Below are 113613 nucleotides of genomic sequence, written 5' to 3' on the forward strand. Positions count from 1 at the left end.
GTACGAACCCGCGCTTGCCGGAATAGCACAGGATATTGAAAATACTCACAATGTGAAGAATACGCCTTTATTGAAAAGTATTATTGAAGAGCAGAAAGAGAGTGTTCTCAGGCAATCTGTCAATTCAAATGGTATTAATAAGAAAACGATAAAGCACGTATATCATGGTGAAGTTAATAGGAAAAATAAAGCTGTAGGTTATCATCATGAGAGTATGATGGGTGGCAATATAATACCTGGAACAGAAGAAGTGCCTGATATAAATGGGGTATATAGAGCTAAAGTAGAAGTAAAAGGAATAAAAAAAGTAGCAAGGTCAACTTTCTTTCCAAAAGAATGGGATAGAATAAAAGTTTACAATACAATTTCCGAAGCTTACAAAAACAAAAAACAAGTACGAGATAATAAGTATATCGGCAAAACATCATCAGGGATTGATGTAGAAATGTATATTAATAAAGATGGCTCAATAGCTACTGCATATCCTTTATATAAAAAACCAAGGGAATGATTGAATTTATTATGGAATATTCATTTGAATGTAAAAGAGACCATTTAGGATACTTACGAGTAGTTCTCCCCGCAGGGTTAGAATACTTTTCTGACTTCATTGAAGACATTGTTTCGGTAGATGAAGCTGATGAATACTTGAAAATGATTCAAGACGTATTGGATGGTTCTTCTGAAGAATATGAGATTCAACTAAATACAACCATTGCATATATAAAAGAAGATCAAACAGTCATAGAACACCTTTATACAGAAAATGAAAACGATAGAAGCTCCATGGAGACAGAAAAATTCAAAAAACTTATACTCGACTGGAGAGACAAGATCCCCCAAAGGTATAAGAGTGATGATTAAAACTTTAGGTCCCTTGAAATTCAAGGGACCTTTTTATTACCTTAATACCGCTTCAAGTTTCACTTTGTTTTCGATCCGCAGTTACTATCTGGAGAACTCATAAGGAACGGTCTGACGAATTTTTGGTTTTCAGTGCATAATAGCTATCAATGCCATTTCCTTGCCCTTCTTACTGGAATAATGTAAGCCTCTAGAGCCGTTTCAATAAAAAGTAAAAAACCCTTGCTACGCAAGGGTTTCGGCTATGATTCCGACTGGGCTCGAACCAGCGACCTCTACCCTGTCAAGGTAGCGCTCTCCCAGCTGAGCTACGGAATCATGATATGTATGTGTTGCTGGGTATGTTGTTGTCTCTCTGACATTTATAATTATATATCCTGCTTAGCCGTTCGTCAACACTTTTTTATCAAAAATAAAAAAAGGGGCGGCGCTCAATTGGCGCCGCCCTTTTCATTTATAATCTGACTTTGGCGGGAGTTATTTTTTTCAATGCCTGTTCGAAGTCGCGTTCTAAATCTTCGGCGTTTTCGACTCCGACGCTCAGGCGCAGAAGGCCGTCTGTGATGCCGCGTTTTTCCCTCTCCGCTTTCGGCATGGCGGCATGCGACATAGTTGCAGGGTATGAGAGAATGGATTCAACGGCGCCGAGGCTGACCGCAAATACCGGAAGAGATACATTTTCGACCAGCTTTTTGACGGCTTCTTTGCTTTCCAGTTCAAAGGACAGGACGGCGCCCGCTCCGCTTGCTTGCCGTTTATGGGTATCGGCTCCCGGGTGTCCGACAAGGCCGGGATAATAAACGTTTTTGACGGCGGGGTGCCCGTCAAAAAAGGCAGCCAGCCGTTCAGCCGTCCGGCTCGCTTTTTCCAGTCTGACCTGCAACGTTTTTAAGCCTCTCAATACGAGCCAGCAGTCCTGTACGCCGAGCACCGCTCCAAATGAGTTTTGCAGCTTATACAGCTGATTGCCGAGCTCTTCATCCTTGACGGCGGCAAGGCCTGACAGCACATCGCTGTGGCCGCTTAAAAATTTCGTCGCGCTGTGAAGCACGATATCTACGCCGAGATCAAGCGGCCGCTGCAGTGCAGGCGTCATGAAAGTGTTGTCAAGGTATGTCAGACAGCCGTGTTCTTTTGCCAGCTCGACGACGGCTTTAATGTCCGTGATGCCGAGCGTCGGGTTTGACGGTGTTTCCATATAGATGGCTTTCGTATTCGGCCGGATGGCGCGGGCAACCGCTTCTGTGTCCGTCATATCGACAAAAGTGTGTTCGATTCCGAAACGGGACAGCACTTCTGTCACCATGCGGAATGTTCCGCCGTACACATCCTCCGTGACAAGAACATGGTCGCCTTGGGATAAGAGCAGAAACGCCGTCGAAATCGCCGCCATTCCGGAGCTGAAAGCAAAACCTCTCGTTCCGCCTTCAAGACCTGCGATCGTTTCTTCAAGCGCTGTTCTTGTCGGTGTGCCTGAGCGGCTGTAGTCATATGTCCCGAATTCTTCAAAGGAAGACTGATGAAATGTGGAAGCATGCTGAATCGGCACGCTGACGGCTCCTGTAGCTCCGTCAGTTTTAAATGGATTGTGCACGAGCTGGGTTTCCAGCGTCCAATTTTGATTACTCATATGACACGGCCCCCTCTTTTACTTGCTGTAACGCCTGCTTTACATCCCGCTTCAAATCTTCTGCATGTTCAATTCCCACTGAAAATCTCAGCAGGCGGTTGCAGACGCCGTTTGCGATACGGATATCTTCCGGAATGTCCATGTGCGTCTGTGTCGCGGGGTATGTAATAAAGCTTTCCACCCCGCCGAGACTTTCTGCAAAACAGATCGTTTTCAGCGCCTTTAAAAATGGATTGACCCATTCCTCTTTTTGCAGCCGGAAAGAAAGCATTCCGCCTCTTCCGGGATATAACACGTCGGCGATTTCTTCTTCCTGTTCTAAAAATTCTGCAAGTTCACGGGCGTTTTCTTCATGACGCCGCATTCTGAGCCCGAGTGTTTTCATCCCTCTCATTAAAAGCCACGAATCAAACGGCGGGAGAACGGCTCCGATCGCATTTTGGTGATTAAACATGATGTCGCCGAGCTCTTCATCCTTTACGACAGCAAGACCGGCAAGGAGATCATTGTGCCCGCCTAAATATTTTGTGGCGCTGTGAATGACGATATCGGCTCCCAGTTCAAGCGGGCGCTGGATGACCGGGGTATAAAACGTATTATCGACAATCAAGAGCAGGCCGGCTTCTTTCGTAATCCGGGCGATTTTTTCAATGTCCGCCTCCTGCATTAACGGGTTTGTAGGCGTTTCAACAAATACCGCTTTCGTGTTTTCCGTTAATTTGGAGCGTAAACAGTCTTCATCGCTGAAATCATCGTAAATAAAGCTTAAGCCGTATTTTCTCCATTCATTTTCAAACAAACGGTATGTGCCTCCGTATAAATCGGAGGATACAATCAATTCATCCCCGCTTTTAAATAAAGCCATAATCGTTTGAATGGCTGCCATTCCCGAGCTGAAAGCAAAGCCTCTCGCACCGTTTTCCAACACGGCGATAGCGTCTTCAACGAGCTGGCGTGTCGGGTTTTTCGTGCGCACGTAATCAAAACCTGTAGATTCTCCTATTCCTCTATGTCGGTAAGCGGTGGACAGATAAATCGGCGGACTGACCGTTCCTGTTGCTTCTTCGCTTCTATTTCCAATTTGGGCTAATTTTGTTTCAACATGCTGCGTCATCAGTAAGCACCATCCTTTTCAAAAATAAAAAAGCTCCCTCTTCATAAGAAGAAGGAGCTTTTCTCTTCCTCTTATCTTCCAAGCATGTGAATCGCTTGCTGGATTTAGCACCTTGGCACTTTGCCTTCCCGCGGCAAAGCAAACCGGTTGCTGAGGTTTCAAAGGGCCAGTCCCTCCACCTCTCGTGATAAGAATATTGTTTTGTATTTTCTGATTGTTCTATATTAACGCACTATAAAATGGATTTCAACAACTTTTTAATTTTCTGAACTCTCGCAAGAAGTGCATCTGAAGAAAGAAATTTCTAATAATTCATGGTACAATAGGGAAAAACCATCAAGACAAGAAGCGGCCTGGAGGAATGCGAAGTGGCACCGAAAACCGGAATCATTCATGAGAAAAAACTTTTCTCTCATGAGCTTGAAGAAGAAATGACCGTTTTGGTCTACCTGCCCAACACTTACTCCCCTCTGTATAAATATCATACGGTCATCGCCCAGGACGGCCATGATTATTTCAGATTAGGGAGGATCGGGCGGCAGGCGGAAGAGCTCATGTCAAAAGGGGAAATTGACCGCTGCATCATTATCGGCGTCCCATATAAAAATGTGCGGGAGCGAAGAAACACATACCATCCCGAAGGCTCTAAGTTCGCCTCATATAAACGGTTTATCGCAAATGAGCTCGTTCCTTTTATCGACAAAGAATATCCGACTTATCAAGTCGGATACGGCCGCACCATGATCGGGGATTCCCTCGGCGGAACCGTCTCGCTCATGACGGCGATTGACTATCCGAACATGTTTGGAAACGTCATCATGCAGTCTCCGTATGTTGACGGGCACGTGCTGGATGCCGTCCGGCAGTCGGAGGATCTCAAACAGATTTCCGTTTATCATCAAATCGGAGAAAAAGAAACCGATGTCCACACGACGGACGGCCAGGTGCTTGATTTCACCGCGCCGAACGAAGAGCTCAAACAGCTGCTGGAAAGCAAACAGTCTGAATACACGTATGAAACCTTTGACGGGGATCATAAATGGACATACTGGCAGCCGCTCATCACGCCGGCGCTGAAAAAAATGCTGTAACCATTCATTAAGGAGGGAACTTTCATGAAATACGGTATTGTTTTATTTCCATCAAAAAAATTACAGGATCTCGCAAATTCGTACCGGAAACGCTACGACCCGAGCTACGCGCTCATACCGCCGCATCTGACGGTAAGAGATCCGTTTGAAGCGACAGAACAGGAAATCGAGCAGATCGTATCACAGCTGAGACAGACGGCGAAAGAGTCGCATCCGCTCGTTCTGAAGATCACAAAATACAGCTCGTTTTCTCCTGTGAATAATGTGATATATATGAAAGCGGAGCCGACGGAGGAATTAAAAACTCTGAGTGAGAAATGCTATTCAGGAGCATTGTCCGGTAAGCCGGAATACAGCTTCGTTCCGCATGTCACGGTCGGCCAGAAGCTGTCGTCAGATGAACATTCCGACGTACTCGGACAGCTGAAAATGCAGGACATTTCCCACGAAGAAGTCATCGACCGTTTTCACCTGCTGTATCAGCTGGATAACGGCTCATGGACTGTGTACGAAACATTTTTATTAGGCGGAGGAGAATAACTGTTTGGAAGCCATCGTTGCAAAAACTGAAAAACATCTGAACGACGCTTTTTTCGTCAGAAAAGAGGTCTTTGTTAAAGAGCAGCACGTTCCGGAAGAAGAGGAAATTGATCAATTCGAAGACGCGTCAGAGCATATTGTCATTTATGACGGCGGTCAGCCGGTCGGAGCCGGCAGATGGCGCTTGAAAGACGGGCGCGGAAAATTAGAGCGTATCTGCGTGATGAAAAGCCACCGCTCTCTCGGTGTCGGAGCCATCATGATGCAGGCGCTTGAAAAAGCGGCGGCCGCCCAGGGCGCCGGCAGCTTTATCTTACATGCGCAGACGCAGGCGGTTCCGTTTTATGAAAAACAAGGGTACCGCGTCACATCCGGCGAAGAATTTCTCGATGCCGGCATCCCCCACCTGGAAATGATAAAGGAACACAAACGATAAAATCAAAAGCACTCCTGCTGATATGGCAGGAGTGCTTTTTTTATGAAAATATTACTTTTTCATGAATTTTATTGAATTTTATGGAAGGTTGATGTATGTTTAGTATACGAAGTATTACAATTCATACAAAAAATACAATTCACACAACGGAGGGATACACATGACAGCACCTAAAGGAAAGCATATATTCGGGACCGTTAAAGTTGGCACAAAAGGCCAGATTGTCATTCCTAAAGAAGCAAGAGATGTTTTTGATATAAATCCCGGGGACTCACTGCTTATGCTCGGGGATGACCAGCAGGGTATCGCACTTGTTAAACAAGAACTCTTTTTCGAATTTGCAAAAGATATTTTAAACGCAAAGCAAATTGACGCAGATGGCGAGGATGAGTAAATGCACGCGATTGAGCTGAAGCAATTAACGAAACATTATAAAGAAACCGCCGCCGTTGACCGTCTTGATTTTTCAGTTGAAAAAGGAGAATTTTTCGCTTTACTCGGTGAGAACGGAGCTGGAAAAACGACATTAATCAGCATGCTTTGCGGCCTCCTTTCTCCGGATGAAGGTGATGCATCAGTGCTCGGCTTCAGCATTTTGACTGATTTGGATAAAATTAAACCGAAAATGAATATATCTCCGCAGGAAACAGCCATTGCCCCTCATTTAACAGTACGGGAAAACTTAGAGTTTATAGCCGGAGTCTACGGAATTCCAAAAAAAGAAGGAAAAAAAAGAACGGATGAGATGCTTGAATTGTTTCAATTAAAAGAGAAAGAAAGAGCAAAAACAAAAACATTATCAGGCGGAATGCAGCGCCGGCTCAGCATCGCCATGGGTATGATTACAAAGCCGGATATTTATTTCTTAGATGAGCCGACATTAGGGCTGGACGTCCGTTCACGCCGCGAGTTGTGGAAAAATCTTGAGGCATTAAAGGGAGACATGACGATTATTTTAACGACACACTATTTAGAAGAGGCCGAAGCCCTGGCAGACCGTATTTGCATTTTAGAAAATGGGACATTAAAAGCACTGGGTACGGCAGAGGCTCTGAAAAAGCAAACTCATTCAGCCACATTTGAAGATGCCTTTTTAGCGATTTGTGACGGGGAGGCGGGTCTTTATGCTTGATTTCGCCATACGCAACCGCAAAGAGATTTTTCGTGATCCCCTATCTATCATCCTTGGAATCGCACTGCCTGTTATTCTATTGTTTCTGTTTACGGCGATTGAGAAAAATGCGCCGCTTGACACCTTTAAAGTCCAGCATTTAGCACCCGGACTCATTGTTTTCGGCTTTGCTTTCCTTACGATGTTCTCTGCATTGCTGATCGCAAAAGACAAACAGACCGCTCTTCTGACCCGTTTGTTTGCTTCCCCTTTAAAAACAGCCGATTATGTTATCGGTTATGCACTGCCGATGCTGCCGCTGGCCGTTTTACAAATTGTCATTTGTTTTACCGCAGCAGCGGCTGCCGGTTTGTCAGCCGAATGGATCAATCTTCTCGCCGGTATCGCTGTACTGCTGCCGATTGCGATGATGTCCGTTTTCTTCGGTTTATGTTTAGGGGCTGTGTTTACGGACAAACAAATTTCGGGTATCGGAACGATTTATATAACACTCGTGCAATTTCTGGGCGGAGCTTGGATGGATGTTAATCTGCTCGGTGAGACGTTCAGACATATTGCTTATGCCTTGCCGTTTATCCACTCGATCGAGCTGGCCCAGGAAGTCATATCCGGAGATTATTCTTCATTTCATCAGCATGTTTGGCCGATAGCGGGATATACCGTTTTGGCGCTTGCACTTGCTTTCCTCAGTTTTATAAAAATTAGGAAGAGATAAAAAAAGCCGGCACTCCGTAATGGGAGCGCCGGTCTTCTTTTTTACGTTTCTTTCAGAAGGCTTATCGTATGCGGCAGCAGACGATCATCCCCCGGGCTGCCGTGGCCCGGAACGACAATACTGATATCTTGATATCTTTTCATCACTTTGCGGACGGCTCGCGGCCAGTGGTCCGGGTAAAACCCAGGAGTAGGCACGATTTCCTTTGTTTCTAATGACTTGATTAAGCATCCGCCGAATAAGAGCTTATCCTCAGGCAGCCAGACAGTCATATTGTCTTCCGTGTGCCCTTTACCCGGATAAAACGTTTCAATTTTCATATCGCCAAACTGCAGCTTGGTCACGTTTTTCAAATCTCCGAGCGGCCGGTCATATCCCTGCTGCCGGGCGAAGTCGGCGGTCAGCTTCGTGCTGTGGACCTTTACGCCGTATGTATACAGGGTGTTCAGCCCGCCGATGCGATCGTCATGGGCGTGTGTCACAATGGCATCGGTCATCTTTTTACCGGGAAACTGCTGTTTTATTTTTGTCATTAATTGCTCTGTGAGACTGTCATTCCATGGCGTATCAATCAGTACGATTCCTTTGGACGTCTCAAGGAGCAATCCGTTCGCAGGGACGGGACTTCCGTCTGCCATGCCGGTGCTTGTATGCATCCAAACATGCGGCGCCAGCTGTGTGAGAGTGACATCTTTTGCTGCGGAGCCCGCCGATGCGTGCGCCGGTTTCATTCCGGCAATAAAGAGGCCGAATAAAAACAACCCCGCGATGAATAATGTATACCTTCTCAAAAAAAAATCATCTCCTTCTTCACCTTTTATATATACGACTCAAAAAAACCCGGATATTTTCCGGGTTTTTCACACGTATTGATTAATCAATCGGCCTTTTCCCATAATTTGCGGCAGACGGGAAAGAGAGCGCTTACGTTTTTCCTCATGTACGTTCTTTTCTGCGGCTGCGGTGTTTTCCTGGCGGCGCTCCACCTCTCTGTACATCCTGTCATTGGCGAGGGCGGCCGCTTTCGTAATGCCGGCGTAATCAGGCCTATAACCCGCTGTCCGGTTTGCGTATTGAGTATACTGCTGGTTTTGAATCCGTCCTGCATAAATCATATGTACCCCTCCCCTTCAGCTTTTCATTTCCCTTAATCTTACTTTTTGAAACGCGGTTCTTTTGTTATGATATTCTTTGTCTATCAAATGGATGAACACCTTTTAATGGGAGGACCCCTTTTTGAAATGCGCCCGACTGAATAACCGAACGATACATTTACATACATATTCTAGAGAACATTACCAATTCCTTTTTGAAGAAGCTCAGAAAGGAAATATTTTTTGCGCACATTGTGACCAGCCCGTCTTCATGCGGCTTTCGATTTTAGAGCAGCCGGCATTTTATCACCGGCAAAAGGGAGACTTTACCGCCTGTGAAAAAGCATGCGCGGCCAAGGAGCCAAAAGCGGAGAAGGAAAAGGAAGAGTATAAGGAAGCCGGCATGTTCCGCCTGCCGAAAGGAAAAGCGATTTCAGAGAATCCGAAACCGATCGTCTCAGAATGGAAAAGCCCGAAAAAGGTGCCTGCAGCCGAGCCGTTTTCACCAATATCTGAAGCAGCTGATACATCTTTGTTTCCCGGTATCGGACTGAACCGTGAACAGATGCGGGCAGTCACAGAAACCGACGGGCCCCTGCTGGTGCTCGCCGGAGCGGGAAGCGGAAAAACGAGGGTGCTGACAGCCCGCGCCGCCCATATGATTGAACATCTCGGCATTTCACCTGAGAACATGCTGCTTGTGACCTTTACGACAAAAGCCGTCGCCGAAATGAAAGAGCGGATGGCGACTGAGTACGGGCTGGCAGCCGGCAAAGTCTCCCGTCTCGTGACGGGAACATTCCACAGCTTTTTCTATAAAATACTCTATCATTTTGATTCTTCAAAATGGAACGGCAGCCAGCTTCTAAAAATGGAATGGCAGAGAGAGCAATATGTAAAAAAGGCGCTCTATGAAGAACATTTGGATGAAAAAGAGTTTCCCGTCGACCAGGCGCTTCAGCTTATCGGCTGCTGGAAAAACACGTACCTCCCCCATGAGACAATTCCGCTTGCGGATGACTGGGAGAAAAAAGTATACAGGCTCTATGAACATTATGAACGGCAAAAGCGGGAAAATCGCCAGTTTGATTTTGATGACATGGCCCAAGGCTGTTATGAGCTGTTAAAAAGCCGGCCTGATATTCTCGCACAGTATCAAAACAGATTTTCTCATATTTTGATTGATGAGTTTCAAGATATTAATCCTGTACAGTATAAAATTATGCAGCTGATCGCAAGCCCAGAGAATAACCTGTGCTGCGTGGGGGATGACGACCAATCCATTTATGCGTTCCGCGGAAGCAGCCCGTCTTTCATCCTTGATTTTCAGAAAGACTATCCGGCAGCAACAACCATTTACTTAACGGCAAATTACCGCTCGCCGCATCCGATCGTCTCAAGTGCTCATACCGTCGTAAAGAAAAATAAAAAACGGTATGAAAAAACACTTTCTGCCATCAAAGACGGCGCTCACGATCCCGTGATGTTTTATCCTTACGATGAGGAAGAAGAAGCAACCATGATCGTTTCGGATATAAAAGAGAAAATTCAAAACGGAGCGAGCCCCGGCGATTTTGCCGTGCTTTACCGGACAAACAGCGCCGGGCGGGCCATTTATGAAAGACTGCATCAATCATCAATCCCTTACCATGCCGACAGGGGCGTACAGACGTTTTACAGCCGCAGAATCGTCCGGCAGATCCTCGCCTACTTATACGCGAGCCAGAACGAGGATGATACGGATGCAGTGAAAGATCTGCTTTCGGCCTTATTTTTAAAGCAATCCGCCCTGCAAACGCTAAAGGCGCTGTCAATCACAGAAGATTGCACGATGATTAAGGCGCTGACGAAACTTCCTGACCTGAAGCCGTTTCAAATAGGGAAAATCAAGCAGATCGTTCCGTTTTTCGCCAGCATCCGGACAATGAAGCCCGTTGAAGCCATCACCTTCGCCGAAAGCAAAATGGGCTTTTCCGAGTATTTAAAAAAACGGGGCAATGAAGGAAACAAGCTGGAAAAAGGCTCTGATGATCTCCGGGATGTCAAAGTGGCCGCCAAAAAATTTAAAACCATTCCGGATTTTCTGGCGCATGTCGATCATATGCGCGCCGCCGAGAATCTGAAAACCGATGAAAACGGCGTCGAACTGATGACCATTCACCGCTCAAAAGGTCTTGAATTCAATACGGTCTATATTTTAGGCGCGGCTGACGGCTCGATCCCCCATGACTTCGCGCTTGAGACGGCGAGACAGGGCGATCCCGCTCCGCTCGAAGAAGAAAGACGGCTTCTGTACGTCGCAATGACAAGGGCCATGCAGCATTTATATGTATCATGTCCCGCGAACAGACGGGGGAAAACAGCGCGCAGTTCAAGATTTCTCGAGCCTCTTCTTCGGACGGACAGACGGAGTGCACTCAGAATATAAAGAACCCGGCAGATCACTGCCGGGTTCTTCTCACATAAAAAGGCCTTCAATAAGGCCGGCTGACGCCTATTTTTTGTCCATCATTTTAGAAATGGTGCCAAAATCAAGTTTCTCTTTACCGCTTGTAATTGATTGAACGATTTTGTCTTCCAATTCTTTCGGTACACGTTTGTTAGCCAGCTGGGATACCTTCTGAATGACACCTCTCACCGTGTTTTCATCTTTGAAATTTGCATTTTGCAATGATCCCGCGAGGTTCATGACATCCTTCATGCTGACGCCTGTTTTCTTCTCAATATTTTTAAAAAATTGATTATCCATGTTGTGCCTCCTTTTTGTGGAGTAATACGATATTGTATGAACAAAGGGCGGAACATGTGCCCGTAAGACAACGGGAAATTCCGCATACCCCGTTTTCATACATCAGGCAAGCACGGGAACGATCCCGCGCTTATCCTGGGTCTAGCTAAGGTTTAGCCGAAAAAGGATGCACCGACAATGATCAAGAGGATGAACAATACGACAACAAGAACAAATGTTGAGCCGTAACCGCCTCCGACATAGCCGCCACCGTATCCGCCGCAGCCGTAGCCGCCTCCGAATCCGCCATATCCGAATCCCATACTTAAGCACCTCCTTTACTCTCTATACTCTATGTGATGAGACTTGTTTGGCTTGGATAAATGCATAGGGCCGGTGCGGATTTCATTTCATTTTATTGAGAATGCTCATTTTTCTTCAGTTTGGCTTCGGTTTCAGCGGCAAACACATCTATCCATTCCTCGAAGCGCAAACCGGCTTCATCAAACTCTGACAGCTGCTTTTCAATAGATAAGATATGTTTGTTATACTCCCGCTGATTTTGATTGTGTCTGCGGTATTTTCCATTGATCAATGCTTCAAATATATTCATAACATCCCCTCCTCCTATGATCTATGCGGAACAGGGACCGGTGTTCGGCAAAAAACAAAAAAACCGGAATCCCCGGTTTTTTTAGAAAACGGCTATCTCGGTTTTTTCTTTTGGCCGCAGCCGCAGCCTTTCTTTTTAATTTTTTTTTCGTAAGGCTGGTACTCAGTGGATTTGTATGGAGTTTTTTGGGAAGGTTTGCTTGATTGATTCATGTTGATCCTTCCTTTCCTTATGTCATATATACCATTTTATGCAGAAAATAATGGTAAGTTGCTGATGGAACCGCCTTATTCCTGGAGAAGACGCGAAACCGCAGCTTCAATGATCCCCGCTGCCCCGGCTATGGCTAAAAGTAAAATCAGCCATTGCGCAGCCTCGGGAATCACAATCTGCGCCGCAATTAAAAAGGCGGCGCACCATACGCCCGTACACCAGTAACAGCTGAGCAGTTCACCGATAAAAGCCCTGATGCCTTTGCCTTTTATGACAATATAGGTTTCTGTCGTGCCGTCTGGTGCGGTTTCTGTTTTTTCCTCGTGAAAAAGGCTCCGGAGCGGCGCCATTATGGTGTCAAATACGAAAAGCCTGGCCAGCCGAAAAACGGCAAACGATAACAGAATAAATGAAAGCCAATTGATAACCACCTGTTCACTCCTTTTTAAAACTTGACCTCATAATATATATGCGAAAACCCTGTTCTTCATGAATCGCACCTTGTCCGGGAAAAAAATAGGTGCGGTTTAGTTGTTTTTCTTATTCCGCTCGGCGTTTCATTTGCATTATATAAAGTATGAATGAGAAAGGAGTGAAGGTTATGTCGTTTGAAGAAAATGTTGAAACACTGCAACCACAAATATTCGAACAATTATCCAACGAATTCGAGCAGAAGATCGAAGTGATTGATTGCGAAAATGTCACAGTAGATACAACACATATAACGGCCGCTCTTTCTATACAAGCCTCAGTTACTGCGGCGATTATCCTCGCGACACAGCTCGTAATCGCAGATGAAGACACAGCCGACCAAATGGTAACCGAACTGCTGATCCTGGATGATTGCCAAATAAAAAAGAGGACCGTCATTCAAGTTCTGAACAGCCGCAATGTCAAAATCACACTGACAGCAGACGATATCATGGCCTTTGTACAAATTTTGTTTCAATTATTAAATGTACTTTTTGCTGAACTAGACATCCTTTAACTCTTTCTATTCAAATTTTTTAAAATAGAGGTGAGAACAAATGGCAGACAACGAAAAAATCAAAAAAGAACTCGAAAATCTACCAGAAGTGGACCCGCTTTTAAAAGTGCTTGTCAGCAATGTCTTCAAAAAACACGGCGTGACAAAAGATAAATTACGGGAAATACCTGATGAAGAAAAAGAAATGCTGATCGCTTTAGTCAAAGACATGCAGGCGAAATCAGAAGCTTTTCTTGAAAGCCAGAAACAGAAAAAAGAGCAGGAAAAAGCACAAGAGCAGCAGAAAACTCCGCAAACCCGCAGAGAACAATTAATCGAACAGCTCCGGCAAAGACGCCAAAATCCCGGTCAATAACTAAAAAATAGTGATTTTTATCAGGATATATGCCTGAGTCAAAGTAAGGGGCCGGCTCATTTAATAATAGTAAAAGAAAAGGAGGAATAGATATGGAAAGCAGACCATACTCTTGGGTTGCACTTGATCCTGAATGCGAACATCCGCGAGAAGAAAAAGAAGAAAAAGAAGGCAGAAGATGCAGTGTTTGCTGTAACGGAAACGGATTCGGCGAAGATAACGCCTTCCTTGACCAAGACCTGGCCCAAGCGAACATCAACAAACAAGTTTCTGAAGAAGCGATTATTATCAGAGATTCTTGCGATATTAACGTGACATCGACAGACGTTCAGGCAGTCACTTCCGTTGTAACAGCGCTTAATGCAGCAGTCGTAACGGCTACTCTCACTTCAATCGCTGACGGAGTCATCGCTGAATTGGTCGCACAAGACTTACTGCAGCTGACAGCCAACAAACAAATCAACCGCCAAAAATTACTCATCGAAAACTCCCGCGGCGTAAACGTGACAACAGTAGATGCCGATATCGCAACGCTGATCTCAACAGCGACAAATACACTGGTTGCCATCTTAGTCATCACTCTCGTCCTCTAAAAAGAAAAGCAGAGCTAAAAAACGCTCTGCTTTTTCTTATTTTCTCCGCATATGATGAATATATAGACGTTCACCCACACCAAGTGAGGCTCGCGTACATATGTTGTTAAAGACAAAAGTCAAATACCCTAAAAGAAGGAGCTGAAATCCATGAGCTGCGGAAAACACCATGGCCGAGATGAAAATTGTGTATGCGATGCAGTCGAGAAGATTTTAGCAGAACAAGAGGCTGTTGAAGAACAATGCCCGACTGGATGCTATACCAATCTGTTAAGCCCGACGGTTACCGGTAAAGATACCATCCCGTTTCTCTTGTTTGATAAAAAAGGCGGTTTGTTCTCCACATTCGGGAACGTCGGAGGATTTGCGGATGACAGCCAGTGTTTCGAGTCTATTTTCTTCCGGGCAGAAAGAGTTTGCGATTGCTGCGCGACGCTTTCAATACTGCGCCCCGTAGATGTGCACGGCGACACCCTCAGCGTCTGCCATCCTTGTGATCCGGATTTCTTCGGTTTAGAAAAAACAGATTTTTGCATTGAAGTTGATCTGAGCTGCTTCAGCGCCATTCAATGCCTTTCACCCGAACTTGTCGACCGGCCTGAGCCGCACAAAGAGAAAAAGCATCACGGATAGTCATTGATTCGCATCTTTTCTAAAGAGGAATCCCCTTCCAACTTTCTATTACAGATGCAATCATCAGCCCGCCCGGACGCCCGGGCGGCTGACTCTCCGATATCGTTTAATCCGGTGCCATTTAAAACGTGAAGTCAGGAGGGAAATTATGAGCAAGAATACAACATACTGTGTGCGTGAAGCGGTGGAAAATATTGAGGACCTGCAAAATGCGGTTGAGGAAGATTGCCCGGCCGGATGCTATTCCAACCTTTTATCGCCGGGTTTTTCATTAGGCGATACAGTGCCGTTTGTGCTTTTCACTTCTAAATCATCGCCGTTTATCGCTTTCGGAAATGTCGGCGAGCTGGATAACGGTCCGTGCTTTAATACTCTTTTTTTCAGAGTTGAAAGAGTCTGTGACGGCTGTGCCACATTAAGCCTGCTTATTGCTTTTGACGAACATAAGCACATCCTTGATTTTACAGATAAAGATTCTGTCTGTGATGTATTCCGTTTAGAAAAAACAAACTATTGCGTTGAAGTCGATCTTCACAGCTTCTGCGCCATCAATTGCCTTAGCCCGAGATTGCTGAACCGCACACATTCTTAACCGAAAAGCATAAAAATAAGCTGCCGGAGTAAAGAATTCAGGCAGCTTTTTGTATGGTTAAAAACCGAGCGGATGCAGCGAGGTGATATCGCTGATGGCAAGCTCAGCAGGCGCACCGTTGCTCGTCGTCCTCAAATAGATGGCATCATTTTTTCTGCCGACGATTACGCCTCTGTAAGTTTTCCCGTTGGCTTCTATCAAACAAAGCGCCCGGGGCATATTATGCGGCAGTTTCGTTAAGAAATCAATTTTTTCAAGAATGGACATTCTGCTCATCGGCTTTTTCACGCGCTTTGGCGGAACCCTCTCCTCCAAGGCGTCATTGTGAACCGCTTCAGGCTCTTTTTCTGCGGTGTCGGGCTCAGCAGCATCCTGCACTTGCGCCGGAATTTCTTGTGCGGCTTCCTCTGTGCGGCTGTGCTGTTCAGGTGTCTGCTTTGCTGGTTCGGCAGGCGCTGCTTCGACAGGCTGAGTCTTACTTTTTTCCTCCTGCTTTCCGTGCGCGGGCTCTTCTATAGGCGGCTGAGGTGTTTTCCTTTTGATTAATATATCCTGCATTGATGATTGCGTGTCTGAATAATCCGGCTGCACAATATACATGAGCGGTTTTTTGTCCGCGTTTCTGTTTTGTTTTGACATCTTCATCCCTCCGATTCTGTCATGTTTTATCTATATGACGGAATGATTAAAATCAGAAGAAAGAAAAAGCAATCCCTAAAAAGGGACTGCTTGTCAATTAACGTGCGGTAATATGGAAACCGGAATCAACGTGAAGATTTTCGCCCGTGATGCCTCTTGACAGATCACTGAACAAGAATGCGGCCGTGTCACCCACTTCTTCAGGTGTTGTCGTGCGGCGCAGCGGCGCGCGCTCTTCGATTTCCTTCAGGATAGAATTGAAATCACTGATTCCTTTTGCAGAAAGCGTGCGGATCGGTCCTGCTGAAATGCTGTTGACGCGGATGTTTTCTTTTCCTAAGTCAGCCGCTAAATATCTGACACTTGCATCAAGAGACGCTTTTGCAACACCCATTACGTTATAGTTTGAAACGACGCGCTCGCCGCCGAGGTAAGTGAGTGTGACGATGCTGCCGCCTTCAGTCATGATCGGACGAGCCGCTTTTGCGACCGCTGTCAGAGAGTAAGAACTGATGTTATGTGCAAGCAGGAATCCCTCACGGTTCGTATTTAAATATTCACCGACAAGCTCCTCTTTGTTTGCAAATGCGATGCAGTGCGCAATGCCGTGAATCACGCCGACCTGCTCTTTAATGCTCGCAAAGCAAGTTTCGATCTCAGCGTCATTTGTCACATCACACGGAAGGATGAGAGAATCATTTCTTTCTAATGTAGCCGCAAGGTCATGAACTGATTTTTCCAATCGCTCCCCTGCGTAAGTGAAAATGAGGCGCGCTCCGGCTTCATGAAGCGAGCGGGCGATTCCCCAGGCGATACTGCGTTTATTGGCAACGCCCATCACAACGATGTTGCGGCCTTCTAGTGAGAAATTCATATGTATAAAGCCTCCTGTAATCGTCTTAAAGACATAATTTAGTACCTGATCTTAATTTTTATCATATCATAACCTTGTCCAGATTGAAAGCATGGGAAAAAGACCGCGGAGTGTTGAAGCGGTCTCTTTTTATCTCGTCTGCAGGCTGTTTCTTTTATAGGCAAAATGATTTGTCGGCCCGTGTCCAGCTCCGATGCCGAGCGTATGTTCCACGGCTTCACGCACAAAGTTGGCGGCTGTCTCAAACGCGGCTTGAATATGTTTTCCTTTTGCGGTCTCCGCCGTCAGCGCAGCCGCAAATGTACAGCCCGTTCCGTGGGTGTGTTTCGTGTCAATATAGGCGTGACTGATTCCGGTAAAAGATGAACCGTCAAATAATAAATCAACGATTTTTCCCTTTTCCGGCTGGTGTCCGCCTTTTATGATGACGTTCTTTGCCCCAAGATGGCAAAGGCGTTCCGCCGCTTTTTTCCGGTCTTCAAACGTACGGATTTCCATTCCGGTCAATGCCTCAGCTTCCGGAACATTCGGCGTAATCGCATAACTGCGCGGAATTAACAGCTCTTTTAACGCGGCCTGTGCTTCCTCACGCAGCAGGGATGCGCCTCCTTTGGCAATCATGACGGGATCAGTGATGAGATGCTCCAGTCTGTACTGATCCATTTTTTCCGCAATTTCCGCAATCATCTCCGCGCTCCACAGCATTCCCGTTTTTATCGCGTCAGGCCGCAGATCTTCCGCCACCGCGTCGATCTGGCTGCCGAGCGCTTCCCGGGTGAGCGGGTAGATGCCGTGAACCCCCAATGTATTCTGGGCGGTTACCGCTGTAATGGCTGACATCCCGAAGACGCCGAGCTCCTGAAAAGTTTTCAGGTCCGCCTGTATACCGGCCCCTCCTCCTGAATCTGACCCGGCAATCGTCAATGCTTTGCAAATGCTCATGCTGTTTTTCTCTCCTTTCGCATTATCCGATCCATTTATGATAAAAGGATTTCGCTCTGCTGATGTCGCTTGTACCGTGAATTAATGCTCTGCCGTCACGAAACAGAACCATCTTGAAACTGTCTGTCGTGAAAGAAATTAAATACGGATTGGCCGAAACGTCAAGCCCGGCCCGTCTGAGCTGTCCCGAAAGCCTTTGCAGATCAAACGGCTCTGAGATTCCTGTTCTGATCTGTACCGTGTTTCTCCCGCACAGAACAGCCGCTTTTGACTGATTCTTGTAAGATAAAAACGGAAAATCGTTCGTGCCGCAGCTTGGGCAATCAGCTTTCTTGAGACGGGCAGCATTTATTTCGGACCGTTCATTTTTCCACAAATCAAACGAGCGGAGAACATGCTCAACAGGTCCGCCTGTTAACAGCTTCAGCGCGTCTGCAGTCTGAAAAACAGCCGTCTGTAATACAGCCGGACTGATAATTCCCGCCGTATCACATGTCATACCGCCTAAAGGCAATGTCTCAAGCAGACAGTGAAGGCACGGCGTGACACCGGGAATGACGGTAAAGGAGAGTCCATAGCTGCCGACACAGGCGCCGTACAGAAAGGGAATTCCTTTCTGTACAGCCGCATCGTTCACAATCAGCCTCGTTTCAAAGTTGTCAGTCGCGTCAATGATAAGAGATGCGTCACAAATCAGTCCGGGTGCGTTTTCCGCAGTGACATCCATGACAAATCCTTTCACATCTACATCGCTGTTGATGGATTTAAGCCGTTTTTCAGCTGCTGCGGCTTTCGGCATTTCCTGTCTGACATCATCTTCGGTATAAAGCTGCTGGCGCTGGAGATTACTCCACTCCACATAATCTCTGTCAGCGATCGTTACCTTCCCGACCCCTGCTCTGACAAGCATCTCCGCATTTGCCGCACCAAGCGCACCCGCGCCGATAATCACGGCATGAGACGACCGGAGCTTCTCCTGTCCGGAGGGACCGATCGGCTGATACAGCTCCTGTCTGGAATATCTGTCCGTCATACCGGAAGACCGTCCCGCGGACTGCTTGCAGTTCCGTAATCTTTCACCGGAATCCGCCCGGCTTCATAAGAAAGGCGGCCCGCTTCTACGGCAAGCTTCATCGCCCGGGCCATTTTGACCGGATCATCAGCGCCTGACACAGCGGTATTTAATAACACACCGTCAGCTCCGAGCTCCATCGCGCAGGCAGCGTCTTTTGAAGAACCAATGCCGGCATCGACAATGACCGGAACTTTCGCCTGTTCAATGATGAAGGACAGATTCAGCGGATTTAAAATTCCCTGGCCTGAACCGATCGGTGAAGCGCCCGGCATAATAGCATGGACTCCGAGCTCCTCAAGACGCCTTGCGAGCACGACATCATCTGACGTATACGGAAGAACGATAAATCCCTCTTCAAGCAGCTGCTCTGATGCTTTCAGCGTTTCAACCGGATCAGGCAAAAGTGACCGGCTGCAACCGATGACTTCCACTTTTATCATGTCACAAAGTCCCGAAGCTTTAGCAAGCCTTGCGATTCTGACCGCCTCTTCAGCCGTTGCGGCGCCGGCTGTATTCGGGAGAAGCGTGTACTTAGACAAATCAAGCTGTTCGAGAAAGTTTGGCTGAGACTGTTCAAAGATGTTCATCCGCCGCACCGCAAAGGTTAAAATATCTGATTCCGAGACGGCCACCGCCTCTTTCTGAATCTCAAAACTCGGATATTTTCCCGTTCCTAACAGCAATCTTGACTGAAACTGTTTCCCGCCTATTGTTAACATCCTCATCCGCCTCCTACAAAATGGACAATTTCTATGACGTCGCGATCACATAAACTTGTGTTTTCATAATTCTTTTTTTCGATGATTTCTTTATTTCTTTCTACAACTACGATTCTTTGATCAAGCTGATACGATTCAAGCAAATCCTGAACCGTCCCCTCTTTTCGATTCCAATCAATTTGTTTTCCGTTCAGCTGAAGGATCATATTTGAACAGCCTCCTTGCGATCAATTCGAAACGCTTCTTCCCATTCATGTTTAACCTGTCTTCCCAGGATCATATCCCGCACCATTTCAGCCGTTGCCGGAGCTAGCAGGATGCCGTTTCGAAAATGGCCGGCGGCGAATATGATGCCGCTGTTATCAGGATGCCGCCCGATAAACGGCTTTCCGTCTTTTGTCCCCGGCCTGAGCCCCGCCCAAAACCGGTCTATTTTCATATGTTCGATGGCGGGAAGCATGGTTTTCGCTTTCGCAATGACAGCCTCAATCCCGCCGATGTCAGGCGTGTCGCTCCAGTCGCCCCGTTTCATCGTGGCGCCGATGACAAGCCGCCCGCTTTTTCTCGGAACGACATAACAATGATCATGGTAAAGGGTTTTGGTCAGCGGGATTTCGTCATTCCACACAGAGAGGCATTCTCCTTTCACAGGGAAAAAAGGCTGTCCCAAGCCGAGCTGGCTGAAAAACCGGCCGCTCCATACACCGCTGGCAACTGCGACTTTGTCAGCATAAACATCCCCGCCGGACGTTGTGATGCAGTATTCCCCGTTCACCCGTTTTACGGAAGTGACTTGTGTATGCTCACATATGTCAGCGCCATAACGCCGCGCCCCTTTTGCATATGCTTTGCAAACATAGTAAGGTTCTACATGGACATCGTCTTTTATAAAATATGCGCCGAGAATGTCCTTTGAAGTGTAAGGTTCTTTTTCAAGAACCTCCTCCGCTGAGAGCCAAGTGACGGAAGGCAAATCATCCATTTTCCGTAAACGGATCATGTCTTCTTCTGTATACGCCAGTTTAAGCATTCCGCCGTTATGGCGCCTGATATTAATGCCGCTGGCTTCCTCAAGCTCTTGCCCCGCCGCTTCATACAGTCTTTGGCTGTGCATAGCAAAATCAAAAAACGCATCCCGGTTTTCACATTCCGCGTGAGCGCCAAGCATTCCCGCCGCAGCGCTTGTCGTTTTTCGGCCGATTGCTCCGTCTTCAAACAAGACAACGTTCTGCTGCGTCTTCGCCAGCTCATAAGAAATGGCGCATCCGATAATTCCGCCCCCGATAACCGCCGTATCATAGTGCTTCTTCATAATCAGCCTCCCTCACCGCGCGTGCACACCGTTTTGCCGCCTCCTCAGGATTTTCAGCTGAGAAAATGCCTGACATGACAGCAATTCCGTCCGGTTTCGCCTGCTTTGTGAGCCGGATCGTCTGCAGTGTCATTCCGCCGATTGCAATGACAGGGATGGAAAGCGTGCGTTTGATCTCTGAAAGCAGGCTGATGCCTCTTGCTTCAAGTCCTTGTTTACATTCGGTTTCAAACACATGGCCGAACACCACATAATCCGCATCTTCCTTTTCAGCTTGGATGGCTTCTTCCAGCGAATGAACCGAACGTCCGATATGAAGATGGGGAAATCTGCTTCGCACCTGCTTTACGGAAAAGCTGCGGGATGGAAGCTGAACACGGTGTATGTTGGCAAAAAGCGCGATATCCGCTCTGTCATTGATGATCAATTTGTCCTTATCCGCACCTCCCTTTTTCAAAAGGGACAAAAGCTGCATGATCTCTCCCGCTGTTTTGTCCCGCTCCCTGATATGGATAAAGCTTACTTCGCGCTGAATCGATAGAATATCCTCGGCCAGCTCGGCAACGGGTTTGCGATTATCAGTTACGGCGTGCAGCTCCAAAGGATTCCACCTCTTTTCCGCCCTTCTCGGACCAGCCTTCTTTTTGATAAGCCATTCCCCAAAATTGATATTCATAATAGCTTGAAATCACAAAATTCTCTTTCATTTTCGCGCGGATTTCCTCTGTGCTGTTTTCAGCAATCTCGTCAAAACGGCTGATCTGTTCTTCGACCTGCTGTCTGAACCAGTCTCCGCCGTATGTACCGATCCATTTTTCGTAAATCGGATGTTCCGGTTTGCATTCCTTTAAGCGTTCGCCGACTTCATAATAAAGCCAATAGCAGGGCAGAAGCGCGGCTAAAATTTCTCCAAAATTCCCGCTCATCACCGATCTGTACATATGAGACGTATAAGAATAGGCTGTCGGCGCCGGCTTAAATGCCGCGCGCTCTTCTTCTGTAATCCCTAAAAGCTCCGTAAATTCGCGGTGCAGCGCCATTTCCGCTTCATATGTGCCCTGAGCGTGGCCCGCCATCCTTCCCGTCGTAAACAAGTCTTCGGCATATGCGGCTGCAAACGCCTGAACTTTTGCAAAATGCGTCAAGTAGTAGGAATCTTGCAGCACGTAATAACTGAAACGGTCTAACGGCAGGCTTCCGTCACCGATCCCTGTTACAAACGGATGAACAAAGCTTCCGTCCCACCATTCGGCTGCCGCCAGTCTGCATTCTTCAGAAAATGTCATAAAGTTTTCCCCCCTGATAAAATAAAAAAACCACTTTCCCGCATCGGAAAAGTGGTTTGGAATTTATCTGGATAAAAGGAACCCAAAAAATACCGCTCCACTTCCCTACGCAGGTCTGAACCTGTTCAAGTTATGAGGGTCTAAAAGTCTCACTTTTATCTCAGCCCTTATGAAGGACACCCCTAGTGGTCATACGATTGATCATTTACTTGTTATGCCTTCTATCTTATCACGAAATGCAATTTGGTCAAGCTTCAAGGATTTTTCTCAGCTCCGACACGTAGTTGCGTGAGCCCGTAACGATGAGACGGTCTCCTGTTTTCAGCCTCGTGTCCCCGTGCGGAACGATGCTGTCCACACCTCTGAAAATCCGGACGAAAATCACATCGCCCATCAGCGGAAATTCGCGCAGAATAATGCCGTTATACGCCGTATTTTCCAGATTGATCTGATAAAGCGAAGACTCTTCATTCGTCAGAAGGTTCATCACGCCCGGCGCCTCAATTAATGCGCGCAAGAGCGTCTTTGTAGACAGAAGGATAGAAAAAATACTGATGCCCTCTTCCTTCAGTTTTGTTTCATGTTCAACCGAGCCGACGCTTGCGATGATGCGCTCAGTCCCTTTCTCTTTCGCCATTAAGGCGATTTCAGCGTTCACATCTTCATTTCCCGTCGCCACGACAAGAATATCCGTTTTAAAAATACCGTGCGACTCAAGCGTGCCGGGCTCGTAATCAGAAATCGTTTCAACAGAAAAAACAGATTCCGCAAGCTTTTCCCCGGCATTTTCCTGATACACATGGACGACCCGCACATCATATTCCTCATCAGGCAGCTCCAGCGTCACCGGAAGCGTCATTTGGTTGGCGCCGATAAATGTAATGCGCTTCTTTTCCTGCGGCGCACTTTGCCGCTTGAATAATTTTTTAAAGCCGACCGGTGTGATGATGCTGGCGATAACCGCAACCAAAGTCAGCGCGCCGGACATATTGGCGCTGATAATGTGTAGCCTTTCTCCGATCGTAGCCGCCGCGATAACAAGCGACAGCGTAGAAGTCAGCAAAAACCCCGAAGCAAACACGGTTCTTTTGTCATACCATTTCTTTAAATAAAACACCGGGAATATTTTGCTGATAAACAGCGCAAGCAGAAGCAGCGGAATCATCGTCAAAGTTTTTGGATCTTGGAAGAGCGTCCATATGTCCAGCTTCACCCCGACCATGACGAAAAAGATCGGAATTAAAAACCCGTAGCCGAATGAATCCAGCTGCTCCACCATTTCTTTATTCGGCGACAGAAGCGATACCAAAACGCCTGCTAAAAATGCACCGAGAATATTTTCCGCCCCGAGAGATTCCGATAAAGCGACAAGCACGATAATCAGTGTAAAGATGGCTCGCGTGCCGATCTGGACAGTGCCTTTAGACATCGACTGCACAAATGAGCGGTGTTTAAAGATCCTGCCGAAGAAATACAGCACCACCCCCGCGGCAAAGAGAATCAAAAGAAGCCACATATTTCCGCTGTCTTCCCCGTAAAGAGAAGAGAAGAAAGCGAGCAGAATCATCGTAGCCAAGTCCGCAATAACGGCGACAAGCAGAATGATCTGGCCGATATTGGAATTCATGATCCGTTCTTCCTTTAAAGTCGGAACGACCACACCGAGTGATATTGTCGAAATAATAAGCGTCATTAAAAACGCGTTTTGAATAAAACCGGCTAATACAAAGGCATAGGACAGCAGCAATGATAAAATAAAGATGCCGAAAAATATGATCAGTGCGGCAGAAAACGTATTGGGTGCTTCCTTGCCGTTCGGAAGGAATTGTTTTTTCTTCCCTTTCTCAAATGACGAAAAGTCAATTTCCAATCCGCTTAAAAACATTAAAAAGATAAAGCCGAGAACAGACAGCGTCTCCAGCCACGTGTCTCCCTGAACGACGAGATTCAGGCCGCTTTTTCCGATAATAAGCCCCATGATGATTTCCGCGACAACGACCGGAATGCTGAGCTTAAACCGATGTAAAAGGAGCGGTGTCAAAAAAGCGACGATCAGAACGACGACTAAAGAAGCGACTGATGTGTGTTCCATTTGTAAATACCTCCTTAAAACAAGGGTTATAAAAGCCCGCTTAAAGCGGGCAATACCTTACTTTTTTTAAAAACATAACGCATATTCTAACAAGGCTGGCGGCGAAAAAAAAGTGATAAGGCATTATTTCTTCAAATTCTTTTTTAATTTGTACCAAAACAGCGTAATTAGGTAAAGGAATTAGTCCCATAATAAATAAAAAACCGGAAAAGGGAGGCTGACAGAATGGCTTATGACATCATCAGCGATATACACGGATGTTATGACGAAATGATCGCGTTAATGCAAAAGCTCGGATATGAAGTGAAAGACGGAATGCCCGTCCATTCTGAAGACAGAACGCTAGTCTTTGCGGGAGATTTAACAGACAGAGGCCCCAAATCCGTAGATGTGATGCGTTTCGTGGCAAAAGCATATGAAAAAGGCATCGTCCGTTATGTCCCGGGAAATCATTGCAACAAACTGTATCGTTACTTAAAAGGAAACCCCGTAAAAGTGATGCACGGACTGGAAACGACGGCAGCCGAACTGAAAGAGCTGTCTCCCGCCGACAGAACGGAAGTCTCCAGACAATTTATCCGATTATATGAGTCAGCGCCGCTTTATGACATTTTACATAATGGCGATCTCGTTGTCGCCCACGCCGGCATAAAAGCTGACGATATCGGTAAATACTCGCGTAAGGTAAAAGAATTTGTGTTGTACGGCGATATCACGGGTGAAACGCATCCCGACGGCAGACCCGTCAGGAGAGACTGGGCCGCCGCCTATGAAGGGAAGGCATGGATTGTTTACGGCCATACCCCGGTAAAACGCCCCCGGATCGTCAACCGTACAATCAACATTGATACAGGATGCGTCTTCGGGAATCAGCTGACAGGCTTTCGCTTTCCGGAGCATGAAACCGTCTCTGTTGAAAGCTCAATGCTCTATGATGCTTCACGCTTTCGCGAAGATCAAGGCAGTCAGACATGAAAAAAAGCCCGAAACCGGTAAACGGTTCGGGCTTTACATATGTTCAATCAATGTTTTCATATCGTCAGGAACGGGGGCATGAAAAACGAGCGTTTCTCCTGTTATGGGGTGTACGAATGAAAGCCGCTCACTGTGAAGCGCCTGCCGTGCAATTCCCTCGTTTTTCCCGCCGTACAGCGTATCACCGACTAACGGATGGCCGAGGTAACTCATGTGCACCCGGATTTGATGCGTCCGCCCCGTCTCAAGCCGCAACTGCGCAAGCGTAAACACACGTCCGGTTTTTTCCGTTTGAAAATGCGTTACCGCTTCTTGTCCCTCCGGCGTTACCATCCGCTCAATAATGCTGCCGGGTTTTCTGCCGATTGGCGCGTCCACTGTTCCTTTTTTCTGCTGCATGACGCCGTGTACGACAGCGAGATACCGCCTGCTGACAAGCCCCTTCTTCTGCGCTGCCGACAAAAGAGAATGAGCAAGCCGATGCTTGGCGATCAGCATCGCTCCCGACGTATCCCTGTCAAGACGGGTGACGAGATGAACCGTGGACTGTACGCCGCTTTTTAAGTAATGGCTGATCACTCCGTTAGCGATGCTTTCCGACGGGTGTTCCCGTGATGGAATTGAGGAAACATACGGCTGTTTATTGACCACCAGCACATGGTCATCTTCATAAAGAATGTCAAGCGGAACCGGCTCAGGCAAAAGCGTTTCACTCACATGCTCCTTTGGGAATTCAATCTTAAGCACATCCCCTGCCGCTAATACGGCGCGGACGGTTACATGCTCTCCATTGACAAGAAGATCTCCCCCGCCGAATTTAATGTCAGCGAGAAGCCGTTTCGAAATGCCGAGCTGTGCCGTATATTCTTTTACCGTCATGCCGGCTTCCCAGGCTGAAATATTCTTTTGGATAAAAAAGTTGTTCAATCCGTTTCCTCTTTCTATTCGCCTTTTCCGATAAAGGAATCCTGCACTCTTTTCCAAAACGGAAAAGGGCGGAATCTTGCAAATCTGACTTTTTCATTTGCCACCCGGCATAGAATAGATTTGACATCCTTATGCAGCAAGGTCAAATGATCAATCGTGACTTGGAAGTCGACGTCGTTTCTCGGTTTGATGACACAGTTATGATGATCGGGAAGCAAAAGCGGCGAACCGACAGTCCTGAACACTCTGTTGTTGATGGATGCCATTTCCGCAAGCTGAATCGCTCTGATGGAAGGATGGATGATCGCGCCGCCTAACGCTTTATTATAAGCCGTGCTTCCGGAAGGCGTTGACAGACATAAACCGTCTCCCCTGAACGTTTCAAACAGCTGGCCTTTAATTTCAACGTCAGCGACGAGACTGCCTTCAATGCTTTTGATCGTACATTCATTCAAAGCCAGATACCGTTCCTCACGCTCTTCATCATGATAAGTGACAACCACTTCAAGAAGGGGATATTCCACGGTATGATACGGCGTTTTGGCGATGGCAAGAACAAGCTTTTCTATCTCCTGCGGAACCCAATCGGCATAAAAACCCAAATGCCCCGTGTGAACCCCGACAAAAGCCGTTTTATCCAGACGGTCGCTGTATCTGTGGAATGCGTAGAGAAGCGTTCCGTCACCGCCGACGGAAATAACGATTTCCGGCTCTTTTTCATCCAAGGTCATATCAAAATCAAGTAAATACGTCTGTATTTTGCTTTTCAGTGTATCTGAAACTTCGTCTCCTTTTGAAGAAACGGCAAATTTCATGCCATTCCCCTCCTTTCTACTGGTGGCCTCCCGCTTTTTTCTTTCGTGAAAACGCGGCTTGGGCTTCCTGAATCTCTCCGCGGATTTCAGACATTTCTTCATCGAGCCGGGATGCGGCTTCCGAGGCCCGCTGCAGCCTCAGCTTTACTTTTTCGGGAATGTTCCCGCTGTATTTGTAATTCAGTGAATGCTCAATGGTGGCCCAAAAGTTCATGGCAAGCGTCCGAATCTGTATCTCCACAAGAACATGCTTTTCTCCGGACGCAGTTTGTAAAGGATATAAAACGACAAGGTGGTAAGACCGGTATCCGCTCTCTTTATGCTCTGCTATGTAATCCCGCTTGTCGACAACGGTAAAATCTTTTCTGGCAAACAGCATATTTTTGACGATCTGGATATCATCGACAAATTGGCACATAATACGCAGTCCTGCGATATCCTGCATCGTTTCAATCTGATGAAGCGGTATGCTTTTCCGTCTCGCTTTTTCAAGTATGCTTACCACCGGCTTCACGCGGCCTGTCACAAACTCAATCGGTGAGTGGTCATCTTCATACTCATAAAGGGTTCTGACGCCTTTCAGCTTCACCTTTAATTCCTCAACAGCCTGGCGGTATGGCGCTAGAAATTGCTCCCATTGTTTGTCATCCATCGTACATCCCCCAATTCCGAACCTGTTCTAAAGAAATACGCTTTTCACTTTTTCTTCCATATCTCCGTAGTTTGCATTATCTTTAATATTTTCAATAAGATAATCGAGTTCTTCATGCAGCCCTGAAAGTTCTACCGTTTTGCCGCCGGCCTCCAGCACCGCCGGTTTTCTTTTGTCAAAGGCCTCTTTCAGATCCGGCCATACATGTTCTTTTATAATGACATATTCAAAAGAGTCAGCTGTTTCAAGTATGTATACAAAAGCAAAGTGATCGGAATCAACAAGCATTTGACCTGAGGCTTTGCGTTCCGCTCCGCTTAAGTCCTCTCCGCACTTCAGGCGGAGCACGTCTTCTGTTAATGATGCATTTTGAATTTCAATTCTCTTTTGCATAATGTTCTCCTTTTTTAACAAAGTACAGCATTTATTTTATCATATCAAGGTCGATATTGATAAACGTAACCTCTAAAGAGATAATGGGAATTATACAATTTTTCGTCCTGAAAGGAAGACTGTCATGACCCAAGAAATAGAAATTGAATTCAAAAATCTGCTGACAAAATCAGAATTTCAGAAGCTGAGTGAAGCACTCGGCATGAAAAAACATGATTTTAAGCAGCAAATCAATCATTACTTCGATACAAAAGATTTTTCTCTGAAACAAAAAAAATCAGCCCTCCGCATCCGTGAAAAAAACGGCGCGTTCATCCTGACTTTAAAAGAGCCTGCCGCGGTCGGTCTGCTGGAAACGCACCAAGAGCTTGCAAAACAGCCTGACCTTGACAGCTTCAAGATCCCCGAAGGCCCTGTAAAACGGCAGCTGGACGGTCTCGGCATCCATTCAGAAGCCATTTGTTACTTCGGAACGCTGTCGACTGAACGCGCGGAAAAAGAATCAGAAAAAGGCTTAATCATTTTAGATCACAGCCGATATTTAGAGAAAGAAGACTTTGAATTGGAATTCGAGGCTGCTGACTGGGACGAAGGAAAACGGGCGTTTGAACAATTGCTCAAGCAATTCGGCATCCCTCAGCGGGTCACTAAAAATAAAATCCAGCGTTTTTATGAACAGAAACAAAAAAAGGTGGAATGACACAGTGAATATAACGAATTGGGCGGCCCTTCTCCAGCTTCAATCAATGGCGCTGCAATCAATGTCTAATACAAGCACCGCTTCAAGCGGACAATCTGCAGAAAGCCCGCTTGCAAATTTCAGCGCGCTGCTCAGCCAATATACGGGCACAGCCGTCCGGCAGCAACCGGAAGCGGGAATTTTAAACGGGGTACGGACCGATCATACTTCATATTCACCGAGAATTCCGGTTTCAGTCAGTCCCGCGGCCGCTTCACAGACCGCTTCTTCCGTCATAAAACCTGCGCATACAGCTTCTGACATCAGCACCGGAAACTTTTCAATAGACAGTGCCATTCAAAAAGCTGCCGAAAAATACGGAGTCGACGAAAAGCTGATCCGTGCGGTTATTAAACAGGAATCAGGCTTTAATCCGAAAGCGGTCAGCGGTGCGGGGGCGATGGGACTGATGCAGCTCATGCCTTCCACGGCTGAATCACTCGGGGTGTCAAACCCGCTTGATCCCGTCCAGAACGCTGACGGCGGGACGAAATACTTAAAGCAGATGCTCACAAAATACGACGGAAATGTGTCTCTGGCGTTAGCCGCCTACAACGCAGGCCCCGGCAACGTAGATCAGTACGGAGGCATTCCGCCGTTTAAAGAAACACAGCAATATGTCAAAAACATCACCCAGCAGTATTACGCGTAAACCAGAGAGGCTTCCTTCTCTGGTTTTTTTGCGGAGTAAATCTTACACATGAATGAAGTCGATGTGATATGATATGAAATACAAGCGCCTGACAGAAAGGCACTTTGTTTGTAGAAATAAAATGTTATTGCTAAAATATACAGTAACTGAAGATAGTAAAACTGAAAGATAATTTCGCAATAGGAATTATGATTCCTATTAGCCATATAAAAGGAGTAGTCAACATGGGACAATCGTTTAACGCACCATATGAAGCGATTGGAGAGGAACTTCTATCGCAACTTGTTGATACTTTTTATGAGCGTGTCTCGTCTCATCCCTTGCTGAAGCCGATATTCCCAAGTGATTTGACTGAAACGGCCAGAAAACAAAAGCAATTTTTAACCCAGTATTTAGGCGGGCCTCCCCTCTATACTGAAGAACATGGCCATCCCATGCTCAGAGCAAGGCATCTTCCCTTTCCGATTACGGCAGAAAGGGCTGATGCGTGGCTGAGCTGTATGAGCAGAGCGATGGATCATGTCGGGCTAGAGGGCGATATTCGTGAATTTCTGTACGGGCGTCTGGAATTAACGGCCAGACATATGGTAAACCAGTCGGAAGCGGAGGATCGATCATATTGACGAATTATCAGCATGAGCAATACTTCGCCCATTGCCACGGACATCCAAAAAAACCGCTGGAAATTTACATGTTTGTCGACCCTTTATGTCCTGAATGCTGGTCGCTGGAGCCCGCCATAAAAAAATTAAAAATCCGATACGGACGTTTTTTTACGCTGCGGATCATTGTTTCCGCGAGCATCACATCACTGAATAAGCAAAAGCGTAAAAAACACCTTCTTGCCGAAGCTTGGGAAAAAATCGCGAACCGTTCCGGGATGCCGTGTGACGGAAGCCTTTGGCTTGAGCAGGATCAGCCCCTTTCATCACCTTATCTGGCGGCACTCGCTTTAAAAGCGGCCGAACTGCAGGGAAGAAAGGCCGGCATCCTGTTTCTCCGCAACATGCAGGAAAGCCTGTTTGTCTCAAAGCAGAATATTACAGATGAAGACGTTCTTTTAGAGATTGCCAAAAAGACGAAATTGGATGTCGAAGAATTTAAACGCGATCTCCATTCACAAAGCGCGGTAAAAGCGCTGCAGTGCGATATGAAAATCGCCGCGGAAATGGACGTCACCGTTAATCCGACATTGACGTTCTTTAACAGCCTGCATGATGACGAAGGGCTGAAAGTGCCCGGCAACTATTCTTATGAAGTATACGAAGACATCTTATTCGAAATGCTCGGCGATGAACCGAAGCCTTCTGAAACGCCGCCTTTGGAATGTTTCATTGAATATTTCCGATTTGTCGCATCGAAAGAAATTGCACTTGTTTATGATTTAAGCCTTGAGGAAGTTGAAAAAGAAATGAAAAAACTGGCGTTCGCCAAAAAGGTCGCCAGAGTGGATGCAAAGCACGGTCTGTTTTGGAAATCCTTAACCGGAACCAAAGAGGATGTTACCTGCTGCGATCATTAAAAAAAGCTGATTCCTTACGGAGCCGGCTTTTTTTGTGCAAATAAAGAAACCGCGCCGGGATAAGCGCGGTTTCATATGTCTTAACGACAACAAAGGGGATGGGAGAAATTTTTCACGGTCAAACAAAGGGGTAATGTTTGTTTGTGATCAATTTCACATCCTTATCATATCAAATCTTGTCGAGTTTTGACAACCCATAAGCTTAATGTTCATATTTTTGTCACAAAACATAACTGACTGCTTGTTTTCATAGAATATATCAATGTAAACAAGGAGGGACATACATGCTTCGGACCGTATTGACCATCGGAATGATTGTGTTTTTCTTCTTTTTAAATCTGCTGGCCATGATGCACATGCTGCCGATTTACATCACATCTCCCCTGCTGTTTCTGTCGATATTGTTTGCCCTGTACCGGCTGAATCACCGAAAAACGTTTAAAGGATTTTAAAAAGCCTGCGCATCTTCTGCACAGGCTTTTTCTATTATGAAGGGTTCACTTTCGAAAGGAGCTCTTCCATTTCATTCAGTTTCTCTTCAAACATTTTGCAGGCCGCCTCGATCGGTTCAGGCGATGTCATATCGACTCCCGCTTTTTTCAGTATGTCGATCGGGTATTCTGAGCTTCCCGCTTTTAAGAATTCGGTATAACGCTCAACCGCAGGCTTTCCTTCTTTTAAGATCTGGCTGCTCAGCGCTTGGGCCGCACTGTAGCCTGTCGCATATTGATACACATAATAATTGTAATAGAAATGCGGAATTCTTGACCATTCCAGGCTGATTTCTTTATCAATCACCATGTTGTCTCCGAAATACTTTTTATTGAGATCATAATAAAGCTTGCTCAGCAGTTCAGGCGTCAGTGGCTCGCCTTCTTGCGCTTTCGTATGAATCAGATGCTCAAATTCAGCGAACATCGTCTGTCTGAAGACTGTGCCTCTGAAACCTTCAAGCATGTGATTGAGCAGGTACAGACGCTGTTTTTCATCTTTTAAGCTGTTCAGCATGTATTCACCAAGCAGCGCTTCATTGGTCGTAGAGGCGACTTCAGCGACAAAAATGCTGTAGTTTCCGTACGGATACGGCTGATATTTTCTCGTATAGTAGCTGTGCACGGAATGGCCGAACTCGTGAACGAGCGTAAACAGATTGTTGACATTGTCATGCCAGTTCATCAAGATGTACGGATTCGTGCCGTATGTACCGGAAGAATAAGCACCGCTGCGTTTTCCTTTGTTTTCGTATACATCGACCCAGCGGTTTTCAAGTCCTTCTTTTAAAATAGACGCGTATTCCTCGCCTAACGGAGCAAGCCCTTTGAGCATATAATCTTTTGCTTCCTCATATGTGACCTTCATTCCCGAATCTTTTACAAGCGGTGTGTACAGGTCATAAATATGGACTTCATCAAGGCCGAGCACCTTTTTCCGCAAATCAATGTAACGGTGTAATAACGGAAGGTGTTTATTGATCGTTTTGATCAGGTTATCATAAACTTCTTCAGGGATGCTGTTATTGGATAAAGCCGCTTCCCGTGCTGATTTGTATTTTTTCACGCGGGCGTAGAAATTGTCTTTTTTCACAGTGCCGCTGAGTGTAGTCGCCATCGTGTTTTTATACTGTCCGTATGTTTTATATACGGCTTTAAAGGCGTTTTTACGGACTTCCCGGTCGCTGCTTTCCAGAAAATTAATAAAGTTGCCGTGTGTGATTTGAGTTTCCTTGCCGTCTTCATCTTTAATTGACGGAAACGTAATATCGGCGTTATTTAACACACTGAATGTGTTGGAAGGCGAAGACAGCGCTTCTGACGCTTCCGCAAGCAGGGCCTCTTCTCTTTCACTCAGCACGTGCGGACGCTGTTTTGTAATTTCTTCAATTGCATGGGAGTAAAGCTTCAGCTCTTCTTTTTCCAGAATAAATTGATGCAGCTTGTCCTCCTGAATCGCCAGAATTTCCGGTTCAATATAAGCAGTCGCACTGGCAGCCTGAGAATACAGACTTGCGGCTTTGTCGTTCAGCCCTTGGTAGAAAGAATTTCCCGTATCCTGGTCTGAACGCATATGCGCGTATGCATAAAGTTTCCCCAAACGGCTCGTCACTTCATCCTGTGCGGTAAGCGCCGCGTATAAATTATCGGCTGAATGAGCAAGCGTGCCTTTAAAGGAAGATAAATTCGGAATTAATTCTTTAACCGCTTGAAATTCTTTATTCCAGGCCTCATCACTAGGAAAAATATCCTCTAGTCTCCATGTATGCTCTGCCTTTACTTCACTTCTGTCAGGCAGCTGTGCTGCTTTATTTTCCTCAGTCATGGTGATCCCCCTCGTTTTCTTTACTTCAAGCCAATTGAAAAAACGATTGTTTCTCCAAAAACTTGTGTTGTGATTATCTTCCGGCTTTTCACTGCCTTTTGTCAAATCATATGCGGCATATAAGACCAAGCATACCAATAATCCAGTGAAAAAACGAAAACAAAATGCCCGTACGCCCTTCACATTCAGCCACCACCTTGACGTTAGGGTGAACGAAATCAAGCATTCTCATTCTCCAAAAAAGAGCTGATCCCGCTGACGCAGCTCTTCAGCCGTTTGAGGGCGCTTCTGTTGAGATGAGGGCATATATACTTCATTCTCAGTTTCCCTTAAAAAATCCTGCAAGCATAAGAAATCCGCATATTGTTTTACCGCCATTCCGATGAGATGTTCGTGAGAATCGTACCGCATCCGGATTTCCTGACGGCGGATGTTATGCCGTACATCTTGAATCATGCCGGATAACCGGATCGGTGCTCCTTTTTCAAAAAGCTCCGCAAGCCGCAAGTATAAATGGCCCTGCCACACGAAAACGGGACTTGCAAACACAAATCCCGCTGAAACGGGAATAAACACTTCAGAAGGCAGAAAAGGAAATGCAACCTGGTGTCTCTCGTAAAAAAGCCGCCGGATGAGACCGGCATCCTCAGATAAAAACCGGCCGCTTTTTGTGCGGAATCCGGCTACGGCGCGTCTCCAAGAGGAAAGTTTGACGCTGTGCCGCCCTTCCGGATGACAAATGTCTTTCAGGTTTGCTTTGTGAAGAGGGATCGTGGTTAAGCCGGCATAAGAATAGCCGGTGTAAAACGGGGTGATGGAATGCAGTTTGTAAAAGGAGCGGGCGTCGGGGCAGTAAAACATCAAGAATGAAAATGAATTAGCTTCAAAGAACTGCCAGTGATATGCAGAAAGCCGGAAAAAATGCGCAGCCAGCCGTTTCAGGCGTTTTGCCCCGATGATCCAGACCGGCCGGTATCCGGCGTTTTTCAGGCCTGCCGTCCGGCTCTTTAAAGAGTCTGCCGAAAGGTTCGCACATTGAAATTCAATAGCCAGCCTCTCTTTTCCGTTTTCAGCCGTCAAGTCAGGCCGCTGACCTGCAGAAGTCAGATACGGCTCCAGGCTGACGGTGCACCCTTGTGCCTTAAGCCAGAGAAAAAGCTGTCTTTTTCCTTCCAGATGGTATTCGCTTTCAGGCTCGGATTCTCCCGGACACAGCCTGCTTTTTTTATGGGCGAAGTGCGGCAGTTTCTCCCGTCCAAGTTTAATATCAAGCTCACTTTTACACACGGGGCAGAACCAGCGCTTTTTTCTCAGTTCCGCCGCCTTTTCCTTTGAATAGCTTCCGGCCAGCTGAATGAGCCGGCCGCCGGTATTCACAGCACTGAACATGTTGCATCTTCTCCTTTCCTGAATCTTGTTATATTCAGCAGAAAGAAGGCATAATCCTGTTTGCGGGTGAGCGCTGTTATAGGGTTTTCAGCCGTTTATCATGTCATTGAAAACAAAAAAAACCGATTTCTGCTGAGAGAAATCGGTTTGTTATGATGCAAAGTGTTTTTTTATCGTATATAACGCATGATCAGCGATCACCAATTTTCCGTATTCTTCAAGACGGTGAATGCTGACTGACGATTCGTGCGCGTACTCCAACAGGATGCTTAGCTGATTTTCAACCTCTTCATCAGTTTGCTCATAAAAATCTGCATATAAATAATATCGGTTTTCAAACGAATACAGGGTCGTTTTAATTCCGTTAAGATTCAATTTTGATAGTAAGATGAGATCCTCAAAATCATCGAACCGCAAAGTGAACTGAAGCTTTTGCTCCTTATCTTCCCGGCTCTCGGCCTGCTCTTCTTTCTGGAAATCATCAAGTAAAGCATCGAGATTTTCATCTGCCGGCTCTTGTTTTTTATCTTCCGGGATCGGCAGTTCGAGTTTTTGTCCGTCCTTGGAAAGCTGGGCTTTTGTTACGATTATTTCCAGTCCTTTGTCCAATGCCTGAACCTGAATCCAAAGAGGACCCTCGACAGCGAATTCCTCTTCATCATGAACTTCATCCATGACTTCCCAGAACAGTTCTTCACTGCGCTCGCGATTGTACCAGATTTCTTCTCTGTCAAAACCGCGATCTTCAATATCACCATAAGACATATAAAATTTTACAGTATGCTCGTTAATTCTTTCTATTTCCATTTTGCCAACCTTCCCTTCTTTATAAGATGTTGAAGGGACATCTAAGCTCCCGATGAATAGTACTTTACTACACTTTACCCATTCCGTCCACATCTTAACCTTATAGAAGACAGCACAAATTCTGTATATTTCTATTTTATGATAAAACAGTTATAAAAGAAATAAAAATGCATTTTCACGCCGAAAAACAGGCTTTCTCCCGGTTCCCATCATAAATGGCGCACTGCTTCATATATTAGCTGTACAAGCAACCGATCTATAAGCGAGGTGTTACCATGCCGCACGATTACCTGCTGTCCCTTCTGCTCATTATCGGAATTGATCTCATTCTCGGCGGTGACAATGCTGTCGTCATCGCGATGGCCAGCCGGAATCTGGCGCATAAACAAAGACAGCAAGCGATCCTCTTCGGAACGTTTATCGCAGTCGTCTTGAGAATCGTGCTGACGAGCGCCGCGGTCTATTTATTGAATGTTCCTTTTTTACAATGCGCAGGCGGGGTATTTTTATTGTATCTCGGCTATCAGCTTCTGATTGAGAAGAAAGATGCGCAGCATGTGAAAAGCAGTTCTTCCCTTTGGAAAGCCATCCGCACAATTGTTTTGGCTGATATCTTTATGTCTCTTGACAATGTCATCGCAGTAGCCGGCGCTTCTCACGGTGAGCTGACGCTTGTAGTGATAGGGCTTTTCATCTCGGTGCCGATTATCATTTGGGGCAGCAAGCTCGTTCATGCCGCTATGGAGAAAATGCCTTTACTGATGTACGCCGGAAGCGGCCTTCTCGCATTTACCGGCGGTGAAATGATTGCCGGGGACAGCAAGCTGTCTTTCTTCATGGCGGAACACGGCACTATACAGATGATGCTGCCGATTTTGACCGTCGCTTTTGTCATCCTCGCCAGTATGATTTATCAGCAGACTGAAAAATAATAAAAAGCCCAAACCGCCGACGGTTTTGGGCTTTTTCCATGCTTATCGTAAGCTTATATCAGTTAGCCAGACGCTGTGCTTCTCTTAATTGGAAAGAACGTACTTTTCTAGGCAGGAATCGTCTGATTTCATCTTCGTTATAGCCGACTTGCAGACGTTTTTCATCAATGATGATCGGACGGCGGAGCAGTCCCGGATGCTCATTGATCAAAGTGTACAAGTCTTGAAGCGGCATTGATTCAACATTTACGTTCAGTTTCTGGAATACTTTAGAACGGGTAGAGATAATTTCATCCGTACCGTCTTCAGTCATACGCAGAATCTGCTTGATCTCATCAATTGATAACGGCTCAGAGAAAATGTTTCTTTCTTCAAACGGAATCTCGTGCTCCTCAAGCCAAGCTCTTGCTTTTCTGCATGACGTACAGCTAGGTGATGTGTATAATGTAACCATTAATCTTCACTCCTCTAATTAGTAGGATGAACATGTTTGTATTCTCAAATTGAAATGACTTTAAAAAAGGAATCTTTATAGGTATTATACTATAAAAAAGTAAGTATGAACAGTCTCCTGAGAAAAAAATGTGTCAATCCGGCAAATTTACGTTTTCGGATTATTTCCCATTCTCAATTAGCTCAGCTGATCGAAAATGTTTTTTCGTTTGTTCTCCTCAATGACTTTGAGAACTTCATCCGTTTTTTCGTATGATTCTCCGTACCATTTTTCATCTTTATAAGTGTGAATGTTTTCATATGTCTGTTTCATCGCTTCAAACATTTCTTCTTCTGACTCCGTCTTAGGCGACCAGTACAGAATCTCCATTTTGTTCACTTCATTCGTAGCCAATGACCGGCGCCGATACCCGATTGACTGCGCGTGCTTGAAATGCTCTCTTTGATAAAAACGCAAGCGCTTCTGTGTGTCCGTGTCATCCTCATCAACAGGCTCCACTTCAAGAAGAATCGGTTTGTTTTTCTTTTTCAGCCTGCCGATCAGCTTGCTTCCGAGACCTTGTCCTCTGGATTTCTTCGACACAAACAGGTAATCAATAAAGATGAAAGAGTCAAATTCCGCATACATCAGCACGTAGTACTGTCCTTCTTCTTTATGATAAACATCGCTTCGCTCCTTTAACAGAGCTTCCATATGCGCTTTTGATTTCATTTCTTCAATCGGAAAATATTCACTCAGCTTTTCGTACCAGTTCATTCATTTGCTCCTTATGGGTTCGTTGTCTTCACACTTTTAGATATACCCCATTTCCGATTGTTTAAACAATCTTACATCTATTAAGACGTGTGACCCTTTGACATGGTTTCAATTTTTTTAAAATGGTGTGTAATCGACATTTTTTGTATAACGGTTTGCCGCATCCCATAATAAAAATTCGTCAATTCCTTCATCATGCAGCGCTTTAATCTGGTCTTCCACCTGGCTTTTCCCGTACTTTTGATAATTTCCGCTGCCAAGATAAGAAGCCGTGAAGTCCTGAAGCCACGGGCGCGACACAGGCGGGTGTTTCAGTTTAGACAGTTTGTTATTTTCCACCTTCGCGTATTCTTTGACGACATTGTAAGGCTCAAAATCCGGTTTATCAATGCCGAAATAGCTTGTCCAATGGCTCGGATAAATCATAGATGAAATGACATCGACCTGTTCTGAAATTTTGCTGAAATTCTGGCCGATCCCAGGCGCCTCCGGCAGTGTCGCAGAATAGCCAAAAATATCAACCGACACATTTGCGCCATACGGCTTGAGTTTTCTCTTCGCATATCCGACAAAATCGGTGACGGCATGAACGCGTTTTTGCACATTGCTGTCTGCTGTTTTTCCGTAATCGCCGTGTCCGTATGTCAGTTCGCCATCACGTTTTTCAAATCCTTCAGGAAAACGGACATAATCAAACTGAATTTCCTGAAAGCCCATCTTCGCAGCTTGTTTTGCAATCTTTACATTATAATCCCATACCTCTTTCATAAACGGATTGACGAACGATTCTCCGCGGCCGTTTTTCCAGACGCTTCCGTTTTTTTCTTTAAAGGACCACTCCGGCTTTTCGTTCGCGAGTTCGCTGTCTTTAAATACGACAATACGCGCGATCGGATAGATCTTTTTTTCCTCCAGCTTTTTCATCATCTTTTTTGGGTCTTTGATGTACGGTTTGGCGATTTTGTCATACTCAGAATGACCGTCCGGTTTAAAGGTAAGATTTCCGTTGTCGTCCTTCACATCAATCACCATTGTGTTGAGCTTCGATTTGTCCACAAAGTCTGTCAGCTCCCCGAATTTGCTCCCACCCGCTGAATGTCCTGTGACGTAAATGCCCCGGACCTTATCAGGACGTGTAAAATGCAGTCCTGACGGATAAGCAAACCTCTCATTTGCTTTTGGCAGCTCTTTTTCAGTCAGCGCTATTTTTACAAGCGGCTGCTCTTCTTTTACAGCCGCCTGTGCCGGATAAGCGGCTGCACTGAAAAACAGTCCCGCCGCAAAGGCGCATAAAATGGTTTTCATACTGATCTCCCCCTTTTTTTCCATTATAGGAAAACGGGAGCAGACTGAATAAACTTGGATGTGCGCGAAAAAAAAATCCTCCAAGACTGAGTCTTGAAGGATGCGGCTTTTATAGATAGGTTTTAAATTCAGCTTCTGTGCACATGACAAAATGTCCCGGTTTCACTTCGCGAAATTCCATCTTTTCTCCGTCTTGGAGCTGATGAATTGACGGATCATATTTCTTTCGCACGCGATTTCTTTCATAGTCCGGATCAGGAAGCGGGATAGCGGACAGCAATGATTTCGTGTAAGGGTGAAGCGGATTTTCGTAAAGCTCATCCGCCGGCGCAAGCTCCACCAGCTTCCCGAAATACATGACGCCGATGCGGTCGCTGATGTATTTGACCATTGATAAATCATGGGCGATAAACAGATAAGTGAGCCCTTTTTCTTGCTGCAATTCTTTCATTAAATTGACGACCTGCGCCTGAATGGAAACGTCAAGCGCCGAAATCGGTTCGTCCGCAATGATAAACTCCGGATCAACCGCCAATGCTCTGGCGATTCCGATACGCTGGCGCTGCCCGCCCGAAAATTCATGCGGATAGCGGTTGGCGTGCTCTTTATTTAAACCGACCGTTTCCAGCAGTTCGTGAACCCGCTGCATCCGCTCTTTTTTCGTTTTGGCCAGGCGATGAATATCTATTCCCTCGGCAATAATGTCGGCGACTGTCATTCTCGGATTTAACGAAGCGTACGGATCCTGAAAAATCATCTGCATTTTCCGGTTAAACTCCAGCAGTTTCTTGCGGGATTTTTTCCCGTGGACATTTTCCCCGTTAAAGAGAACTTCCCCGCCGGTTGCCTCATACAGCCGGATAATACTGCGGCCCGTCGTTGATTTACCGCAGCCCGATTCTCCGACAAGGCCGAGCGTTTCGCCTTTATAAATATCAAATGATAAATCATCTACGGCTTTTACCGTTCCTTTCGGCGTAAAAAAATGCTGTTGTAAATGTTTGATTTCAAGCAGTTTCTCAGTCATTTTTTTCACCTTCCTTCATTAAAACAGGCTGCTGATACGTATTCGGCAGCTGACGGATTTTAGCCTTCACCGCTTCTGGCGGCTCGACCTTAGGCGCATCAGGATGCAGAAGCCATGATTTTACAAAATGCGTGTCGGACACTTTATACATCGGCGGTTCCTGTTCAAAGTCAATTTTCATCGCATACGAGCTGCGGAGCGCAAATGCGTCCCCTATCGGAGGGTTTGTGAGATCAGGCGGCGTGCCCGGAATGGCCGTCAGTTTTTCCTGATCTGTGCTGTCCAGACTCGGCATTGAGGCAAGCAGCCCCCACGTATACGGATGGCGCGGATCATAAAAGATTTCATCCACCGTGCCCGATTCAACCACCTGACCCGCGTACATGACGGCGACCCGATCGGCGACATTGGCGACAACGCCGAGATCATGCGTGATGAAAATGATAGACGTATCAATTTTCTTTTGCAGATCTTTCATCAGCTCAAGGATTTGCGCCTGAATCGTCACATCAAGCGCTGTTGTCGGTTCATCGGCAATTAACAGCTTCGGATTTGCCGCGAGCGCCATCGCGATGACGACGCGCTGTCTCATACCGCCTGAAAATTCGTGCGGGAATTGGCCGATCCGTTTTTCAGGCATCGGGATGCCGACGAGATCAAGCAGCTCTATGGCGCGTTTTTTCGCAGCTTCTTTTGAGATTTTTTCATGTTTGAAAAGCACTTCCATAATTTGTTTTCCGACTTTCATCGTCGGGTTCAAAGAGGTCATCGGATCTTGGAAAATCATTCCGATGTCCCTTCCCCTGATGGCCTGCATTTCTTTTTCGGACATCGGCACGATATCGCGCCCGTCAAAAAGAATCTGTCCTCTTTTGAAATAGCCCGGAGGCATCGGAATCAACTTCATTATCGCCTGAGATGTCACACTTTTTCCGGAACCTGACTCCCCTACGATCGCCAGCGTCTCTCCTTTATTCAAATGGAAATTCACGCCGCGGATTGCCTGTACCTCTCCGCCGTATGTTTTAAATGAAATGGCTAAGTCTTTTACTTCTAGCAAGCGTGTCACTCATATCACTCCTTATTTGCGTAACTTAGGATCCAGCGCGTCTCTTAACCCGTCGCCGACAACGTTAAAGCCGAACATTGCCAGGCAGATAAATCCTGCAGGGAAGAACAGACGCCAAGGGTAATAGGTTAATGCAGGCAATCCGTCTGAGGCCATCGTCCCCCAGCTCGCAAGCGGTGCAGGTACGCCAAGCCCCAAATAACTTAAAAATGCTTCTGTAAAAATCGCCGTCGGAACCGTGAGCGTCATCGTTACAAGTATAGATCCCATCGCATTCGGGACGATATGCTTAAACAAAAGCCGGCCGGTTTTGGCACCGAGTGTCTGTGAAGCAAGCACATACTCCTGATTCTTTAATTGCAGCACCTGTCCGCGGACGATTCTCGCCATATTGATCCAGCCCGTGATCGTCATGGCGACGATAATGGTCAGCAACCCTTTCGGCAGAACAACCATCAGCAAAATCACCATTAATAATGAAGGAACAGCCCACAGAATGTCGGCGATGCGCATCATCACTTCATCTGTGCGTCCGCCGCGGAATCCGGAAATACTGCCCCAGATTACGCCGATTAATAAATCAAGCACGGCAGCTGCGACTCCGATAAAGATCGAAATCCGCGCGCCCACCCATGTCCGGACAAATATGTCCCTTCCAAGGTCGTCGGTGCCGAACCAATGATCTTTCGACGGCGCTTTATCAGCATTTAATAGATTGGTAGTCGCATAATCATATTTTGAAAAAACAGGTGCAAAAATCGCCATAAGAATAATAAGAACGATCAGTACCAACCCGACCATCGCAAGCTTATTGCTGCGGAAGCGGAGCATGGCGTCTTTCCAGAGGGAAAGGCTTTTTTTACTTATTTTTTCGGCATCGCCGGCATTAGCTGAAGCTGGTTCAAACATATTTTTAGGAATGTTCTGCATGGTCTAGGCTCCTTTCTTTGCTTTAGAAAGCTTGATTCTCGGATCGATTAATCCGTACAGCACATCTACAATCAATACGCATAAAAGCAGGATCACGCTGAAGAACACGGTAACTCCCATAATGACCGTATAATCACGGTTTGTAATGCTGTTTACAAAATGCGCGCCTAAACCGGGAATTCCGAAAATCGATTCAATGATGAAACTTCCCGTTAAAATGGACGCCGCCATCGGTCCCATATATGTCACGACGGGCAAAAGCGCATTTCGAAGCGCATGGCGCACGGTGACTGACGGCCGGGAAAGGCCTTTTGCTTTTGCAGTCCGTATGTAATCGCTGTTTAACACTTCAATCATGCTTGAACGGGAGAGTCTGGCGATAAACGCCATCGGCATGGAAGCGAGCGCAATGGAGGGCAGAAAGGTGTATGCCCAGGATTCCCACCCCGCGACCGGGAACAGTTCTAATTTAATGGAGAAAATATATTGCAAAATCGTCGCCAATATAAAACTCGGAACTGAGATCCCAAAGATCGTTAAAATCGCAATGGTATAATCCTGCCATTTATTATGGTACAGGGCAGCCAGCACCCCGAAAAGCACACCAAACGCTAATGCGAGGAGAATTGCTTCTGCACCGAGAGTGAATGAGACGGGGAAGCCGGAATTGATTAAATCATTAACACTTTGGCCTTTATATTTAAAAGAAGGCCCAAAGTCCCACATCGCTACAGATTTTAAGTAGCTGACATATTGAACGAAAAGAGGCTTGTCCAGACCATAGTGTTCGTTTAAGTTTGCTTCAATTTCAGGCGTCAGCTTTCTTTCGCCGGAAAATGGTCCGCCCGGGGCTGCCTGCATTAAGAAGAAAGTGGCGGTGACAATCACAAACAGCGTGATGATCATGTAAATGAATCGTTTACCGATGTATTTCAGCAAGGTGAACACCTCCATATTTTTTACCATTTTAAACTTAATAAGCAAGAAAGGTATACGGGGACATCCTCCCCATATACCTTGGGTCTTTTGTTTTCAGAACCGCCTGTTATTCAAAAGAAGCGTTTCTGAAGAAAACGTCACCTGTTCCGGTCAAGATTACATTTTTGAGGTTTTTATCCTGCACCCAAGTATCTGTATAGAAGTAAACTGGCGCGACCGGCATTGCGTCCATAAAGATTTTTTCTGCTTTTTTCAGCTCTTCGATACGTTTATCCGGATCCGTTTCAAGCTGAGATTGGTTCAGCAGCTTTTTAAACTCAGGGTCTTCCCATCCTGTATCATTGTTTCCCCCATCTTTATCGCGATATGCTTCAAGGAAGTTAATTGCATCATTAAAGTCGCCTAACCAGGCCATACGCCCGACCTGATAATCTTGGCTGTGCAGCTTATCGATGTACACATTCCATTCGGAATTATCAAGCTCAGCCTTGACACCTAAGTTCTTTTTCCACATTTCCTGTACGGCCTGCGCTATTTTCGCATGCGCATCATTCGTATTGTAGGACAATTTGATTGCCGGAAGGTCAGAGACGCTCTTGATACCTAATTCTTTCAGTCCTTTATTTAAGTATTCTTTAGCTGTTTTGACGTCATTGTCTTTGAAATAGCCTTTTTTGTTATCCTCGAATCCCTTCATTGACGGCGGCACTGCAGCCATGGCCGGGATTTGTTCCCCCTGCGTCACATTTTTCACGATAGATGAGCGGTCGATCGCATAAGCAAGGGCTTTACGGATGTTCACATTGTTCAGCGGTTTCGCTTCTGTGTTGAATTTGTACCAATACACACCTGCGATCGGTTCAACATGGAGCGATCCATCCTTTTTCAAAGTCGGCAGAGATTCGGTCGGAAGCTGGCCGAGCGGCATTCCTGCCCAGTCAAGCTCACCCGCCTGGAATTTTTTCAGTTCGGTGTTGTCATTGTTAATCATCACCATGTTGATTTTCTTCAATTTCACAGCGTCTTTATCCCAATATTGATCGTTCTTTTCAAGCGTGATGGAACCGCTGTGTTTCCAGGCTGTCATTTTGAACGGGCCGTTTGACACGTAATTTTCACCTGCGTTTGTGTTCCAGTTTTTATGTTTTTCAGCAATTTTCTTGTTGATCGGCATATACGTATAGAATGAAGTTAATTGCAGGAAGTAAGGTGTCGGGTTGTTCAGTTCCACCTTTAATGTTTTGTCATTTACGGCTTTTACGCCTACGTCATCAAGCTTGCCTTTTCCTGTATTGGCGGCTTCAGCGCCTTTGATGTAGTAGAGCTGATAAGCGTATTGTGATTCGTTGTTCGGGTCAAGCACCCATTTCCATGCATATTCAAAATCCTGCGCAGTCACGGGATCGCCGTTAGACCATTTCGCACCATCACGAATCGTAAATGTATAGGTCTTTCCGTCTTTGCTTGTTTCAATTTTAGATGCCATTCCTTCTTCAGGCTCACCTTTGGAGTTTACGCGTGTCAATCCTTCATAAATCTGGCGGATTACGCCTCCTGAAACGGAATCATTCGCTAATCCCGGATGCATTGAAAACGGCTCAGTTTTAATATTGATATTAAGTGTAGTCTGTCCTTTGGTGTCTTTTTTACCGTCGCCTGATCCGCCGCTGAATCCGCCGCACGCACTTAACACAAGCGAGAAGATAAGCATCAAACCTACAATAGACCAACGCTTTTTCATGCACTAACCCCCTAATCAAATTTTCAGCCTTTACTACTAAATACTCAGAAATATCAGACAAAATAACGTAATATTTTTCTAAACTTTAATTGTGTTCCGTCTTTTCTGATTATTTTATGTAAAGAAGCTGTAACAATAGAGTGAACAAGTTCATTATAATGAAATGAATAATTTATTGCAATACTATTTTCTCAATTTAAAATATTTAAATTTGGTCAGTTTTTCTGCCAAAAAGGTGATACACTTCTATAGTTTAAAGCATGACCTAACTAAATATTTTTATTGTAATTTCCAGTTCATATTGCTTTTTACATATAATATTCGTTATACGAAATGTTGATATCCGTTATCTTTTAGGCATTTTCAGTTCTTTTTGCGGATTTTCAGCCTTTAAGCAAATTGGAAATAAGCTTGCATTCTTCTGATGACATTTGGCTATAATTGATTTATAATAGATCAATCAAAGAACATTTTGTTGTGATTGCTATGATGAAGAGTAGTACACATATCAACCCGTTTGAAGAGAGCCTGCGGTGCTGGGAGCAGGTAACGGGCCCTGTGGAATGGACTTCTGAGCAGCTGACCGAACGTAAAGTAGGCCCAGCCGGAGCAGCCTCCGTTACCAACGTCTCGAGCGATTCCATTGTAATGGAATAATCAGGGTGGCACCACGGTTCATTCGTCCCTTTTTTCTACGGGAAGAATGGGCTTTTTTATTATGTTTTAAGAAATGAGGTAAGAACTATGAAGAAAACGATTTTTTCAGGCATTCAGCCGAGCGGCTCCGTTACCCTCGGCAACTACATCGGCGCCATGAAACAATTTGTCGATTTGCAGCATGATTACAACGGATATTTCTGCATCGTCGATCAGCATGCAATTACGGTTCCGCAGGATCGGCTTGAGCTGCGGAAGAACATACGCAATCTGGCGGCTCTTTACCTGGCCGTCGGACTTGACCCCGAGAAAGCGACCCTCTTTATCCAGTCAGAGGTTCCCGCTCATGCCCAGGCGGGATGGATGCTCCAATGTGTCGCATATATCGGCGAGCTTGAGCGGATGACGCAGTTTAAAGATAAGTCAAAAGGCAAAGAAGCCGTCGTCTCAGGGCTGTTAACATATCCGCCGCTGATGGCCGGTGATATTTTACTGTACGGCACGGATCTTGTTCCGGTCGGAGAAGACCAAAAACAGCACCTTGAACTGACCCGCAATCTGGCAGAGCGCTTCAATAAGAAATACAATGACATCTTCACGATTCCTGAGGTGAAAATCCCTGAAACGGGCGCGCGCATCATGTCACTGGCTGATCCGCTCAAAAAAATGAGCAAATCAGACCCGAACCAAAAGGCATACATCACGCTGCTTGATGAGCCGAAACAGCTCGAAAAGAAAATCAAGAGCGCCGTGACTGATTCGGAAGGCATTGTAAAGTATGATAAAGAAAATAAACCGGGTGTTTCTAACCTTTTGACGATCTATTCTATTTTAGGAAACACATCAATTGAAGAATTAGAGGCGAAATATGAAGGCAAAGGCTACGGTGAATTCAAAAGCGATTTAGCCGAAGTCGTTATCGGCGCTTTGTCACCGATCCAAGAGCGCTATCGTGAATTAATTGAAAGCGACGAGCTTGACCGCATTCTCGACGAAGGGGCAGCGCGCGCAAACAAAACCGCCGGCAAAATGGTGAAAAAAATGGAAAACGCCATGGGTCTCGGACGGAAAAGAAGATAAAGAAAAGAGGCGGGATGATCCCCGCCTCTTTTTTAGTTCACTTTTGATTCCTGTTCCATTTCCCAAAGCTTTTCGAAAAACGGCTGCCCTTTAATCAAATTTTCACAGAACGCAAGATGCTTGTCTGACCAGCCTTCGATTGTTTCATTATAAAGCATGTCCCAAATCTCTTCGAAGCTCATCCGTTTGATCTGCTCGTACATATGCGGATTCCATTCCGTGTACCAATACACTATTTCCGCGCGGTTTTTCAGCCCTTTCAGCTGGTCAAGCGCCATAAACATCAGCTGCTTGATCTGCCGTTCTTTTCTCGTCAGCCCTCTGACATGCTCCGGCGCCAATGATAAAATGTGATATTCCTTTGAAGACTCCAATTGTGCAGGCTCAAATTGAAACGATTCCGGCTCTACATCCTTTACCATTTCATAAACAAGCTGCTCCTGCCTCGGAATCAGGCGGCTCTTTCTGACCGGAATGGTATACCCGATCGTATCCACGGCAATGATGCCGATTCCGTCAGTCACGACAAAACAGTACTCAAGCTTCGTCCGTTCATGATTTTTTCGCACATATGACTTTTGATGCACTTGTTCCAGCAGCTCTTTCGGAAGCTCTGATAAGTCGTTTTCTATGTAATGAAATAATACCGACGGCACTCTGAGCAGCGGCGTCTGATCCAAAAGCTCAACCGTGTCTTCCTTCCGCCATTCGTGAAAATGGCATACATTGTAGCCATTCTCTTCCCCTTCAAACCAATTGACCCACACATCATGAAGAAATAACATATTCGACCCCTCACTTTATAAAAACTGTTGTCCACAGTATAGGCAAGGGATAGATAAATTATTCCATTTCGATATGAGATTTCCGCAATAGGGGGCTGGATTTCCGTCCGGCATCGCAACAAAAAAATCTCCCGTTCCGTCCGGGAGATCATTTCACATTTTTCGGATCAAGCGCGTCACGCAGACCGTCTCCGACAAAGTTGAAGCACAATACAGTAAGAAGAATCAACAAACCCGGGAATAACGGGTACCACCAAGCCTGAATCATAAGCGTAAAGTTCTGTGCATCCTGGAGCATATTGCCCCAGCTTGCGATCGGCGGCTGAATCCCGAAACCGAGATAACTCAATGTAGATTCTGCTAAAATAACCGTTCCGACCTTTAATGTGGCCGAGACAATAATCGGCCCAAGCGCATTAGGCAATATATGAGAAAAAATAATATGATGATTTTTTGTACCGATCGTCTTTGCAGCCAGTACAAATTCTCTGGAACGAAGCGATAAAAACTCCCCCCGCACAAGGCGTGCTGTTGTTGTCCAGCCTGTAAGGGAGAAAATTAAAATTAATTTATCCATTCCTGGCTGAAAAATTGTAACAAGTGTAATAAGCAAAAATATATCAGGTATGGATAATACGATATCAACAGTTCTCATGAGAACGGCATCGACAATCCCCTTAAAATAACCGGCAACGGCTCCGACAACAGTTCCGATTGTAATCGCACCGATCACAGATGCGAATCCGACAAGCAAGGAAACGCGAGCCCCGTACAGAACCCTCGTAAAGATGTCTCTTCCGAATTTATCAGTTCCCATTAGATGTTTTAAACTCGGCGGCTTCAAACGATTGATAAGAGATTGACTCTCTGGAGAGTAAGGAGCGATTACCGAAGCGAATAAAGCTGACAAAATGATGATGGTTAATATAACGGCTCCGATTACAGCAAGTTTGTTTTGAAAGAACTTTTCGAAAAAAATCTTAGTCATTGTTTCCGGTTTGGATTGAATATTTTCTTTTAATTTTATTTCACTGGGGGGTGTGCCGGTATTTGGCTGTAACATTTGACCTCTCACCTCTCTTTGTTAATATTCAATACGGGGGTCAGCCAACGCATATAAGATGTCTGCAATTAAATTCCCCACTACAACCAAAACAGCTGAAATGACCGTCATGGCCATGATAACCGGATAATCTCGTGAAAAGGCTGAATCAATAAACAATTTGCCGAGACCCGGCCAAGTAAAAATCTGTTCTACAACTACCGCTCCCCCGATAAAAGACGGTATCATCAGACCAAAAATAGTGATGACAGGAAGAAGTCCGTTTCGCAAACCGTGTTTAAAAATCACTTTATTATCTCTGAATCCTTTCGCACGCGCCGTGCGTATATAATCCTGTTTTAACACATCAAGCATACTGGATCTTGTGTATCTCGTTATTCCAGCCATGTCTGCCGTTGCGAGCACAAAAGCAGGCAGAATCAAATGATGCAAACGGTCAAATATGTTAAAGTCCGCATTCAAAGTGCTTACTCCGCCAGTGGGAAACCACCCAAGATTCACAGATAAAACCATAATTAAAATCAAACCGAACCAAAAATTCGGAATGGCAAGCCCCAAGAATGAAGTAACAGTTATCCCGTAATCCAATTTTGAATAAGGACGTTTCGCTGACAAAACACCAAATGGAATAGAAATCAGAAGAGCGACAAGGGTTGAGAAAAGCATAAGCACAATCGTATTCGGTAAGCGGGATAAGATAAGTTCAGAAACAGGGGTGCCTTTCTTCACAATAGAAGTCCCGAAATCGCCTTTCAGCATATTCCCCAGCCATTTCACATATTGAACCGGTTCCGGATCGTTCAACCCGTATTTTTCAATGAATTTCGCCCTGTCCGCTTGACTGATTGTAGGGTCCATCATGAGCGACATCGGATCTCCGGGCGCTGCTTTCATGATAGCAAACGACAAAATTGTAATGCCTAAGAGAATCGGCAAGGACATTAATGTTCGCCGTAAAATATATGTAACCATGTTCTTGTCCCCTTTTTAAATAGGATAAGAGAGGAAAGGAAACTCCTTCCCTCTCAAGGGCTTCTGCTATTTTTGATCCAGCCACCATTTTTCAATATTGTATAAGTCATTTTTAGGGTGGAATACATAGCCTTGTAAATTATTCGGCATCGCTCTGTGATAGTTGTAATAGAATAAGAAGCTGTACGGCTGATCTTCTGCAATCAATTTGTATATCTCTTCATATTTCTTTTGGTATTCTTTTCTGTCAGTAATTGACTTCGCCTCTTCAAGCAGCTTATCGACTTTCGGATTTTTGTACCAAATATTATTCAGCCCGTTTTTAGATTGGCTTGAATGGAAGATGGAGAACTGATCCGGGAACGTAGCAAGACTCCATCCGAGAAGAAGAGCATCATAATCCCAATTAGGGGCACTGGTCTGTTCAATTAACGCACTGAATTCAACAATCCGCGGCTTTGCCTCAATTCCTACTTCTTTTAATTGCTGCTGAACGACAACCGCTAAATCTTCACGAATTTTATTGCCTTGATTCGTTTTAATTTCAAAAGAGAATTTTTTCCCGTCTTTATCAAGGTAGCCGTCACCGTCATGATCTTCCCATCCGGCTTCTTTTAACAGCTGCTTTGCTTTTTTCGGATTATAATCAAATGTCGGCACTTTAGACTTCGGATAATTCCATGACAGCGGACTTTCAGGAACATTTGCTACCTTACCGTCTCCATTCAGCACTTGATCCACCATTGCCTGTCTGTCAAGAGCATATGTCAATGCCTGACGCACTTTTTTGTCCTTAAAAAGCTCTTTTTTCTCATTCCAGCCGATATAGCTGTAGTTTAAGCCAAGATCAGATTTAACCTTTACGTTTCCAAACGTTTTAACCGTATCAAAATCTGTGCCCGGCACAACGAAGAAATCAATGTCTCCCGCTTTTAACTGGGCCACGGCCGCGTTGGAATCAGGAATTGTTTTGACTGTCACTGTATCAAGATAAGGTCTGCCGCCAAAGTATTCATCATTTGCTTCCAGTTTGACATACTCACCCTTTTTCCACTCAACAAACTTAAACGGACCGGAGCCGATTGGGTTTTTACGGTTAAATTCATTCTCTCCCAGATCAGCAACCGGAACCTTACCCAATATATGTTTTGGCAAAATGCCGTAACTGTCGAGAACGACATTGTAGAAATAGGCATCTTTTTTCTTCATTTTAAACTGAATTTCATATTTTCCTTTTTTCGTTACGGATTTAAGTGACTCAAAACCTGAGCCTCGCTCACCGTTGTAATCTTTGTTAAGAGGAATACTGTAGGTGAACACTACATCGTCGGCCGTGAGCTCTTTTCCATCATGGAATTTTACGCCTTTTTTAAGTTTTACGTTGTACGTTAATCCCCCGTCAGCTTCTGTTACTTTTTCAGCCAGCGACGGCTTGACGTTCAATTTCTCATCAGTTTCTAATAATGTGCTGTAAATCATTCCTTCAATATCGGAACTTGCAACATCGGTGGAGTAAAGAGGATTAAAAAGCGTTGGTTCCCCAGTTGACCCAACAACCAAATCTCCGCCTTTTTGCGGTTTTCCGGCCGGTTTGGATTCGGTGTTTGTGGATTTTGAGCCGGAGCAGGCTGACAGGAAGATGGCGAGCGCCATAAAAACACTTAGCATCATCAGTGCGGTTTTACGTAATTTCATATCAATTCCCCCTTTGTGATATATATGCAGCAAACAGGTTATGTAATCCGGCATACCCCCTCTCGATGCTTGTCATTTCAGGTGTATAAATGGCAAGCGACGTAATGGCCGGGAGCGGCTTCTTCAAATGCCGGGATTTGTTCCTTACAGATCGGTTTGGCCATCGGGCACCGCGTGTGGAACACGCAGCCTTTCGGCGGGTTTGCCGGGCTCGGCAGTTCTCCTTTCAGGATGATTCGTTCCCGCTTGACGGCGTCTTTTTTTCTCGTGACGGGCACTGAAGATAACAGCGCTTGCGTATAGGGGTGAAGCGGATTGTCGTACAGCTCATGTTTATCGGTCAGCTCCATCATTTTCCCCAGATACATAACGCCGACTCTGTCACTGATATGGCGGACAACACTTAAATCATGGGATATAAACAAATAGGTCAGGTTGAATTCTTCCTGCAGTTCTTCCATCAGATTGATGACCTGAGCCTGAATGGAGACATCAAGCGCGGATACGGGTTCATCCGCAATAATCAGCTCGGGATTCAATGTTAAAGCCCGCGCAATCCCGATCCGCTGACGCTGCCCTCCGGAAAATTCATGCGGATAGCGGTTCGCAAAGCTCGGATGGAGACCGACTTTCGCCAGCAGCTCCTCTACTCTCTCGTTACGCTCGCGAATGCTGTACATATGGTGAGTCTGGAACGGTTCTTTAATAATGGAGCGCAGTGTTTTTCTCGGATTAAGCGATGCGAAGGGATCCTGGAAGACCATCTGGATGTTTTTGCGGACGCTTTTTCTCAGCTTTTCTTCTGATAAGCCGGAAATATCCTGACCCTTAAAAAGAATCCGGCCGTCTGTCGGTTTGTATAAACGGATCATGGTCCTTCCCGCCGTTGATTTGCCGCATCCTGATTCACCGACGATGCCGAGCGTCTCGCCGCGCTTCAGTGAAAAAGAAACACCGTCGACAGCCTTTATGTCTCCGACTTTTCTTTGAAAAAAACCGGAACGGATCGGGAAATATTTTTTTACGTCTTTCAGCTCTAATATCGTTTCTTGGCTCACAGCTGTCATTTTGATTGGGCACCCTCTTCCTCATATAAAAAACACCTTACAGAACGGCCGCTTTCATGTGTTATCAGCTCAGGCTGCCCCGTTTTGCATTTGTCCATCGCCTTTGCACACCTCGGAGCGAATCGGCAGCCTTCCGGAAGATGATCCGGTGTCGGGACACTGCCTTTGATCGCTTTTAATGTATCAATCTCTCCGTCTATCACCGGTATGGAGTTTAACAGCCCTTCCGTGTACGGATGAAGGGGGTTTAAAAATAAGTCTTCCACGCTCGCGCTCTCAACGACTTGTCCGCAGTACATCACGATCACCCTGTCGGCGGCTTCGGAAACGACGCCTAAATCGTGAGTGATCAGCAGAATGGAAGTATCGAATTTTTTGCAGAGGTCTTTCATCAGCTCCAATACTTGGGCTTGTATCGTCACATCAAGCGCTGTCGTCGGTTCATCGGCTATCAGGAGCTTCGGGTTGCAGCTGAGCGCAATGGCGATCATCACCCGCTGTCTCATCCCCCCGGAAAGGCGGTGCGGATATTCTTTCATTACTTGTTCCGCTCTTGAGAATCCGACGAGCTTGAGAAGCTCAACAGCCTTATTCGCGGCTTCTTTTTTACTCATTTTTTTATGGTATTCAAGCACTTCGGTAATTTGTTCGCCGATGGTCAGCACCGGGTTTAGAGAAGTCATAGGTTCCTGAAAGATCATAGAGACGTCATTTCCGCGGATTTTGCAATATTCGTTTTCGGTGAAGGAGGCCAGGTCCCTGCCTTCCAGCTTAATCGAGCCGTCCACAATTTTCCCGCCCGAGCCTTGGACAAGTCCCATAATAGAAAGCGAGGTGATGCTTTTGCCCGAGCCGGATTCTCCTACAAGGGCGACGGTTTCGCCCTTGTTAATGTGAAAATCCACCCCGTCGACTGCGGGAATCGGCTGTTTCTTTCTGAAAAAATAGGTCTTTAAATTATTCACTTCTAATAGTGTGCTCATGATACGCCCCTTTCTCATTCCGCTGCAGCAGAGGGAAACATACGTTTCGCTATCACAAAATATAGAATAGTCAAAAATTTTATAGTTGTATATTATTACATCATTATTACAAAAGCAAGAATTTTTTAGGATAAATGTAATATCCTTAAATAATTACCATTCTTTTAATCTTTTAAAGCGTTGCTTCCAGAAAGGTTTTTGAAGGGATGGCCAATGCTTCTTTTACTGTTTTTTGATGATCGGTTAAATATTTTTTTACTATATTGAATCCGACGGCATAACCAAGCATTGAGGGGAAGTATCCTTTTCCGTATAAGAGCTGTGAAAACATTCTGCTGTCTCTCGTTAATCGAAGGTTCGGCTTGACTCTTTTTTCAAACAGAAAATCAAGCTGCTCAGGCGTGTAGTAGGACGTCCATTCCGCCGTAAGACTTGAGCCGAATCGCTCATATACAGCATATTCTGCCAGCCCCTCCATCATGATTGTATCAAGTAATGTCTCATCTTTTTCGTCCTTTGTCACATGTTCTAACCGGCAGACGTGATTATATTCATGTGTCATAAGGGCGGAAACAGCTGAATTGGAACTATCCGACGATAAGAAGAGAAACATTTTGTCCCGGAAAGCAAGACCGGATTTTGACCCGAATTCCAGACGGATTTTTCGGTTTCGTTCATCAACGGGCAAAACAACGATCGGCACGTCCGGCCCGTTCCACTTCTCCTTTAAATAAGCTTCCTCCTTTTGAATATGGCTGTAGCTTCCTCTTTCTTTCAGCCGTTTACTGGTCCTAACGCCGTCCTTCAGATGGCGGAACATTCCGTGGTTTTGCAGCATCCCGAGTATCGGCTTCCACTCTTTCTTTTCGGCCCCTGAAAAAAGCGGCAAAAGGTGCGGGGCCAAATCATTCATGGATGCCGCCTTTTCCATCCATTTATATGTCTGCTTGACGCTCATACCGGTTCGCCTCCTCTTGTTGTTATCATATGCACGCACAAAAAAAACCGGCCCCCTTTTTCAGGCAGCCGGTCAAAAAACTGTATTATTGATATTTTTTAAAGATCAAAGTGGCATTATGTCCGCCGAATCCGAGCGAGTTGCTGAGAACGATGTTAACATCCTGCTCGCGCGCTTTGTCCGGTACATAATCTAAATCACACTCTTCATCAGGTGTTTCGATGTTAATCGTCGGCGGGATAACGCTGTCTTTAATCGCCATGACGGAGAAGATGGCTTCAATTCCTCCGGCAGCGCCTAACAAATGGCCCGTCATTGATTTTGTCGAGCTGATGGCAAGCTTGTACGCATGATCGCCGAAAACGGTCTTAATGGCTTTTGTCTCGTATTTGTCATTGTAGTACGTGCTTGTGCCGTGAGCGTTAATGTAATCAATTTCTTCAGGCTTGATGCCCGCATCTTTGATTGCTTCTTGCATCGCTCTCGCACCGCCTTCCCCGTCTTGGGCAGGCGCGGTAATGTGGTAAGCATCACCCGTTGAGCCGTAACCGACAATTTCTCCGTAGATTTTCGCACCGCGGGCAAGCGCGTGCTCAAGCTCTTCAAGTACGACGATCCCCGCGCCTTCTCCCATGACAAAGCCGTCACGGTTTTTATCAAACGGGCGGCTTGCCGTTTTCGGATCAGGATTTGTAGAAAGGGCTTTGTTTGCGCTGAAGCCCGCAAATGACATTCTTGTCAGCGGCGCTTCCGTTCCGCCCGTAATCATCGCATCGGCATCGCCGCGCTGAATGACTTTAAACGCGTCACCGATAGAGTTTGTCCCCGTCGCACATGCCGTCACCGTACAGGAGTTAACTCCTTTTGCTCCGAGAGCGATTGAGATTTGGCCTGTCGCCATATCCGGAATCATCATCGGAACAAAGAACGGGCTGACCCGTCTCGGCCCTTTTGTCAGGAAGATTTCGAATTGGGATTCAAGCGTTTCAAGGCCGCCGATTCCGGAACCGACCCAAACGCCGACTCTTGGCGCGATCTCTTCTGTGATGTTCAGACCGGCATCTTCAACAGCCATTTTCGCGGCTACGACAGCATATTGCGTGAAGCGGTCCATTTTTCTCGCTTCTTTTTTATCCATGTAGTTTTCAATATTGAAATCTTTCAGTTCAGCAGCTACTTTCGCCGGATACTCATCCGATTCCACACGTGTGATCGGTCCGACTCCGGATACGCCGCTAATTGCATTTTTCCAGCTTGTTTCGGCGTCGTTGCCAAGCGGAGACAAGGCTCCAAGTCCTGTAACGACTACTCTTTTTTTACTCATCATGTGTGCACCTCACCTTTTTTCTATCGTCCCCAGCGCACCGCTATGGCGCCCCATGTCAATCCTCCGCCGAAACCGACCATGACGATGACATCGCCGTCTTTAATTTTACCTGCTTCCAGTTCCTCTACTAATGAAATCGGAATGGATGCTGCGGATGTGTTTCCATATTTATGGACTGTTTTAGACATCTTTTCAACCGGAAGCTCCAAACGTTCCCGTGCCGCTTCCATAATGCGGATGTTTGCCTGATGGGGAATCAAAAAGTCTACGTCCTCTTTGGAAAGACCGGCTTTTTCAATGACATTTACACTTGATTCACCCATTTGCCGGACGGCGAATTTGAATACTTCTCTTCCATGCATGATTGTATGCCCTTTTTCATCTAAGTACAAGTGCTGACCGCCTGTACCGTCTGCTCCGAGCTCAAATGACAGTATGCCTCTGTCGTCGCTGACCGGTCCGATGACAGCCGCTCCGGCCCCGTCCCCGAACAGAACAGCCGTATTGCGGTCTTCCCAGTCAGTAATGCTTGAAAGCTTTTCGACTCCGACCACAAGGACATGTTTGTATGTTTGCGATTCAATGAATTGTTTGGCGGTTACGATACCATACATAAAACCCGCACATGCGGCGCTGATATCCATCGCGCACGCTTTTTTGGCCCCGAGCTTTTCTTGTATCATACAGGATACGGTAGGGAAAGACTGGTCGGGAGTGACCGTCGCCACGAGGATCATATCAAGCTCCTCAGCGGAAATGCCCGCCTGATCAAGCGCTTTTTGCGCAGCCTCAGCGGCCATGCCGGATGAATACATATCTTCAGCGGCGATTCTTCTTTCTTCTATACCTGTTCTCGTACGAATCCACTCGTCCGATGTATCTACCATTTGTTCAAGATCATGATTTGTCAGCACTTTTTCCGGGATGTAACGGCCGACACCAAGAATTCCAGCTTTCATAGGAAATACTCCTTTTTATAATGAATTTAAAACTAATTAGTTATGATCAATTATTAGTATCAGGTACTAATTCTACCCTATTTTTTTTCTGTTGGCAATATATTCGTCTAAACTATCGGCTCCTGATCTTCATAGTATAAAAGGAAGATGAAAGGAGGCTTTATTATGGATATTTTCACTAAAATGATGTTCGGCAATTCCGGGGACCGGGATAAAGAACCGGAAGAAAACCCGGAGCAGCCTCAGAAAGAAAACGAAGAGCAGGAGATCGATTACAATCACGTCATGAATCAGCTCGGTTCCATCATGAACTCCCTGGATCAATTAAAGCCAGTATTTAAAGACCTTGGGCTTGGATCGATGGTATCCGCTATAAAGAAAAAAATCATGTGAAAAGCCACTTCATGAAAAAGTGGCTCTCTTTATTTATTCAGCTCTCCGGCATCAGATCTGCCAAGCTCATACGCTTCCGCCATGACCGATGTAAATAGATCCATAAACGGCTGAATCATTTCCATAGACAGATCAATGCCGGATTTCTCAAGCTCCGCCTTTGCTTCCGGCAGGTATTTCATTGCGATCTGCATAAATTCAAGAGACTTTTCATGCTGCATGTGTATCCACCTCTATTCATTTGACGGCAGTTCATTTGTTCGGTTATACGTTTTTACAAGGTCTGAGATTTTGTCTTGAAATGCTTTGTCCACCAGAGGGCTGAACGTCCCCATTTCAACGACTCCTTCCCTGAAATCGAAGTCGTGATCTCCGCTCTTGAGCGTGCCGTTATTATATTGCTCGGCGATTATTGTATAGGCTTTGTCTACATTTTGCACGGTGCTTGTCAGCACCGTGTTTTTGCCCAGGTTCGATTGCTCGGCGACATAGCCGATGGCGTAAAGCCCGTCTTTTTTAATTTGCTGAATGACAGGAACATTATACCCGTCTCCGGCCGGATATACAACATCCGTGCCTTCTGCTTTTAACTTCTTATAAAGATGCAGTGCTTCATTGCCGTTATCCCAATGGTCCGTAAATTCAGTATTGACGGTGATATCGGGCTTTTCATATTTTGCTCCTTTAATAAAGCCGTCTACCTCAGGCTGCCATAAAAACGAGGCGATGACGCCGACCTCATTCGTTTTTGACATATGGGCGGCCGTCATTCCCCCAAAAAAGCCCATCGCTTCTCCCATAAGATGAACGCTTGTGACATTATCGTTTTTCGCCGTTCCGTTTGCGACGACGAATTCCATGTCGGGATAATCCTTACTGATCATATTGAAGATTTCCTCGTATTCATTTCCGTGCCCGTATAAAAGATTGACTCCTTTTTTATGCAAATCATCTATCGCTTTTAAAATATCTTCATCAGATCTGATATTTTCTTTATAATAAACGTCAACGTTAAATTCAGATTGTATCGCTAATAAACCTTTGTAACCTTTTGTGCCCCATACCAGGTCACTGATGGTATCGGGAAACAGCATTCCGACCTTCTCAATTTTCCCTTTAAACGGAGTTTGTGCGCATCCGCTCAATAAAAGGAGGACAGAAAAGACCATGACAAGCCTGGTGATCAAGCCGTGTTCAACCCCTTTTTTACTCATAACATGTATAATTGATATACATTTATTGTAGCGGTAATGCACATAACATGGAAGGTATTTCTTAAAAATTGTCGAATGTTGATGAAAATTGTCTTTTCCACTCTTGAATTTTTTCTTCCGCTTCTGTTTTTTGCGTTTTTTCTATTATTTCCAGGGTAATAACCTGATTTTCGTCCTCTGTGCCGTCCGCCTGAAGCTTATTCATCAGACCGCAGACTGCGTCTTCTAAAAAGACCCTGCTTTCGCCATCTTCTTTCGCTTCCGTCCACGGGCCGTAAAGCGGCGGAAGAATAATCGTTTTAACCGTGTCCCACTGGCCGTTTTTTTCCCAGTCTCCGTGATCCTCGTTGTAAACAATCCAATATAAAGGCTCCGTTCTGTCTTCAGGCAGACATCCGCTCCCGTATTGAACGCAGATTCGATCGTATTCCTTATCACCGATTTCATCTATGATTTGAAAAAGCCCGTTTCTCCCGAGCCACATTAAACGTTCTTCTAAATACAGCTGCCTCGTTTTGTCCTCCGGCTCATCCAAAATGACATCAACATGCACACCTTCATCCATCATCCGTTCGCATAATGAAAGGCCGAGAAATTCATCTGCTCCAATGATCAGCGCTGTCTTCATCATATATGCCGCCTTTCCGGTTTTTCATTCACGCACAAGCCAAACAGCCCTCTGAAAAGAGATGGCTGTTGTATACTATTCACTACAGGTCTTTTTCATGACTGCGGAAAAAGCGGCAGATGGCTCTGTACATCCGCGCCGGATTCTCAAGCATGTGATATGTGATATCAGTCTTGCATCCGGTCTTTTCCCGGGCTTCTTTATATGCGTTCGCATGCAGGGTATACGGATACGGCGCTCCGGTCGTTCTTTGCCATATATGTACCGGCACGCTGGTGCGGCAGCCGGTGATGGTCTGATAGGTCAGCGAGCTTGCCTCTTTTTCAGAAACACCGAAGCTTTGAGCCGTTTCTCTCAGAAACTGCTTATAAAAAAACTTATTTTCTTTCTCTGATTCAAAATGGGCTTGAAGGTCAAGACAAGGATCTAACATTGCTGCTGAACGGATATGCTCCGGCGAAGATTGCAGCAATTGATCGGCGATGAGAGCGCCCATGCCTTCTGCAAGCAAGTGTATCTTCGGGTTGAGGGTTTCTTGTTTCAGCACATAATGAATCAGCTGCCTGGCGTAAGCGGCGGCTTTTTCCGATCCCCAGTGCCTGCCGTATAAATTGCTGTTGAAGATTGTATAACCTCTGTCACGCAGCGTATTTAACAGATGGTTCCTCCCTTCATGTTCGAGCCAAAAGCTTGAATCCCCGCTGACAAAGTGAGTTCTGTCCCCAAGAATAAAGATACAGAAGCCGTTCGGCCGATACGGCAGATGGATGACGTTCAGCTCAGATCCGAGTTGGAAAAATCTTTCCGTTATCCCCATGCCTTTCCGCCTCCTTTTACTCCTAGTTTCTCTATTGGCTATCATATGTAAGAAGAATGAAAACGGATCAGTTAAACCCCTAGTTGCTTCTATGTTTTGGCTATTATACCGGTGCGGAGACCGTATTTTCTGTCAGACGGCCGGACAGGCGGGAAAAAGTCAGTTTTAGGGCGGGGCTTTTTGATGCGAAATTGACCTTCCGCCCGCGCCTTATGTATGGTATGATACAACGTAGAATAAAATGAAGGACGAGGTGGAAACGTGCGGTTAGTTATCGGTTTTATTTGGACGTTCCTTTTAACACATATGGCCTGTTATTTGATCGCCTCCATGAACAGCGCGGCATACAACTTCAAGCAATCATCAGTTATCGCCGTGGTTATCGCGGTGCTTGTGTTTGTTCTTGCGGAAGTCATGCCTGTCAAACAGGATGCAAGCCAGCATTAATTAAAAAAACCTGCTATTCAGCAGGTTTTTTTGTGTTCACGGTTTTCGTTGATATGTCCATAATCTGTTGTGATTTGAAGTCTCAGGAAACATTTCTCCCGCTGTAAGCTTGATTTTTTGCGGATTTTTGACCATACTTCCCGTTTCGCCGATTTCAACGTACACACCGTTATTCGGCGCTTTTTGTCCCGGTCGGAATTGATGCTGCTGTCCCACGTCATTTCCTCCTTTTTCTTTTTCATGTAGTATGCGCTTGTATACGGGAAAATATTAAAAAACCGCTGAATGAGGCTCAGCGGTTTTTTTGTTCATCCTGTTTGTAAAGAAGAGCTTTCAAGAGCGCTTTTTGCGCGTGAAGCCGGTTTTCCGCCTGCTGGAATACCGCAGAGTTCGGGCCGTCAATTATCTCGGACGTGACCTCTTCCTCCCGATGCGCGGGCAGACAGTGCAAAAAGGTATAGTCAGGTTTGGCGAGACTGACGAGTGAGGCGTTGACTTGGTACGGGGCAAACACGTTCAGCCGCTGCTGCATCTCTTCTTCCTGCCCCATGCTCGTAAAGACGTCGGAGTAAATCACGTCTGCATCCCGCACCGCTTCCTGCGGATTTTCGGTAAGGATGATCTCCGCTCCGGAAACAGCCCCAGCTTCTTTTGCGGCATTTACCGCCTCTTCCTCTACTTCATAGCCTTTCGGGGAAGCAATCGCAATGTCACAGCCCATTTTTGCGCATCCGATCATAAGTGAATGCGCCACATTATTTCCGTCACCGATATAGGCGACTTTTACACCTTTCAGTTTTCCTTTTATTTCTTGTATCGTTAACAGATCCGCGAGTGCCTGACACGGGTGGTACCGGTCGGTCAGCCCGTTTATGACGGGAATGTGTGCATGCTCGGCAAGTTCTTCGACTTTTTCATGCTCAAATGTGCGGATCATAATGGCATCAACGAATCCGGACAGCACCTTCGCCGTATCCGCGACCGTCTCTCCCCGTCCAAGCTGCAGGTCGCTGCTTGAAAGAAATAGTCCTGTTCCTCCGAGCTGAGCCATGCCCGCTTCAAAGGATACACGCGTGCGGGTTGAAGATTTTTCAAAAATCATCGCCAATGTTTTTCCTTGAAAAATCGGCTGTATCGGATGCTGTTTTAATAATGAAGCTTCTGTCAGAAGCCCGTTAATGTCAGAAGGGCTGAAATCCTTCAAGGAAAGAAAATCTTTGCCGTACAAATGGGTTAATGTATGTTCCGCTTTTACTGTGTGCATGATGCCACATCCTTTTGATAAAGATCTTTAAGCGATACAGGCTGAGGTCTGCCGGAGCCGCTTGCTAAAAATGCCTTTGCGGTTTCCGGTTCAGTAAAGACCGTCACGCCGTGCGTCATGGCTTCAATCCGCTGTTTACGCGCTTCTTCAGAATGATTGAAATTAATATGGACCGCTTTATCCTTCCGATCCGCCCAGGCCTGAAAAGAGTCTTTGCACACGGTGAATCCCGCAGCTTGAGCCTGCCGTGCCAGTTCCTCATCTCCGCCTTCCAGATAGACGCTTCCTTTTTTCTCCCAGACTTGCGCATAGATTTTTTTCAGGGCGCTTTCTGCGTCAAAGGCGACACACATCCCTTCTCCTGTCGACTTCATTTCCGGTCCCGGCTTTACGTCAACATCCTGAATGGCGTGAGAAGAAAATACCGGGAATTTCACAGCCGTTCCATGCTGATTTTGAACCTCGGGCTTGAGGTCTTTAAGGGAAGCTCCGGCCAGCAGTCTGGCGGCAAGCGGGATCATCGGCACTCCCATCACCTTAGACACGACAGGAACCGTGCGGCTTGCCCGCGGATTCACTTCAAGAACGAGAATATCCCCTTTGTCATCAATGACAAACTGAATGTTCATAATGCCTTTGAAACCAAGTTTTACCGCAATTTTTTCGGCAGCCTTTTTTATATCCCGCTGCATATCAAGTGTGACGGACGGACCCGGCAGAATCGCAAAACTGTCGCCCGAATGGACGCCGGCCCGTTCAATGTGTTCTGTGTAAGTCGGAACGAATACTTCATGTCCGTCGGAAATCAGATCGATCTCCAATTCTTTTCCTGTAATGTACTGGTCGATCAAAATCGGATACGGCATGCCCGCTTCTTTTTCCAGCAGGTCTGACAGCTGCGCTTCTGAATCCACGATGATCATGCCCATCCCCCCGATGACATAAGACGGACGGATCAGCACGGGATACCCGATGCGGCTTGCTTTTTCCGCGGCTTCTTCTTTCGTATAAGCCGTTTCCCCTTCGGCATGTTTCAGATCAAGCTCATCAAGCAGCCGATAAAACAGATCCCGATCCTCCAGCGCATCCAGGGTTCTAAAGGATGTTCCGAGCAGCTGAACACCCGCTTTTTCCAGTGATTCAGCGGCATTGATAGCGGTCTGTCCCCCAAACTGGACGATGGCAAAATCAATGTTTTCATGTTCCGCCACGTTTAAAATATGCTCTGATGTCAGCGGTTCAAAATAGAGCCTGTCGGCAATTTCGTAATCGGTGCTTACCGTTTCCGGATTGTTATTGATCATAATCGTTTCATAGCCCAGCTTTTGCAGGGTCAGGACGCCGTGGACTGCGCTGTAGTCAAATTCCACTCCCTGACCGATACGGATCGGGCCTGATCCTATAATGAGCGCCCGTTTTTTCTCTTTTCGGCTGATATCTCCGTCGCTTTCTCCGAGATAGGTGGAGTAGAAATAATTTGTCTTGGCATCAAATTCAGCGGCGCATGTATCTACGATTTTAAACGACGGGACGATATCTGCTTTCTTTCTGAGAGCGCGGATGTCTTCTTCCGTTTTTCCCGTAAGAGACGCGATCATGACGTCCGTGAAGCCTTTTACCTTCGCCTGCTTTAAAAGCGGGACAGACAGATGATCTCCTTCTTCCATCAGCTTGTTTTCCAATGTGATGATATTTCGGAATACATGAAGGAAAAACGGGTCAATTTTCGTTTTAGAATGAATGTTTTCTATCGTTACACCGCGGCTTAACAGTTCCATGACGACGAAGAATCTCCGGTCATCCGGCGTTACCGCTAAGTCCCACAGCTGATTGACCGTAAAGCCGCCGAGTTCAGGAAGGCGGGTGCCGATCGTTTTCAGCTCAAGGGAGGCCGCCGCTTTTTGAATGGCCGCTTCCATATTTCTTTCGATCGCCATGACCTCTCCCGTCGCTTTCATCTTCGTTCCGAGCGTGCGGTCGGCATGTTTAAATTTATCAAACGGCCAACGCGGGAACTTGACGATGACATAATCCAGCGCCGGTTCAAAGCTTGCATAAGTAGAGCCCGTCAGCGGATTTTTCAGTTCATCAAGCGTATAGCCGACGGCAAGTTTCGCCGCCATTTTGGCAATCGGATAGCCGGTCGCTTTTGATGCGAGAGCTGAAGAGCGGCTGACACGCGGGTTCACTTCAATGACATAGTACTGTTTGCTGAACGGGTCCAGCGCAAATTGAATGTTGCAGCCGCCGACCACATCAAGCGCTGAAATAATCGCCAAACTTGCAGAACGGAGCATCTGATATTCTTCATCCGTTAACGTCTGGGACGGCGCGACTACGATCGAGTCTCCTGTATGCACGCCGACGGGATCAATGTTTTCCATGTTGCAGACGGTGATGCATGTATGATTTCTGTCACGCATGACCTCATATTCGATTTCTTTAAAACCGGCGATGCTTTTTTCGACGAGGCATTGGCTGATCGGGCTTGCCAACAGCGCCTGTTTAATCAGCGTTTGAAACGCTTCTTTCGTTTTCGCGATTCCGCCTCCCTTTCCGCCTAACGTATACGCCGGTCTCAGAATAACCGGAAATCCGATAGACTCAGCGAAGCGGAGGGCATCTTCTTCGTTGTCGACGATTTCGCTTTCCGGAACGGGCTGGTCGAGCTCCTTCATCAGGGCCCGGAACCGCTCGCGGTCTTCGCCTTTTTGAATGGTCTCCACTGATGTTCCTAAAAGCTTAACGTGATGCTTCTTCAGCACGCCTGCTTCTTCAAGCTTAACAGCTAAATTCAATGCCGTCTGGCCACCCAAATTGGCAAGGAGGCCGTCCGGTTTTTCTTTTTCAATGATGGCTTCGATGCTTTCGGTCGTGAGCGGTTCAAAATAAATTTCATCAGCAAACGCCTCATCCGTCATAATTGTTGCCGGATTGTTGTTGACGAGAATAACACGGTATCCTTCTTCTTTCAGAGCCATGCATCCCTGCGTTCCTGAATAATCAAATTCAGCCGCCTGGCCGATGATGATCGGGCCTGAGCCGATGACTAATATGCTGGAAATGGTTGTATCTTTAGGCATGAGCGATTTCTCTCCTTGCTGGTATCACTTTCTCTAGAAATTCATCAAATATCCACTCGCTCTCAGCCGGTCCGGGATGAGCTTCAGGGTGGAACTGTACGCTTATTACGGGAAGGCGGTTGTGAATGAGTCCTTCCACTGATGTGTCATTGACATGATGGAATCTGATCGACAGCTCATTTTGGTCAATTGATGCTTCATCGACGACGTAGCTGTGGTTCTGGCTTGTCATAAACACCCGTTTCGTTTTCCGGTCAATAACGGGATGGTTGGCTCCCCTGTGCCCGAACGGCAGTTTATACGTATTCCCTCCGAAAGCGAGGGCAATCAGCTGATGTCCGAGACAAATGCCGAGTGCGGGGAAAGCATTCAGTAAAGCCTTAATCCGGTCCATGTACGGAGCAATCGCTTTCGGGTCCCCAGGTCCGTTTGAAAGCACGATTCCGTCAGGCCGAATATCATAAACGGCGTTCATCTGGTGATACGGAACGACTGTTACTTTACAGCCGCGCTTTACAAGCGACGAAGCGATTGATCTTTTATAACCGAAATCAATCAGCGCAATATGCCGGTCTCCGTCCCCCATAGAGGTGATCTCTTCGGCCTGCGCCAGCTCAGCCGGGTTTTCTGTTCCGGATGCCGCCGGAACTTCTCCTGTTGTTGACACGGCAGCATTCATCGTGCCGCCGGAGCGGATGGTTTTGACGACGGCCCGTGTGTCCACTTCGGTTAAAAGCGGGATGTTCCATTTATTTAAATACTCTCTCAAACTTGAGACTGCTTCATGGTGAGAAAAATGTTCACACGCTTCATACACGACAACGGCCTTGACTTGAGGAATCTTACTCTCAAGGTCTTTTTCATTAATTCCGTAGTTTCCGATCAGCGGATACGTAAAAACAATGATCTGGCCCTTATATGACGGGTCCGTAAGCACTTCCTGATAACCCGTCATTCCGGTGAAAAAAACCGCTTCGCCAACACAGCATGCTTCTTTTTCAAGATCACCGCCGAATGATGTTCCGTCTTCCAATACTAAATAGCCTTTCATCTAAAGCCCACCTCTTGATGAATAATTAATTAAAAACATGAATTTTTATACTCTTATAGCGAAAAAAAATTATCGTTTCACTGCGGTATGCGCTTCTATCGCTGCTTTCAGCATACTGACGGCCGAGAGCATTTCCTCTTCAGAAACCGTAAGCGGCGGGAGCAGCCTGATGACATTCGGTCCGGCCGGAAGCACAAGAAGTCCGCGTTCCTGCAGGTCTCCGATAATGCCGGAAACGGAACCTGCGCATTCAATGCCGATTAATAGCCCTTTTCCGCGGGTATCTTTTACAAAAGGCACTGTCAGCTCACTTTTCAGCCGGTCTTTTAAAAAAGAGCCTTTGCCGGCCGCAGCCTTGAGAAAGTCCGGCTGAAACACAATGTCCAAGGTTGCATTCACGGCTGCCATGGCAAGCTTATTGCCGCCGAACGTCGTACCATGCGTACCCGGCGTGAAGGCTTTGCCAAGCTTCTTTTTGCCGATCACGGCTCCGACGGGAAAACCGTTTCCAAGCCCTTTCGCAACGGTGATGATATCCGGAGAGATGCCGAAATGCTCATAGCCGAATGCTTTCCCCGTCCGGCCGATTCCGGTTTGAATCTCGTCTATGATAACCAGCGCCTGCCTGTCTTTGCAAAATGTCTGTAAGGCTTCGATGAATTCCGGGTCGGCGGGATGGACTCCCCCTTCTCCCTGCACCGTCTCAAGCATGACGGCGGCGATATCATCCTCTTTTGAAAGCGTGCTGAATGCTGACGGATCATTAAACGGAAGATAGTGAAATCCTTGGAGCATCGGTCCGAAACCGGCTTTGATTTTGTCTTGTCCGGTGGCGGCCATTCCCGCATATGTCCGTCCGTGAAAGGATTGCCGGAATGTCACGATTTTTGTTTTTCCCGTTGCTTTACGGGCAAGCTTAATGGCGCCTTCATTCGCTTCAGCCCCGCTGTTGCAGAAGAAAACAAGGTCCCCCGCGCTATGTTCGGCAAGCTTTGCCGCGGCTTTTTCCTGAAGGTCATTTTCAAATAGATTGGAAACGTGCCATACGCTGTCAAGCTGTTCTTTGACCGCTTCTGTCACCGCATCATGACAATGGCCGAGATTGGAAACGGCGATGCCCTGAATAAAATCCAGATACGTTTTTCCGTTTTCATCCTCTGCGATTGTCCCTTTCGCTTTTTTGATATCAATAGGCCAGCGGCTGTAGGTTTGAAATAAACTGCTCATGACACGCTCTCCTTTTCCTTGACGATTTTTGTCCCTTGGAAGGCTTGATCGGTGAAAAACGCTCCTTTTCCGTTTACAATCATGACTTCCGCGACATCTTCACTCAGTGCCGATAATGCCGACTTCACCTTCGGAATCATCCCTCCCGAAATGACGCCGCCATCGATGAGGGTCTGAATCTCCCGCGGCGTCAACGTCTCCAGCCGATTCTCTCCATCCATAATTCCTTCGACATCCGTGACAAATAAAAGTTTATCGGCTTGTAAGGCTGAAGCGACAGCCGAAGCCGCTGCGTCTGCGTTGACGTTCAGCGTTTCGAAATCACTTGTCATGGAAAGCGGAGCGATAACGGGAATGATGCCTTCTTTCATTAGTGCTTGAATAATGGACGGATCGGTTTTTTGGATTTCACCGACTTCTCCGTATTTGTCTTGATCAAGATAGGATGCTTGAAGGAGACCGCCGTCCTTTCCTGAGATTCCCGCAGCTTTCAGCCCGTTTTTCGCGAGTTCGGTTACGAAAAATTTATTGACCGTTCCAGACAAGACCATTTCGGCTGTTTCCAGCACCGGTTTGGTCGTTTTCCGCTGCCCATCGACAAATTCCGTTTCAATTTGCAATGTTTTCAGCATTTGTGAAATTTCCGGACCGCCGCCATGCACGACGGCAATATTCCAGCCCGATTGCATAAGCTCTTTTACATTTTGAAAAAAAGCGGCGGATAACTCGCGGATCACGCTGCCGCCGCACTTAAAAACAATGGTTTTCTTCATGCCGCTCCCCTTTGTTATGTGCGATAGCTCGCATTGATTTTGATATAGTCATAGGTTAAGTCACAGCCCCATGCCCGGCCGCTGCCGGCGCCTTCTTGCAGGCGGACTGCGATCGTAATTTCATCACCTGATAAGTACTCCTTGGCGTCAGTCTCTGAAAACGGCTGAGGTTCGTTATGTTTAAACAGACACTGACCGCCGAGGAAAACTTCCACTTGTTCGGCCGTTACGCTTGCCGCACTGTGACCGATTGCGCCGACGATGCGACCCCAGTTGGCATCAGTGCCGTAAACGGCGGTTTTCACAAGGCTTGAACCGACGATTTTTTTGGCGATGATATTCGCTTCAAGATTATTTTTCGCGCCTTCGACTTTGGCTTCAATTAATTTCGTCGCTCCTTCACCGTCTCTGGCAATATCTTTGGCAAGGTCTTCGCATACAAGCTTCAGCCCCTTTTTAAAAGCCGGCCAGTCGGAATGCTGCTCCGTCAGGCAATCATTCCCGGCGCAGCCATTCGCCATCACGAGCACCATGTCATTCGTCGATGTTTCTCCGTCAACGGTGATTTGGTTAAATGAAACATCCGTGATCTCTCTGAGCGCGTTTTTAAGCGCCTGCTCTTCCACGGCCGCATCCGTTGTGACAAAGCCGAGCATTGTCGCCATGTTGGGGTGGATCATGCCGGAGCCTTTCGCCGCTCCGCCGATCGTGATGATGTCTCCGCCGATCACCAGTTCATAACACGTCTGTTTCGTCACTGTATCCGTCGTCAAAATGGCTTCTTCAAAAGCTCCGGACACTGCAGGCGCTTGACCGAGCTGCTCAATGCCCGCCTGAATTTTTTCCATGTCTAACAGCTCGCCGATCACCCCGGTTGATGAAACCGCAACAAGCTCCGGCTCAATCCCGAGCTGGCTTGCGAATCCGTCCCGCATTTCATAAGCGTCCTTTAAACCTTGGTCTCCCGTACAGGCGTTGGCAATCGCGCTGTTGACAATAACAGCCTGAAGCACGGCCTCTTTTTTCAAGCTCTCTTGCGTCACTTTCAAGGGTGCTGCCTGAAAATGGCTCTGCGTATATACCGCTGCACTGACTGCAGGCGTCTCGCTGATAATCGCCCCGAGATCTTTTTTTGAATAGCGCAGCCCGCAGTGGACGCCCTTTGCCTCAAACCCTTTCGGCGAAGATACGCCGCCTTTGATTTTCGTGATTTTCTCACTCAGCTGAATCATATTTTTGAATCCCTCTTTCGTTCTATGGATAGACTGGCGTCATCATAAGTCCCGTTTCTTCCTGCCAGCCATTCATGATATTTAAATTTTGAACCGCCTGCCCGGCGGCGCCTTTCATCAGATTATCTATGACAGAAACGATGGTCACGCGATTTGTTCGTTCATCCACAGTGACACTGATGTCACAAAAGTTGCTGCCGTACACTTCCTTCGTCGCCGGGAATTCACCCTCCGGCCTGATTCTGACAAAATATGAATCTTTGTAAAATTCGGAATAAAAATCTCTTAATTGTGCAGAAGACATTCCCGGAGGGGCGTCGGTATACATCGTCGCCATAATGCCCCTTGTCATCGGCGCCAAATGAGCGGAAAACGTGATCGGACCTGTGCCGGGCTGCCATGCCGCCAATTGCTGTTCAATTTCCGGAGTGTGCTGATGCTCATTAACCTTATAAATTTTGAAATTATCATTCAGCTCAGAATAATGAGTGCCCATGGAAGCTTTTCGGCCGGCGCCGGATACGCCTGTCTTCGCATCAACAATCAGAAATGAATCTTGTAAAAGCTTATTTTTCGCCAGCGGAGCGAGCCCGAGAAGCACAGCCGTCGGAAAACACCCCGGATTGGCAATCAGCTTTGCATTCTGAATTTCTTCTTTTTGCAGTTCGGCTAAACCGTAAACCGCGTTTTGAATCGTTTCTTTCGGAGCGGCCTGCCGCTTATACCAAATTTCATACACGGCCGGGTTTTGAATCCGCAGATCGCCGGAAAGATCAATGACCGGAATGCCCGCCTCCGCCAGCTTCGGCGACCACTCTCCGGAAACGCCGGGCGGCGCGGCTATGAACATCACATCAATTTCGTTGCGGATCGTTTCTATATGAAGCGGCTGAAGTGATTGCGGCGCTATATTTCTCAAATGCGGATATGAAGCATCATATGCCTTTCCTTCATCGCTCGATGAATATAATATACAATTATCTGTATAAGGGTGATGGTTAAGAATCCTGACAAGTTCGGCGCCTCCATAGCCAGTTGCGCCTATAATACCAATTTTCAACGGGTTCACCTTCTTGGTTTTTGTGAAATTATTTAACATTATAACATGAATAAAAATTAATTCAATTGTATATTTAATATTTTTTATTCATTTTCCATCTGTTTTTGCCGACAAAAAAACAGGCTGATTCAATCAGCCTGTTTTCTTCAGCATCATCAGCCCGCTTATAAAAAACAGCACAGAGCTTGCATAAAAAATAATGTGAACCGTAAAGAAGTCAGCGAGAAAGCCGCCCAGAATGATGGCGGCAGCGGAAAATACGGCCGTCCAAAAATGATAGCTGCCGACTTTTTTCCCCCGCTCCCCGCCGTCGGTATAATCGGCGATCACTATTTTTTCGCCGTGTTTTTGCATGGCGCCGAACAGGCCCAAAAGCACCTGCACAACATAAACCTGGTGCACGCCGGTGATGTGCGGGAGCGTCAGGAGAAGCACCGCCATGCCCCACGAATTCGCCATAAGGAACCAGCGGGGATCAAGTCTTGCCGACAGCCGGCCGAGCAGCGGATGGATCAAAGCGCCGCTCAGGCCGAACAAGCCGTATGACAAACCGAATTGCGTGTAGCTGGAACCGATGTTTTTAATAAATAAAATATAAAAAGGAAAGATCAGGCTGCCGGCAAAAAAGACACTGCTCTGAGACAGGATCAGCCATTTTAAATGATTGTGTTTCATGATTTGTACCTCTGATAAAAATAATTCATAAACAAGTCATCCGGATCATACTTGCGCTTTTTCTGAAAGAACATGTCGGTCTTCGGATACGCATCACGCATCTGCTCTTTCGTTTGGTACAGCATATACGGCAGATAATAGCTGCCGCCGTGGCGCAATGCCGTGTCCGTCATTTTTCTGACGATCCGCGCCGCACTCGCCTGGCTGTCTTTTGAAAACCCTTCATTGATTAATAGAACGAGCGAAAACATATCATCCTTTGCATATGACAGGTCGGCTTTTTCATTTTTTTGCACGTAGCGGATCGTAATATTTACGAGATTGAGATCTTCGTGTGACAGCGCCGTGCGCAAATCATGAATGTACGGCGCAAATTCGCCGACAGGCACGAAGTATTCCTGAAGCACGTCGGTGTTGTCTGTGTTTTCATACTCCAAAAATTTCGATTCTGACCTCATGACATTATTCCTTGAGATTTTCACGCCGTTTTGGCTGAGAAAATAAGACTGCTGGGCCGACCAGAGCCAATTTCTTCCCCAGTCATACCGGCGGGAGAGACCGAGCGCGAATTTCGTCAGCGCCGGATGCTCATCTTCTTTCAGTTCATTGTGCTGCTTTAATTCAGTCTGATTGTCTGAGAGCGTGTAATCAGTCACATACATATCGTGCAAAAAGCCTTTATCCCCTGTAGCGATCCGCGCAAGATGCATGCGCACGGCAGGATTGTGCTGTACATGCCGGGTAAAATATTGACTGTATGTATCAGCGTTCATGCGTTTCGTTTTCATTTCGTATAGCTCATCTTCTGTCAGCTCAATATCTGCGTCAAGAATCACACCGAACAGGCCGTACCCGCCGATGACGGCTGAAAACAGGTCATCTTTCGGGTTGACCGTAACGATTTTGCCGTCCGCCTTTAAAAGATGAAACGATTTAACCGTATCAATCAGCGAGCCGTACCGGATATCCCGGCCGTGAGCGTTGGCGCTCAGTGAGCCGCCGATCGTAAAGATGTTTTGCGACTGCATGACCTTTACCGCAAGCCCGTACGGATTGACATACCGCTGAATATCATTCCACGTCGCCCCCGCCTGCACTCTGATGATTTTTTTCTTTCGGTCGAGACCGAGTATTTTGTTGTACCCCGTCATGTCGAGAACGATACCGTCTTCATAATACGTCTGGCCGCCCATTGAATGCTGGGCGCCTGCGATCGAGATCTTCAGATGCTTTCTCTTTGCTTCCTTAATCGTTTCGACCAAAGTTTCTTTCTCTTTTCCTTTGACCGTCTGCTTAATTTTCACCGGCATGAGACGGCTGACATCCGTCATTGTTTCCGCCTGCTGATGCCGCTCTTTGTGGAAGACAGAAACAGCGAACAGCGCCGTATAAACAAGGATGCTAAGGATAATGAGAAGTATTTTTTTCTTCATATGTTCCTCCCTCGCGTGCAGCTGGTCTATTATATCACGACTTCGCCCTCTTTTTTCCTTTTTATCCCGATACCGAAAAAAACCCCGAATGCTGGAACACTCGGAGTTTTTTAGTGATTTGTCCTTTTTTCCGCACGCCGGCCTGCTATGGCCAGCCGAAAATTTTTGGTATATCATCTTTATATATTATAAACATGTTAAATGAGGTGGGAACGTGAACATAAAAGGAATCAATCATCTTCTTTTTTCTGTTTCAAATTTGGAAAAATCCATAGAATTTTATGAAAAAGTATTTCATGCACAGCTCCTGGTTAAAGGGCAAAAAACAGCATATTTTGATCTGAATGGGCTTTGGCTTGCGCTGAACTTAGAGGCAGATATTCCAAGAAATGAAATACATAAATCCTACACACATACGGCTTTTTCAATTGATCCAAGCGATTTTGATGCAATACATCAAAGGTTAGAAAATCTAAATGTAAATATATTAAACGGACGGCCCAGAGATCAGCAGGATCAAAAATCAATTTATTTTACTGATCCCGATGGACATAAATTTGAATTCCATACAGGCACACTCCAAGACAGATTGTCTTATTACAAAAAAGATAAACCCCATATGACGTTTTATATATAAAGGTTTTATGCAGACAAAAGAAAAGCACCTCCAAACTTTAGGGTGTACCTAAAATCCGGGGTGCATTTTCTTATTACTGAATCCCTAATGCGATTTTCGCGTAGCGTGACATTTTGTCTCTCGTCCACGGCGGATTCCAGACGATGTGAACCTCGGTCTCTTTTACATCCGGAATGTCAGCGAGCGCTTTTTTCACCTCGTCGACGATGATCGGAGCGAGCGGGCACCCCATTGATGTCAGTGTCATTGTAACGTGCGTCAGGCCGTCGTCATCCATATCGACGTCGTATACGAGGCCGAGGTTGACGATATCGACGCCGAGCTCAGGGTCAACGACCTGCTCCAAGGCGCCCATGATGTTTTCTTTTAATGCTTCTTCCACGTTCCATCACTCCTTTTTCCTCAGTATAACGTAAAAACGGCTTTTGTTAACACCTTTGTGCTTTATAAATGCTTATCGAACCAGGCGACTGTTTCTAAAACGGCGTATCTCGGGACTTTATGATCAGCCCGTTCGTCTTTCAGAAACTGAAGATGCTCCGGCCGGCTGCTGTAATGCGGTTTAATTGACTCATAAAAGCCTCGGGTCGGTGCATACGGTACGACTTTGTCCTGAACGCCGTGCCAGAACAACAGCGGTCGGCTGCGGAGTTTTTCCGGCTCCAGACTGAGATCAAACGGTTTAAGCCGCGCAAACAGTTCATCGACTTGTTCTTTTGTGACGTCAATATCGATATTCTGCTTTTGAATGTGGTCAATCTGCTGCTGAAAAAACGCCGTGTAGTTCGGGCTTCCCATCAGACTGACCCCGGCTTTGACCCAATCATACGCAGCCATCGCGCCGAATGTCGTTATCCCGCCCATTGACGTGCCCGCAAGACCGATCCGCCCGTCTTCAATCAGACCGCGCGTTTCAAAATCCTTTTTCAGCACGTCAAGCTCCTCGATTTCATTTAATACAATGTCCCAAAAATGGACGGCGAGCTCTTCCGCTGACAGCTGTTCAGCGCGTTCACCGTGGTAAAGAGCTTCCGGCAGCACGGCTCTGAAGCCCTTTTCAGCAAGCAGGTAAGCGAAATGAAGATTATGTTCCTTCGCGCTTGTAAAACCGTGAATAAAGAAAACAAGGGGAGCGGGACGGTCCCGATTTTCTTCTTTTACAATATGTAAAAACGGAATGCCTGATACGGTTTGATGATCAATAAGAATCACGTTGACTCCCTCCTTAGGATAACCCTAATCATAAGTGTAACATGTAGACAATAAAGATGGTAAAAAGCTACACTGTACATAAGATAAAAACAGCAAATCATATGACAAAAGGAGTTATTTATGGAGACAAAACCTTATCTCATCGCCTTAGATCTGGATGGAACATTATTAAAAGATGATAAAACCATTTCCCCTGAAACGGCACGGACGATTCAGACGCTGAAAGAAGCGGGCCATCATGTCTGCATCTCAACCGGCCGCCCTTTCCGTTCCAGTTCGATGTATTATGACGAGCTTGGGCTGACAACACCGATTGTCAATTTTAACGGGGCTTTTGTCCACCATCCGAAAGACGAGTCATGGGGACGCTATCATACGTCTTTATCTGTCGATGTGGTCAGACAGCTTGCCGAACTTACAGAGACCTATCAAATACATAATGTGCTCGCTGAGGTCATTGATGATGTGTATTTTCATTATCATGATGAGCATTTAATCGAGGCGTTTCATATGAATACGGCGAATGTCACGTTCGGTGATCTGCGTGAAACGGTCAAAGAGGATGTGACGTCCGTATTGATTCACGCGAAGGAAGAGGACGTGGCGCACATACGCGCGCATTTATCCGATGTGCACGCCGAGGTCATTGACCACAGAAGATGGGCAGCTCCGTGGCATGTGATTGAAATTATTAAACACGGGATGAATAAAGCGGTCGGATTGAAGAAAATCAGCGACTATTACCAAGTGCCGAGAGAACGGATCATCGCGTTCGGCGACGAAGACAACGATCTTGAAATGCTCCGGTTCGCCGGGTGCGGCGTCGCGATGGGAAACGGCACAGATGAAGTCAAACAGGCTGCTGACCGCGTCACGGGTTCAAATGAAGCGGACGGAATCGCCGGGTTTTTAAAATCCTATTTCTCCCTATGAGATTTTCCCGCTCATAACCCGAAGCCTTCCGCCCATACTAAAACAGACGACTCATCTCGTCTAAATATGGAAGGGGGACATTGCAATGGGTAAACGAAACAAATCAAAACGGTTTATTCAGCAAGGCAAGGACTCTGTCAGTCTTCATGACGCAAGATTTCCATATCGGTCTACATTAGAGGAAGCACAGCATGATGCAGCAAAAGACGCAGCCGAAAGACAGGTTGACTTTTAATGAGAAACGAACTGTTCTCTCAAGCCAAGTCATTTGTCCAGCAGGCTGTCATGATTGCTAATGGTTTCGAAGACGGCGACCGGGAAAAAGCTGTCTCACGCGCCAAAAATGCCGTGTCTTCCGCGTACGCCAATTCGACGGATGCAGAACGTCAGCAGCTGCACCAATTTCAGGATCAGCTGGAGAAATTGCAATAAAAAAAGGCGCCCCGTCTGGACGAGGGCGCCGCTTTTTTATTTTACTTCAAATGTTTTTACCGTTTTCAGTCTTTTTCCGATCTGATCGGACTTTCCTAAAAACGTCACGGTGACCGTGTATGTCCCCGGTCCGGACGCGTTTTTCCACACATCTGAAAAGTCATACGTTTCATTCGGCATTAAGGTCATGGTCTGAAACGCCTGGGTAAACATTCTGTCTTTTGAATAACGGTACAGTTCTTTGTTCTGTTGATCATGTACGGTCAATTCGAATTTCTGCCCTGAGCTGAATGTGAAATCAATCGGACTTTCGCTTTTGTTTTTTAAAGACATTTGAAATTCGATCTGCTGATCCGTCTGCACAGGATTTACGGCTAATTCCGCTTGCTGTTCATTCATCTCTCCGGATACCTCCTCAGCGGGCTCCTTCTGCCCGGATTGACTGCTGCACCCGATCAGTAAAATGACCGGTAATAACAGGCCAAACAGCCACTTCATTCTATCCGCTCCTATCAGTCTTTTCTGAAGAAACCAAAGATCCCCGTCGTTTGCACGATGTTTGTGAAGGCTTTCGGGTCGACCTCTTTCACGATTTTCTCAAGATCATACAATTCGTACCGCGTGATGACGATAATCATCATTTCTTTCTGTTCGTTTGTGTAAGCGCCTTTTGCCGGCACCGTCGTAATGCCGCGGACCATTTTTCCGTAAATCGCTTCTTTGATTTCATCGGCTTTTTTCGTAACGATCATAGCGGTCAGTTTCATGTGGCGGGTATGAATGGCGTCAATCACCCTTGTTGTGACATAAAGAGCGACAAGGGTATATAATGCTTTCTCCCATCCTTGCAATAATCCTGCCGTCAAAATGATAATCCCGTTCAAAATGAAGAAATACGTGCCGACCGGTTTATCCTTCCATTTGGCCAGCACCATCGACACGATATCAAGACCCCCTGTAGACGCGCCGAATTTCAGCGTTAAACCGATGCCGATGGCTGAGATGACTCCTCCGAATACGGTATTCAGGAGAATATCGTGCGACAGTCTCATTTCCGGGAGAATTCCCATAAAGACGGACGTCAGCGCTACACTTAATATGCTGTATACAGTGAATGATCTGCCGACTTTCAGCCACCCTAACACACCGATGGGAATGTTTAAGAGGAACATGAGAACTCCTGTCGAAATATAAAAAGGGGCGTATTGATCAACGACGCTTGACAGCAGCTGGGCGACACCGGTAAAACCGCTGGCATATACATTCGCCGGTATCAGAAATAAATTCAGCCCCGCCGCATATAGAAACGCGCCGATGACGACGATTGCTAATTTTTTTACTTGTTCAAGTACCATGGCTTGCTCCTCCGCTCATTTTCATTATTAGCTTTTCCCTTAAAACAAAGTTTTGAACACTATTTTGCCACATTTATATGATATAGTTGGCATCACTCTCACCAAATGGAAAGAAGGGAATTATGATGACAGTTCACCTTATTGCTGACAGCGCCTCTGATCTGCCGAAATCTTACATTGAAGAAAACCGGATCGGGTTCATTCCGCTGCACGTAACACTCGACGGAAACGAATATGAGGACGCGGTCACTATTCAGGCGGATCATATATTTCAAGCGATGCGGGATGGGAAAGTCCCGAAAACATCCCAGGCATCACCGGATACGATAAAAAAAGTATTTTTACAATACGCGGAACTGGGAGAGCCGGCGATTTACATTGCCTTTTCTTCAGGTCTTTCCGGCACTTATCAGACGGCCGTGATGGTCGCCAATGAAATCAAAGAGGAATTTCCCGATTTTGATTTACGGATTGTAGATTCCAAATGTGCTTCATTGGGATGCGGCCTCGCGGTGATGCATGCGCAAACACTCTGTGTTAACGGGAATACAATACAAGAAATCGAAACGTCTGTAAAGAACTTTTGCGCACGGATGAAACATATATTTACGGTCGATGATGTCGCTTATCTCGCGCGGGGCGGCAGGATTTCAAAAACGTCCGCTTTTGTCGGCGGGCTTTTGAACATCAAACCGATCCTGCATGTGGCTGACGGCAGACTCGTGCCGCTCGAAAAATTGCGCGGACAGAAGAAACTGTTTAAACGGATTTTAGAAATGATGAAGGAAGAAGGCGGCGATTGGCCGGATCAAGCGGTCGGAATCAGCTATGCCGACAATGAAGAGACGGCGCTTCGCATGAAAGAGATGATTGAAGATGCGTTCGGTCCGAAAGAGATCATTCTTCATTCAATCGGTTCCGCCATCGGCGCCCACTCCGGGCCGGGAACGCTCGCGATTTTTTTCCTGAAGCCATAATTTCCAATGCCGGCGGGCATCCTATCGTAAAGAAGGGAGGCTTTGCCGCATGAAAGATGATGACAAAAAACCGCTGGATAATAACGCCTTAAATCAAAAAAAGAACCGGCTTGCCGAAAAAAACCGGCAGGCGGGAAAAAACCAGAATTCAAAAAAACCGGACCATCTGTAAATGCAAAACAGCCCTCTTACCTTGGAAAAAGAGGGCTGTTTTTCTGTACGGCCATAAGTGCGCCCGTTACAAAGTAACCCGGCGGACCTGATAAATAAATACAGGATACAGCGGATTTTGAGGAAATAAAAAACATCGGTTTTTGTTCACCGATGTTTTTGCAGAACATTTATTGTTTTTCGTATGTCCAGCCGTTTTCCTGATACACTTTGCCGTTTTTCATCAGGTGCCCGAGCGCCCGCTTAAAGGCGGATTTGCTTAAATGAAACCGTTCGCGGATATCGTCAGGATGGCTTTTGTCTCCGTAAGGCATTGCGCCGTTTCTTGATCTCAAATAGGTCAGAATCTCTTCTGCGTCAACCGAAAGCGCGTCCTGCTTTCTCGGCAGCAGCGACATGTTGACGGAGCCGTCTTCCTTCACCTCGATGACACGCCCTGTCACGCGGCTGCCGAGTCTCGGCTCTTCCTTTCTTTCTGAAGGGTGAATAAATGCGCGGATGCCTTCATCTGTAATCAGAAAAGAGCCAGATGCGATCAGTCTGTACACCGTGCCTGTCAAGTCTTTATTCATGACGTCTTCCTCTGCATCCGTAAATAATTCACTGATGATATCCTCAGGCGCCGGCTTGGCAAACATGCGTCCGCGGCTTGTCACCTTCAGCATGCAATACAGTCTGTCGCCTTTTTGCGGCCAGACGGATTTGTACGGAGGAAGATGCTCCGTTGCGACAAGCGCGTCTTTCGACAAACCGACGTCGACGAATACGCCCATATCTTCCACTGCGTCCGTCACTTCCACCCATCCGTAATCATAAAAGCTGATGAGCGGCTTTTTCATTGTCGCCGCGAGTCTTTCCTGATGGTCGACGTAAATAAATACGTCCACTTCATCTCTGTCTTCGATATCCTCCGTGATTTCACTGTTATGTAAAAGAACCGTATCCTCGCCGTCCGTTAAAAAATAACCGAAATCGGTCTGGTGATCTATACTAAGCGTGAGCTGCTGCCCTGGTTTCATGTTATCGTCCTTCCTGCTTCGCCCGTCAGAGGCTGATGTTTTTCTCATTTTTTCCAATTCGCACAAATTCATGCTTTGTGCTGTTGGACATTTCTCTTTATTCTACTATAATCAACACATAAGTGAAATGTTATAGGAGGTTTTCTCATGGCAAAAGAAAGTTCTTTTGATATTGTATCCAAAGTTGAATTTCCTGAAGTGCAGAATGCGATTCAGATGACGCTGAAAGAAATCGGCACGCGCTATGACTTTAAAGGATCTAAAAGCGATGTGACTTTAGAAAAGGAAGAACTTGTTCTGATTTCTGATGATGAGTTTAAATTGAATCAGCTCAAGGATGTGCTGAGCGGCAAGCTGATTAAACGGGACGTGCCAACGAAAAACATTGAATACGGCAAAATCGAAAATGCATCGGGAGGCACGGTGCGCCAGCGCGCGAAGCTTGTACAGGGCATTGATAAAGACAACGCAAAAAAAATCAACGCGGTGATTAAAAACTCCGGCTTGAAGGTTAAGTCGCAGATTCAGGACGACCAAGTGCGCGTCACCGGAAAAAATAAAGATGATCTGCAGCAGATTATTGCAGCCGTCCGCGGAGCAGACCTGCCGATTGACGTTCAATTTATTAATTTCAGATAAATTATGTGATTCCTATTGATTATTGTCTCTATTTTCGGTAAATTTGGAGAAAGGGATTTTCACAGTTAAGTTTTGGAAACCCATGACAATTACATGAACGTTCTTATCAAGAGAAGCCGAGGGACTGGCCCGACGACGCTTCAGCAACCGGTGTAGTGGTTTACCCAAACCATGACCAAGGTGCTAAATCCAGCAAGCTAAAAACAGCTTGGAAGATAAGAAGAGAGACAAATGATTACAAAGTCTTCTTCTTAAGAAGACTTTTTTTATTTCTCTTTTTTCCTTGCTGAATGTGATGAAGGAGGCAAACAATGGGACTATTACAAGACTTAGAAGAACGGATTTTAATCGGAGACGGCGCGATGGGCACTCTCCTCTACTCCTACGGCATTGACAGATGTTTTGAGGAACTGAATGTATCTAAGCCCGATGAGATCAAGCGGATACATAAGGCATACGTGGAAGCCGGTGCAGATATCATCCAGACGAACACGTACGGCGCGAATTTTATTAAGCTCTCCAGATACGGCCTTGAGGATGAAACGAAAAAAATCAATCAGGAGGCGGTCAGAATCGCGCGCGCTTCCTCAGACGGCGCTTATGTATTGGGAACGATGGGCGGCATCCGCACCTTTAACAAAAACGCCTACAGCCTTGAAGAGATTAAACGCAGCTTTCGGGAGCAGCTTTATTTATTGCTGCACGAAGAGCCGGACGGCCTGCTTTTGGAAACATACTATGATTTAGAAGAGGCGCGCGAAGTGCTGAAGATCGCCAGAAAAGAAACGGAACTTCCGATCATGCTGAACGTATCCATGCACGAACAGGGCGTGCTTCAGGACGGAACGCCGCTTCGGGAAGCTCTCAGGTCAATTGCCGATCTCGGCGCTGATATAACGGGAATTAATTGCCGGCTCGGCCCGTACCACATGATTGAAGCGCTCACCGAAGTGCCGATTTTCCGTGACGCTTATTTATCGGTCTATCCAAACAGCAGCCTTCCGTCCTTAGAAGAAGGCCGGCTTGTTTATGATACGGACGATGCCTATTTCAGGGAAAGCGCCGTACAATTCCGTACTCAGGGCGCTCGCATTATCGGCGGCTGCTGCGGCACGACGCCCAATCATATCAGAGCCATGGCTGAAGCGGTTCGCGGACTTTCACCGGTCACTGATAAAGAAGTGAAAATCAGACGGGAAGAAGAAGTCATCTCAGTCCGGGATGAACGGACCGAGCCGGGTTTAAACGAAATCGCCGCGCAAAAACGGTCAATTATCGTAGAGCTTGACCCGCCGAAAAAATTGAATTTTGACAAATTTCTGCAAGCGGCGGCTGAATTAAAGGAAACCGGCATAGAAGCGCTGACGCTCGCCGACAATTCATTGGCAACACCGAGAATCAGCAATGCCGCCTGCGGTTCATTGCTGAAAGAGCGCCTTGATATCCGTTCTCTCGTCCATATTACATGCAGAGACCGCAACATCATCGGCCTTCAGTCACATTTAATGGGGCTGGATACGCTCGGGCTTACCGACATTTTAGCTATCACCGGCGATCCTTCAAAAATCGGCGACTTTCCGGGGGCTACCTCCGTCTATGATTTAACGTCCTTTGACTTGATCAGGCTGATTAAACAATTCAACGAGGGCATTTCTTTATCGGGGAAACCGCTCGGCAAGAAAACAAACTTTTCCGTAGCCGGGGCGTTTAACCCGAATGTCCGTCATTTGGATAAGGCCGTAAAACGGCTGGAGAAAAAAATCGAGTGCGGCGCTGACTACTTCGTGTCTCAGCCTGTCTACTCAGAGCAGCAGCTCATTGACATTCATCATGAAACAAAACATCTCAAAACACCGGTGTATATCGGAATCATGCCGTTAACGAGCAGCCGCAATGCAGAGTTCATTCATCATGAAATCCCGGGCATTAAGCTGTCTGACAGCATCCGCGAAAAAATGGCGCTCGCCGGCGAAGACAAACGGAAGCAGAAAGCCGAGGGCCTCGCCATCGCCAAGTCGCTTCTTGACACGGCGTGCGAATTGTTCAACGGAATTTATTTAATCACCCCGTTTCTCCGTTCTGATTTGACGTCAGAGCTTGCTGCTTATATTAAGCAAAAGGATGAAAAACGGGCCGATGTATATTTGCATTGATAATCAAGAAGCCGCCTGATGTGACAGGCGGCTTTTTATCACAGCAGAAGACACGGCGTACCGCGCGGCATGGCGGCGCTTGTCTGGTGCAACGCCAGATGTCACGTAAAGGGATATTACAAAAAGCTCGGCTGGCAAAGCACCGGCGGCCCCTTTGACATACCCGGCATCGGCCCCCATGTGATCATGTATAAAGAACTCTCCTGAAACAGAAAAAGCCCCCAGAGAAGCATCCTCTGAGGGCTTTTTCATCAGCTTCCGTATTGACGCCTCTCCGCTTTTTTATTACCCTTTGTTCATAAAGCAACATGCAATTCGGCAAGGACACCGGGTATGAAACGATATCTGTCAACTGCTGATCAGCTATTTTTTATGAAAAGGGAGTATGAGATGAATACGATCCAAAAACCGAAAATCCCGAAAGAGCTGCCGGTGCTTTCTTTCGCTGAAGCGCTTCAAGACGATCAGATCAAAGAAGCTATCATTGAAAACGGCATCATAAGCGGCAAACTGCACGGCCTGCGCGCCGAAAAAGTCATTTTCAGAAATACCGTTTTTACAGATGTCTCTTTCAGACATATGGAATGTACGGATGTCTTGTTTGAAAAATGTGATGTTTCAAACGCAGATTTCAGCGGAAGCATCATCCATAGAACGGTCTTTCAGCATTCAAAACTTCTCGGCTTGAATCTGGCCGATTCCGCCATGCGCAACGTACAGTTTGAAGACTGCCTCGCAAATTACAGCTCCTTCAGCTATTCCAATATGAAGCATGTCCGGTTCGACACGTGCGCTCTTACAGAAAGCGAGTGGAATGATGCCGCGTTTGAACACACAGATCTTCAGGCATGTGATCTGAACGGCGCAAACTTCATCGGCACGTCCCTTTTCAACATGGATATCAGCACGTGCTCATTTGATCACCTGCATGTCTCACTTGATAAGCTGAAAGGATGCCGAATCTCTCCGGCGCATGCCATTACATTCGCAGAAGCGCTCGGGGCCATTGTGACGTGACCTTTTATCAAACGAAACGGCGGATACAGGAGGCCGGCTGCTCGGCATTGGTAATGTGGGGTGCGGCTTTTTATTTTGCGGCGCTTTTGCTCAGATAAAAGGGATTCTCCCAAGCCATGTTGAATGTATCGAAAGGAAAAGGGGGAATTGGAGTGTCAGACATTGTAAAGCTTTATCACTATCACAGATGGGCGAATAAGGAAGTCATCCAGCATCTGAAGACCGTGCCGGCGGCAAGCTTACAGCAGAAACTGCAAAGTGTTTTTCCGACTGTGGACGCCGTGCTTGTACATATATACCGGGCTGATTACATCTGGCTTCACGTGCTTTACGGAGAAACTTACGAACAAATCGTCTCGCAATTTGACCAATTTGAAAAGCTCGGCGGAGATTTTGCGGCGATTGAACATAGAATGGCTGAGCTGGACAAAGAATACAATGAATTTTTAAGAAAATTGGAGAACCCGGAAAGTCCGATCTCCATTTCCCATCCGCGACTGGGATCGCTCCAGACGACATATGCCGATGTGATCCGCCATGTTGTGAATCATGGCACATACCATCGCGGCAATATAACCGCCATGCTTCATCAAATGGGATATAAAGGCGTGCCGACTGACTACATTTTTTTTTCATACGAATCATAAAAAAGCAAAGGCCAGCTGAGCCTTTGCTTTTTTACTTCGAATCTATCATAAGGCATAGCTGGAAGCGCCCGGGGTAAGCTTTACAGGCCTTCCGGTTTTAAAAGATTCCGTGGCTGCGATCCCGATTTCAAGTTAATCGTGGCATCGGCATGCTTGCTGATCCCTCTTCTGTTCTCTGGTTTTAGGTCAGTCCGTTTTCCGGCTTACGAATTTGCGGTATTCAAGCGGCGAAATGCCTTCAATCTGTTTAAACAGCTTAGAAAAGTAGGTCGGGTCCTCCATGCCGATGGCGTCCGCGATCGCCCCCATTTTGTCATTGGTTGCGGACAAAAGACGCTTCGCCTCCGTCATTCTGACTTTGTTCGTATACTGGCCGGGCGTGACGCCGAGCACCTGCTGCATACAGCGGGTCACATAGTCTTGATTGTAATGAAGAGCCGAAGAGAGCGCTTTGATGGTTGTTTTCTCCTGATAGTGCTCCTGAAGGTACCGGGCGGCCTCCCATGCGACTCTTTCCTTTGCGGACGGGATTTGGAACGCTTCCTTTTGAAGGTGAAGCAGCAGCTCCTCAAACAAAATTTGCTTTCTCAGCGGCAGGTCGGAGTTCTCAGCGCTATCATCTGTCAGGACACTGAATTGCCCGGCCATAAACTGCGGGCGTCTCACTTTTCCTTTTTGCGGCAAGGACAGGCGGTAGCGGGCCGGCTCTTCAAAACTGCCTTTTTTCCGCCTCAGCTCCGCCCAGTTGTTACCCGCTGTTTCCGTCACCTCATAATCCGCTCCCTCAAAATGAAGCCACGAATAGGAGGTCGTTTCTTCACTGCCTTTTGTTCCGTAATGTTCAAGGCCTGGAGAGAGCAGAATATATTCTCCGGCTTCAACGGAAAAGGCGTTTTCGCTTTCTGTAATGTGAAGGACGCCTTCTTTCACATACAGCAGATCAAACACCGGGAAGACCCGTCTCACATGGGTTTCGCCTTTTTTGAACACCCCTTCTCCCGCAGCGATAAAGACCGGGAACGGAGGGACTGTGAACTCGAGAAAGGTCATATTTTCGGCCCTCCTTTTTAAGTCGGATTTTTGCAAGAAGTTTCGTTTCTCTCCCTTTTTATTATAAGAAAATGGAGGTACACTGTTAAACGTTGATTTTGTCAGGAAAGGGGTTAAAAGAAATGAAACAAGCGATTTTAAAACGGGCTGCATTCAAACAATCTTCTGATCACAAACTCTCATTATACGCGCTGACTTGGCCGATTTTTATTGAGGTTTCATTATATATGTTTATGGGAAACGCCGACACTCTTATGCTTAGCCAATACTCTGACAACAGTGTGGCGGCCGTGGGCGTCAGCAATCAGATCTTAAATTTAATTATCGTGATGTTCAGCTTTATCGCAACGGGTACGACAATTGTGATTTCGCAGTTTTTAGGCTCTAAACAGAAAAAAGAAGCGCAGGAAGTGGCTTATGTATCGATAGGAGCGAACTTCGTCATCAGTCTCGCCATCAGCGCCGCCGTGTTTTTCGCGGCTGTTCCGCTGCTTCATGTCATGGGACTTTCCGATGAATTGATGCCGGATGCCAAAGTCTTTTTGCAGGTGGTCGGCGGGCTGTCATTTATTCAGGCACTGATTATGACGTTCAGCGCCATTTTAAAAAGCTACGGCCATACGAAAGATACGATGTTCGTTACGATTGGAATGAATATATTAAATATTGCCGGAAACTTTCTTGTCATTTTCGGGCCGCTCGGCCTGCCGGTGCTGGGCGTCGCCGGAGTTGCGATGTCAACGTCCATCGCGCGGATCATCGGACTGATCGCGATGATTGTGATCGTCAAAAAACGCATCGGACTCGGTCTGACATGGAAAAAGATCTTTCACGTTCATAAAGAGCACTTGCGGAAACTCCTAAAAATCGGGATTCCGTCTGCAGGTGAACAGCTGTCTTATAACATTTCACAAATGGTTGTCACTTATTTTATCGCCATTATGGGCGCCCAGGCGCTTACAACAAAGGTATATACACAAAACATCACCATGTTTATCCTGCTGTTCGGAACGGCGATCAGCCAAGGCACCCAGATTTTGATCAGCAGGTACATCGGCGCCAAACAGTTTGACGACGCTTATGACCGCTGTATGAAAAGCCTGTACTGGGCGCTTGGCATTGCCGCTATGACATCGGTTATCATGACCTTGTTTTCAAAGCAGCTGATCGGAATTTTCACAAGCAGCCCTGATATTATTGCGACGGCGAGCATGCTGATTGCCATGACAATCATTCTTGAGCCCGGCCGTTCATTTAATGTCATTATCATCAACTCGCTCCGGGCTGCCGGAGATGCAAAATTCCCCGTCTATATGGCGATGATTTCCATGTGGGGCATCGGTCTGCCTCTCGCTTACCTGTTCGGCATCCATTTCGGATTGGGGCTTATGGGGATTTGGATTTCATTTATCGCGGATGAATGGGTCAGAGGCATTCTCATGTACAGAAGATGGCGGTCACGGATTTGGATTCAAAAAGGGATTGCATAAACGCCCGAAGCTTCATTATGAAGCCGGGGCGTTTTTTTTATGCTTGAGAAAGCCGTTTTCTCATGCTTTCGAGCTCTGACCGGTAATGAGTCAGCAAACCGGTAACGGCGGGCCTTGAGTATAGCGGAAACAGCTCCAGCTCTTCAGACGCCTCCTCAAAATACGCCTCGGCTTCGAATGCGATATACTCCCATACATTCACAAAAGCTTTGTTGATCGTGCAGTTCTCCAGCTCTTCTTCCGTATAGCCGAATTGCGCCATCACCTGACGCGGAAGGCGCTTTTTCATCCGCTCATCCGCACAGACCCCGATGAGAACCCGGCTCAGCTGAATGGCAGCTCCTAATGAAACGGCTGCATGGCGGAGTTTCTCTTGATTTCGGCGAGCGCAAACCGGCAGCAGAAGCAGGCCGAGGGCTCCGCCTGTTTGGCCCGCGTACATCAGCAGGTCGTCAAACTCTTGGCAGGTCTCTTTTTCTCTGTCAGACCTTTGACCGGCGATAAACTCACGTAACGGTTCTTCTTCGAGTGCAAATTGCTGCTTCACATCGGCGAGCGCTTTCCACAAAAAGCCGTCGGCGCCTGTCCCGTTCATAAAGTCTTGTGCTGCCTGTTCAAATCCCTCAAACTCCCGGACATCCGCAAGCTGCTCAGCTTCATGAAACAAAGCCAGCACCGCCCACGCGGCCCCTCTGTTTTTTGGGGGCAGAGATGAAAAGATCCGTTTATATAAAGGAAAGTGCGCCTCGGCAAGCTGCGCGCATGTTTCGTATTCGGTCATGGTATCACTCCTCTGTTTTTTAGTGTACCATATGTTTCACAATAAAAAGACCGATATCCTCAGCGGAAACCGGTCGCGGCACTGTTATTCTTCTATATCGATACGATACGCCTCAAACCATGTATGGATCTGGGCAAGATGGGCGATCAGCTGCGGGCCTTTCATCAGCTGGCCGAACCACGGAACCTGAAAAGACGAACCCTCTGTCTCCAGCAGCATTTCCAGCTTCTTTCTGTCCAGCAGGGTGTGAAGCACGGAATCTTTATGCTGCAAAATCGTTTTCAGCCACTCTGTGACCCCTTGTGTGTATTTCGGATGGTGGGTTTTCGGATAAGGGCTTTTTTTGCGGTACAGAACCTCTTCCGGAAGCAGCCCTTCAAGCGCCTTCCGCAAAATGCCTTTTTCCCTGTTGCCGTGCATTTTCATTTCCCAAGGGATGTTCCAGACGTATTCTACAAGTCTGTGATCGGCGAACGGCACCCGCACTTCCAGACTTGCCCCCATGCTCATGCGGTCTTTGCGGTCGAGCAGATTTGTCATAAACCAAAGCATATTTAAGTAGAAAAGCTGCCGTCTCGCTTTGTCTGTTCCCGTCTCACCGTCTAACAGCGGCGTTTCCGCAATGGTTTCTTCATATCTCGCATTCACGTATTCTCTTAGGTTCAGCCGTTTTTGCCATTTTTCGTCCAAGAGGGTGATTCTCTCCTCAGTGGATCTCATCCAAGGAAATCCGTCTTCTTCCGCGGCGGTGTGAAACCATGGATATCCGCCGAAAATTTCGTCCGCGCATTCCCCGGAAAGACTCACGACAAAATCTTTTTTAATTTCACGGCAGAACCACAGCAGCGAGGAATCAACATCCGCCATGCCCGGCAGGTCTCTGACGAGAACGGATTCCTCCAGATGTTCAACAAGCTCATCCTGCGTAATCACACACTTATGGTGCTGTGTGCCGAATGCAGCTGTCATTTTATCGATCCACGGGCCGTCATCATTCGGCTGAAATGAACTCGCTTTAAAGAATTTGTCGTTCTCCTCATAATCAATGGAATAAGTATGGAGGGGATCTCTGCCTTCTTTCTCAAAATGAGCGGCGGCTATCGCGGTAATTGCGCTCGAATCAAGCCCCCCGGACAAAAACGTGCAAACCGGCACGTCAGATACGAGCTGGCGCGTTACTGCATCCTGAAATAAGTACCGAATGTGAGCTGCGGTGTCATCGAAGCTGTCTGTATGCTTTTCGCTTTTTACATTCCAATAACGCCATATGGACAAACCGTCCTTTGAAAAAGTGAACGCATGAGCGGGACGCACTTCGTGAATTCCTTTAAATACCCCGCAGCCCGGTGTTCTGGACGGCCCAAGCCCGAAAACTTCCGCAAGTCCGCTGCTGTCTGTGCGGGCTTTCACATCCGGATGGGCAAGGATGGCCTTCAATTCCGATCCAAACAGAAAGGAAGAGCCGTGTTCTTTATAAAAAAACGGTTTGACGCCGAGCCGGTCTCTTGCCCCAAACAGCCGCTCCCGTTTTTCATCCCAGATGGCAAAAGCGTAAATACCGTTTAAGCGGTCAACGCACTCCTCCCGCCACTCAATATAGCTGTGCAGCAGCACTTCTGTATCAGAGGTCCGCTCAAAACGGTGGCCCCTTGCCTGCAGCTCCCTCCGCAATTCTTCCGTGTTATACAGCTCGCCATTATAAATGATGGTGTACGTTTCCCCTTGATGCGTGCAGCCCATCGGCTGGCGGCCGCCTTCAATATCAACGACCGAAAGTCTTTTATGTCCGAATAAAACATGGGGCTCTCCCCAGACGTTTGAATCATCAGGCCCTCGTTTTGAAAGAGTGTCTATCATATTGTTCATAATATGTTTCTCTTGGACGAGCTGCTTTTGAAAATCGACCCAACCCGCAATTCCACACATGTGATATCAGCTCCAATCCCGTTTCTGTCGGTATCAAATTCGTTTCTATCAGCACTTTACCCAGTTTATGCAAAGAAACGCAGATAGTTGATTTGTCCCACTAAGAGTTGTATGAGACAAGCCTGATTTGGAAAGAACGGAAGAGAAGAAACAAACAAAGGAGACCGGCACGGATATGAAACGAAAACAGCTTTTCTCAGAAAAAAACAAATGGGGGCGCGGCACTCTGATAATAGAAGACGGCATCTGTCTCGTCGAAAACGATGAGGGTGATATCCTGCTGGCAGACAGTCTAGGAAACGCCGCCGTCTTGATGAAACGTGACGGCAGATGGCAGCCGGCCCAGATTCACGGCGCTGCGGCCGAAATCGGCGCAGACACGGTTGCCCTGTTCGGCGGAGAAGAGATCCGGTATGAGAAGGCAGTCAAACGGCCGCTGTTAACCTTGCTCGATTCGCTGGACGATGAAACGTTTCTGCTGTTTCTCAGCCATCTGCACGGGTTCGGCCTATCTGTATATGATTGCGTATTTTCCTACAATCAGCCGCTGTTTTCCGGTGAAGGGGTCTCGTTTTATCACTTTTCGGCAGATGACGCCCAATGCGCCCTGCAGCATCACCGCGGCAGCCCGGGTAAGCATGACAGATTTGAATGGACGGCATCTGACGGGCGGCGCTCCATTATGTATTCAGCGGCCAAACACGGCGGAACAGCGTAAAAAACAGGCGGTGCCTTTTAAATAGGTGCCGCCTGTGGTATTTAGCTTTGTTTTTCACGCTGATTGACGCCCGCTTTTACCCTTCACAGCCGTAGCTTTTGCGGTCACAAGAGTGATTGACGCTTTTGGCATCCTGCACATCTCCTTCGCTTCATCAGCATCCTCCTGTCACGGCATTTCTCATTCAGCGGCCCAGTTGCGCAGAATGTATGCATAAATAAGAAAACCCGGATTGCATCCGGGTTTTCAAGCGATTGATTAAAATATGCGGAAGCCGATCGGCAAGTGAAGGCCGAGAAGCACCGTCAGGATAAGCACGATAATAAAACCGATCCACAGTCCTCCAGTCGATTTGCCTTTTTTCTTGCGGATGACGAGCATTTCCATCAGTCCGATGGTAATGATGCCGAGCAGCATTTTTCCGGCGTACTCTCCGTTCCAATTCGCAAAACGGACAAACAGTTCAGCGCCGGTCAGAATAATAATAATGTAGAATAAGCGCAGAATCATATGCGTTATTTTTGCGCCCTTCGCTTTTCCGGAGCCGTACAGCCCGTAGCTGACAAACACCAGGATAAGCGCAACGACCCATGAAGTAATATGCCAATGTGTCATTATGTTCAATTCCCCCTATCAGATCAATCTGCCTCACTTATGGTACCACAACAAGCCTCTGTGAGCATAATCATTCTCAAGAAAAACACTCAATTATCCGATTTGGTTCGACAGTGTGCCGATCGGTTCAATTGTAATGTCAATGCGGTCTCCCGGCTGTAAAAATGTCGGCGGCTTAAATCCTTTCCCGACACCGGACGGCGTCCCCGTCGCGATAATGTCCCCGGCTTCAAGCGTCATTCCTTTTGACAGCGTCTCGATTAATTCAGCAATCGGAAAAATCATGTCGCCCGTTGATCCTGATTGGCGCAGTTCCCCGTTGACCCGCGTTTCAACTTGCAGGCTTTGCGGATCACTGACAGCTGACTTATGTACAATAACCGGTCCCATCGGGCATGTCGTATCAAGGCTTTTGCCGATGAAAAACTGTTGATGCTTTTTCTGCAGATCGCGCGCTGTTATATCATTTACTATGGTATAGCCGAATATATGATCGAGCGCATGTTCTTTGGAGATGTGCGATCCGCTTTTTGATATGATAACCGCAAGCTCCCCTTCATAATCAAGCTGCTCCGTTACGTCCAAGTGGCTTTTCACCGTTTCTCCGTGACCCGTAACGGCGGTCGGGGCTTTTGTAAAGACCATGGGATGCTCCGGAATATCCGCCTCGCTTCCCATTTCAACGGCATGATCACGGTAATTTTTCCCGATGCAGATCACGTTCTTTGAAGGTCTCGGAATAGGCGCGCAGAGCTTCACGTCAGACAGCGCATACATAAATGAACCCGACTCATCATTCGGTTTTTTCGCCCATTCCGCAAGCTGTCCGGCATGATTGACAAACTTTTCCCCCTTTTGAATGCACTCGATCAGCGAACCCGGAATCGTCTCAAGTTCAAACAGTTTCTTTTCAGCCTTTTGCAGATCTAAGATTTTGTCATCATCAATGATCAGACCGACAAATTTCCGGCTGTTCAGTTCCCCTGTCGCAAATTTCATGTTAATCCCCCATCATTTTTAAATCTGGCATCTTTTATGTATTCTTTCTGCAGGCGGGAAATTCCTCTTTTGAACAGGCTGAATATCATCGTAAAAGAGTATCAAAAATTGTCACTTTTTTAGTCATATTGACGAAATAAAACCTTCCCAGCCAAAATAGGTTATACTATTATCATCCTATGTTTTCCAAAATAATCGAGAATTGGAGATCGCACGATGAACAGAAAAATTGAAGAAAAAAGATTGACTTTATTCGAGACAGCGCAAAAATTCGGAATCAATGCGACGGAGACCATCAGGTGCAGCCAGGAGCTGGACAGCCTCTTAAACGGGTGCCGAGGCGGGCTCATCCAACAAACGAAAGACGGCGGGATGAACCCGGCCGCACAGATTCAGCCGGATTACACAGCAGGAAAAAAACAGGCTTTCTCATAAACATGATATGTATATAGATCTGAGCCATTTGTTTTTTAAGACCCGGCATGCGTAAAGCGCCGGTGTTTTTTTATGTCTAAAGTTTTTTCCGCTCACAAAAATGTGCGTTTGTCATAAGCTATATTAGGCAGGCATCCCAAATAAGCTCCTGGAGTGTATTTCATTAAAATCTTCACGAAAAGGATGTGCTCGTATGCCCGCAATTGTCGGAGCGTTTAAAATTAATGCCGTCGGTACGAGCGGAGTCGTTCATATAGGCGACTGCATCACCATTTCTCCAAAAGCAGAGGTTAAGACATTTGCCGGAGCGGGCAGCTTTAATACCGGAGACAATCTCACACTGACGAATTACAGGAATACAACGAATGTGTACGATAATGATGTAATCGATCAGCCGATGGCAGGTAACGCATAAAGGAGGCGCCGTATGAATTTTTACGTCAATCAGTCGATCCATATCAATTACATGCGTGTAGAATCTGTCAGCAATTCCTCCATACTGCAAATCGGGAGCGCCGGTTCAATTAAATCTCTTTCCAATCTGTATAACACAGGGAGTTATGCAGAGCCGGCGCCGCCTGTCACCGCGGGGCAGCAGACTGTAACAACAGGGGGAGGCCCCGGCGCCTCATCATTTGTACCGCTTCAGCCACCGCTAAGTCGGTAGTTCAATGAAAGAAACGAGACGCGAGGTGAATGTCATGTATGATCAATCGGTTTCATCCTACCTGCAGAATTTAAATTCCTTCGTCCAGCAGCAGGCGCTTCAGATTCAGGAGCTCGAACGGCAGCTGAAAGAATTTCAGAGTGAAATATCAACGCTGAAACAGCAGCCTTCCACAAGGATTGATCGGCTCGAGTATAAATTTGATCAGCTGAAAATTGAACGGCTGGAAGGAACGCTGAATATCGGATTGAATCCGACTGATCCGAATGCCGTGCAAAATTTTGAAGTCGGCCAGACATCTCCGCAGGTCGGAATGATGCAGCAGGAACAGGCGGGCCAGCAAATGCAGCAAATCCGTCAAAACGTCGATATGTACCTGAATGAAGAAATCCCCGTGCTGTTAGAACAGCTCGAAACACAGTATGAGAGCAGGCTGGACGAAACGAACAAATATCATATTATAGAAGATATCAGAAAGCAGATGGACAGCCGGATTAAGTATTATCTGTCCCAAGTCCCGAAAGAAGAAAACACGCCGCCAGCGCAATACGCCGAGCAGATTGCCGAACACGTGAAGCGTGATATTGTCAGGGCCGTCGAGCATTTTATTAAACACATACCAGGTGAAATGAAAGGTGATGATCCGTCATGATTTTTACAGTGATTAACCGGAATATTGAAGTCGGCGACATCCGGTCTACCGGTGTTTCCAGTTCAGCCTTATTATTAATCGGCGATACCGATTCCGTCTATCTGTCCTCCATCTTTGACACGCCTCCGGAATCCCTCATTATCGGGCCTCTTGTGCCGCTGGCGCCGGAATAATGTTACATCGGATTTCACGCCTCAGAAGCGCCAAAGTCAATGCAATCGGGATGGGGAGTGTTTTTCAAGCAGGCGATTCGAATGAAATCAATATGAAGGTCAAAGTATTGGCCGATCAGCGCAGTGTTGCTGTATACAGAGACGATGAGGGCTCGTTTAACACAAAAGAATACCAGATCTTTCGGCAGCCGGCCGTCATGCCGTTACCGGAAACGGGGGTTCAAAGTGCATTCAGCCATGAAAACCCTTCGATTCGGGTAAGAAATGTGAAAGTCCAAGGGGTAACGTCAGCGTCCGTGGTTCAAATCGGATCGACGTCGGTCGTGCTGGGCGATTCGAGGCTGAAACATATTAGGCAGATCGAGTCACCGAGCTCACAATCGCCGCAGACTTGACATATAATGACGGTGAGACTTCTATAAAGGGTGTCGTTTATGCCAGCAATTACCGGACCTATAGCTATCAATTCCATATCGGGCGGAGTCGTAAACTTTGGTGATTCCTTTTACCTTTCTCCAAAAAGCTCTTCTAAATCTGCGCTCGGTTCGGGAGCAGGCAATACCGGAGATTTCCTGTTATTAAACAACGTTGTCAATGCGACAAACTATATAGACCCCGATGTCAGCGATCAGAATGTGGCCGGAAACGCATAAAAAGCAGCCGCTCTTTAAAGAGAGGGCTGCTTTTTTGTTCAGCGTTTTTTTCGTTCTTTTGCTTTTTTTGTTTTCACAAGCTTTTCCGGCGGCTGTTTTCTGATCCATTTCACAAACCGCGCAAGTTTCGGATCATGCCGCAGCTCTTCTATTCCCGCAAGCCTTGCCGCAAGCTCCCAGTTCGTATAAAGGGCGTGAATTTGTTTATGGCAAGGGATGCAGAGCATTGCGGTCGGAAGGAATGTCCCGCCTTCTTCCTTAGGTGTCAAGTGGTGCTCTGTCAGCCGCACATGGCGGCGGCCGCATAATTCACATGTGCCTTCGGCAGAATCGGCCATAATCCCTTCTCCTTTCTTACATGATCTCTAACGTGACCCGGGTGCCTTTTCCGCCCGGTTCAGACGGATGCACGATTAATTTTTTCGGCAGGCGTGCTCTCAGCTCCTGCACATGGCTGATCACCCCGACGGACAAATTATCCGATTGCAGCTTTTCCAGCGCTGTGACAACGGTGTCTAAAAGCCCTTGGTCAAGCGTCCCGAATCCTTCATCTAAGAAGAAAAATTGCAGCGGGTATTGACCCCGCAGCTGAATTTGGGCGGACAAAGCAAGCGCAAGCGACAGCGATGTCAGAAACGTCTCCCCCCCAGAAAGGCTTGATACGGGCCGTTTGACGCCGCCGTTCGCGTCATCGCGCATAACGAAGCCGCCTTCTGAATCGACTAAAATGGCATACCGCTGCCTTGTCAGTGCTCCGAGCCGGGCAGAGGCGTCCCGGGCCACGCTTTCCAGCTGTTCTTCCGCTAAAAATTCGACGAATGTATTGCCTTTGCATACAGACTGCAGCTTATCAAGTCTGTCAATCTGTGTCTGCCAGCTTTTCAGTTCGGCTTCAATTTCTTTAAAGCGCTTATGCTGTTTTTGCATAACCGCAAAGGCTTTTGCCTGGGCGCCCTTTTCCTCCATGGCTGCGCCTGACTCAGCCTCCGCCTGCTTCAGCAGAGAAACCGATGCTGTCCATTCTTCTTCCGTTACCCGGCGGTCAGCTAATTTTTCAGTGACACGGCGGATATTTGCCGAAAGCTGCTTTGAGGTGTCCAGAAACTCATCAATTTCTGTTTTCATTTCCTCCGCGCGGGTTTGCGGAAGCAGGCTTTTTTTGACTTGGTCCGGCTCGGCAAACCCGGTATCTTTTGATCTCACGCGCCAGTCATTTTGCGCTTTCTCAAGGGCGGATTCAGCGTCCCGCAGTGACATGAGACTTCCGGATTCCCGGCCTTTTGCGTCATTCAGTGATTGCTGAGCCTGCTTCAGTGCATCGAATAAGGACTGTTCTTTCGTTTTTAACAGCTGTAATTCCTGCCGCACCGCTTCAAGCTTTGCGGAAATTGATGTTTCTTCTGCTGCCGTGCCGAGCTCTTGTTCATACTCGTCAATCACCTGCTGCAGGCGCTCTGATGCATAGTGAAGCTCGAGCCGTTCCCGTTCAAGCTGATGCTTCTTCTCCTGCAGCCGCTCCTTCTCTTCTTCATGTTCCTTGAGAAATGCGATGCTTGTTTCAATGCGCTTCTCAAACTCTTCTGCCTGCCGGTCTTTATCGTCTATCGAAGCCTGCCAGGCGTCAACCTGATTTACCGGGATATCCCCGCAGACTTCGTTGTACTGATTTAAGCGGCTTTCTGACAGTGATTCAAGCTCATGTAAAGAATGTCTGAGGCGCTCGGCTTCTTTCTCCTCATAGCGGATTCGTTCAGCCAGCTGCTCGGCTTGTTTTACCGTCTGCTGATACGCGCTGATCAGTCTCGTGACCTTCTCTTTTACCGACAGCATATCCTGCTTCATTTGTTTCCATTCCAAGCGGACGGCGCTGAACGCTTCATCAAGCGGACGGCCGCTGATGGAAGAAGCGGCTTCCAGCTCCGGGGTCCGGGCGCTTTGCAGGAACGGACATTCTTCGGTAAAACGCCCCGACTGCTCTTCTAATGCAACCTTGGCTGTCAGCACTTCCTGAGAAAGAGCCGCCGCCTCGGACAGCAGCGCTTCAACCTGCTGCAAACGTTCCTGCACATCCGTATCTGGCGAATGTGTTTCATGAGCGGAGCGCGGACGGTCATGCTGCGTCGAGCCGCATACAGGACAAGGCTTTCCTTCAATCAGTTTTTCCGATAATTCTTTTGTTAATGCAGCCGTTCTCGCTTCCTCTGAGCGCCTGCGCAGGTCGGCTTGCGTTTTGCCGGCCCGTTCGGCCGCGGCTTTCAGTGAACGTTCCGTTTCACAAACCATATGGTAAACGGTTTGAAGCGTTTGATAAGCGCGCGTAATGTCTTCTTCTTCCATTTTCGTTTTTGCGCTGAGCGCCTCGCTTTCTCCGTTCAGCTTCTCCATGTTCTTCATCTGCGTTGTCAGATTGGCCCGTTCTTTCGTGATCTGTTCCTGCGTCTGCTGAAAGCCGGCTGACAGCTGTGCGGCGGTCTGGCATTTTTTCCGTTCATCAGCGGTCACCTGAACTGCCTTCAGCTCTTCTTTCAGCTCATTCTGCCTGTTTTGGCCGCGGATCAGGCGGTCTTTCACTGCGTTCAGCTGTTTCGAGGCGGCTTCGTATTCTTCCTCTTTTTTGCGGTGCTCCGCCTTTGTTTTTTCCGCTTCTTTTTTTGCTTCAAGCAGCTTTTGTTCAACGGCTGACAATCTTTGATACAATTCTTCTTCCTTGACAAGCTTCGGCTCTTGTTCAGCCTTATGAACCCGCCACGCTTCATAGGCTTCATTTTGCCGGGTAAATGAAGCGGTTTCCGCCTCTGATTTCCGTTTGGCCAGTTCGTGCTCCTGTTCGGCGCGCTGCTGCCGGCGTACGGCTTCCAAATAGCTTTCTGCGTACGGCTCAAGGGCGAGAGCGGTTTCCGCCTCTTTAAGACGCTCAGTCAAATCCGTGATATACGGGCGCCTTTCCTCAAGCTTTTCCCGGCGGCGCTCATATTCATCTCTTTCTGTCTGCAGGTTCCAAATCTCCTGGTGACTTTCAAAACGCTCTTTTGCCCGGACCCGTTTCTTCTCAGCTGCTTCAAGCCGTTCGTTCGCTTCGTGAAACTGCTGTTCCGCCTGCTTCAGCGCATCTTCTCCCGCGTCTCCGAGGCCGGATTGTTCGGCAAGCATTTCATTTTTTTTCGCCGCCGCTTCCTGCGCGCGCTTCCGCAGTTTTTTGACAAGCCTGTCCCCGTACTGTTCCAGATTAAAAAGACGCTGCAGCATATGTCTTCTTTCCGCGCCTTTAAGCGACAGAAACTCGGCAAACTTCCCTTGCGGCAGCACGACGGCTCTTGTAAAGTCGTCAATGGTCAGGCCAAGAAGCTCTTCCACCTTTTTGTTCACTTCATTCGCTTTATCAGCAAGCACGGTTTGTTCGTCTTTGATTTCAATTAAGCGGCAGAGGGCGGTTTTCACTTTCGTTTCATCCGTTCTCTTAAAAACGCGCTCGACCTTATAGGACACCCGGTGGCCTGATTGAAGCGCGAATGTAAAAGAGACGGCGAGCTGATCTTCGGCATGGTTCAGGATGCCGTGCGTATTATTTGCGGCACGCTCCACCTTTCCGTATAAAGCGAGTGTCATAGCATCAAGGATCGACGACTTCCCGCTTCCCGTCGGGCCGAAAATTCCGAACACGCCTGCTCCGGACAGTCCGGCAAAATCAATCGTCTGTTCCTCTCTGAAGCTGTGAAGCCCTTTTATCGTTAACAGAATCGGCTTCATGTCGCATCCTCCTCATCATCTGCTGACGCAAGCTCTAAAAACAGCTTGACCATCTCCTCATCCGGCACGGCGCCGCCTGTTTGTTTTTCATAAAACTTCTTAAATCGGTCCTCAATTGATATGTGCTTCACTTCAATCCGGTCATTGCCGGTCTCTTTTTCTTCAAAAACCGGCCTGATATGGATAAAGCCGGGATGCGCCTTTCGCAGCCGGTGAATTTCCTCAAGAGAAAGCTGATCCGTCAAATGGATATCAAGATCGATCCAGGCATTCCGGTCACGCCCTTCATCAAGCCAGCCGTGAACCTCGCTCAGCCCCTGCGCTTTCCATTTGACGAGCGGTTTACCCGAGGACAGAAAAATCTCTTCCCACTTCGCTTCTCCGCCGGGCTTCGCTTCTACCACCGTCACCGATTTGGCATAACCGGCTTCTGAAAAGCTGTATGCCAGCGGAGAGCCGGAATAGCGGGCAGCCGTTTTGGCGCGCTTAATCGTTTGCGGACGGTGGAGATGGCCGAGGGCCACATAAGCCGCATCAGCCGGCAGGCTTTCAGCGGCGACCGTGTAAGCGCCCCCGACTTCAATCGGACGCTCTGAATCGGTCTGATTTCCTCCCGCGACATAAATATGGCTCGCCGCGACTTTCACGGCATCATCCCGGCACAGACCGCACATGCGGGCAAACGCCTCTCTGATTTTCACATCGTAATGATCGCGAAGAAGCTTTTCCTCAAACGTATCAGACAGCACTTCGTTTAATCTCGCTTCTGACGGATAGGCCAGCGCAGCTACGGCTAACAGCTCGTCCGCCGACGGCACCTCGATATGCACCGGTTCTGTCCGCGGATAGCCGATTAAATGAATGCCCCGCTCATCTGTTAGCGGAGAAGCCGCCGCCAGCCTGTCAGGATTGTCATGGTTTCCGGCAATGACGACAACCGGGCGTTTTCCGCCGTCAGAAAGCGCGGAAAGACTTTCATAATACAATTGTTCAGCGAGCGCAGGCGGGTTGACCGTATCAAATACATCCCCTGCCATAATGACCGCATCAATGTTTTCTTCTTTGACAATGGTATTCAGCTCTTCCAATACCTCGGCCTGCTCACTCAGCCGGCTTCTGCCTTCAAGCGTTTTGCCGAGATGCCAGTCAGCTGTATGTAAAATGCGCATACCGCATTCACCTCACTTTTCTGATAGAAAAAAAGATCCGCTCCAAAAAGGAGCTTCGGATCTTGTTACAGTGTAAGAACGTGACCTCCATCGAAGAAATAGAGCGCACGCCCTTTCACTTTCGTTTTTGTAATTTGTTCAATCGCTTTTGTATACAATTCGATTTGTGTTTCATACCTTTTTTGCAGGATCGGGGCCGCGCCTTCAAATCCGTTCCGGAATTTCCCCTCTATCCGATCTGTTTTATAGTCCAGCAAATAGAGTCCGTCCGCCGTTTCGTAGAGGCAGTCAATAATCCCCTGCACGAGCAGCGGTTCACCGGCCGTTTTTGCATCCTTGTACACCTCGCCGGCCGGAAGCGCCATACTGAACGGCACCTCCCGATCAATCCGCCGCGCCCCGAGAAGGTCTTTCCCGATTTCAGTTTCGAAAAACTGTATAATGTCGTCGATATCAATAGCGTCCCGCTGCTCTTCTGTCAGCAGCTCTTTTTCGTGAAGCGTCCGAACCGTCCGCTCCGCTTCTTCAGCACTCGGAACGTGCGTCAGCGGTATGTGCTGCATCACCGTATGCATCGCCGTCCCTTTTTCCGCGGCCGTCAGCCCCTTTTTCATCATAAAACTGGGACGCTTGTATAAAAGAGTGTCCCCTGACGGTTTGATGAGGGAGCGGCCGCTGTATTCATCCTCGTATTCTTGCTTTCTCTTCAGCTCAGAAACTGACTGCTTCGTTCTGATAGCCGTCAGCTCTCGGTACGGGTATTCCCATTCAAGGAGACGGCGCGCCTGATCATCAAATGAAAACGAATCAGGAATCGGCTCACCCTGCTGAATCGCCTTGAGACGTTTGCTCTTTTCTTCAGCCCGTTCTTTTGGGTTATCTTCCAGCAGTTCACTTTGCTGCAGCATCCGGATGTGAAAACGCGACGGGTCGTGCGCGATATCCTCCGGAGCTGAAAGACCCGGCGGCCTGTGCGCCTCCATGTCACGGTGGCGGATAAGCGCCGGACCGATAAAGTCCAAATAAGATGACGCCTGATAGCGGTCGAATTCAGAGAGAAGCCAATCGGCCCTGTCCGCTTGCGCCTGCCATTTGGCCAGCTGTTTTTCCCGGTTTTTGCAGGAACCGATGAGAAACAGCTTTTCCTTCGCTCTTGTCAGCGCTACATATAACACGCGCAATTCTTCTGATAAAAGCTCTCTGCGCATTTTTTTCTTCATCGCCACAAGCGGCAGAGTCGGATAGCTGATTCTGAGTTCCGGATGAATATACTTTGTTCCGAAACCGAGCTCTTTATCAAGCAGGTATGATTTGTTGAGATCCATCATATTAAAACTTCTGCCGAGTCCGGCGGTGAAAACGACGGGGAATTCAAGTCCTTTGCTGCTGTGGATCGTCATCAGCCGAACGACATCCTCCTGCTCGCTGAGCGCCCGCGCCGTCCCCAGATCATCGCCGCGCTCCTGCATCCGTTCAATGAACCGCAAAAAGCGGAATAACCCGCGGAACGCCGTCGCTTCGTACGAGCGCGCCCGGTCATACAAGACGCGCAGATTGGCCTGGCGCTGCTTTCCGCCAGGCATGCCGCCTGCATAATCAAAATATCCTGTATCGCGGTATACTTCCCAAATCAGCTCAGCTACCGAATGATTCGTCGAGAATGACCGCCACTTTTGCAGATTGTCATAAAATGTTCTCAGCTTTTGATACAGCTCGTCATGTCTGTCACCGTTCGCTATATATGCTTTCAGCGCTTCATAAAACGGCGCTTTTTTCTTTTCCAGGCGTATCAGCGCAAGTTCATTTTCGTCACAGCCGACAATGGGCGAGCGCAGTACGGAAGCAAGCGGAATATCCTGATACGGGTTGTCAATCACCTTTAAGACCGAAAGCGCCGCAGCCACCTCCACGGCTTCAAAATAACCTGACGTCAAATTGGCGTACACCGGAATGCCCTGGTTTTTCAGTTCTTCCATCAATTGCGGCGCCCATGGCATGGAACGCAGCAAAATCACGATATCCCGGTACTGGATATTCCGGTGTGTTTTGGTTTTGCCGTCATAGACCTTAAACGGAGATGAGACAAGCTTCCGGATCTCCCCGGCTATCGCTTTTGCTTCCCAATGCACGGTTTCAAAATCTTCGGCATCCTCGGAGCTGTCTGCATCATCAGCACTGTCAATCAGCAGCAGTTCCGTTTCCGCCGCGTCATTCGGCGGATACGACGCACCGAGCTTCAATGCCGCCTGTTCATCGTAGTCCACTTCGCCGATTTTGCCGCCCATCAGCTGCTTAAACAAGAAATTCGTACTGTCCAAAATATCGGAGCGGCTGCGGAAGTTTCGGTTCAGGTCAATTTTCTGTCCCGCGCCTTCCCCGCTTTCTGTAAACCTTTTATATTTCCCGAGAAACAGCAGCGGCTCGGCAAGTCTGAAACGGTAGATCGATTGTTTGACGTCGCCTACCATAAACAGATTTCCCGCCTCTTCATTCCCGCTTTTCACAAGCTGCAGAATAGATTCCTGCACAAGATTGGTATCTTGATATTCATCAACCAGAACCTCATGGAACTGCTCTTGATAATAAACTGCCGCTTCACTCGGCACCCGCCGGCCGTCTTCATCAGCCGCAGTTAAAATCGCCAGACAGTAATGTTCCAAATCTGAGAAATCAATGATTGATTTTTCTTGTTTCGCCGCTTCAAATCGTTTTCCGTACGAAATCACGAGCTGAACGAGCGTTTCAATGACAGGCTTCATGTCTGTTAAACTCTTTAAATGATCTTGCGGGCTTCTTGTAAAGTAATCGGTCTTTAATTTTTCGATCAGTTTTTTCGCGCCGTTTCGCAAATCGGTCGCTTCATCCAAAAGCGCCTTGTCAAATTCATCACCTTTTACCGCCTTAGCCCGCTTAAATGTGACCGCGGGAACCCGTTCATACAGCGCCTCAAAGTCATGCCGGCAGCTGATCAGCTCTTCTATCTGCTGAAGATCATCCAGAAAATTATCAGCGCGCGGCGCCGGCCCGCCGGGCGCTTTTGTCAGTTCAAGCGCCTTTTCAAGCTTTTGCTTTGCCCCGAAGAGCGCCATTTCAGCATCTTCTCTCACATACTCGTAAAACGGCAGCTCTTCCATTTTGCTTTCTTCCGTCACATCATATAGGCGGACAAAGCTTTTCAGCCACGCTTCAGGATCAGGATGAGACCGTGAATACTCGTACACCCGCTTGACGAGATCTTGAAGATCCAAATCATGCCTGTCCGTCGTATATCTGTCCACAAGCTCAAAAAACGCCTGACTCCCTTTTGCGTATTCATCCTCAAACAGCTCATCAAGGACTTCGTCTCCGAGCAATTCGCCTTCCGTCTGATCAGCCATCCGAAAGCCCGGGTCAAGATCAATCATATAATAATATTTTTTAAGCACCTGCAGACAGAAAGAGTGCAGCGTCGAAATGCTCGCCCGATTTAATAGAGAGAGCTGCCGTCTGATATGGAGAGATCCCGGATTTTTGGCGAGCTCTTTTTCTAATGCTTCAGCGATCCGATGCTTCATTTCCGCTGCTGAGGCGTTTGTAAAGGTCACCACAAGGAGCCTGTCAACATCAACCGGATCTTCCTCCGCGGTTATCTTTCTGATCATCCGTTCCACGAGCACGGCGGTTTTACCTGATCCGGCTGCGGCAGCGACCAGAATATCGCGGCCGGAAGAAACGATGGCGCTCCATTGGTCATCCGTCCATATGCTGTCTTTCGGTTTAGGAATTTGCATCATCATCCGCCTCCTTTTTCAGCCAATCCAGTATGGTGCCGTCTTTTTCCGCTTTCAGGCTGCGGTATTCATTTTCCTTAAGAGACTCATCAAACTGGCACACCGATTTAAACGCACAGTACGTACAAGGCGTCTTATCTTTCAGCTTATACGGGGTAATGGACACAAGCCCGTCCGTTATCGCTTCGCCCGCCTGTTCAAATGTCCGCCGCACATGGTCTGTCAGGAGATGAAAATCCTGTTCGCTGACTGCGGCTGAATCGGATCTTAAAGAACCGTCCTTTTTCAAACCGGCATTAATGATATTTGAACGTCCTTCCTCCAAAGTCGTGTCCATCAGGCTGATTGCCTCCCGGTCACCGAGGAGAAGGCCTTTCATTTTAAATTTCTTGAAAATTTCCTGCTCGATTTCATCAAGCCCCATCGGCAGACTGGCCTGAATCATCGGATCATGGATATGGAAATACAAAACGCCTGCGGGTGTCGCTTTCATGCCGAGCCAATCCGCTGAATGTGTAATCGATAAGTCAAGGTACGTGAGCATTTGCAGAGCGAGCCCGTAATATACCTCAGCCAGATCAAGCCCCTTGTCGCTTGATTTGTAATCCACGATTCTAAGCAGCAGGCCTTTTGAACTTTCCGCTTTATCCACGCGGTCGATCCGGCCGACGAGTTCCATCGTACAGCCGTTTTTCAGCGTGAAAGTGAGCGGAGGCAGCGGACCGTTTCCCCCGAAGCCGAGTTCAAGGCCGATCGGGACGAAACCGCTCGCCTTCGCATGCTCGCTTAATATGCCTGAGACACGCGTGACGATCTTCTGCAGTTTTTCCTTCACATAAAAGTGTCTGTTTGAACTGAGCAGAATTTCTTTTTGCAGCCTTGGCGCAAGCCGTTCCACCGCTTCATAGGAGAAATTCCGGCACTGATCTTTCGTCAGATCGCGCCATTCCAGCTTCTGCTCACGAAGCCGGTCTGAAATCAGCTTGAGGCTGGAGTGAAACAGCTGTCCGATATCCGGCGCTTCCAGCTTGAAAAACTGCCGCTCTTTTAATTGAAGCCCGTGAGAGGCAAAATGAGAAAACTGGCAGGCATTAAACGCCTCCATCCGGGAGACGCTTCCTTTAATGTGCTCGCCGTAAAGCTGGCGCGAAACAGGACGTTCAAGACGCTTCGCCTCATTGCGGAAAAACAGGCTTGAAAACAGCTTTTTCGCGCGCCGGTGATCAGGCTCTTTCATCAGCACATTGTATGCGCTCCACCATACATCACTGATTTCATACTCTCTTGTCCACAGCCTGAGCTGGCTTGCCGTATACGTCTGCGCCACCTGTTTATTGACGAGATACTGAAGCTGCTCTTCTTCGCTTACCTGCTCGGGATCAGCAGCCGACAGTTTTTCCTGATGGTCGGGAAACAGCTCGCCAAGCCTGTTTACAACAATTGACGGCAGGAGCGTTTTTCCTTCCGCATCGGCAATCGGGTATGACACATACAGACGGTCAGACGGACTTGACAGCGCCATATAGATGAGAAAATGCTCATCAAGCAGGCGCTCACGCCCCGCGGAAGACAGCTCCACTCCGACCGCTCTCAGCCACTCCCGGTCATCATCGGACAGCACGCCGTTTTCATCCGGGCGCGCCGGAAGAACGCCGTCATTGGCCCCGATGACAAACGTGCAGGACGTGCCGTACGTTCTTGACAGGTCCATATTCCCTACAAACACTTGGTCAAGCGCAGGGGGAATTAAAGAAAAATGAAGTGATTCCGTTCCCGTTTCAAGCATTTGCTGGAACAGCGCCAAAGACATTTCATCTTCACCCATCATGCCGGCAAACTCCTCGAGAAGCTGGATAACGGCATCCCATGCCTGGCTGTGCTGCTGCGCTTCAATCATGTTTCCGGCCTCTTCGGCCTGCTGCCTTTTCCGGTCCAGCTTCAGGGGAACATCGGTGTCTTCCAAAAAGAGATAAAGAGCTTCCGCCATGCTTTGAACCGTTTTCGCTTTTTTCATCCGGTTTTGAAGCCGGACGAGGGGCGCGGCCATCCATTCTCTCGTCTCATTCAGCATTTGCTCCATCTCTATTTCCTGATCCGTCTGCGCGAAATCCTCATCGAGCGATACGAAGCGCCTGTATACAAACCGCTCGCCGTTCGTCCAGCGCTCCCCTTTAATTCCGTAGGCGATACAATAGTTTTCAAGCTGATCGACCTGCTCTCTTATTTTCTGCACCGGCTGATCAAGCGGGAATAACAGTTCGGTTTTCGCACAGCGGAACACCGCTTCATATCTCCAGTTCCCCTTCACGACATCCAAACTTGAACGGATGAATTCTATAAGCGGGTGATGCTGCATAGAAGCTTTTCCGTCAATAAAATAAGGAAGCCCGTAATCTGCAAACACTTCCTTCAGCAAATCTTTATAATCTTCCGGCTGGCGGATGAGAATCGCCATATCTCTGTACCGGTATCCTCCGTCCCGGACAAGTGATTGAATTTCCCGGGCAATACCCTCAAGCTCGGCTCTTCTGTTTTGTGCCTGTATGACGGTAAACGCTTCCTGCCTGCCGGTATACGCCGCGGCGGGACGCACATCGTACTGCGATTCTAAACAGGCAAGCTCCGGCACATGCTGATGCCGTTTCGTGCCATGCAGTTCCTTGCAGGAAATATCGGCATTCAATTCTTTTGCTGTCTGATAAAGCTTATAGTATGTGCTTCCCGTCATTCTGAACAGATCGAGCTCATCCGGTGCCTGTTCTCCCGCAGGGCTGTCCGCCGTCAGCGAGAATGTGACATGTTCAGCATGCATGATCAGCTGCTCCAGCACCCTTAATTCCTGCGGTGTAAATTGATAGAAGCCGTCGACGTAAACTCTGGCGCCTTTTACAACATCCGCTAATGGAAGCTGCTGGGCGAGCAGCGTCAAATAATCCTCTGAATGCAGATAGTGGCCGGCGAGGCTTCTTTCCATCTGCTGATATAAAATGCCTAAGTCATGAAGTTTTTCAGACAGCATCCGCTCCCCGCGATATTCTGACGCCGTTCCGCTTTCCGCCATGCGGCGGACGTCTTCAGGCTCAATACAGTAACGCTTAAACTCTGTCAGCATCCGTTCCACCTGCTCAGTGAACCCGGTTTTGTCACTCGCTTTTTGATACACTTTAAAATCGTGCTTATGCTCTTCAATCAGCTTCCTCAACAGCATCTGCACACCCGTCGTCGTCACAAACGGACGGTTCATGCCTCCGGTATGCTGAAGCACGCGCCACGCCAAACGCGAAAAACTGAACACTTGAGCGCGTATCATGCCGCCGATATCCGGCGTTTTAGCAAGCTCATATTCCATTAAAAACGTCATTTGATCCGGGACTAGAAAAATGATCGGTTTCCCGAACGGCTCCCGGCGCAGTTCATCTTGAATGCTGTCGATAATCAGCCTCGTTTTCCCACTCCCCGATCTGCCTACTAAAAACTCAACACCCAAATTAGAAGACCCCTCTCTTTTTATCTTTCTACATTTTATCGAAAGTTGACGAAAATGACCAATCTCATCTGCTGGTAAAAACGGGATGACTGTTTTAAAACATATCGTTTTTGACCAAATTAAAGACAAAAAGGATTAAATATGATGTCAGAATATCTCGAAGTGATTGTGCGAACGATTCTGTCGTTCAGCATTTTGTTTATCGGCGCCCGGATACTCGGAAAACAAACCATATCACAGATGACGCTTTTTGATTTCATTGCGGCCATCTCGCTCGGCGCCATCACAGCCAATCTGTCGTTTAATACAAAACTGCCGATTCATTTTACTGTCAGTGCTTACACGATTTTCGTGGTCATCATTTATCTTGTCGCATATCTTTCTATGAAAAACAGAACTGCCAGGGGTTTCTTTGCGGGCAAACCGACCATCATCATTCAAAACGGAAAAATACTTGAGCATAATATGAAAACGATGCGTTATACCCTCGACTATCTGAACCAGCAGCTTCGTGTAAATGATGTATTTGACATTTCTCAGGTTCAGACGGCCATCATTGAAACCAACGGCAGCATGTCAGTGGAGGTCAAACCGGAATTCGCGCCCGTTACAAGACAGGATCTCGGCATTTTTGCAGGACACGAAAAGAACTTTGCCGTTGAGCTCATTATGGACGGCCAGCTGGTGACGAAGAATTTCGAAGAAAACCACGTATCGGAAAAATGGCTCAGAGAAGAATTGGACAAGAGAAACCTTACACCCGAAGAGGTCGTATACGCGGTGCGCGGAAGCAACGGCCGGCTGTTTGTCGATACATATAATGACCATATCACATCGCCGCTTGATCAAGAATAAGCATGACATCCGCACATGTCACGGGCTATCGCCGTATAATACCCTATAAATATCCGGGGGTGAGTCCAATGCACGAGAATTTTTTTCATTATACAGCCGTCTGCGGCGACGACTCTGTTCTTATAAAAGATCTGATAAAATCCATTAACGGCGAATACAGCGCTGTGATCTGCTACTCGATATTAGCCGAAAAAGCGCCGACCGCAGAAATCAGAAGACGAATCGAACATATCAGAGAGGAAGAAATGCGCCACCTGCACGCCTTCTCTTCACTGTATACTTCAATTACCGGAAACCAGTTGACGCCGAAACAGACGGAACATTGTCCGCACACATACAGAGAAGGACTGAGGGCGGCGTTTTATGATGAGCAGAAAACGAATGATTTTTATTTGCAGGCATCCGATAGAGCAGTACACCCGGAAGCGAAGCGGTTATTTGCCCGAACAGCATTTGACGAGCAGCGTCATGCCGTCTGGTTTTTATACGATATGACCCACTCTCCTTCCCACCATACAGGGGGAACGGTATCAAACGCACCGAACACGAGCTACACCCAGGCAAATACCGGGAAATAACGCTCCCCCGCCGGGAGCATTCAGGCCGCAGACAAACCCCATTCTTTCAATAGAAGAGAATGGGGTTTATTTTTCGAGCTGCGTGATCCTCTCTAAAAACGGACAACTTCTTCATTGTATAATCAGCAAAAACACTTTATAATAAAATAAACCAACCGGTCGGTTTTTAAGGAACCGAACCTCACTTGGCGGAAAGGATTTGTTTGATGTGACAAGTACAAAAGGCGGCGCCGGAAAGAGCGAAAAGACGAAGAAAAAGCTCGTATCCGCTTCGCGTGACTTATTTGCAAAAAAAGGTTATTCAGAAACCTCTATTCGGGATATCTTAGAGGCGGCCGAGATCAGCAAAGGCAATCTTTATCATCATTTTAAAGGAAAAGAGTTTCTGTTTCTTCATATCATGGAAGAGGATCACCGCATGATGATTGAGACGTGGAGGGAAATGGAAGCTGACTTGAAAGACGCTGCCGAAAAGCTGACGGGCTTTGCAGAGCTGCTCAGCCGGATGAGCATCAATTACCCGCTGATGAGAGCAAGCGAAGAGTTTTATGCGAGCGCGTTTACGTCAGAGGAGGTCGTAAAACGTCTCAATAAAATTGATATTGAATATGACGATGTGATGAGAGATATCTTAACAGAGGGAAATCAAGACGGCAGCTGGTCCATTCATCATGTCGAATCAAAAGTGAAAATCCTGCTGTCTGTCTTTTACGGTTTGGATGTGTTATATAAAAACGATTCCATTCAGCAAAGAAGAGAATTACAAAAAGAAGCCATCTCTGTGTTTATTCACGGAGTCATCAATGCCGATCAACAGAATCAGGACAGCTGACAAAGGAGAAACAACATGCAAAAACCGATTAGAGAACAAAAAGCTGTACTCATCATCTTATTAAGCAACATATTTATTGCGTTTTTAGGGATTGGGTTAATTATTCCAGTTATGCCGCTGTTTATGAATGTGATGCACTTGACAGGCAGCACAATGGGATACCTTGTCGCTGCCTTTGCCGTCGCGCAATTAATCGCATCCCCCATTGCGGGAAGATGGGTTGACCGCTTCGGCAGAAAAATCATGATTCTCGCCGGGCTGTTTCTGTTCGCATTATCCGAGCTGACCTTCGGGTTGGGTACACATGTCTGCGTTTTGTACTTTGCAAGGGTGCTGGGGGGCGTCAGCGCCGCTTTTATCATGCCCGCTGTTACAGCGTATGTCGCAGATATTACGACAGTGCAGGAAAGATCTAAGGCGATGGGCTATGTATCTGCCGCCATCAGCACAGGGTTTATCATCGGGCCCGGCATAGGAGGATTTATTGCCGATCACGGTGTCCGTATGCCGTTTTTCTTTGCGGCGGGAATTGCATTTATCGCAGTGATTTCCTCTGTCTTTATGCTGAAAGAACCATTAACTAAAGAGGAACGCGCCCAGCAGATGGAAAGCGTCAAAGAGTCAACCTTCTTAAAAGATTTGAAAAAGTCGATTCACCCAAGCTATCTGATCGCCTTTATTATCGTCTTTGTGCTGGCATTCGGGCTGTCCGCCTACGAAACGGTGTTCAGTTTATTTACAAACCATAAATTCGGCTTTACGCCGAAGGATATCGCCGTTATTATTACGTTCAGCTCCATTGTTGCGGTCATCATCCAAGTGCTCGCATTCGGCAAGCTTGTCAACTTCCTCGGGGAGAAAAAAGTCATTCAGCTTTGTCTGGTCATCGGGGCTGTGCTGGCTTTCGTTTCTACGGTGATGTCAGGATTTTTGCCCGTGCTTGCTGTCACCTGTATCATATTCCTTGCGTTTGATTTACTGCGCCCGGCACTGACTACTTTCCTATCGAAAATCGCAGGAAATCAGCAGGGATTTGTCGCCGGAATGAATTCAACATACACGAGTTTAGGAACCATTTTCGGCCCGGCTCTGGGCGGTATTTTATTTGATATGAATATTCACTTCCCGTTTCTGTTCGCAGGCGTGGTCTTATGTCTCGGTCTGGGACTGACCCTTGTGTGGAAAGGAAAGGCCGGCGAGGTTTCGGAGTAGGGTGCACTCCCCCTTCTCCGGAGCTTTTTTTGTTTATGATAAGAAAAATGAATGGATTATGAGAAATAATTCATCATTTATTTATCTCAAAATCTATACTATAGTAATAGTAAGGTTAACGAGCTTAACAATTTAATATGAATGTTTCAGGAAGAAGGGTTTTCATTGAAGAAAGACAAACATCTCCTTACGGATATCTGGTTTATTCTCATCAGTGCGGCAGGGGGGTTTCTTCTTTCGCTTACAGGAATGTCGATCGCCTGGATGCTCGGAACGCTTGCCGCCGGCTGCATCCTCTCCATGACGAGGCCCCGCTGGCTGTTCATGGCGGCTGACAGAAGAGGGATTAACCGCAGATGGCTTGCGGCGGGACAAATGATTCTCGGCATCGAGCTCGGCCAAAAACTGAACCTGTCCGTTCTTTCAGTTTTACGGGATCATTGGCTTCCGGTAGGCTTCATGCTGATTTTCTCTATCGCGATGGCGCTTGTTTCCGGATATGTGCTCTTTCGGTTCAGCCGGACGGACATGATGACAAGCTTTGTAGGCACAGCGCCGGGCGGTTTATCCGCCATGCCCGGTATCGCTCAGGAAGTCGGCGCAAACACCGCGATTGTAAGTCTCATTCAGCTGACACGCGTCCTTCTGGTTGTCATGACAATACCGTTTCTCGTCATTTTCTTATTTACCAAACAAAACGGTACGGCTCAGACATCAGCCGGAGCCGTTTCAGCAGGAGCTTCACATCCGGGCCTTATTCCCGTCTTGTTAACGGCCGGATTTATTTTGGCTGCCTGGCTTGCAAGTAAGGCCGCCAAACGGCTGAAATTTCCTGCCCCTTGGCTGCTCGGCAGCATGATCGGCGTTGCTGCCGCGGAAATCGGCGTGTCCGCCTTAGCGGGAAAAGACATGCTGGCCTGGTGGCCGCCGGAAGCGAACCAGCTGTCACAAATTTTTCTTGGCGCCACAATCGGTTCAAAAATGTACAAAAGCATGTTCACCGGCGTGTCCAGAGTGCTTACGATCGGATTTATTTCCTCCGTCGGATTAATCGCCGCAATGATTCTGAGTGCGGTTGCCGTTTCTAAATTAACGGGCATCTCCATGATTACATCCGTTCTCGCCTTCTCTCCCGGCGGAATCGCCGAGATGGCGGCGACTTCGATCACCCTGCATGAGGACTCGACTTTCGTCGTCGCGGTTCAGGTCATCAGGATCGTTCTCGTCATCGCCATGCTTCCGCCCTTCTATCGCCTGCTGCACCACCTTTCTCAGCTGAAAAAGGCGCACGGCGATAGAGGCCGGGCAGAAAGAGGAACATGAGCCGGATAAAAAAACACGCATAAGGATGCGTGTTTTTTTATTTCAACAGCTGCCCGACGCCATTTACAGAGCGCCAGTTTGCTGAAAGATCACGGAACAGCCGTTCAGCAAATAACAGTTCTTCATCTGTATAGCGGTCCAAAAATGCCAAGAACCGCTTTTTTATCATTTCGTGGTATTCGTGATGAAGGGAATGCAGCTCTTTTCCGGCAGGAGTCAGCCGGAAATAGACTTCTTTTTTATTGTCGCTCAGCCGGGTTCTGCGCAGAAATCCGGCTTCCAAAAACTTCGCGCAGCTTCTCGACACGGTCGGTTTTGTCGTCTTCATTTTTTCTGCTATTGATGTGACATTGATCGGTTCATGATCTCCGATACAAGATAAAATGTGTATTTCCGTCAAGGTCAGCTGAAGTTTTTTGCCGTTTTCTTCTCGGAGTTCGTCCATCCGTCCGGCTAATGACGCCCTGATGTCCTCCTGACACCTCTCCTGCTCGTGGAAAATGTCTGTCAGCCCCTCAAGAATCATGTGTTTTGCATGGTCTGGCTGTCTTCTGTCCAACTGCTGAGTCACCCTTCCATATGGATTGTTTCCTTTACTATAACGTTTTGTTACGGAAGAAACAATCATACAGGCGCAAAAAAGCGTATCAGATAAGTCCCCATCTCTCCAAACCGGCCAGTACGGTTTCTTCCGCTTCACGTCCCGAGCCGCCGGCCGCCCAAGCCGCGTGGCCGTCTGGCCGGATCAAAACAGAATGGACGTCATCCCAGCCGATACGTGTTTCAAAAAGCGCCGCCCTGACAGTCGCCACGCTGTCCGTATCAATACCGGCGGGAATGCTTCCTCTTAATGCCAGCAGCACAAAGCCGCCCTTGTGAAGAAAATCATACAGCCGGGCCGGCCGGCCGTCATGAAGAATCAGCTCTATATCGGGCAGCCGTTTTCCGTTCAGGAAATGCGGCGCAAGCTCCGGGTCCGGTTCATAATGCAGATCAAGCGCGGATACTTTTCCCGCCAATAAACGGTTGGCCTCCTGAAAATCGAGCAAAGCGGTCATCGTTTCTCTTAATGCCATCCCCGACTCGGTAAAATCCATGAGCTTGATCTGGGTTTTTATATTGTGCAACACTTCTTTTCCCGCGCTGTGCCTTTCCTGATGATAGCTGTCCAGAAGATGAGGCGCCGCTTTCCCCTTCATTTGCGCCCCCAGCTTCCAGCCGAGGTTGAAGGCATCCTGAAGCCCCGTGTTCAGCCCTTGGCCGCCTGCGGGAAAATGAATGTGCGCCGCATCACCGGCCACAAAAACCCGGCCTGAGCGGTATTGTTCAGCCTGACGCTCGGCATTGCCGAACCTTGACGTCCACACCGGATCACTCAATCCGAAATCAGTGCCGCATATCTGCCGCAGGTCTTCTTTCAGCTCTTTTTCTGTGACCGGCTCTTCTTTCCGCTTTTGCGGAGCGTGCGGAGAAACGATCAGGACGCGGAAAAGCCCGTCCGTAAGAGGGACAATGACAACCGATCCCGCCAGACCGCACGTTGAAAAAAAGGCAGATTCAGGCGGAGTTTTCAAAACGGCATCACAGAGGGTTCCTATTAAGTCGGCATCAGTGCCCGAAAAAGCGATGCCCGCCTGTTTACGGACAATGCTCCCCGCTCCGTCCGTACCCGCGGCATATAAGCTGCGCAGGGTGCGGATACCGCTTTCATCCCGGAACACCGTCTCCACTCCGTCATCCGTCTGCGTAACAGACACCGCTTCCGCTCCGCGGATAATATCCGCGCCTAAACTTGATGCATATTCTTCCAAGAGCCGCTCCGTATCAGCCTGAGGCAGCATTAACGAATAATTCTGCTTAGAATCCAGCCGGGAAAAATCCAGCCGTGTATCCAGCATCGAAAAATGGCCGGATGACACCTTCGTCCCTTTATCCAAAAAGCGTTCCAATATGCCTCTCATTGCAAAAAGCTCCAGTGTGCGCGGATGCATAATAAGCGCCTTGGAATAGGGCACCGTCTTCTTCAATCGTTCAATGACAGTCGTTTTCACTCCGGCAAGCGCAAGCTCTGATGCGAGCATGAGCCCGACCGGACCTCCCCCGATAATGGCAGCCTGTGTTTCCATCTCATCAGCCTTCTTTCATATTTATTGTTACGCACGCAACAAAATCATCAAAAATAAAACGCTTGATTTTTGTTTCACGCGTAACAATCTCCATTATAATCTTCCCTCTGCCTTTTGACAATCATTTCCGAAAAAAAGACGCCGTTCACTTGGCGTCTGATTCACTGATGACCCCGACGATGTCTTTATCCTTAATCGGTCCGAAATGGCGGCTGTCGAGGCTGTATATGCGATTGTCGCCAATAACGAAATATTGTCCCTTCGGTATGCTTTTGCGCCCGGTCGTTTCCTTCAATGTATAATCACCGGTCACATGGCTGCCTGCGGACAATGATGACTTTAACGGTTTTAAAAACGGTTCTGAAACCCGTTTTCCATTCACATACAGCTGGTCTTCCCTGTAAGCGATCGACTCGCCCGGGAGCCCGATGACACGTTTGATCAGCACTTTGCGGTGCGGGCCTTTAAACAGAACAATATCGAAACGGCGGATCGTTTTGTAACGATGGGAAAACTTGTTGACTATCAGCTCATTTCCTTGTTTAAAGGTCGGATTCATGCTGATTCCTTCGACTTTATAATCAATAAAAATGGCATTTTTTAATTGTATGGCCAAAACAACGATAAGCACGCCGGCTATAAACCAAAATCGTTTTTTCAAGATTCCTGTCTCCCTCCGTCTTTCTCATGCTGACTGATCCTCGTCTGTAAACGCCGTTCGATATGCTTTCCTGCATACCACAGCACCGCGATCACCGTTAAGGCGCCCGCCATCCTGAAAGGCTGTGTAAAAAGCGCGTGAAGGTCATACCCGATAAAGCTGATCATAAAGATCATGACCATTTTCCCCATAGCGGCGGCTGATACAAACTGCAGCGCCCCCACCCGTGACAGGCCGGCAACGATATGAACCGCAGCGGACGGCGTAAAGGGGAAGCAAAGTAAAATAAACAGCGGACCGAAACCGTGCCGCTCAACCCAAAGCATCATCCGCCTTATGGTCTGATGCCTGCGGATGAAACCGAAAGCTCTTTTCTGTCCGAAACGGCGGACGGCATAAAACATAAGCAGTGATCCTGCCGCAGATCCGAGCCACGACAGAAAAAAACCTTCCCATAGTCCAAATGCATTCGTATTCGCCACCACAAATACAACAAGCGGCAAAAACGGAAGAAACGCTTCAATAAAAGGCAGTAAAACTGCAGCCGCCGGGCCGAAAGCTCTATAGCTTTGGAACCATTCCGTCAGCTGTTCCTCAGTGAAATATGATAAAAATTGCTCCAACGTTTATACTCCTTAACGAGTTTGTCTATCCTTATTCTACACATTATCTCCAAAAAACGAAAATGTTTACGAGATTTTCCGACTTGAAATATCGTGTAAGCGAGTATAAAATAAGAACAAATGTTCTCTTTTAAGAAAGAAGGAGTATTTATGCCTGACATCCGGAGCGGCACCCGCGACCTCATCGAAAAAGGGCTGTTTCTGCCCATGGCAGCCGCCATTCTGAATCGGGATCTCGAAGCGCTTGATTCGTGCCCGTTCAAATTAAAACAACCCTATAAACAGCTTATCAGCTGCTCTTTAAAATTAGCACAAAAGGATTTGAGTGATGTTCGAAAAGAGTTAAGAAAGCGTAAAATCAAAATATACGAAGCCCAAAGAGACGAAGCATTTACACTTTATATATGCACCATTAACGGCTATGAA

At 47.2% G+C, this 113613-nt stretch carries 124 protein-coding genes, 1 tRNA gene, 1 pseudogene, 3 riboswitches and 1 other annotated feature (1 of these 130 only partly in view); of the genes and pseudogenes, 50 read left to right on the plus strand and 76 right to left on the minus strand.

Translation table 11 applies throughout. The features are described 5' to 3' along the window. Both Y79_RS01000000120165 and Y79_RS0113635 read left to right on the plus strand, forming a co-directional pair. A partial coding sequence (locus Y79_RS01000000120165; RefSeq protein ID WP_016938185.1) for an EndoU domain-containing protein occupies nucleotides 1-511 on the plus strand: 511 nt, incomplete at its 5' end. Further along, nucleotides 508-864, plus strand: a complete 357-nt coding sequence (locus Y79_RS0113635; RefSeq protein ID WP_016938186.1) for a hypothetical protein — start codon at nucleotides 508-510, stop codon at nucleotides 862-864. The genes Y79_RS01000000120165 and Y79_RS0113635, both read left to right, overlap by 4 nt. A 245-nt stretch (nucleotides 865-1109) precedes the next feature. On the opposite strand, the gene Y79_RS0113640 is transcribed toward Y79_RS0113635, so the two are convergent. From Y79_RS0113640 to Y79_RS0113650, 3 genes are all read right to left on the minus strand, one after another. Beyond that, nucleotides 1110-1182: transfer RNA gene (locus Y79_RS0113640), tRNA-Val, on the minus strand. 136 nt (nucleotides 1183-1318) lie between these two features. Continuing rightward, nucleotides 1319-2494 carry a cystathionine beta-lyase gene (metC, locus tag Y79_RS0113645; protein ID WP_016938187.1) on the minus strand — a complete coding sequence of 392 codons (1176 nt, stop codon included), beginning with the start codon at nucleotides 2492-2494 and terminating at the stop codon, nucleotides 1319-1321. Continuing rightward, nucleotides 2487-3608 (minus strand): methionine biosynthesis PLP-dependent protein, encoded by a 1122-nt coding sequence (locus tag Y79_RS0113650; protein WP_016938188.1) that lies wholly within the window; start codon nucleotides 3606-3608, stop codon nucleotides 2487-2489. Before Y79_RS0113650 ends, metC begins: the two co-directional genes overlap by 8 nt. A 68-nt stretch (nucleotides 3609-3676) precedes the next feature. Beyond that, nucleotides 3677-3802: riboswitch (SAM riboswitch) on the minus strand. Nucleotides 3803-3976: 174 nt separating this feature from the next. Between Y79_RS0113650 and Y79_RS0113660 the strand changes: the two genes are divergently transcribed. The 6 genes from Y79_RS0113660 to Y79_RS0113685 all read left to right on the plus strand — a co-directional run bounded on the left by Y79_RS0113660 (nucleotide 3977) and on the right by Y79_RS0113685 (nucleotide 7522). Further along, nucleotides 3977-4699 carry an esterase family protein gene (locus Y79_RS0113660; RefSeq protein WP_016938189.1) on the plus strand — a complete coding sequence of 241 codons (723 nt, stop codon included), beginning with the start codon at nucleotides 3977-3979 and terminating at the stop codon, nucleotides 4697-4699. Nucleotides 4700-4723: 24 nt separating this feature from the next. Next, complete coding sequence (locus Y79_RS0113665; protein WP_016938190.1) at nucleotides 4724-5239, plus strand: YjcG family protein; 516 nt, start codon at nucleotides 4724-4726, stop codon at nucleotides 5237-5239. Between the two features lie 4 nt (nucleotides 5240-5243). Then, complete coding sequence (locus tag Y79_RS0113670) at nucleotides 5244-5675, plus strand: GNAT family N-acetyltransferase (RefSeq protein ID WP_016938191.1); 432 nt, start codon at nucleotides 5244-5246, stop codon at nucleotides 5673-5675. 160 nt (nucleotides 5676-5835) lie between these two features. Continuing rightward, nucleotides 5836-6069 (plus strand): AbrB/MazE/SpoVT family DNA-binding domain-containing protein, encoded by a 234-nt coding sequence (locus tag Y79_RS0113675; protein WP_016938192.1) that lies wholly within the window; start codon nucleotides 5836-5838, stop codon nucleotides 6067-6069. Further along, complete coding sequence (locus tag Y79_RS0113680) at nucleotides 6070-6807, plus strand: ABC transporter ATP-binding protein (protein ID WP_016938193.1); 738 nt, start codon at nucleotides 6070-6072, stop codon at nucleotides 6805-6807. It abuts the gene before it with no gap. After that, nucleotides 6800-7522, plus strand: a complete 723-nt coding sequence (locus tag Y79_RS0113685; RefSeq protein ID WP_016938194.1) for an ABC transporter permease — start codon at nucleotides 6800-6802, stop codon at nucleotides 7520-7522. The genes Y79_RS0113680 and Y79_RS0113685 overlap by 8 nt, the downstream gene beginning before the upstream one ends. Before the next feature lie 41 nt (nucleotides 7523-7563). Here the strand turns inward: Y79_RS0113685 and bla are convergent, their stop codons facing one another. Both bla and Y79_RS0113695 read right to left on the minus strand, forming a co-directional pair. Continuing rightward, nucleotides 7564-8253, minus strand: a complete 690-nt coding sequence (gene bla / locus Y79_RS0113690; RefSeq protein ID WP_415272844.1) for a subclass B1 metallo-beta-lactamase — start codon at nucleotides 8251-8253, stop codon at nucleotides 7564-7566. A 129-nt stretch (nucleotides 8254-8382) separates the two neighbouring features. After that, entirely contained in the window at nucleotides 8383-8637 is a 255-nt protein-coding gene (locus Y79_RS0113695; RefSeq protein ID WP_016938196.1) for a hypothetical protein, read from the minus strand. Nucleotides 8638-8758: 121 nt separating this feature from the next. Between Y79_RS0113695 and Y79_RS0113700 the strand changes: the two genes are divergently transcribed. Continuing rightward, entirely contained in the window at nucleotides 8759-11044 is a 2286-nt protein-coding gene (locus Y79_RS0113700; RefSeq protein ID WP_016938197.1) for an ATP-dependent helicase, read from the plus strand. 66 nt (nucleotides 11045-11110) lie between these two features. Here the strand turns inward: Y79_RS0113700 and spoVIF are convergent, their stop codons facing one another. The 4 genes from spoVIF to Y79_RS0113725 all read right to left on the minus strand — a co-directional run bounded on the left by spoVIF (nucleotide 11111) and on the right by Y79_RS0113725 (nucleotide 12601). Beyond that, nucleotides 11111-11365, minus strand: a complete 255-nt coding sequence (gene spoVIF, locus Y79_RS0113705; protein ID WP_016938198.1) for a sporulation-specific transcription regulator SpoVIF — start codon at nucleotides 11363-11365, stop codon at nucleotides 11111-11113. 152 nt (nucleotides 11366-11517) lie between these two features. Further along, on the minus strand, nucleotides 11518-11667 hold the full coding sequence (locus Y79_RS01000000120170) for a YjcZ family sporulation protein (protein ID WP_016938199.1): 150 nt from the start codon (nucleotides 11665-11667) through the stop codon (nucleotides 11518-11520). A 92-nt stretch (nucleotides 11668-11759) separates the two neighbouring features. Further along, a complete protein-coding gene (locus tag Y79_RS0113715; RefSeq protein ID WP_016938200.1) occupies nucleotides 11760-11957 on the minus strand; it encodes a hypothetical protein in 198 nt (65 codons plus the stop codon). Between the two features lie 287 nt (nucleotides 11958-12244). Further along, nucleotides 12245-12601: a DUF1360 domain-containing protein gene (locus Y79_RS0113725; RefSeq protein WP_015388440.1), complete on the minus strand. Its 357-nt coding sequence runs from the start codon at nucleotides 12599-12601 to the stop codon at nucleotides 12245-12247. Nucleotides 12602-12771: 170 nt separating this feature from the next. Here Y79_RS0113725 and Y79_RS0113730 point away from each other — a divergent pair, with 170 nt between their 5' ends. The 5 genes from Y79_RS0113730 to cotZ all read left to right on the plus strand — a co-directional run bounded on the left by Y79_RS0113730 (nucleotide 12772) and on the right by cotZ (nucleotide 15331). Then, nucleotides 12772-13158, plus strand: a complete 387-nt coding sequence (locus Y79_RS0113730; protein ID WP_016938202.1) for a spore coat protein — start codon at nucleotides 12772-12774, stop codon at nucleotides 13156-13158. 40 nt (nucleotides 13159-13198) lie between these two features. Beyond that, nucleotides 13199-13513, plus strand: a complete 315-nt coding sequence (locus Y79_RS0113735; RefSeq protein ID WP_016938203.1) for a hypothetical protein — start codon at nucleotides 13199-13201, stop codon at nucleotides 13511-13513. Nucleotides 13514-13605: 92 nt separating this feature from the next. Then, a complete protein-coding gene (gene cotX / locus Y79_RS0113740; RefSeq protein ID WP_016938204.1) occupies nucleotides 13606-14106 on the plus strand; it encodes a spore coat protein CotX in 501 nt (166 codons plus the stop codon). A gap of 150 nt (nucleotides 14107-14256) precedes the next feature. Next, entirely contained in the window at nucleotides 14257-14739 is a 483-nt protein-coding gene (cotY, locus tag Y79_RS0113745) for a spore coat protein CotY (RefSeq protein ID WP_016938205.1), read from the plus strand. Between the two features lie 148 nt (nucleotides 14740-14887). Beyond that, nucleotides 14888-15331, plus strand: coding sequence for a spore coat protein CotZ (cotZ, locus tag Y79_RS0113750; RefSeq protein WP_016938206.1), 444 nt, complete (start codon nucleotides 14888-14890; stop codon nucleotides 15329-15331). Between the two features lie 57 nt (nucleotides 15332-15388). Here the strand turns inward: cotZ and Y79_RS0113755 are convergent, their stop codons facing one another. From Y79_RS0113755 to Y79_RS0113800, 10 genes are all read right to left on the minus strand, one after another. Further along, nucleotides 15389-15970, minus strand: a complete 582-nt coding sequence (locus Y79_RS0113755) for a CotO family spore coat protein (RefSeq protein WP_016938207.1) — start codon at nucleotides 15968-15970, stop codon at nucleotides 15389-15391. A gap of 97 nt (nucleotides 15971-16067) precedes the next feature. Next, a complete protein-coding gene (gene fabI / locus Y79_RS0113760) occupies nucleotides 16068-16844 on the minus strand; it encodes an enoyl-ACP reductase FabI (protein ID WP_013351851.1) in 777 nt (258 codons plus the stop codon). Nucleotides 16845-16973: 129 nt separating this feature from the next. Beyond that, nucleotides 16974-17786: a bifunctional hydroxymethylpyrimidine kinase/phosphomethylpyrimidine kinase gene (gene thiD / locus Y79_RS0113765; RefSeq protein ID WP_016938208.1), complete on the minus strand. Its 813-nt coding sequence runs from the start codon at nucleotides 17784-17786 to the stop codon at nucleotides 16974-16976. A 22-nt stretch (nucleotides 17787-17808) separates the two neighbouring features. Further along, on the minus strand, nucleotides 17809-18819 hold the full coding sequence (locus tag Y79_RS0113770; RefSeq protein WP_016938209.1) for a thiazole biosynthesis adenylyltransferase ThiF: 1011 nt from the start codon (nucleotides 18817-18819) through the stop codon (nucleotides 17809-17811). Beyond that, nucleotides 18816-19586 carry a thiazole synthase gene (gene thiG, locus Y79_RS0113775; RefSeq protein WP_095240937.1) on the minus strand — a complete coding sequence of 257 codons (771 nt, stop codon included), beginning with the start codon at nucleotides 19584-19586 and terminating at the stop codon, nucleotides 18816-18818. Before thiG ends, Y79_RS0113770 begins: the two co-directional genes overlap by 4 nt. After that, complete coding sequence (gene thiS, locus Y79_RS0113780; RefSeq protein WP_003155008.1) at nucleotides 19583-19786, minus strand: sulfur carrier protein ThiS; 204 nt, start codon at nucleotides 19784-19786, stop codon at nucleotides 19583-19585. The genes thiG and thiS overlap by 4 nt, the downstream gene beginning before the upstream one ends. After that, nucleotides 19783-20892: a glycine oxidase ThiO gene (gene thiO, locus Y79_RS0113785; protein ID WP_016938211.1), complete on the minus strand. Its 1110-nt coding sequence runs from the start codon at nucleotides 20890-20892 to the stop codon at nucleotides 19783-19785. The genes thiS and thiO overlap by 4 nt, the downstream gene beginning before the upstream one ends. Continuing rightward, the gene (gene tenI, locus Y79_RS0113790) at nucleotides 20876-21493 is read right to left on the minus strand and encodes a thiazole tautomerase TenI (protein ID WP_016938212.1); all 618 of its coding nucleotides are present in this window, start codon (nucleotides 21491-21493) and stop codon (nucleotides 20876-20878) included. The genes thiO and tenI overlap by 17 nt, the downstream gene beginning before the upstream one ends. Beyond that, nucleotides 21471-22178, minus strand: a complete 708-nt coding sequence (gene tenA, locus Y79_RS0113795) for a thiaminase II (RefSeq protein WP_016938213.1) — start codon at nucleotides 22176-22178, stop codon at nucleotides 21471-21473. The genes tenI and tenA overlap by 23 nt, the downstream gene beginning before the upstream one ends. A gap of 85 nt (nucleotides 22179-22263) precedes the next feature. Then, nucleotides 22264-22372, minus strand: a riboswitch (TPP riboswitch). A 53-nt stretch (nucleotides 22373-22425) separates the two neighbouring features. Then, nucleotides 22426-24270 (minus strand): monovalent cation:proton antiporter family protein, encoded by a 1845-nt coding sequence (locus Y79_RS0113800; RefSeq protein ID WP_016938214.1) that lies wholly within the window; start codon nucleotides 24268-24270, stop codon nucleotides 22426-22428. A 225-nt stretch (nucleotides 24271-24495) separates the two neighbouring features. Between Y79_RS0113800 and prpE the strand changes: the two genes are divergently transcribed. Continuing rightward, a complete protein-coding gene (gene prpE / locus Y79_RS0113805; protein WP_016938215.1) occupies nucleotides 24496-25245 on the plus strand; it encodes a bis(5'-nucleosyl)-tetraphosphatase PrpE in 750 nt (249 codons plus the stop codon). Nucleotides 25246-25278: 33 nt separating this feature from the next. On the opposite strand, the gene Y79_RS0113810 is transcribed toward prpE, so the two are convergent. The 4 genes from Y79_RS0113810 to Y79_RS0113825 are packed head-to-tail and all read right to left on the minus strand — an operon-like array spanning nucleotide 25279 to nucleotide 28032. Then, a complete protein-coding gene (locus Y79_RS0113810) occupies nucleotides 25279-26172 on the minus strand; it encodes an RluA family pseudouridine synthase (RefSeq protein ID WP_016938216.1) in 894 nt (297 codons plus the stop codon). Between the two features lie 14 nt (nucleotides 26173-26186). After that, nucleotides 26187-26987 carry an NAD kinase gene (locus Y79_RS0113815; protein WP_016938217.1) on the minus strand — a complete coding sequence of 267 codons (801 nt, stop codon included), beginning with the start codon at nucleotides 26985-26987 and terminating at the stop codon, nucleotides 26187-26189. A gap of 16 nt (nucleotides 26988-27003) precedes the next feature. Next, nucleotides 27004-27639, minus strand: a complete 636-nt coding sequence (gene yjbM, locus Y79_RS0113820; protein ID WP_016938218.1) for a GTP diphosphokinase — start codon at nucleotides 27637-27639, stop codon at nucleotides 27004-27006. A 27-nt stretch (nucleotides 27640-27666) separates the two neighbouring features. Continuing rightward, a complete protein-coding gene (locus tag Y79_RS0113825) occupies nucleotides 27667-28032 on the minus strand; it encodes a UPF0738 family protein (RefSeq protein ID WP_016938219.1) in 366 nt (121 codons plus the stop codon). Between the two features lie 124 nt (nucleotides 28033-28156). Here Y79_RS0113825 and Y79_RS0113830 point away from each other — a divergent pair, with 124 nt between their 5' ends. The 5 genes from Y79_RS0113830 (at nucleotide 28157) to Y79_RS1000000121520 (ending at nucleotide 31397) form a co-directional block, all read left to right on the plus strand. Further along, nucleotides 28157-28732 carry a CYTH domain-containing protein gene (locus tag Y79_RS0113830; protein ID WP_016938220.1) on the plus strand — a complete coding sequence of 192 codons (576 nt, stop codon included), beginning with the start codon at nucleotides 28157-28159 and terminating at the stop codon, nucleotides 28730-28732. 4 nt (nucleotides 28733-28736) lie between these two features. Further along, the gene (locus tag Y79_RS0113835) at nucleotides 28737-29423 is read left to right on the plus strand and encodes a lytic transglycosylase domain-containing protein (RefSeq protein ID WP_016938221.1); all 687 of its coding nucleotides are present in this window, start codon (nucleotides 28737-28739) and stop codon (nucleotides 29421-29423) included. A gap of 224 nt (nucleotides 29424-29647) precedes the next feature. Further along, nucleotides 29648-30046 carry a globin domain-containing protein gene (locus Y79_RS0113840; RefSeq protein WP_016938222.1) on the plus strand — a complete coding sequence of 133 codons (399 nt, stop codon included), beginning with the start codon at nucleotides 29648-29650 and terminating at the stop codon, nucleotides 30044-30046. Further along, the gene (gene spxH / locus Y79_RS0113845; protein WP_016938223.1) at nucleotides 30043-30945 is read left to right on the plus strand and encodes a protease adaptor protein SpxH; all 903 of its coding nucleotides are present in this window, start codon (nucleotides 30043-30045) and stop codon (nucleotides 30943-30945) included. The genes Y79_RS0113840 and spxH overlap by 4 nt, the downstream gene beginning before the upstream one ends. 284 nt (nucleotides 30946-31229) lie before the next feature. Beyond that, the gene (locus Y79_RS1000000121520) at nucleotides 31230-31397 is read left to right on the plus strand and encodes a hypothetical protein (RefSeq protein WP_016938224.1); all 168 of its coding nucleotides are present in this window, start codon (nucleotides 31230-31232) and stop codon (nucleotides 31395-31397) included. A 34-nt stretch (nucleotides 31398-31431) separates the two neighbouring features. Here the strand turns inward: Y79_RS1000000121520 and pepF are convergent, their stop codons facing one another. The 3 genes from pepF to mecA all read right to left on the minus strand — a co-directional run bounded on the left by pepF (nucleotide 31432) and on the right by mecA (nucleotide 35457). Further along, on the minus strand, nucleotides 31432-33261 hold the full coding sequence (gene pepF, locus Y79_RS0113855; protein ID WP_099745180.1) for an oligoendopeptidase F: 1830 nt from the start codon (nucleotides 33259-33261) through the stop codon (nucleotides 31432-31434). A 228-nt stretch (nucleotides 33262-33489) separates the two neighbouring features. After that, nucleotides 33490-34650, minus strand: coding sequence for a competence protein CoiA family protein (locus Y79_RS0113860; protein WP_016938226.1), 1161 nt, complete (start codon nucleotides 34648-34650; stop codon nucleotides 33490-33492). Nucleotides 34651-34800: 150 nt separating this feature from the next. After that, a complete protein-coding gene (mecA, locus tag Y79_RS0113870) occupies nucleotides 34801-35457 on the minus strand; it encodes an adaptor protein MecA (RefSeq protein WP_016938228.1) in 657 nt (218 codons plus the stop codon). A gap of 275 nt (nucleotides 35458-35732) precedes the next feature. Between mecA and Y79_RS0113875 the strand changes: the two genes are divergently transcribed. Beyond that, nucleotides 35733-36389: a TerC family protein gene (locus Y79_RS0113875; RefSeq protein WP_016938229.1), complete on the plus strand. Its 657-nt coding sequence runs from the start codon at nucleotides 35733-35735 to the stop codon at nucleotides 36387-36389. Between the two features lie 58 nt (nucleotides 36390-36447). Here the strand turns inward: Y79_RS0113875 and spx are convergent, their stop codons facing one another. From spx to Y79_RS0113915, 8 genes are all read right to left on the minus strand, one after another. Then, nucleotides 36448-36843 (minus strand): transcriptional regulator Spx, encoded by a 396-nt coding sequence (gene spx / locus Y79_RS0113880; protein WP_003327578.1) that lies wholly within the window; start codon nucleotides 36841-36843, stop codon nucleotides 36448-36450. A 177-nt stretch (nucleotides 36844-37020) separates the two neighbouring features. Beyond that, nucleotides 37021-37599, minus strand: coding sequence for a GNAT family N-acetyltransferase (locus Y79_RS0113885; protein ID WP_016938230.1), 579 nt, complete (start codon nucleotides 37597-37599; stop codon nucleotides 37021-37023). A gap of 117 nt (nucleotides 37600-37716) precedes the next feature. Continuing rightward, nucleotides 37717-38904, minus strand: coding sequence for a putative glycoside hydrolase (locus Y79_RS0113890; RefSeq protein WP_016938231.1), 1188 nt, complete (start codon nucleotides 38902-38904; stop codon nucleotides 37717-37719). Between the two features lie 109 nt (nucleotides 38905-39013). After that, nucleotides 39014-39931, minus strand: a complete 918-nt coding sequence (gene oppF / locus Y79_RS0113895; protein WP_016938232.1) for an oligopeptide ABC transporter ATP-binding protein OppF — start codon at nucleotides 39929-39931, stop codon at nucleotides 39014-39016. Beyond that, a complete protein-coding gene (locus tag Y79_RS0113900; protein ID WP_016938233.1) occupies nucleotides 39924-41000 on the minus strand; it encodes an ABC transporter ATP-binding protein in 1077 nt (358 codons plus the stop codon). The genes oppF and Y79_RS0113900 overlap by 8 nt, the downstream gene beginning before the upstream one ends. A 12-nt stretch (nucleotides 41001-41012) precedes the next feature. After that, the gene (oppC, locus tag Y79_RS0113905; protein ID WP_016938234.1) at nucleotides 41013-41930 is read right to left on the minus strand and encodes an oligopeptide ABC transporter permease OppC; all 918 of its coding nucleotides are present in this window, start codon (nucleotides 41928-41930) and stop codon (nucleotides 41013-41015) included. A gap of 3 nt (nucleotides 41931-41933) precedes the next feature. Next, nucleotides 41934-42869, minus strand: a complete 936-nt coding sequence (locus Y79_RS0113910) for an ABC transporter permease (protein ID WP_016938235.1) — start codon at nucleotides 42867-42869, stop codon at nucleotides 41934-41936. A gap of 106 nt (nucleotides 42870-42975) precedes the next feature. Continuing rightward, nucleotides 42976-44610 (minus strand): peptide ABC transporter substrate-binding protein, encoded by a 1635-nt coding sequence (locus tag Y79_RS0113915; RefSeq protein WP_016938236.1) that lies wholly within the window; start codon nucleotides 44608-44610, stop codon nucleotides 42976-42978. Nucleotides 44611-45087: 477 nt separating this feature from the next. Next, nucleotides 45088-45300 (plus strand) — a binding site (T-box leader). Nucleotides 45301-45354: 54 nt separating this feature from the next. Here Y79_RS0113915 and trpS point away from each other — a divergent pair. After that, nucleotides 45355-46347, plus strand: coding sequence for a tryptophan--tRNA ligase (trpS, locus tag Y79_RS0113920; RefSeq protein WP_016938237.1), 993 nt, complete (start codon nucleotides 45355-45357; stop codon nucleotides 46345-46347). 32 nt (nucleotides 46348-46379) lie between these two features. Here trpS and Y79_RS0113925 read toward each other — a convergent pair whose 3' ends face one another. The 9 genes from Y79_RS0113925 to Y79_RS0113965 all read right to left on the minus strand — a co-directional run bounded on the left by Y79_RS0113925 (nucleotide 46380) and on the right by Y79_RS0113965 (nucleotide 56156). After that, nucleotides 46380-47132 carry a YjbA family protein gene (locus Y79_RS0113925; protein WP_016938238.1) on the minus strand — a complete coding sequence of 251 codons (753 nt, stop codon included), beginning with the start codon at nucleotides 47130-47132 and terminating at the stop codon, nucleotides 46380-46382. 148 nt (nucleotides 47133-47280) lie between these two features. Beyond that, nucleotides 47281-48195, minus strand: a complete 915-nt coding sequence (gene opp4C, locus Y79_RS0113930) for an oligopeptide ABC transporter permease (protein WP_016938239.1) — start codon at nucleotides 48193-48195, stop codon at nucleotides 47281-47283. 21 nt (nucleotides 48196-48216) lie between these two features. Beyond that, the gene (locus tag Y79_RS0113935) at nucleotides 48217-49167 is read right to left on the minus strand and encodes an ABC transporter permease (protein WP_016938240.1); all 951 of its coding nucleotides are present in this window, start codon (nucleotides 49165-49167) and stop codon (nucleotides 48217-48219) included. 66 nt (nucleotides 49168-49233) lie between these two features. After that, on the minus strand, nucleotides 49234-50862 hold the full coding sequence (locus Y79_RS0113940) for a peptide-binding protein (protein WP_016938241.1): 1629 nt from the start codon (nucleotides 50860-50862) through the stop codon (nucleotides 49234-49236). Between the two features lie 77 nt (nucleotides 50863-50939). Continuing rightward, complete coding sequence (locus Y79_RS0113945) at nucleotides 50940-51929, minus strand: ABC transporter ATP-binding protein (protein ID WP_016938242.1); 990 nt, start codon at nucleotides 51927-51929, stop codon at nucleotides 50940-50942. Beyond that, nucleotides 51926-52912 (minus strand): ABC transporter ATP-binding protein, encoded by a 987-nt coding sequence (locus tag Y79_RS0113950; protein ID WP_016938243.1) that lies wholly within the window; start codon nucleotides 52910-52912, stop codon nucleotides 51926-51928. Before Y79_RS0113950 ends, Y79_RS0113945 begins: the two co-directional genes overlap by 4 nt. A 172-nt stretch (nucleotides 52913-53084) precedes the next feature. Beyond that, nucleotides 53085-53870, minus strand: a complete 786-nt coding sequence (locus tag Y79_RS0113955) for a DUF2268 domain-containing putative Zn-dependent protease (protein WP_016938244.1) — start codon at nucleotides 53868-53870, stop codon at nucleotides 53085-53087. An 85-nt stretch (nucleotides 53871-53955) separates the two neighbouring features. Next, the gene (fabF, locus tag Y79_RS0113960) at nucleotides 53956-55194 is read right to left on the minus strand and encodes a beta-ketoacyl-ACP synthase II (RefSeq protein ID WP_029575326.1); all 1239 of its coding nucleotides are present in this window, start codon (nucleotides 55192-55194) and stop codon (nucleotides 53956-53958) included. Nucleotides 55195-55217: 23 nt separating this feature from the next. Continuing rightward, the gene (locus Y79_RS0113965; protein WP_016938246.1) at nucleotides 55218-56156 is read right to left on the minus strand and encodes a beta-ketoacyl-ACP synthase III; all 939 of its coding nucleotides are present in this window, start codon (nucleotides 56154-56156) and stop codon (nucleotides 55218-55220) included. Between the two features lie 165 nt (nucleotides 56157-56321). Here Y79_RS0113965 and Y79_RS0113970 point away from each other — a divergent pair, with 165 nt between their 5' ends. Further along, nucleotides 56322-56549 carry a hypothetical protein gene (locus tag Y79_RS0113970; protein ID WP_016938247.1) on the plus strand — a complete coding sequence of 76 codons (228 nt, stop codon included), beginning with the start codon at nucleotides 56322-56324 and terminating at the stop codon, nucleotides 56547-56549. Between the two features lie 29 nt (nucleotides 56550-56578). On the opposite strand, the gene Y79_RS0113975 is transcribed toward Y79_RS0113970, so the two are convergent. The 4 genes from Y79_RS0113975 to Y79_RS0113990 form a co-directional block, all read right to left on the minus strand. Continuing rightward, the gene (locus Y79_RS0113975) at nucleotides 56579-56770 is read right to left on the minus strand and encodes a ComZ family protein (RefSeq protein WP_003155061.1); all 192 of its coding nucleotides are present in this window, start codon (nucleotides 56768-56770) and stop codon (nucleotides 56579-56581) included. 12 nt (nucleotides 56771-56782) lie between these two features. Further along, entirely contained in the window at nucleotides 56783-57736 is a 954-nt protein-coding gene (locus Y79_RS0113980; RefSeq protein ID WP_016938248.1) for a BMP family ABC transporter substrate-binding protein, read from the minus strand. An 88-nt stretch (nucleotides 57737-57824) separates the two neighbouring features. Then, nucleotides 57825-58391, minus strand: a complete 567-nt coding sequence (locus Y79_RS0113985; protein ID WP_016938249.1) for a hypothetical protein — start codon at nucleotides 58389-58391, stop codon at nucleotides 57825-57827. Nucleotides 58392-58473: 82 nt separating this feature from the next. Then, nucleotides 58474-59208: a lipase family protein gene (locus Y79_RS0113990; RefSeq protein ID WP_016938250.1), complete on the minus strand. Its 735-nt coding sequence runs from the start codon at nucleotides 59206-59208 to the stop codon at nucleotides 58474-58476. Nucleotides 59209-59469: 261 nt separating this feature from the next. Here Y79_RS0113990 and Y79_RS0113995 point away from each other — a divergent pair, with 261 nt between their 5' ends. Further along, the gene (locus tag Y79_RS0113995; protein WP_016938251.1) at nucleotides 59470-59655 is read left to right on the plus strand and encodes a YjzD family protein; all 186 of its coding nucleotides are present in this window, start codon (nucleotides 59470-59472) and stop codon (nucleotides 59653-59655) included. 36 nt (nucleotides 59656-59691) lie between these two features. On the opposite strand, the gene Y79_RS0114000 is transcribed toward Y79_RS0113995, so the two are convergent. From Y79_RS0114000 to Y79_RS0114045, 10 genes are all read right to left on the minus strand, one after another. After that, a complete protein-coding gene (locus Y79_RS0114000) occupies nucleotides 59692-59871 on the minus strand; it encodes a YjzC family protein (protein WP_016938252.1) in 180 nt (59 codons plus the stop codon). Nucleotides 59872-59947: 76 nt separating this feature from the next. Then, nucleotides 59948-60919, minus strand: a complete 972-nt coding sequence (argF, locus tag Y79_RS0114005) for an ornithine carbamoyltransferase (protein WP_016938253.1) — start codon at nucleotides 60917-60919, stop codon at nucleotides 59948-59950. After that, on the minus strand, nucleotides 60907-64002 hold the full coding sequence (locus Y79_RS0114010; protein WP_016938254.1) for a carbamoyl phosphate synthase large subunit: 3096 nt from the start codon (nucleotides 64000-64002) through the stop codon (nucleotides 60907-60909). Before Y79_RS0114010 ends, argF begins: the two co-directional genes overlap by 13 nt. Continuing rightward, nucleotides 63995-65053 (minus strand): carbamoyl phosphate synthase small subunit, encoded by a 1059-nt coding sequence (locus tag Y79_RS0114015; protein ID WP_016938255.1) that lies wholly within the window; start codon nucleotides 65051-65053, stop codon nucleotides 63995-63997. The genes Y79_RS0114010 and Y79_RS0114015 overlap by 8 nt, the downstream gene beginning before the upstream one ends. A gap of 69 nt (nucleotides 65054-65122) precedes the next feature. Then, on the minus strand, nucleotides 65123-66280 hold the full coding sequence (locus Y79_RS0114020; RefSeq protein ID WP_016938256.1) for an acetylornithine transaminase: 1158 nt from the start codon (nucleotides 66278-66280) through the stop codon (nucleotides 65123-65125). After that, nucleotides 66277-67053, minus strand: coding sequence for an acetylglutamate kinase (gene argB, locus Y79_RS0114025; RefSeq protein ID WP_016938257.1), 777 nt, complete (start codon nucleotides 67051-67053; stop codon nucleotides 66277-66279). Before argB ends, Y79_RS0114020 begins: the two co-directional genes overlap by 4 nt. Nucleotides 67054-67067: 14 nt before the next feature. Next, the gene (gene argJ / locus Y79_RS0114030; RefSeq protein WP_016938258.1) at nucleotides 67068-68285 is read right to left on the minus strand and encodes a bifunctional ornithine acetyltransferase/N-acetylglutamate synthase; all 1218 of its coding nucleotides are present in this window, start codon (nucleotides 68283-68285) and stop codon (nucleotides 67068-67070) included. Between the two features lie 22 nt (nucleotides 68286-68307). After that, nucleotides 68308-69345 (minus strand): N-acetyl-gamma-glutamyl-phosphate reductase, encoded by a 1038-nt coding sequence (argC, locus tag Y79_RS0114035; protein WP_016938259.1) that lies wholly within the window; start codon nucleotides 69343-69345, stop codon nucleotides 68308-68310. Nucleotides 69346-69477: 132 nt separating this feature from the next. Then, complete coding sequence (locus Y79_RS0114040) at nucleotides 69478-70020, minus strand: MFS transporter (RefSeq protein ID WP_016938260.1); 543 nt, start codon at nucleotides 70018-70020, stop codon at nucleotides 69478-69480. After that, nucleotides 70017-71453, minus strand: coding sequence for an FAD-binding oxidoreductase (locus Y79_RS0114045; protein ID WP_016938261.1), 1437 nt, complete (start codon nucleotides 71451-71453; stop codon nucleotides 70017-70019). Before Y79_RS0114045 ends, Y79_RS0114040 begins: the two co-directional genes overlap by 4 nt. Before the next feature lie 214 nt (nucleotides 71454-71667). On the opposite strand from Y79_RS0114045, the gene fosM reads away from it, so the two are divergent. After that, on the plus strand, nucleotides 71668-72090 hold the full coding sequence (gene fosM, locus Y79_RS0114050) for a FosM family fosfomycin resistance protein (RefSeq protein WP_016938262.1): 423 nt from the start codon (nucleotides 71668-71670) through the stop codon (nucleotides 72088-72090). A 73-nt stretch (nucleotides 72091-72163) separates the two neighbouring features. Here the strand turns inward: fosM and Y79_RS0114055 are convergent, their stop codons facing one another. Further along, nucleotides 72164-72472 (minus strand): metal-sulfur cluster assembly factor, encoded by a 309-nt coding sequence (locus Y79_RS0114055; protein ID WP_003155088.1) that lies wholly within the window; start codon nucleotides 72470-72472, stop codon nucleotides 72164-72166. 62 nt (nucleotides 72473-72534) lie between these two features. Next, nucleotides 72535-73302 carry a prolyl oligopeptidase family serine peptidase gene (locus tag Y79_RS0114060; protein ID WP_016938263.1) on the minus strand — a complete coding sequence of 256 codons (768 nt, stop codon included), beginning with the start codon at nucleotides 73300-73302 and terminating at the stop codon, nucleotides 72535-72537. Nucleotides 73303-73422: 120 nt separating this feature from the next. On the opposite strand from Y79_RS0114060, the gene Y79_RS0114065 reads away from it, so the two are divergent. The 3 genes from Y79_RS0114065 (at nucleotide 73423) to Y79_RS0114075 (ending at nucleotide 74667) form a co-directional block, all read left to right on the plus strand. Beyond that, nucleotides 73423-74235: a Cof-type HAD-IIB family hydrolase gene (locus Y79_RS0114065; protein ID WP_016938264.1), complete on the plus strand. Its 813-nt coding sequence runs from the start codon at nucleotides 73423-73425 to the stop codon at nucleotides 74233-74235. Between the two features lie 85 nt (nucleotides 74236-74320). After that, entirely contained in the window at nucleotides 74321-74470 is a 150-nt protein-coding gene (locus Y79_RS1000000121525; RefSeq protein WP_016938265.1) for a hypothetical protein, read from the plus strand. Further along, on the plus strand, nucleotides 74470-74667 hold the full coding sequence (locus tag Y79_RS0114075; RefSeq protein ID WP_013351795.1) for a DUF3813 domain-containing protein: 198 nt from the start codon (nucleotides 74470-74472) through the stop codon (nucleotides 74665-74667). Before Y79_RS1000000121525 ends, Y79_RS0114075 begins: the two co-directional genes overlap by 1 nt. A 36-nt stretch (nucleotides 74668-74703) precedes the next feature. On the opposite strand, the gene Y79_RS0114080 is transcribed toward Y79_RS0114075, so the two are convergent. Then, the gene (locus Y79_RS0114080) at nucleotides 74704-75165 is read right to left on the minus strand and encodes a BsuPI-related putative proteinase inhibitor (protein WP_016938266.1); all 462 of its coding nucleotides are present in this window, start codon (nucleotides 75163-75165) and stop codon (nucleotides 74704-74706) included. 14 nt (nucleotides 75166-75179) lie between these two features. Beyond that, nucleotides 75180-76022 (minus strand): YitT family protein, encoded by an 843-nt coding sequence (locus tag Y79_RS0114085; RefSeq protein WP_003155101.1) that lies wholly within the window; start codon nucleotides 76020-76022, stop codon nucleotides 75180-75182. Nucleotides 76023-76147: 125 nt separating this feature from the next. Between Y79_RS0114085 and Y79_RS0114090 the strand changes: the two genes are divergently transcribed. After that, nucleotides 76148-76999: a DegV family protein gene (locus Y79_RS0114090; RefSeq protein WP_016938267.1), complete on the plus strand. Its 852-nt coding sequence runs from the start codon at nucleotides 76148-76150 to the stop codon at nucleotides 76997-76999. A gap of 49 nt (nucleotides 77000-77048) precedes the next feature. Further along, the gene (locus Y79_RS1000000121300; RefSeq protein WP_016938268.1) at nucleotides 77049-77171 is read left to right on the plus strand and encodes a hypothetical protein; all 123 of its coding nucleotides are present in this window, start codon (nucleotides 77049-77051) and stop codon (nucleotides 77169-77171) included. A gap of 169 nt (nucleotides 77172-77340) precedes the next feature. On the opposite strand, the gene Y79_RS0114105 is transcribed toward Y79_RS1000000121300, so the two are convergent. Continuing rightward, nucleotides 77341-78237, minus strand: coding sequence for a CvfB family protein (locus Y79_RS0114105; RefSeq protein ID WP_173363135.1), 897 nt, complete (start codon nucleotides 78235-78237; stop codon nucleotides 77341-77343). A gap of 99 nt (nucleotides 78238-78336) precedes the next feature. Here Y79_RS0114105 and Y79_RS0114110 point away from each other — a divergent pair, with 99 nt between their 5' ends. From Y79_RS0114110 to Y79_RS0114130, 5 genes and pseudogenes are all read left to right on the plus strand, one after another. Next, the gene (locus tag Y79_RS0114110; RefSeq protein ID WP_012117263.1) at nucleotides 78337-78828 is read left to right on the plus strand and encodes a YajQ family cyclic di-GMP-binding protein; all 492 of its coding nucleotides are present in this window, start codon (nucleotides 78337-78339) and stop codon (nucleotides 78826-78828) included. Between the two features lie 100 nt (nucleotides 78829-78928). After that, nucleotides 78929-79050: riboswitch (SAM riboswitch) on the plus strand. Nucleotides 79051-79139: 89 nt separating this feature from the next. Then, a complete protein-coding gene (locus Y79_RS0114115) occupies nucleotides 79140-80981 on the plus strand; it encodes a bifunctional homocysteine S-methyltransferase/methylenetetrahydrofolate reductase (RefSeq protein ID WP_016938271.1) in 1842 nt (613 codons plus the stop codon). A gap of 78 nt (nucleotides 80982-81059) precedes the next feature. Beyond that, a pseudogene (locus tag Y79_RS1000000121745) lies at nucleotides 81060-81188 on the plus strand (GNAT family N-acetyltransferase); the annotation flags it as partial. Between the two features lie 183 nt (nucleotides 81189-81371). After that, nucleotides 81372-81998: a pentapeptide repeat-containing protein gene (locus tag Y79_RS0114125; protein ID WP_016938273.1), complete on the plus strand. Its 627-nt coding sequence runs from the start codon at nucleotides 81372-81374 to the stop codon at nucleotides 81996-81998. A 152-nt stretch (nucleotides 81999-82150) separates the two neighbouring features. Next, nucleotides 82151-82645: a DinB family protein gene (locus Y79_RS0114130; RefSeq protein ID WP_029575327.1), complete on the plus strand. Its 495-nt coding sequence runs from the start codon at nucleotides 82151-82153 to the stop codon at nucleotides 82643-82645. A gap of 186 nt (nucleotides 82646-82831) precedes the next feature. On the opposite strand, the gene Y79_RS0114135 is transcribed toward Y79_RS0114130, so the two are convergent. Then, nucleotides 82832-83695 carry an AraC family transcriptional regulator gene (locus Y79_RS0114135; protein ID WP_016938274.1) on the minus strand — a complete coding sequence of 288 codons (864 nt, stop codon included), beginning with the start codon at nucleotides 83693-83695 and terminating at the stop codon, nucleotides 82832-82834. 122 nt (nucleotides 83696-83817) lie between these two features. Between Y79_RS0114135 and Y79_RS0114140 the strand changes: the two genes are divergently transcribed. Further along, complete coding sequence (locus Y79_RS0114140; RefSeq protein WP_029575328.1) at nucleotides 83818-85185, plus strand: MATE family efflux transporter; 1368 nt, start codon at nucleotides 83818-83820, stop codon at nucleotides 85183-85185. Nucleotides 85186-85222: 37 nt separating this feature from the next. Here Y79_RS0114140 and Y79_RS0114145 read toward each other — a convergent pair whose 3' ends face one another. Together Y79_RS0114145 and asnB are read right to left on the minus strand one after the other, a co-directional pair. Further along, nucleotides 85223-85966 carry a squalene/phytoene synthase family protein gene (locus Y79_RS0114145; RefSeq protein WP_016938276.1) on the minus strand — a complete coding sequence of 248 codons (744 nt, stop codon included), beginning with the start codon at nucleotides 85964-85966 and terminating at the stop codon, nucleotides 85223-85225. Between the two features lie 84 nt (nucleotides 85967-86050). Next, the gene (gene asnB, locus Y79_RS0114150) at nucleotides 86051-87892 is read right to left on the minus strand and encodes an asparagine synthase (glutamine-hydrolyzing) (protein WP_016938277.1); all 1842 of its coding nucleotides are present in this window, start codon (nucleotides 87890-87892) and stop codon (nucleotides 86051-86053) included. A 175-nt stretch (nucleotides 87893-88067) separates the two neighbouring features. On the opposite strand from asnB, the gene Y79_RS0114155 reads away from it, so the two are divergent. Continuing rightward, complete coding sequence (locus Y79_RS0114155) at nucleotides 88068-88610, plus strand: DUF2777 family protein (RefSeq protein ID WP_032864851.1); 543 nt, start codon at nucleotides 88068-88070, stop codon at nucleotides 88608-88610. A gap of 258 nt (nucleotides 88611-88868) precedes the next feature. Here Y79_RS0114155 and Y79_RS0114160 read toward each other — a convergent pair whose 3' ends face one another. Then, nucleotides 88869-89225 (minus strand): YisL family protein, encoded by a 357-nt coding sequence (locus Y79_RS0114160; RefSeq protein WP_016938279.1) that lies wholly within the window; start codon nucleotides 89223-89225, stop codon nucleotides 88869-88871. Between the two features lie 93 nt (nucleotides 89226-89318). Further along, nucleotides 89319-90224 (minus strand): fumarylacetoacetate hydrolase family protein, encoded by a 906-nt coding sequence (locus Y79_RS0114165; protein ID WP_016938280.1) that lies wholly within the window; start codon nucleotides 90222-90224, stop codon nucleotides 89319-89321. A gap of 216 nt (nucleotides 90225-90440) precedes the next feature. On the opposite strand from Y79_RS0114165, the gene Y79_RS0114170 reads away from it, so the two are divergent. The 7 genes from Y79_RS0114170 to Y79_RS0114200 all read left to right on the plus strand — a co-directional run bounded on the left by Y79_RS0114170 (nucleotide 90441) and on the right by Y79_RS0114200 (nucleotide 92804). Beyond that, a complete protein-coding gene (locus Y79_RS0114170) occupies nucleotides 90441-90659 on the plus strand; it encodes an aspartyl-phosphate phosphatase Spo0E family protein (RefSeq protein WP_016938281.1) in 219 nt (72 codons plus the stop codon). A 193-nt stretch (nucleotides 90660-90852) separates the two neighbouring features. After that, complete coding sequence (locus Y79_RS0114175; RefSeq protein ID WP_016938282.1) at nucleotides 90853-91074, plus strand: spore germination protein; 222 nt, start codon at nucleotides 90853-90855, stop codon at nucleotides 91072-91074. A gap of 12 nt (nucleotides 91075-91086) precedes the next feature. Continuing rightward, nucleotides 91087-91326, plus strand: a complete 240-nt coding sequence (locus Y79_RS0114180; protein WP_016938283.1) for a spore germination protein GerPB — start codon at nucleotides 91087-91089, stop codon at nucleotides 91324-91326. 34 nt (nucleotides 91327-91360) lie between these two features. After that, nucleotides 91361-91978, plus strand: a complete 618-nt coding sequence (gene gerPC / locus Y79_RS0114185) for a spore germination protein GerPC (RefSeq protein ID WP_016938284.1) — start codon at nucleotides 91361-91363, stop codon at nucleotides 91976-91978. After that, nucleotides 91975-92151, plus strand: a complete 177-nt coding sequence (locus tag Y79_RS0114190; RefSeq protein WP_016938285.1) for a hypothetical protein — start codon at nucleotides 91975-91977, stop codon at nucleotides 92149-92151. Before gerPC ends, Y79_RS0114190 begins: the two co-directional genes overlap by 4 nt. Continuing rightward, entirely contained in the window at nucleotides 92151-92546 is a 396-nt protein-coding gene (locus Y79_RS0114195) for a spore germination protein GerPE (protein WP_016938286.1), read from the plus strand. The genes Y79_RS0114190 and Y79_RS0114195 overlap by 1 nt, the downstream gene beginning before the upstream one ends. Nucleotides 92547-92585: 39 nt before the next feature. Next, nucleotides 92586-92804: a spore germination protein gene (locus tag Y79_RS0114200; protein ID WP_013351765.1), complete on the plus strand. Its 219-nt coding sequence runs from the start codon at nucleotides 92586-92588 to the stop codon at nucleotides 92802-92804. Nucleotides 92805-92842: 38 nt separating this feature from the next. Here the strand turns inward: Y79_RS0114200 and Y79_RS0114205 are convergent, their stop codons facing one another. The 5 genes from Y79_RS0114205 to addB form a co-directional block, all read right to left on the minus strand. Continuing rightward, entirely contained in the window at nucleotides 92843-93142 is a 300-nt protein-coding gene (locus Y79_RS0114205; protein WP_016938287.1) for a hypothetical protein, read from the minus strand. Nucleotides 93143-93158: 16 nt separating this feature from the next. After that, the gene (gene sbcC, locus Y79_RS0114210; RefSeq protein WP_016938288.1) at nucleotides 93159-96551 is read right to left on the minus strand and encodes an exonuclease subunit SbcC; all 3393 of its coding nucleotides are present in this window, start codon (nucleotides 96549-96551) and stop codon (nucleotides 93159-93161) included. After that, on the minus strand, nucleotides 96548-97720 hold the full coding sequence (gene sbcD, locus Y79_RS0114215) for an exonuclease subunit SbcD (RefSeq protein WP_016938289.1): 1173 nt from the start codon (nucleotides 97718-97720) through the stop codon (nucleotides 96548-96550). Before sbcD ends, sbcC begins: the two co-directional genes overlap by 4 nt. Before the next feature lie 65 nt (nucleotides 97721-97785). Continuing rightward, on the minus strand, nucleotides 97786-101490 hold the full coding sequence (gene addA, locus Y79_RS0114220; RefSeq protein ID WP_029575329.1) for a helicase-exonuclease AddAB subunit AddA: 3705 nt from the start codon (nucleotides 101488-101490) through the stop codon (nucleotides 97786-97788). Next, the gene (addB, locus tag Y79_RS0114225; RefSeq protein WP_016938291.1) at nucleotides 101477-104977 is read right to left on the minus strand and encodes a helicase-exonuclease AddAB subunit AddB; all 3501 of its coding nucleotides are present in this window, start codon (nucleotides 104975-104977) and stop codon (nucleotides 101477-101479) included. The genes addA and addB overlap by 14 nt, the downstream gene beginning before the upstream one ends. A gap of 141 nt (nucleotides 104978-105118) precedes the next feature. On the opposite strand from addB, the gene Y79_RS0114230 reads away from it, so the two are divergent. From Y79_RS0114230 to Y79_RS0114250, 5 genes are all read left to right on the plus strand, one after another. Next, nucleotides 105119-105832: a DUF421 domain-containing protein gene (locus Y79_RS0114230; RefSeq protein ID WP_016938292.1), complete on the plus strand. Its 714-nt coding sequence runs from the start codon at nucleotides 105119-105121 to the stop codon at nucleotides 105830-105832. A gap of 68 nt (nucleotides 105833-105900) precedes the next feature. Next, nucleotides 105901-106410: a ferritin-like domain-containing protein gene (locus Y79_RS0114235; RefSeq protein ID WP_016938293.1), complete on the plus strand. Its 510-nt coding sequence runs from the start codon at nucleotides 105901-105903 to the stop codon at nucleotides 106408-106410. Between the two features lie 208 nt (nucleotides 106411-106618). Further along, nucleotides 106619-107242 carry a TetR/AcrR family transcriptional regulator gene (locus tag Y79_RS0114240; protein ID WP_029575330.1) on the plus strand — a complete coding sequence of 208 codons (624 nt, stop codon included), beginning with the start codon at nucleotides 106619-106621 and terminating at the stop codon, nucleotides 107240-107242. Nucleotides 107243-107257: 15 nt separating this feature from the next. Then, nucleotides 107258-108454: an MFS transporter gene (locus tag Y79_RS0114245; protein WP_016938295.1), complete on the plus strand. Its 1197-nt coding sequence runs from the start codon at nucleotides 107258-107260 to the stop codon at nucleotides 108452-108454. Nucleotides 108455-108619: 165 nt separating this feature from the next. After that, entirely contained in the window at nucleotides 108620-109777 is a 1158-nt protein-coding gene (locus tag Y79_RS0114250) for an AbrB family transcriptional regulator (RefSeq protein WP_016938296.1), read from the plus strand. Between the two features lie 37 nt (nucleotides 109778-109814). On the opposite strand, the gene Y79_RS0114255 is transcribed toward Y79_RS0114250, so the two are convergent. From Y79_RS0114255 to Y79_RS0114275, 4 genes are all read right to left on the minus strand, one after another. After that, on the minus strand, nucleotides 109815-110336 hold the full coding sequence (locus Y79_RS0114255; protein WP_016938297.1) for a MarR family transcriptional regulator: 522 nt from the start codon (nucleotides 110334-110336) through the stop codon (nucleotides 109815-109817). An 88-nt stretch (nucleotides 110337-110424) separates the two neighbouring features. Continuing rightward, nucleotides 110425-111903: a monooxygenase gene (locus tag Y79_RS0114260; protein WP_016938298.1), complete on the minus strand. Its 1479-nt coding sequence runs from the start codon at nucleotides 111901-111903 to the stop codon at nucleotides 110425-110427. Nucleotides 111904-112048: 145 nt separating this feature from the next. Next, nucleotides 112049-112564: a signal peptidase I gene (gene lepB / locus Y79_RS0114270; protein WP_016938300.1), complete on the minus strand. Its 516-nt coding sequence runs from the start codon at nucleotides 112562-112564 to the stop codon at nucleotides 112049-112051. Beyond that, on the minus strand, nucleotides 112561-113187 hold the full coding sequence (locus tag Y79_RS0114275) for a TVP38/TMEM64 family protein (protein ID WP_016938301.1): 627 nt from the start codon (nucleotides 113185-113187) through the stop codon (nucleotides 112561-112563). Before Y79_RS0114275 ends, lepB begins: the two co-directional genes overlap by 4 nt. 150 nt (nucleotides 113188-113337) lie before the next feature. Here Y79_RS0114275 and Y79_RS0114280 point away from each other — a divergent pair, with 150 nt between their 5' ends. Beyond that, nucleotides 113338-113613: the 5' portion of a YhjD family protein gene (locus tag Y79_RS0114280; protein WP_016938302.1), read on the plus strand. It continues 84 nt past the right edge of the window; only the first 276 of its 360 coding nucleotides appear in the window; the start codon lies at nucleotides 113338-113340; its stop codon lies off the right edge, out of view.

Origin of the sequence: Bacillus siamensis KCTC 13613 (assembly GCF_000262045.1) — a bacterium.
Taxonomy (GTDB): Bacteria; Bacillota; Bacilli; order Bacillales; family Bacillaceae; genus Bacillus; species Bacillus siamensis.

Coding starts and splice junctions, on each gene's coding strand:
- Y79_RS0113635 (WP_016938186.1), top strand. CDS start 508: ATGATTGAATTTATTATGGAATATTCATTTGAATGTAAAAGAGACCAT.
- metC (WP_016938187.1), bottom strand. CDS start 2,494: ATGAGTAATCAAAATTGGACGCTGGAAACCCAGCTCGTGCACAATCCA.
- Y79_RS0113650 (WP_016938188.1), bottom strand. CDS start 3,608: ATGACGCAGCATGTTGAAACAAAATTAGCCCAAATTGGAAATAGAAGC.
- Y79_RS0113665 (WP_016938190.1), top strand. CDS start 4,724: ATGAAATACGGTATTGTTTTATTTCCATCAAAAAAATTACAGGATCTC.
- Y79_RS0113675 (WP_016938192.1), top strand. CDS start 5,836: ATGACAGCACCTAAAGGAAAGCATATATTCGGGACCGTTAAAGTTGGC.
- Y79_RS0113680 (WP_016938193.1), top strand. CDS start 6,070: ATGCACGCGATTGAGCTGAAGCAATTAACGAAACATTATAAAGAAACC.
- Y79_RS0113685 (WP_016938194.1), top strand. CDS start 6,800: ATGCTTGATTTCGCCATACGCAACCGCAAAGAGATTTTTCGTGATCCC.
- bla (WP_415272844.1), bottom strand. CDS start 8,253: ATGAAACCGGCGCACGCATCGGCGGGCTCCGCAGCAAAAGATGTCACT.
- Y79_RS0113695 (WP_016938196.1), bottom strand. CDS start 8,637: ATGATTTATGCAGGACGGATTCAAAACCAGCAGTATACTCAATACGCA.
- spoVIF (WP_016938198.1), bottom strand. CDS start 11,365: ATGGATAATCAATTTTTTAAAAATATTGAGAAGAAAACAGGCGTCAGC.
- Y79_RS01000000120170 (WP_016938199.1), bottom strand. CDS start 11,667: ATGGGATTCGGATATGGCGGATTCGGAGGCGGCTACGGCTGCGGCGGA.
- Y79_RS0113715 (WP_016938200.1), bottom strand. CDS start 11,957: ATGAATATATTTGAAGCATTGATCAATGGAAAATACCGCAGACACAAT.
- Y79_RS0113730 (WP_016938202.1), top strand. CDS start 12,772: ATGTCGTTTGAAGAAAATGTTGAAACACTGCAACCACAAATATTCGAA.
- Y79_RS0113735 (WP_016938203.1), top strand. CDS start 13,199: ATGGCAGACAACGAAAAAATCAAAAAAGAACTCGAAAATCTACCAGAA.
- cotX (WP_016938204.1), top strand. CDS start 13,606: ATGGAAAGCAGACCATACTCTTGGGTTGCACTTGATCCTGAATGCGAA.
- cotY (WP_016938205.1), top strand. CDS start 14,257: ATGAGCTGCGGAAAACACCATGGCCGAGATGAAAATTGTGTATGCGAT.
- cotZ (WP_016938206.1), top strand. CDS start 14,888: ATGAGCAAGAATACAACATACTGTGTGCGTGAAGCGGTGGAAAATATT.
- Y79_RS0113755 (WP_016938207.1), bottom strand. CDS start 15,970: ATGTCAAAACAAAACAGAAACGCGGACAAAAAACCGCTCATGTATATT.
- fabI (WP_013351851.1), bottom strand. CDS start 16,844: ATGAATTTCTCACTAGAAGGCCGCAACATCGTTGTGATGGGCGTTGCC.
- thiD (WP_016938208.1), bottom strand. CDS start 17,786: ATGAGCATTTGCAAAGCATTGACGATTGCCGGGTCAGATTCAGGAGGA.
- Y79_RS0113770 (WP_016938209.1), bottom strand. CDS start 18,819: ATGACGGACAGATATTCCAGACAGGAGCTGTATCAGCCGATCGGTCCC.
- thiG (WP_095240937.1), bottom strand. CDS start 19,586: ATGAGGATGTTAACAATAGGCGGGAAACAGTTTCAGTCAAGATTGCTG.
- thiS (WP_003155008.1), bottom strand. CDS start 19,786: ATGATCCTTCAGCTGAACGGAAAACAAATTGATTGGAATCGAAAAGAG.
- thiO (WP_016938211.1), bottom strand. CDS start 20,892: ATGAAGAAGCACTATGATACGGCGGTTATCGGGGGCGGAATTATCGGA.
- tenA (WP_016938213.1), bottom strand. CDS start 22,178: ATGACATTTTCTGAAGAATGCAGACTGGCGGCAGCCGAATGGTGGGAC.
- Y79_RS0113800 (WP_016938214.1), bottom strand. CDS start 24,270: ATGGAACACACATCAGTCGCTTCTTTAGTCGTCGTTCTGATCGTCGCT.
- prpE (WP_016938215.1), top strand. CDS start 24,496: ATGGCTTATGACATCATCAGCGATATACACGGATGTTATGACGAAATG.
- Y79_RS0113815 (WP_016938217.1), bottom strand. CDS start 26,987: ATGAAATTTGCCGTTTCTTCAAAAGGAGACGAAGTTTCAGATACACTG.
- yjbM (WP_016938218.1), bottom strand. CDS start 27,639: ATGGATGACAAACAATGGGAGCAATTTCTAGCGCCATACCGCCAGGCT.
- Y79_RS0113825 (WP_016938219.1), bottom strand. CDS start 28,032: ATGCAAAAGAGAATTGAAATTCAAAATGCATCATTAACAGAAGACGTG.
- Y79_RS0113830 (WP_016938220.1), top strand. CDS start 28,157: ATGACCCAAGAAATAGAAATTGAATTCAAAAATCTGCTGACAAAATCA.
- Y79_RS0113840 (WP_016938222.1), top strand. CDS start 29,648: ATGGGACAATCGTTTAACGCACCATATGAAGCGATTGGAGAGGAACTT.
- Y79_RS1000000121520 (WP_016938224.1), top strand. CDS start 31,230: ATGCTTCGGACCGTATTGACCATCGGAATGATTGTGTTTTTCTTCTTT.
- pepF (WP_099745180.1), bottom strand. CDS start 33,261: ATGACTGAGGAAAATAAAGCAGCACAGCTGCCTGACAGAAGTGAAGTA.
- Y79_RS0113860 (WP_016938226.1), bottom strand. CDS start 34,650: ATGTTCAGTGCTGTGAATACCGGCGGCCGGCTCATTCAGCTGGCCGGA.
- mecA (WP_016938228.1), bottom strand. CDS start 35,457: ATGGAAATAGAAAGAATTAACGAGCATACTGTAAAATTTTATATGTCT.
- Y79_RS0113875 (WP_016938229.1), top strand. CDS start 35,733: ATGCCGCACGATTACCTGCTGTCCCTTCTGCTCATTATCGGAATTGAT.
- spx (WP_003327578.1), bottom strand. CDS start 36,843: ATGGTTACATTATACACATCACCTAGCTGTACGTCATGCAGAAAAGCA.
- Y79_RS0113885 (WP_016938230.1), bottom strand. CDS start 37,599: ATGAACTGGTACGAAAAGCTGAGTGAATATTTTCCGATTGAAGAAATG.
- Y79_RS0113890 (WP_016938231.1), bottom strand. CDS start 38,904: ATGAAAACCATTTTATGCGCCTTTGCGGCGGGACTGTTTTTCAGTGCA.
- oppF (WP_016938232.1), bottom strand. CDS start 39,931: ATGACTGAGAAACTGCTTGAAATCAAACATTTACAACAGCATTTTTTT.
- oppC (WP_016938234.1), bottom strand. CDS start 41,930: ATGCAGAACATTCCTAAAAATATGTTTGAACCAGCTTCAGCTAATGCC.
- Y79_RS0113915 (WP_016938236.1), bottom strand. CDS start 44,610: ATGAAAAAGCGTTGGTCTATTGTAGGTTTGATGCTTATCTTCTCGCTT.
- trpS (WP_016938237.1), top strand. CDS start 45,355: ATGAAGAAAACGATTTTTTCAGGCATTCAGCCGAGCGGCTCCGTTACC.
- Y79_RS0113925 (WP_016938238.1), bottom strand. CDS start 47,132: ATGTTATTTCTTCATGATGTGTGGGTCAATTGGTTTGAAGGGGAAGAG.
- opp4C (WP_016938239.1), bottom strand. CDS start 48,195: ATGTTACAGCCAAATACCGGCACACCCCCCAGTGAAATAAAATTAAAA.
- Y79_RS0113935 (WP_016938240.1), bottom strand. CDS start 49,167: ATGGTTACATATATTTTACGGCGAACATTAATGTCCTTGCCGATTCTC.
- Y79_RS0113940 (WP_016938241.1), bottom strand. CDS start 50,862: ATGAAATTACGTAAAACCGCACTGATGATGCTAAGTGTTTTTATGGCG.
- Y79_RS0113945 (WP_016938242.1), bottom strand. CDS start 51,929: ATGACAGCTGTGAGCCAAGAAACGATATTAGAGCTGAAAGACGTAAAA.
- Y79_RS0113950 (WP_016938243.1), bottom strand. CDS start 52,912: ATGAGCACACTATTAGAAGTGAATAATTTAAAGACCTATTTTTTCAGA.
- Y79_RS0113955 (WP_016938244.1), bottom strand. CDS start 53,870: ATGAGCGTCAAGCAGACATATAAATGGATGGAAAAGGCGGCATCCATG.
- fabF (WP_029575326.1), bottom strand. CDS start 55,194: ATGAGTAAAAAAAGAGTAGTCGTTACAGGACTTGGAGCCTTGTCTCCG.
- Y79_RS0113965 (WP_016938246.1), bottom strand. CDS start 56,156: ATGAAAGCTGGAATTCTTGGTGTCGGCCGTTACATCCCGGAAAAAGTG.
- Y79_RS0113970 (WP_016938247.1), top strand. CDS start 56,322: ATGGATATTTTCACTAAAATGATGTTCGGCAATTCCGGGGACCGGGAT.
- Y79_RS0113975 (WP_003155061.1), bottom strand. CDS start 56,770: ATGCAGCATGAAAAGTCTCTTGAATTTATGCAGATCGCAATGAAATAC.
- Y79_RS0113985 (WP_016938249.1), bottom strand. CDS start 58,391: ATGAAGACAGCGCTGATCATTGGAGCAGATGAATTTCTCGGCCTTTCA.
- Y79_RS0113990 (WP_016938250.1), bottom strand. CDS start 59,208: ATGGGGATAACGGAAAGATTTTTCCAACTCGGATCTGAGCTGAACGTC.
- argF (WP_016938253.1), bottom strand. CDS start 60,919: ATGCACACAGTAAAAGCGGAACATACATTAACCCATTTGTACGGCAAA.
- Y79_RS0114010 (WP_016938254.1), bottom strand. CDS start 64,002: ATGCCTAAAGATACAACCATTTCCAGCATATTAGTCATCGGCTCAGGC.
- Y79_RS0114015 (WP_016938255.1), bottom strand. CDS start 65,053: ATGAAAGGCTATTTAGTATTGGAAGACGGAACATCATTCGGCGGTGAT.
- Y79_RS0114020 (WP_016938256.1), bottom strand. CDS start 66,280: ATGAGCAGTTTATTTCAAACCTACAGCCGCTGGCCTATTGATATCAAA.
- argB (WP_016938257.1), bottom strand. CDS start 67,053: ATGAAGAAAACCATTGTTTTTAAGTGCGGCGGCAGCGTGATCCGCGAG.
- argJ (WP_016938258.1), bottom strand. CDS start 68,285: ATGATTCAGCTGAGTGAGAAAATCACGAAAATCAAAGGCGGCGTATCT.
- Y79_RS0114040 (WP_016938260.1), bottom strand. CDS start 70,020: ATGAAACACAATCATTTAAAATGGCTGATCCTGTCTCAGAGCAGTGTC.
- Y79_RS0114045 (WP_016938261.1), bottom strand. CDS start 71,453: ATGAAGAAAAAAATACTTCTCATTATCCTTAGCATCCTTGTTTATACG.
- Y79_RS0114065 (WP_016938264.1), top strand. CDS start 73,423: ATGGAGACAAAACCTTATCTCATCGCCTTAGATCTGGATGGAACATTA.
- Y79_RS1000000121525 (WP_016938265.1), top strand. CDS start 74,321: ATGGGTAAACGAAACAAATCAAAACGGTTTATTCAGCAAGGCAAGGAC.
- Y79_RS0114075 (WP_013351795.1), top strand. CDS start 74,470: ATGAGAAACGAACTGTTCTCTCAAGCCAAGTCATTTGTCCAGCAGGCT.
- Y79_RS0114080 (WP_016938266.1), bottom strand. CDS start 75,165: ATGAAGTGGCTGTTTGGCCTGTTATTACCGGTCATTTTACTGATCGGG.
- Y79_RS0114085 (WP_003155101.1), bottom strand. CDS start 76,022: ATGGTACTTGAACAAGTAAAAAAATTAGCAATCGTCGTCATCGGCGCG.
- Y79_RS0114090 (WP_016938267.1), top strand. CDS start 76,148: ATGACAGTTCACCTTATTGCTGACAGCGCCTCTGATCTGCCGAAATCT.
- Y79_RS1000000121300 (WP_016938268.1), top strand. CDS start 77,049: ATGAAAGATGATGACAAAAAACCGCTGGATAATAACGCCTTAAATCAA.
- Y79_RS0114105 (WP_173363135.1), bottom strand. CDS start 78,237: ATGAGAAAAACATCAGCCTCTGACGGGCGAAGCAGGAAGGACGATAAC.
- Y79_RS0114110 (WP_012117263.1), top strand. CDS start 78,337: ATGGCAAAAGAAAGTTCTTTTGATATTGTATCCAAAGTTGAATTTCCT.
- Y79_RS0114115 (WP_016938271.1), top strand. CDS start 79,140: ATGGGACTATTACAAGACTTAGAAGAACGGATTTTAATCGGAGACGGC.
- Y79_RS0114125 (WP_016938273.1), top strand. CDS start 81,372: ATGAATACGATCCAAAAACCGAAAATCCCGAAAGAGCTGCCGGTGCTT.
- Y79_RS0114135 (WP_016938274.1), bottom strand. CDS start 83,695: ATGACCTTTCTCGAGTTCACAGTCCCTCCGTTCCCGGTCTTTATCGCT.
- Y79_RS0114140 (WP_029575328.1), top strand. CDS start 83,818: ATGAAACAAGCGATTTTAAAACGGGCTGCATTCAAACAATCTTCTGAT.
- Y79_RS0114145 (WP_016938276.1), bottom strand. CDS start 85,966: ATGACCGAATACGAAACATGCGCGCAGCTTGCCGAGGCGCACTTTCCT.
- asnB (WP_016938277.1), bottom strand. CDS start 87,892: ATGTGTGGAATTGCGGGTTGGGTCGATTTTCAAAAGCAGCTCGTCCAA.
- Y79_RS0114155 (WP_032864851.1), top strand. CDS start 88,068: ATGAAACGAAAACAGCTTTTCTCAGAAAAAAACAAATGGGGGCGCGGC.
- Y79_RS0114160 (WP_016938279.1), bottom strand. CDS start 89,225: ATGACACATTGGCATATTACTTCATGGGTCGTTGCGCTTATCCTGGTG.
- Y79_RS0114165 (WP_016938280.1), bottom strand. CDS start 90,224: ATGAAATTTGCGACAGGGGAACTGAACAGCCGGAAATTTGTCGGTCTG.
- Y79_RS0114170 (WP_016938281.1), top strand. CDS start 90,441: ATGAACAGAAAAATTGAAGAAAAAAGATTGACTTTATTCGAGACAGCG.
- Y79_RS0114175 (WP_016938282.1), top strand. CDS start 90,853: ATGCCCGCAATTGTCGGAGCGTTTAAAATTAATGCCGTCGGTACGAGC.
- Y79_RS0114180 (WP_016938283.1), top strand. CDS start 91,087: ATGAATTTTTACGTCAATCAGTCGATCCATATCAATTACATGCGTGTA.
- gerPC (WP_016938284.1), top strand. CDS start 91,361: ATGTATGATCAATCGGTTTCATCCTACCTGCAGAATTTAAATTCCTTC.
- Y79_RS0114190 (WP_016938285.1), top strand. CDS start 91,975: ATGATTTTTACAGTGATTAACCGGAATATTGAAGTCGGCGACATCCGG.
- Y79_RS0114195 (WP_016938286.1), top strand. CDS start 92,151: ATGTTACATCGGATTTCACGCCTCAGAAGCGCCAAAGTCAATGCAATC.
- Y79_RS0114200 (WP_013351765.1), top strand. CDS start 92,586: ATGCCAGCAATTACCGGACCTATAGCTATCAATTCCATATCGGGCGGA.
- Y79_RS0114205 (WP_016938287.1), bottom strand. CDS start 93,142: ATGGCCGATTCTGCCGAAGGCACATGTGAATTATGCGGCCGCCGCCAT.
- sbcC (WP_016938288.1), bottom strand. CDS start 96,551: ATGAAGCCGATTCTGTTAACGATAAAAGGGCTTCACAGCTTCAGAGAG.
- sbcD (WP_016938289.1), bottom strand. CDS start 97,720: ATGCGCATTTTACATACAGCTGACTGGCATCTCGGCAAAACGCTTGAA.
- addA (WP_029575329.1), bottom strand. CDS start 101,490: ATGCAAATTCCTAAACCGAAAGACAGCATATGGACGGATGACCAATGG.
- Y79_RS0114230 (WP_016938292.1), top strand. CDS start 105,119: ATGATGTCAGAATATCTCGAAGTGATTGTGCGAACGATTCTGTCGTTC.
- Y79_RS0114235 (WP_016938293.1), top strand. CDS start 105,901: ATGCACGAGAATTTTTTTCATTATACAGCCGTCTGCGGCGACGACTCT.
- Y79_RS0114245 (WP_016938295.1), top strand. CDS start 107,258: ATGCAAAAACCGATTAGAGAACAAAAAGCTGTACTCATCATCTTATTA.
- Y79_RS0114260 (WP_016938298.1), bottom strand. CDS start 111,903: ATGGAAACACAGGCTGCCATTATCGGGGGAGGTCCGGTCGGGCTCATG.